Source organism: Streptomyces sp. O3, from assembly GCF_054788135.1.
Map to the genome: position 1 here is coordinate 1 of NZ_JBTVYK010000016.1, position 108,671 is coordinate 108,671.

General features: G+C 71.2%; 104 protein-coding genes and 2 pseudogenes. 55 read left to right on the forward strand and 51 right to left on the reverse strand.

Annotation, left to right across the window (positions count from 1 at the left end):
• From ACX6XY_RS10375 to ACX6XY_RS10390, 4 genes are all read left to right on the forward strand, one after another.
• The coding region (locus tag ACX6XY_RS10375) for an elongation factor 1-alpha C-terminal domain-related protein (protein WP_460328471.1) at positions 1 to 879 on the forward strand (879 nt) is incomplete at its 5' end.
• 269 nt (positions 880 to 1,148) lie between these two features.
• Complete coding sequence (locus ACX6XY_RS10380; protein ID WP_460328673.1) at positions 1,149 to 1,937, forward strand: ABC transporter ATP-binding protein; 789 nt, start codon at positions 1,149 to 1,151, stop codon at positions 1,935 to 1,937.
• Positions 1,924 to 2,916, forward strand: a complete 993-nt coding sequence (locus ACX6XY_RS10385; protein ID WP_460328472.1) for an ABC transporter permease — start codon at positions 1,924 to 1,926, stop codon at positions 2,914 to 2,916. Before ACX6XY_RS10380 ends, ACX6XY_RS10385 begins: the two co-directional genes overlap by 14 nt.
• A 15-nt stretch (positions 2,917 to 2,931) precedes the next feature.
• A complete protein-coding gene (locus ACX6XY_RS10390; protein WP_460328474.1) occupies positions 2,932 to 3,684 on the forward strand; it encodes a sirohydrochlorin chelatase in 753 nt (250 codons plus the stop codon).
• A 286-nt stretch (positions 3,685 to 3,970) separates the two neighbouring features.
• Here the strand turns inward: ACX6XY_RS10390 and ACX6XY_RS10395 are convergent, their stop codons facing one another.
• A complete protein-coding gene (locus ACX6XY_RS10395) occupies positions 3,971 to 5,308 on the reverse strand; it encodes a helix-turn-helix domain-containing protein (protein ID WP_460328476.1) in 1,338 nt (445 codons plus the stop codon).
• Positions 5,309 to 5,589: 281 nt separating this feature from the next.
• Here ACX6XY_RS10395 and ACX6XY_RS10400 point away from each other — a divergent pair, with 281 nt between their 5' ends.
• From ACX6XY_RS10400 to ACX6XY_RS10415, 4 genes are read left to right on the forward strand one after another with little or no spacing between them, the layout of a single operon-like run.
• Positions 5,590 to 6,870, forward strand: coding sequence for a YihY/virulence factor BrkB family protein (locus ACX6XY_RS10400; protein ID WP_460328478.1), 1,281 nt, complete (start codon positions 5,590 to 5,592; stop codon positions 6,868 to 6,870).
• 10 nt (positions 6,871 to 6,880) lie between these two features.
• Entirely contained in the window at positions 6,881 to 7,201 is a 321-nt protein-coding gene (locus ACX6XY_RS10405) for a hypothetical protein (protein ID WP_460328480.1), read from the forward strand.
• A gap of 38 nt (positions 7,202 to 7,239) precedes the next feature.
• A complete protein-coding gene (locus ACX6XY_RS10410) occupies positions 7,240 to 8,175 on the forward strand; it encodes an AraC family transcriptional regulator (RefSeq protein WP_460328483.1) in 936 nt (311 codons plus the stop codon).
• A 1-nt stretch (position 8,176) separates the two neighbouring features.
• Positions 8,177 to 8,917 carry a helix-turn-helix domain-containing protein gene (locus ACX6XY_RS10415; protein ID WP_460328485.1) on the forward strand — a complete coding sequence of 247 codons (741 nt, stop codon included), beginning with the start codon at positions 8,177 to 8,179 and terminating at the stop codon, positions 8,915 to 8,917.
• On the opposite strand, the gene ACX6XY_RS10420 is transcribed toward ACX6XY_RS10415, so the two are convergent.
• Positions 8,901 to 9,377 (reverse strand): VOC family protein, encoded by a 477-nt coding sequence (locus ACX6XY_RS10420; RefSeq protein WP_460328488.1) that lies wholly within the window; start codon positions 9,375 to 9,377, stop codon positions 8,901 to 8,903. The genes ACX6XY_RS10415 and ACX6XY_RS10420 overlap by 17 nt on opposite strands.
• A 146-nt stretch (positions 9,378 to 9,523) precedes the next feature.
• On the opposite strand from ACX6XY_RS10420, the gene ACX6XY_RS10425 reads away from it, so the two are divergent.
• The 3 genes from ACX6XY_RS10425 (at position 9,524) to ACX6XY_RS10435 (ending at position 12,591) form a co-directional block, all read left to right on the forward strand.
• A complete protein-coding gene (locus ACX6XY_RS10425; RefSeq protein WP_460328490.1) occupies positions 9,524 to 10,339 on the forward strand; it encodes a 4'-phosphopantetheinyl transferase family protein in 816 nt (271 codons plus the stop codon).
• Positions 10,340 to 10,571: 232 nt separating this feature from the next.
• A complete protein-coding gene (locus tag ACX6XY_RS10430; protein WP_460328492.1) occupies positions 10,572 to 11,879 on the forward strand; it encodes a TrkH family potassium uptake protein in 1,308 nt (435 codons plus the stop codon).
• A complete protein-coding gene (locus tag ACX6XY_RS10435) occupies positions 11,872 to 12,591 on the forward strand; it encodes a potassium channel family protein (protein ID WP_460328494.1) in 720 nt (239 codons plus the stop codon). The genes ACX6XY_RS10430 and ACX6XY_RS10435 overlap by 8 nt, the downstream gene beginning before the upstream one ends.
• A gap of 3 nt (positions 12,592 to 12,594) precedes the next feature.
• On the opposite strand, the gene ACX6XY_RS10440 is transcribed toward ACX6XY_RS10435, so the two are convergent.
• Complete coding sequence (locus tag ACX6XY_RS10440) at positions 12,595 to 12,729, reverse strand: hypothetical protein (protein ID WP_460328496.1); 135 nt, start codon at positions 12,727 to 12,729, stop codon at positions 12,595 to 12,597.
• Positions 12,730 to 13,048: 319 nt separating this feature from the next.
• Between ACX6XY_RS10440 and rsgA the strand changes: the two genes are divergently transcribed.
• The 3 genes from rsgA (at position 13,049) to ACX6XY_RS10455 (ending at position 16,293) form a co-directional block, all read left to right on the forward strand.
• Positions 13,049 to 14,176: a ribosome small subunit-dependent GTPase A gene (gene rsgA / locus ACX6XY_RS10445; protein WP_460328499.1), complete on the forward strand. Its 1,128-nt coding sequence runs from the start codon at positions 13,049 to 13,051 to the stop codon at positions 14,174 to 14,176.
• Between the two features lie 219 nt (positions 14,177 to 14,395).
• Entirely contained in the window at positions 14,396 to 15,781 is a 1,386-nt protein-coding gene (locus ACX6XY_RS10450) for a DNA-3-methyladenine glycosylase 2 family protein (RefSeq protein WP_460328502.1), read from the forward strand.
• Positions 15,778 to 16,293 (forward strand): methylated-DNA--[protein]-cysteine S-methyltransferase, encoded by a 516-nt coding sequence (locus ACX6XY_RS10455; RefSeq protein ID WP_460328504.1) that lies wholly within the window; start codon positions 15,778 to 15,780, stop codon positions 16,291 to 16,293. The genes ACX6XY_RS10450 and ACX6XY_RS10455 overlap by 4 nt, the downstream gene beginning before the upstream one ends.
• A 32-nt stretch (positions 16,294 to 16,325) precedes the next feature.
• On the opposite strand, the gene ACX6XY_RS10460 is transcribed toward ACX6XY_RS10455, so the two are convergent.
• Both ACX6XY_RS10460 and ACX6XY_RS10465 read right to left on the reverse strand, forming a co-directional pair.
• Positions 16,326 to 16,808, reverse strand: a complete 483-nt coding sequence (locus tag ACX6XY_RS10460; protein WP_460328507.1) for a DUF456 domain-containing protein — start codon at positions 16,806 to 16,808, stop codon at positions 16,326 to 16,328.
• A gap of 198 nt (positions 16,809 to 17,006) precedes the next feature.
• Complete coding sequence (locus ACX6XY_RS10465; RefSeq protein WP_460328674.1) at positions 17,007 to 17,996, reverse strand: helix-turn-helix domain-containing protein; 990 nt, start codon at positions 17,994 to 17,996, stop codon at positions 17,007 to 17,009.
• Between the two features lie 398 nt (positions 17,997 to 18,394).
• On the opposite strand from ACX6XY_RS10465, the gene ACX6XY_RS10470 reads away from it, so the two are divergent.
• Both ACX6XY_RS10470 and ACX6XY_RS10475 read left to right on the forward strand, forming a co-directional pair.
• Complete coding sequence (locus tag ACX6XY_RS10470) at positions 18,395 to 19,849, forward strand: protein phosphatase 2C domain-containing protein (RefSeq protein WP_460328509.1); 1,455 nt, start codon at positions 18,395 to 18,397, stop codon at positions 19,847 to 19,849.
• Between the two features lie 110 nt (positions 19,850 to 19,959).
• Positions 19,960 to 20,412, forward strand: a complete 453-nt coding sequence (locus ACX6XY_RS10475; RefSeq protein WP_460328511.1) for an ATP-binding protein — start codon at positions 19,960 to 19,962, stop codon at positions 20,410 to 20,412.
• Positions 20,413 to 20,446: 34 nt separating this feature from the next.
• Here ACX6XY_RS10475 and ACX6XY_RS10480 read toward each other — a convergent pair whose 3' ends face one another.
• The 4 genes from ACX6XY_RS10480 to ACX6XY_RS10495 form a co-directional block, all read right to left on the reverse strand.
• The gene (locus ACX6XY_RS10480; RefSeq protein ID WP_460328514.1) at positions 20,447 to 21,496 is read right to left on the reverse strand and encodes a DUF2637 domain-containing protein; all 1,050 of its coding nucleotides are present in this window, start codon (positions 21,494 to 21,496) and stop codon (positions 20,447 to 20,449) included.
• A gap of 187 nt (positions 21,497 to 21,683) precedes the next feature.
• Positions 21,684 to 22,565 carry a (2Fe-2S)-binding protein gene (locus tag ACX6XY_RS10485; protein WP_460328516.1) on the reverse strand — a complete coding sequence of 294 codons (882 nt, stop codon included), beginning with the start codon at positions 22,563 to 22,565 and terminating at the stop codon, positions 21,684 to 21,686.
• A gap of 218 nt (positions 22,566 to 22,783) precedes the next feature.
• On the reverse strand, positions 22,784 to 23,587 hold the full coding sequence (locus ACX6XY_RS10490; RefSeq protein ID WP_460328518.1) for a hypothetical protein: 804 nt from the start codon (positions 23,585 to 23,587) through the stop codon (positions 22,784 to 22,786).
• Between the two features lie 139 nt (positions 23,588 to 23,726).
• Positions 23,727 to 25,403, reverse strand: coding sequence for a PucR family transcriptional regulator (locus ACX6XY_RS10495; RefSeq protein ID WP_460328520.1), 1,677 nt, complete (start codon positions 25,401 to 25,403; stop codon positions 23,727 to 23,729).
• A gap of 552 nt (positions 25,404 to 25,955) precedes the next feature.
• Between ACX6XY_RS10495 and ACX6XY_RS10500 the strand changes: the two genes are divergently transcribed.
• The 4 genes from ACX6XY_RS10500 (at position 25,956) to ACX6XY_RS10515 (ending at position 32,701) form a co-directional block, all read left to right on the forward strand.
• Positions 25,956 to 27,401 (forward strand): NCS2 family permease, encoded by a 1,446-nt coding sequence (locus tag ACX6XY_RS10500; protein ID WP_460328522.1) that lies wholly within the window; start codon positions 25,956 to 25,958, stop codon positions 27,399 to 27,401.
• A 467-nt stretch (positions 27,402 to 27,868) separates the two neighbouring features.
• Positions 27,869 to 28,993, forward strand: coding sequence for a winged helix DNA-binding domain-containing protein (locus tag ACX6XY_RS10505; RefSeq protein ID WP_460328524.1), 1,125 nt, complete (start codon positions 27,869 to 27,871; stop codon positions 28,991 to 28,993).
• A 39-nt stretch (positions 28,994 to 29,032) separates the two neighbouring features.
• A complete protein-coding gene (locus ACX6XY_RS10510; RefSeq protein ID WP_460328526.1) occupies positions 29,033 to 30,574 on the forward strand; it encodes an AMP-binding protein in 1,542 nt (513 codons plus the stop codon).
• 207 nt (positions 30,575 to 30,781) lie between these two features.
• Complete coding sequence (locus ACX6XY_RS10515) at positions 30,782 to 32,701, forward strand: ATP-binding protein (protein WP_460328528.1); 1,920 nt, start codon at positions 30,782 to 30,784, stop codon at positions 32,699 to 32,701.
• 8 nt (positions 32,702 to 32,709) lie between these two features.
• Here the strand turns inward: ACX6XY_RS10515 and ACX6XY_RS10520 are convergent, their stop codons facing one another.
• The 6 genes from ACX6XY_RS10520 to ACX6XY_RS10545 form a co-directional block, all read right to left on the reverse strand.
• On the reverse strand, positions 32,710 to 33,024 hold the full coding sequence (locus ACX6XY_RS10520; protein WP_460328530.1) for a nuclear transport factor 2 family protein: 315 nt from the start codon (positions 33,022 to 33,024) through the stop codon (positions 32,710 to 32,712).
• A gap of 25 nt (positions 33,025 to 33,049) precedes the next feature.
• Entirely contained in the window at positions 33,050 to 33,814 is a 765-nt protein-coding gene (locus ACX6XY_RS10525) for an SDR family oxidoreductase (RefSeq protein ID WP_460328532.1), read from the reverse strand.
• Between the two features lie 157 nt (positions 33,815 to 33,971).
• Complete coding sequence (locus ACX6XY_RS10530) at positions 33,972 to 34,847, reverse strand: helix-turn-helix domain-containing protein (RefSeq protein ID WP_460328534.1); 876 nt, start codon at positions 34,845 to 34,847, stop codon at positions 33,972 to 33,974.
• A gap of 66 nt (positions 34,848 to 34,913) precedes the next feature.
• Positions 34,914 to 35,444, reverse strand: a complete 531-nt coding sequence (locus ACX6XY_RS10535) for a GNAT family N-acetyltransferase (RefSeq protein ID WP_460328536.1) — start codon at positions 35,442 to 35,444, stop codon at positions 34,914 to 34,916.
• 7 nt (positions 35,445 to 35,451) lie between these two features.
• Positions 35,452 to 36,258, reverse strand: a complete 807-nt coding sequence (locus ACX6XY_RS10540; RefSeq protein ID WP_460328539.1) for a hypothetical protein — start codon at positions 36,256 to 36,258, stop codon at positions 35,452 to 35,454.
• A 64-nt stretch (positions 36,259 to 36,322) separates the two neighbouring features.
• Positions 36,323 to 37,057, reverse strand: coding sequence for a hypothetical protein (locus ACX6XY_RS10545; protein ID WP_460328541.1), 735 nt, complete (start codon positions 37,055 to 37,057; stop codon positions 36,323 to 36,325).
• Positions 37,058 to 37,344: 287 nt separating this feature from the next.
• Between ACX6XY_RS10545 and gcl the strand changes: the two genes are divergently transcribed.
• Positions 37,345 to 39,132 (forward strand): glyoxylate carboligase, encoded by a 1,788-nt coding sequence (gene gcl, locus ACX6XY_RS10550; RefSeq protein WP_460328543.1) that lies wholly within the window; start codon positions 37,345 to 37,347, stop codon positions 39,130 to 39,132.
• A 1,027-nt stretch (positions 39,133 to 40,159) separates the two neighbouring features.
• On the opposite strand, the gene ACX6XY_RS10555 is transcribed toward gcl, so the two are convergent.
• The 3 genes from ACX6XY_RS10555 to ACX6XY_RS10565 all read right to left on the reverse strand — a co-directional run bounded on the left by ACX6XY_RS10555 (position 40,160) and on the right by ACX6XY_RS10565 (position 43,619).
• Entirely contained in the window at positions 40,160 to 41,617 is a 1,458-nt protein-coding gene (locus tag ACX6XY_RS10555; RefSeq protein ID WP_460328544.1) for a catalase, read from the reverse strand.
• Between the two features lie 187 nt (positions 41,618 to 41,804).
• Positions 41,805 to 42,698, reverse strand: a complete 894-nt coding sequence (locus tag ACX6XY_RS10560; RefSeq protein ID WP_460328546.1) for a 2-hydroxy-3-oxopropionate reductase — start codon at positions 42,696 to 42,698, stop codon at positions 41,805 to 41,807.
• A 63-nt stretch (positions 42,699 to 42,761) separates the two neighbouring features.
• Positions 42,762 to 43,619, reverse strand: a complete 858-nt coding sequence (locus ACX6XY_RS10565; protein ID WP_460328548.1) for a TIM barrel protein — start codon at positions 43,617 to 43,619, stop codon at positions 42,762 to 42,764.
• A gap of 123 nt (positions 43,620 to 43,742) precedes the next feature.
• Between ACX6XY_RS10565 and ACX6XY_RS10570 the strand changes: the two genes are divergently transcribed.
• The 7 genes from ACX6XY_RS10570 to ACX6XY_RS10600 all read left to right on the forward strand — a co-directional run bounded on the left by ACX6XY_RS10570 (position 43,743) and on the right by ACX6XY_RS10600 (position 49,828).
• Positions 43,743 to 44,006: a hypothetical protein gene (locus ACX6XY_RS10570; protein ID WP_460328550.1), complete on the forward strand. Its 264-nt coding sequence runs from the start codon at positions 43,743 to 43,745 to the stop codon at positions 44,004 to 44,006.
• On the forward strand, positions 44,003 to 44,380 hold the full coding sequence (locus ACX6XY_RS10575; protein ID WP_460328552.1) for a helix-turn-helix domain-containing protein: 378 nt from the start codon (positions 44,003 to 44,005) through the stop codon (positions 44,378 to 44,380). The genes ACX6XY_RS10570 and ACX6XY_RS10575 overlap by 4 nt, the downstream gene beginning before the upstream one ends.
• Before the next feature lie 178 nt (positions 44,381 to 44,558).
• Complete coding sequence (gene uraD / locus ACX6XY_RS10580) at positions 44,559 to 45,080, forward strand: 2-oxo-4-hydroxy-4-carboxy-5-ureidoimidazoline decarboxylase (RefSeq protein WP_460328554.1); 522 nt, start codon at positions 44,559 to 44,561, stop codon at positions 45,078 to 45,080.
• Complete coding sequence (uraH, locus tag ACX6XY_RS10585; RefSeq protein WP_460328556.1) at positions 45,077 to 45,475, forward strand: hydroxyisourate hydrolase; 399 nt, start codon at positions 45,077 to 45,079, stop codon at positions 45,473 to 45,475. The genes uraD and uraH overlap by 4 nt, the downstream gene beginning before the upstream one ends.
• A 5-nt stretch (positions 45,476 to 45,480) precedes the next feature.
• Positions 45,481 to 46,404, forward strand: coding sequence for a factor-independent urate hydroxylase (pucL, locus tag ACX6XY_RS10590; protein ID WP_460328558.1), 924 nt, complete (start codon positions 45,481 to 45,483; stop codon positions 46,402 to 46,404).
• Between the two features lie 267 nt (positions 46,405 to 46,671).
• On the forward strand, positions 46,672 to 48,048 hold the full coding sequence (locus ACX6XY_RS10595) for an 8-oxoguanine deaminase (protein ID WP_460328559.1): 1,377 nt from the start codon (positions 46,672 to 46,674) through the stop codon (positions 48,046 to 48,048).
• Between the two features lie 430 nt (positions 48,049 to 48,478).
• A complete protein-coding gene (locus tag ACX6XY_RS10600) occupies positions 48,479 to 49,828 on the forward strand; it encodes a nucleobase:cation symporter-2 family protein (RefSeq protein ID WP_460328676.1) in 1,350 nt (449 codons plus the stop codon).
• 334 nt (positions 49,829 to 50,162) lie between these two features.
• Here ACX6XY_RS10600 and ACX6XY_RS10605 read toward each other — a convergent pair whose 3' ends face one another.
• From ACX6XY_RS10605 to ACX6XY_RS10615, 3 genes are all read right to left on the reverse strand, one after another.
• Entirely contained in the window at positions 50,163 to 51,044 is an 882-nt protein-coding gene (locus ACX6XY_RS10605; RefSeq protein WP_460328561.1) for a hypothetical protein, read from the reverse strand.
• Positions 51,044 to 52,342 (reverse strand): VWA domain-containing protein, encoded by a 1,299-nt coding sequence (locus tag ACX6XY_RS10610; protein ID WP_460328564.1) that lies wholly within the window; start codon positions 52,340 to 52,342, stop codon positions 51,044 to 51,046. The genes ACX6XY_RS10605 and ACX6XY_RS10610 overlap by 1 nt, the downstream gene beginning before the upstream one ends.
• 80 nt (positions 52,343 to 52,422) lie before the next feature.
• Positions 52,423 to 53,196: a hypothetical protein gene (locus ACX6XY_RS10615; RefSeq protein ID WP_460328678.1), complete on the reverse strand. Its 774-nt coding sequence runs from the start codon at positions 53,194 to 53,196 to the stop codon at positions 52,423 to 52,425.
• A gap of 196 nt (positions 53,197 to 53,392) precedes the next feature.
• Here ACX6XY_RS10615 and ACX6XY_RS10620 point away from each other — a divergent pair, with 196 nt between their 5' ends.
• Positions 53,393 to 54,544 carry an NHL repeat-containing protein gene (locus tag ACX6XY_RS10620; protein WP_460328566.1) on the forward strand — a complete coding sequence of 384 codons (1,152 nt, stop codon included), beginning with the start codon at positions 53,393 to 53,395 and terminating at the stop codon, positions 54,542 to 54,544.
• Positions 54,545 to 54,602: 58 nt separating this feature from the next.
• On the opposite strand, the gene ACX6XY_RS10625 is transcribed toward ACX6XY_RS10620, so the two are convergent.
• Both ACX6XY_RS10625 and ACX6XY_RS10630 read right to left on the reverse strand, forming a co-directional pair.
• Positions 54,603 to 54,938, reverse strand: coding sequence for a hypothetical protein (locus ACX6XY_RS10625; RefSeq protein ID WP_460328568.1), 336 nt, complete (start codon positions 54,936 to 54,938; stop codon positions 54,603 to 54,605).
• On the reverse strand, positions 54,935 to 55,633 hold the full coding sequence (locus ACX6XY_RS10630; RefSeq protein ID WP_460328680.1) for an HNH endonuclease family protein: 699 nt from the start codon (positions 55,631 to 55,633) through the stop codon (positions 54,935 to 54,937). Before ACX6XY_RS10630 ends, ACX6XY_RS10625 begins: the two co-directional genes overlap by 4 nt.
• A gap of 269 nt (positions 55,634 to 55,902) precedes the next feature.
• Between ACX6XY_RS10630 and ACX6XY_RS10635 the strand changes: the two genes are divergently transcribed.
• Positions 55,903 to 56,460 (forward strand): GNAT family N-acetyltransferase, encoded by a 558-nt coding sequence (locus ACX6XY_RS10635; RefSeq protein WP_460328570.1) that lies wholly within the window; start codon positions 55,903 to 55,905, stop codon positions 56,458 to 56,460.
• Between the two features lie 59 nt (positions 56,461 to 56,519).
• Here ACX6XY_RS10635 and ACX6XY_RS10640 read toward each other — a convergent pair whose 3' ends face one another.
• Complete coding sequence (locus ACX6XY_RS10640) at positions 56,520 to 58,316, reverse strand: SpoIIE family protein phosphatase (RefSeq protein ID WP_460328572.1); 1,797 nt, start codon at positions 58,314 to 58,316, stop codon at positions 56,520 to 56,522.
• Positions 58,317 to 58,497: 181 nt separating this feature from the next.
• Positions 58,498 to 58,986, reverse strand: a complete 489-nt coding sequence (locus tag ACX6XY_RS10645; protein WP_460328682.1) for a hypothetical protein — start codon at positions 58,984 to 58,986, stop codon at positions 58,498 to 58,500.
• 173 nt (positions 58,987 to 59,159) lie between these two features.
• Here ACX6XY_RS10645 and ACX6XY_RS10650 point away from each other — a divergent pair, with 173 nt between their 5' ends.
• Positions 59,160 to 61,271 (forward strand): hypothetical protein, encoded by a 2,112-nt coding sequence (locus tag ACX6XY_RS10650; RefSeq protein ID WP_460328575.1) that lies wholly within the window; start codon positions 59,160 to 59,162, stop codon positions 61,269 to 61,271.
• On the opposite strand, the gene ACX6XY_RS10655 is transcribed toward ACX6XY_RS10650, so the two are convergent.
• The 3 genes from ACX6XY_RS10655 to ACX6XY_RS10665 form a co-directional block, all read right to left on the reverse strand.
• Positions 61,241 to 63,040 carry a CDP-glycerol glycerophosphotransferase family protein gene (locus ACX6XY_RS10655; protein ID WP_460328577.1) on the reverse strand — a complete coding sequence of 600 codons (1,800 nt, stop codon included), beginning with the start codon at positions 63,038 to 63,040 and terminating at the stop codon, positions 61,241 to 61,243. The genes ACX6XY_RS10650 and ACX6XY_RS10655 overlap by 31 nt on opposite strands.
• A 253-nt stretch (positions 63,041 to 63,293) precedes the next feature.
• The gene (gene aceB, locus ACX6XY_RS10660; protein ID WP_460328580.1) at positions 63,294 to 64,916 is read right to left on the reverse strand and encodes a malate synthase A; all 1,623 of its coding nucleotides are present in this window, start codon (positions 64,914 to 64,916) and stop codon (positions 63,294 to 63,296) included.
• A 294-nt stretch (positions 64,917 to 65,210) separates the two neighbouring features.
• The gene (locus tag ACX6XY_RS10665; protein WP_460328582.1) at positions 65,211 to 65,840 is read right to left on the reverse strand and encodes a nucleotidyltransferase family protein; all 630 of its coding nucleotides are present in this window, start codon (positions 65,838 to 65,840) and stop codon (positions 65,211 to 65,213) included.
• A gap of 142 nt (positions 65,841 to 65,982) precedes the next feature.
• Between ACX6XY_RS10665 and ACX6XY_RS10670 the strand changes: the two genes are divergently transcribed.
• Positions 65,983 to 66,504, forward strand: coding sequence for a universal stress protein (locus ACX6XY_RS10670; RefSeq protein WP_460328584.1), 522 nt, complete (start codon positions 65,983 to 65,985; stop codon positions 66,502 to 66,504).
• Between the two features lie 76 nt (positions 66,505 to 66,580).
• Here the strand turns inward: ACX6XY_RS10670 and ACX6XY_RS10675 are convergent, their stop codons facing one another.
• Positions 66,581 to 67,396 (reverse strand): IclR family transcriptional regulator, encoded by an 816-nt coding sequence (locus ACX6XY_RS10675; RefSeq protein ID WP_460328586.1) that lies wholly within the window; start codon positions 67,394 to 67,396, stop codon positions 66,581 to 66,583.
• A gap of 374 nt (positions 67,397 to 67,770) precedes the next feature.
• Between ACX6XY_RS10675 and allB the strand changes: the two genes are divergently transcribed.
• Together allB and alc are read left to right on the forward strand one after the other, a co-directional pair.
• The gene (allB, locus tag ACX6XY_RS10680) at positions 67,771 to 69,108 is read left to right on the forward strand and encodes an allantoinase AllB (protein ID WP_460328588.1); all 1,338 of its coding nucleotides are present in this window, start codon (positions 67,771 to 67,773) and stop codon (positions 69,106 to 69,108) included.
• Between the two features lie 4 nt (positions 69,109 to 69,112).
• Positions 69,113 to 70,228, forward strand: coding sequence for an allantoicase (gene alc, locus ACX6XY_RS10685; protein WP_460328590.1), 1,116 nt, complete (start codon positions 69,113 to 69,115; stop codon positions 70,226 to 70,228).
• Positions 70,229 to 70,325: 97 nt separating this feature from the next.
• On the opposite strand, the gene ACX6XY_RS10690 is transcribed toward alc, so the two are convergent.
• The 10 genes from ACX6XY_RS10690 to ACX6XY_RS10735 all read right to left on the reverse strand — a co-directional run bounded on the left by ACX6XY_RS10690 (position 70,326) and on the right by ACX6XY_RS10735 (position 79,802).
• A complete protein-coding gene (locus tag ACX6XY_RS10690) occupies positions 70,326 to 70,736 on the reverse strand; it encodes a hypothetical protein (protein WP_460328592.1) in 411 nt (136 codons plus the stop codon).
• Between the two features lie 160 nt (positions 70,737 to 70,896).
• On the reverse strand, positions 70,897 to 71,280 hold the full coding sequence (locus ACX6XY_RS10695) for a hypothetical protein (RefSeq protein WP_460328594.1): 384 nt from the start codon (positions 71,278 to 71,280) through the stop codon (positions 70,897 to 70,899).
• Between the two features lie 72 nt (positions 71,281 to 71,352).
• Positions 71,353 to 71,784 carry a hypothetical protein gene (locus tag ACX6XY_RS10700; protein ID WP_460328597.1) on the reverse strand — a complete coding sequence of 144 codons (432 nt, stop codon included), beginning with the start codon at positions 71,782 to 71,784 and terminating at the stop codon, positions 71,353 to 71,355.
• Positions 71,781 to 72,491 carry a vWA domain-containing protein gene (locus ACX6XY_RS10705; RefSeq protein ID WP_460328599.1) on the reverse strand — a complete coding sequence of 237 codons (711 nt, stop codon included), beginning with the start codon at positions 72,489 to 72,491 and terminating at the stop codon, positions 71,781 to 71,783. The genes ACX6XY_RS10700 and ACX6XY_RS10705 overlap by 4 nt, the downstream gene beginning before the upstream one ends.
• Before the next feature lie 14 nt (positions 72,492 to 72,505).
• Positions 72,506 to 73,645 carry a protein kinase domain-containing protein gene (locus ACX6XY_RS10710; RefSeq protein WP_460328602.1) on the reverse strand — a complete coding sequence of 380 codons (1,140 nt, stop codon included), beginning with the start codon at positions 73,643 to 73,645 and terminating at the stop codon, positions 72,506 to 72,508.
• Positions 73,642 to 74,832 carry a serine/threonine protein phosphatase gene (locus tag ACX6XY_RS10715; protein ID WP_460328604.1) on the reverse strand — a complete coding sequence of 397 codons (1,191 nt, stop codon included), beginning with the start codon at positions 74,830 to 74,832 and terminating at the stop codon, positions 73,642 to 73,644. The genes ACX6XY_RS10710 and ACX6XY_RS10715 overlap by 4 nt, the downstream gene beginning before the upstream one ends.
• On the reverse strand, positions 74,829 to 76,109 hold the full coding sequence (locus ACX6XY_RS10720) for an SPFH domain-containing protein (protein WP_460328606.1): 1,281 nt from the start codon (positions 76,107 to 76,109) through the stop codon (positions 74,829 to 74,831). The genes ACX6XY_RS10715 and ACX6XY_RS10720 overlap by 4 nt, the downstream gene beginning before the upstream one ends.
• A gap of 44 nt (positions 76,110 to 76,153) precedes the next feature.
• Positions 76,154 to 78,400 carry an NACHT domain-containing protein gene (locus ACX6XY_RS10725; RefSeq protein ID WP_460328608.1) on the reverse strand — a complete coding sequence of 749 codons (2,247 nt, stop codon included), beginning with the start codon at positions 78,398 to 78,400 and terminating at the stop codon, positions 76,154 to 76,156.
• A gap of 70 nt (positions 78,401 to 78,470) precedes the next feature.
• On the reverse strand, positions 78,471 to 78,866 hold the full coding sequence (locus ACX6XY_RS10730; protein WP_460328610.1) for a hypothetical protein: 396 nt from the start codon (positions 78,864 to 78,866) through the stop codon (positions 78,471 to 78,473).
• A gap of 189 nt (positions 78,867 to 79,055) precedes the next feature.
• Positions 79,056 to 79,802, reverse strand: a complete 747-nt coding sequence (locus ACX6XY_RS10735) for an SDR family NAD(P)-dependent oxidoreductase (RefSeq protein ID WP_460328611.1) — start codon at positions 79,800 to 79,802, stop codon at positions 79,056 to 79,058.
• Positions 79,803 to 79,970: 168 nt separating this feature from the next.
• Here ACX6XY_RS10735 and ACX6XY_RS10740 point away from each other — a divergent pair, with 168 nt between their 5' ends.
• Together ACX6XY_RS10740 and ACX6XY_RS10745 are read left to right on the forward strand one after the other, a co-directional pair.
• Complete coding sequence (locus tag ACX6XY_RS10740) at positions 79,971 to 80,582, forward strand: dihydrofolate reductase family protein (protein ID WP_460328614.1); 612 nt, start codon at positions 79,971 to 79,973, stop codon at positions 80,580 to 80,582.
• A gap of 121 nt (positions 80,583 to 80,703) precedes the next feature.
• On the forward strand, positions 80,704 to 81,990 hold the full coding sequence (locus tag ACX6XY_RS10745; protein ID WP_460328616.1) for a sensor histidine kinase: 1,287 nt from the start codon (positions 80,704 to 80,706) through the stop codon (positions 81,988 to 81,990).
• Between the two features lie 88 nt (positions 81,991 to 82,078).
• On the opposite strand, the gene ACX6XY_RS10750 is transcribed toward ACX6XY_RS10745, so the two are convergent.
• Positions 82,079 to 82,630, reverse strand: a complete 552-nt coding sequence (locus tag ACX6XY_RS10750; protein WP_460328618.1) for a GNAT family N-acetyltransferase — start codon at positions 82,628 to 82,630, stop codon at positions 82,079 to 82,081.
• Positions 82,631 to 82,680: 50 nt separating this feature from the next.
• Between ACX6XY_RS10750 and ACX6XY_RS10755 the strand changes: the two genes are divergently transcribed.
• Positions 82,681 to 83,280, forward strand: coding sequence for a TetR/AcrR family transcriptional regulator (locus ACX6XY_RS10755; protein ID WP_460328620.1), 600 nt, complete (start codon positions 82,681 to 82,683; stop codon positions 83,278 to 83,280).
• Positions 83,281 to 83,295: 15 nt separating this feature from the next.
• Here the strand turns inward: ACX6XY_RS10755 and ACX6XY_RS10760 are convergent, their stop codons facing one another.
• The 3 genes and pseudogenes from ACX6XY_RS10760 to ACX6XY_RS10770 all read right to left on the reverse strand — a co-directional run bounded on the left by ACX6XY_RS10760 (position 83,296) and on the right by ACX6XY_RS10770 (position 84,534).
• Positions 83,296 to 83,424, reverse strand: a complete 129-nt coding sequence (locus ACX6XY_RS10760; RefSeq protein ID WP_460328686.1) for a hypothetical protein — start codon at positions 83,422 to 83,424, stop codon at positions 83,296 to 83,298.
• A pseudogene (locus tag ACX6XY_RS10765) lies at positions 83,404 to 83,747 on the reverse strand (CapA family protein); the annotation flags it as partial. The pseudogene ACX6XY_RS10765 and the gene ACX6XY_RS10760, both read right to left, overlap by 21 nt.
• A gap of 55 nt (positions 83,748 to 83,802) precedes the next feature.
• Positions 83,803 to 84,534: a PP2C family protein-serine/threonine phosphatase gene (locus tag ACX6XY_RS10770; protein ID WP_460328622.1), complete on the reverse strand. Its 732-nt coding sequence runs from the start codon at positions 84,532 to 84,534 to the stop codon at positions 83,803 to 83,805.
• Positions 84,535 to 84,683: 149 nt separating this feature from the next.
• Between ACX6XY_RS10770 and ACX6XY_RS10775 the strand changes: the two genes are divergently transcribed.
• Positions 84,684 to 85,982, forward strand: coding sequence for an alpha/beta family hydrolase (locus ACX6XY_RS10775; protein WP_460328623.1), 1,299 nt, complete (start codon positions 84,684 to 84,686; stop codon positions 85,980 to 85,982).
• A 31-nt stretch (positions 85,983 to 86,013) separates the two neighbouring features.
• Here ACX6XY_RS10775 and ACX6XY_RS10780 read toward each other — a convergent pair whose 3' ends face one another.
• Complete coding sequence (locus ACX6XY_RS10780; RefSeq protein WP_460328625.1) at positions 86,014 to 86,550, reverse strand: GyrI-like domain-containing protein; 537 nt, start codon at positions 86,548 to 86,550, stop codon at positions 86,014 to 86,016.
• Positions 86,551 to 86,636: 86 nt separating this feature from the next.
• Here ACX6XY_RS10780 and ACX6XY_RS10785 point away from each other — a divergent pair, with 86 nt between their 5' ends.
• Complete coding sequence (locus ACX6XY_RS10785; protein ID WP_460328627.1) at positions 86,637 to 87,089, forward strand: PaaI family thioesterase; 453 nt, start codon at positions 86,637 to 86,639, stop codon at positions 87,087 to 87,089.
• A gap of 10 nt (positions 87,090 to 87,099) precedes the next feature.
• On the opposite strand, the gene ACX6XY_RS10790 is transcribed toward ACX6XY_RS10785, so the two are convergent.
• The 4 genes from ACX6XY_RS10790 to tdh form a co-directional block, all read right to left on the reverse strand.
• Positions 87,100 to 88,104, reverse strand: coding sequence for a Gfo/Idh/MocA family protein (locus tag ACX6XY_RS10790; RefSeq protein ID WP_460328629.1), 1,005 nt, complete (start codon positions 88,102 to 88,104; stop codon positions 87,100 to 87,102).
• Between the two features lie 109 nt (positions 88,105 to 88,213).
• Positions 88,214 to 89,116 carry a LysR family transcriptional regulator gene (locus tag ACX6XY_RS10795; RefSeq protein ID WP_460328632.1) on the reverse strand — a complete coding sequence of 301 codons (903 nt, stop codon included), beginning with the start codon at positions 89,114 to 89,116 and terminating at the stop codon, positions 88,214 to 88,216.
• A 53-nt stretch (positions 89,117 to 89,169) separates the two neighbouring features.
• Positions 89,170 to 90,405 (reverse strand): glycine C-acetyltransferase, encoded by a 1,236-nt coding sequence (locus ACX6XY_RS10800; protein ID WP_460328635.1) that lies wholly within the window; start codon positions 90,403 to 90,405, stop codon positions 89,170 to 89,172.
• 61 nt (positions 90,406 to 90,466) lie between these two features.
• The gene (gene tdh, locus ACX6XY_RS10805; protein ID WP_460328637.1) at positions 90,467 to 91,495 is read right to left on the reverse strand and encodes an L-threonine 3-dehydrogenase; all 1,029 of its coding nucleotides are present in this window, start codon (positions 91,493 to 91,495) and stop codon (positions 90,467 to 90,469) included.
• A gap of 285 nt (positions 91,496 to 91,780) precedes the next feature.
• On the opposite strand from tdh, the gene ACX6XY_RS10810 reads away from it, so the two are divergent.
• From ACX6XY_RS10810 to ACX6XY_RS10830, 5 genes are all read left to right on the forward strand, one after another.
• Complete coding sequence (locus ACX6XY_RS10810) at positions 91,781 to 92,500, forward strand: GntR family transcriptional regulator (RefSeq protein WP_460328684.1); 720 nt, start codon at positions 91,781 to 91,783, stop codon at positions 92,498 to 92,500.
• A 130-nt stretch (positions 92,501 to 92,630) separates the two neighbouring features.
• Complete coding sequence (locus ACX6XY_RS10815; RefSeq protein WP_460328639.1) at positions 92,631 to 93,626, forward strand: sugar ABC transporter substrate-binding protein; 996 nt, start codon at positions 92,631 to 92,633, stop codon at positions 93,624 to 93,626.
• Positions 93,627 to 93,745: 119 nt separating this feature from the next.
• On the forward strand, positions 93,746 to 94,750 hold the full coding sequence (locus tag ACX6XY_RS10820; RefSeq protein WP_460328641.1) for a sugar ABC transporter substrate-binding protein: 1,005 nt from the start codon (positions 93,746 to 93,748) through the stop codon (positions 94,748 to 94,750).
• The gene (locus tag ACX6XY_RS10825) at positions 94,747 to 95,820 is read left to right on the forward strand and encodes an ABC transporter permease (RefSeq protein WP_460328643.1); all 1,074 of its coding nucleotides are present in this window, start codon (positions 94,747 to 94,749) and stop codon (positions 95,818 to 95,820) included. The genes ACX6XY_RS10820 and ACX6XY_RS10825 overlap by 4 nt, the downstream gene beginning before the upstream one ends.
• Positions 95,817 to 96,647 (forward strand): ATP-binding cassette domain-containing protein, encoded by an 831-nt coding sequence (locus tag ACX6XY_RS10830; protein ID WP_460328645.1) that lies wholly within the window; start codon positions 95,817 to 95,819, stop codon positions 96,645 to 96,647. The genes ACX6XY_RS10825 and ACX6XY_RS10830 overlap by 4 nt, the downstream gene beginning before the upstream one ends.
• Before the next feature lie 107 nt (positions 96,648 to 96,754).
• Here ACX6XY_RS10830 and ACX6XY_RS10835 read toward each other — a convergent pair whose 3' ends face one another.
• From ACX6XY_RS10835 to ACX6XY_RS10845, 3 genes are all read right to left on the reverse strand, one after another.
• The gene (locus tag ACX6XY_RS10835) at positions 96,755 to 98,056 is read right to left on the reverse strand and encodes a tyrosine-type recombinase/integrase (RefSeq protein WP_460328647.1); all 1,302 of its coding nucleotides are present in this window, start codon (positions 98,054 to 98,056) and stop codon (positions 96,755 to 96,757) included.
• Positions 98,057 to 98,092: 36 nt separating this feature from the next.
• Positions 98,093 to 98,278 (reverse strand): helix-turn-helix transcriptional regulator, encoded by a 186-nt coding sequence (locus ACX6XY_RS10840; RefSeq protein ID WP_460328648.1) that lies wholly within the window; start codon positions 98,276 to 98,278, stop codon positions 98,093 to 98,095.
• Between the two features lie 295 nt (positions 98,279 to 98,573).
• Complete coding sequence (locus ACX6XY_RS10845) at positions 98,574 to 98,801, reverse strand: hypothetical protein (protein WP_460328650.1); 228 nt, start codon at positions 98,799 to 98,801, stop codon at positions 98,574 to 98,576.
• Between the two features lie 114 nt (positions 98,802 to 98,915).
• Between ACX6XY_RS10845 and ACX6XY_RS10850 the strand changes: the two genes are divergently transcribed.
• From ACX6XY_RS10850 to ACX6XY_RS10900, 11 genes and pseudogenes are all read left to right on the forward strand, one after another.
• Entirely contained in the window at positions 98,916 to 100,031 is a 1,116-nt protein-coding gene (locus ACX6XY_RS10850) for a helix-turn-helix domain-containing protein (protein ID WP_460328651.1), read from the forward strand.
• Positions 100,032 to 100,072: 41 nt separating this feature from the next.
• The gene (locus ACX6XY_RS10855) at positions 100,073 to 100,444 is read left to right on the forward strand and encodes a hypothetical protein (protein ID WP_460328653.1); all 372 of its coding nucleotides are present in this window, start codon (positions 100,073 to 100,075) and stop codon (positions 100,442 to 100,444) included.
• Positions 100,445 to 101,457: 1,013 nt separating this feature from the next.
• Positions 101,458 to 101,622, forward strand: a complete 165-nt coding sequence (locus ACX6XY_RS10860) for a hypothetical protein (RefSeq protein WP_460328655.1) — start codon at positions 101,458 to 101,460, stop codon at positions 101,620 to 101,622.
• A complete protein-coding gene (locus ACX6XY_RS10865; protein ID WP_460328658.1) occupies positions 101,622 to 102,215 on the forward strand; it encodes a DNA-primase RepB domain-containing protein in 594 nt (197 codons plus the stop codon). The genes ACX6XY_RS10860 and ACX6XY_RS10865 overlap by 1 nt, the downstream gene beginning before the upstream one ends.
• Positions 102,216 to 102,559: 344 nt before the next feature.
• Positions 102,560 to 103,543, forward strand: coding sequence for an AAA family ATPase (locus tag ACX6XY_RS10870; RefSeq protein WP_460328660.1), 984 nt, complete (start codon positions 102,560 to 102,562; stop codon positions 103,541 to 103,543).
• Positions 103,544 to 103,858: 315 nt separating this feature from the next.
• On the forward strand, positions 103,859 to 104,167 hold the full coding sequence (locus ACX6XY_RS10875) for a hypothetical protein (protein WP_460328662.1): 309 nt from the start codon (positions 103,859 to 103,861) through the stop codon (positions 104,165 to 104,167).
• 164 nt (positions 104,168 to 104,331) lie between these two features.
• Positions 104,332 to 104,655 (forward strand): hypothetical protein, encoded by a 324-nt coding sequence (locus tag ACX6XY_RS10880; protein ID WP_460328665.1) that lies wholly within the window; start codon positions 104,332 to 104,334, stop codon positions 104,653 to 104,655.
• A gap of 46 nt (positions 104,656 to 104,701) precedes the next feature.
• The gene (locus ACX6XY_RS10885) at positions 104,702 to 104,935 is read left to right on the forward strand and encodes a hypothetical protein (protein ID WP_460328667.1); all 234 of its coding nucleotides are present in this window, start codon (positions 104,702 to 104,704) and stop codon (positions 104,933 to 104,935) included.
• Positions 104,936 to 106,185: 1,250 nt separating this feature from the next.
• Positions 106,186 to 107,331: an ROK family glucokinase gene (locus tag ACX6XY_RS10890; RefSeq protein ID WP_460328669.1), complete on the forward strand. Its 1,146-nt coding sequence runs from the start codon at positions 106,186 to 106,188 to the stop codon at positions 107,329 to 107,331.
• Positions 107,332 to 107,913: a sugar kinase gene (locus ACX6XY_RS10895; RefSeq protein WP_460328671.1), complete on the forward strand. Its 582-nt coding sequence runs from the start codon at positions 107,332 to 107,334 to the stop codon at positions 107,911 to 107,913.
• A gap of 129 nt (positions 107,914 to 108,042) precedes the next feature.
• Positions 108,043 to 108,671, forward strand: a pseudogene (locus ACX6XY_RS10900) (ATP-dependent helicase); the annotation flags it as partial.

Genomic DNA, 108,671 nt, shown 5'->3' on the forward strand with positions numbered 1-108,671 from the left:
CTGGTCGACTACCGGGAGTCCGTCTTCGCCGCGATCGCCGAGGAGTTCACCGCCTACGCCGCCTCGCTCGGCGTCCCGGAGATCACCGCGATCCCGATCTCGGCGCTCGCCGGAGACAACGTCGTGGAGCCCTCCGCGAACATGGACTGGTACGGCGGCCCCACCGTCCTGGAACACCTGGAGACCGTCCCGGTCAGCCACGACCTGGCCACCTGCCATGCCCGCTTCCCGGTCCAGTACGTGATCCGCCCGCAGACCGCCGAGCACCCCGACTACCGCGGCTACGCGGGCCAGATCGCGGCCGGGGCCTTCCGGGTCGGCGAGGCCGTGACCGTGCTGCCGTCCGGGAAGACCTCGACGATCTCCGCGATCGACCTGCTCGGCGAGCCGGTCGACGTGGCCTGGACCCCGCAGTCGGTGACCGTCCGCCTCACGGACGACATCGACATCTCGCGCGGCGACCTGCTGGTCCCGTCCGGCGACGCCCCCGCCACCAGCCAGGACCTGACGGCCACCGTCTGCCACGTCGCCGACACGCCGCTCACGGTGGGCCAGCGGGTGCTGCTCAAGCACACCACCCGCACGGTCAAGGCGATCGTCAAGGACATCCCGTCCCGGCTCACCCTGGACGACCTGTCCCAGCATCCGGACCCCGGACAGCTGGTCGCCAACGACATCGGCCGGATCGCGGTCCGCCTCGCCGAGCCGCTCGCCGTCGACGACTACGCCGACTCCCGGCGCACCGGGTCCTTCCTGCTGATCGACCCCGCCGACGGGACGACCCTGGCGGCCGGAATGGCGGGCGACGCCTTCGCCCAGGCCGCCGAGCCCGTCGCCGAGCAGCAGACCGAAGCCGCCGACGACGGCTGGGACTTCTGATGGCCGCCGACCGACGCGACGGACTCGACGTGTACGCGGGCTTCGCCAAGGAGGGCGGCCGCATCGGCAGCGGCACCCTCGGCGCGGGCACCGGAGGCGTCGCACGATGCCGCGCCTGACACCGGCGCTCCCGGCCCCGACGCCCGAGCCGCCGCGTACCCGCCGCCGCAGTCCCCGCCCCGCCGACCAGCCGTAGCCGCCCCTCGGGGCGCACCGGCTCGACGAGAGGACCGCCTCCCGTGACCGCCGAACTGACCGCCCCGCCCCTCCTGGACCGCACCGACGCCGACGCCCCGGCCGACGCCCGTGACGGCTACGCCGTGCGCCTGGACCGGGTGTCGAAGTCCTACGGCTCCCCGAGCGCACCGCAGGTGGTGCTCGACGACATCCGGCTCGACGTCGCGCCCGGAGAGTTCCTGTGCCTGCTCGGCGCGTCCGGGTGCGGCAAGTCCACGCTGCTCAACCTGGTCGCGGGCCTGGACCAGCCCTCGCAGGGCAGCGTGCGGGTGCCGTTCGGGCGGCCCGCGCTGATGTTCCAGGACCACGCCCTGTTCCCGTGGCTGAGCGCCGGACGGAACATCGAACTTGCCCTGCGTCTCGCTGGGGTCCCCAAGGCCGAGCGGCGCGAGCGGGCGGGAGAGCTGCTGCGCCTGGTGCGGCTCCCGGACGCGTACGGCAAGCGGGTGCACCAGCTCTCCGGCGGGATGCGGCAGCGCGTCGCGCTGGCCAGGGCGCTGGCCCAGGGCAGCGAGGTGCTGCTGATGGACGAGCCGTTCGCCGCGCTGGACGCGATCACCCGCGACCTGCTGCACGACGAGCTCACCCGCGTCTGGTCCGAGCGCAAACTGACCGTCCTGTTCGTCACGCACAACGTCCGCGAGGCGGTACGGCTCGGCCAGCGCGTGGTGCTGCTCGGCTCCCGCCCCGGCCGTGTCGCGCACACCTGGGACATCGGCATCCCCTACCCGCGCCGGATCGAGGACGCCGAGGTCACCGACCTCGCCCGTGAGGTCACCGGCCATCTGCACGAGGAGATCGTTCGCCATGCCCGCCACTGACGCCACGCCGCACCACGGGCGAGGCGAAACCGCGGGCCCACCCACCGCACCCCCCGCCGACTCCGCGGACCCCGCCCGCCTCTCCGGCCGCACCAGCCCCGCCGCAGCCGCCGGCTCCGCCGGTTCCGGGGAGGCCGTCGACGAGATGGCGTCGGGGCTCGACGCGCTGGAGACGCCCGCGCCGTCCGCCGCGGCCGCCGCCTACCGGCGGGTGCTCGCCAAGGCGACGCCCCCGGCGGTCGCCGTCGCCGCCGTCCTGTTCCTGTGGCAGGTCGCGTACACGCTCAGCTGGTCCGACACACTGCCCGCCCCCGCCGCCGTCTGGGGCGAGCTCGCCGACGCCTGGTCGGACGGCACCCTGCTGCCCGGCCTCGGGCACAGCCTGCTGCGCTGCCTCGTCGGCTTCGGCGCGTCCGCCGCCATCGGCGTACCGCTGGGGCTGCTGCTCACCCGCGTCACCCCGCTGCGTACCGTCCTCGGCCCGATCCTGTCCGCCGTCCAGTCGCTGCCCGCGGCCGCCCTGGTGCCCGTCGCCGTGATCGCGCTCGGCGACTCCGAAGGCGCCGTGTACGCGGTGGTGCTGCTGGGCGCCGTGCCCTCCATCGCCGTCGGGGTGACGGCGGCCGTCGACCAGGTGCCGCCGCTGCTGCTGCGGGCCGGGCAGTCGATGGGCGCCACCGGCGTCAGGGGCGCGCTCCACGTACTCGTCCCCGCCGCGCTGCCCGGCCTGGTCACCGCCCTGCGCCAGGGCTGGACCTTCGGCTGGCGGGCGCTGATGACCGCCGAGCTGATCACCGCGACCCCGCTGCCGGGCATCGGCCGGATGCTCGACGCGGGCAAGCAGAGCGGCGAACTGAGCCTCGTGCTCGCCGCCGTACTGCTCATCCTCGTGGTCGGCGTCCTGGTCGAGTCCGCCGTGTTCGCCCCGCTCGAACGCCGGGTGCTGCGCGGCCGCGGCCTGGCCACCGCACGGAACTGAACGGGAGGACCACCGATGCGCCAGCCCGTGCTCCTCGTCATCGCCCACGGCAGCCGCGACCCGCGGCACGCCAGGACCGTGCACGCCCTGGTACGCCGAGTGCGGGCGCAGCGCCCCGGACTGCGCGTGGAGACGGGCTTCCTGGACTTCAACGCGCCCGCCGTCCCCCAGGTCCTCCAGCGGCTCGCCGCCGACGGCGTACGCGACGTGGTGGCCCTGCCCCTGCTGCTGACCCGCGCCTTCCACGCCAAGGCCGACATCCCCGCCGTACTGAGCGAGGCCACCGCCAGGCTGCCGCGTCTCTCGGTACGCCAGGCCGAGGTGCTCGGCCCGTCGCCGCTGCTCCAGGACGCGCTGGAGCGACGGCTGTACGACGCCGGGCTCGCACCCGGCGACAAGCGCTCGACCGGGGTCGTGCTGGCCTCGGCGGGCTCCACAGACCCGGAGGCGATCGCAGTGATCGCTGAAATCGCGCGGGAGTGGCGGCGCACCGGTTGGTGTGCCGTGCGGCCTGCGTTCGCCTCCGCATCCCTGCCCCGTACCGAGGACGCGGTACGGGAACTGCGCGCCGCCGGCGCGCGCCGGGTCGCGGTCGCGCCGTACGTCATCGCCCCCGGCTTCCTGCCGGACCGCATCGCGCGCGGCGCCCGCGAGGCGGGCGCCGACGTGCTGGCCGATGTGCTGGGCCCGGCCCCGGAGCTGGCCCGGCTGCTGCTGACCAGATACGACGAGGCGCGCGTCCCGACGCTGACGGCCGTCGGAGCCTGAGCACTCCACGGCAGGCCGGTACGCCAGCCGCGGGCGCGGCGTCCCACCCACCGGGGCAGCCCGCCGACGCGCCTCGCGCCCCTTCCGGGACGCTCTTGCCCGGAGCCTCGCCCGGCGGATCGTGCCTGGGACGCGGCGGCCCGATCCGCCGGACAGGTCCCGGTCCCGGCCGCGTGCCGGAGCCGCCCGTCGACGCGGCCGCACGCACCGACCGTCGCCCACCGCCCACCGCCCACCGCCCACCGCCCAGGGAAAGCGCACCGGACCGCGCCCGGGCCGGGGGAGGTCAGGGCGCGGCGGGCGCGCCCTGGTCGGCGGGGCGCTGGCGGGCGCGTATCACCGCCGGAGCCGTTGAGTGCGGCAGCAGTTCGTCCGGCCGCCGGGGCAGGACCACCTCGACCGCGGCGTCCTCCCGGAAGCGGTACGGGCGGCGGTCGAGCAGACCCGCCAGGTAGCGCCGTATCCGGGAGAGTTCCGCCCGTATCGTCACGCTGCGGCCCGTGTCGCCGAACACGGCGTCGGCGAGCTGCGCCGCGGTGTGGCCCGCGGGGCGCGTCGCCAGCAGATAGAGCAGCTCCGCATGGCGCGGGCTCAGTTCATGGGTCCAACTGCCCGACGGGCCCGACACGGTGACCGCGCCGTGACCCGGACGGCTCAGGTCGAGCACGACCCCGGTGGCCAGACCTCCCGTTTCCGGGTCTGCCACCGCGCCCGCGCCCGCCGGCCGCGCGGCGGCCCGCACCAGCCAGCCGCCGGGCAGCGGTTCGACCGTGCAGTCGCCGAGCGACGGCAGCCAGGCCCGGCCGGGGCCGAACGACCTGGGCAGCGGCACCCGGTCGACCGGCGGCAGCCCGCTGACCGCCGCGGTCCAGCCGTTCGGGTCGACGGCCGCCGCGGGCGAGCCGATCCGCGCGAGCAGCGGCGCCGCCACCGAGCGCAGCAGGTCAAGGGCGGCCAGATGCCGGGTACGCAGCTCCGCCTCGGCCAGCCTGGCCACCGACTGGACCAGCGCGAGCGTCGCCGGGTGCAGACTGCCGACGGGGCCGCTCAGATCGACGACGCCGAGCAGCCGCCCGTCACGCGGATCGGTGAGCGGGGCCCCGGCGCAGGTCCAGCCGTGGTGGGTACGGACGAAGTGCTCCGCCGAGAAGACCTGGACGGGGTCGCGGACCACCAGCGCGGTGCCGATGCCGTTGGTGCCGACCGTGGACTCGCTCCAGTCCGCGCCGATCTCGAAGCCGTGCGCGTCGGCCATCCGCAGCACCGCCGAACTGCCCTCGCGCCACAGCACCCGGCCGTCCGCGTCCGCGACCACCATGATGTGCCGCGCGGCGTCCGCCATCGGCAACAGCCCCTCGCGCAGCACCGGAAGCAGGTCCCGCAGCCCGGAGGCGCGCCGCCGTTCCTCGACCTCCTCGCGGACCAGCAGCCGGGTCCGGACGTCGTGGTCGGGGTCGAGACCGCTGCGCAACAGCCGCGCCCAGGACGCGCCGATGACCGGCCGCGGCCCGACGGACGGCCGCCGCCCGGAGAGCGCGGCGGCGTACACGCCCTGGAGCAGCCGGGCGGCCCGGCCCGTACCCGTCGCCGTGATGCTGTCCAGATCGATCGTCGAGTCCTGCACCGCTACCTCCCGCACTTGCCGTGACCGCCCCGTGGGCTGGCTCTATCCTCGCCCCACGCCCGCGCGCCCTGGGACGGCCTTCCCGCAGGACGATGCAACGTCCTGCAACCCTGGCGAACGCCAGAGCGGTTGACCGAAGCTGAAGGCGACGCCGCTTCCGCGGTGTACGCGCTCCTGACAACCGGAGCCCGAGAGCGAGGGTGGTGCTGTGTCGGCGCAGCACCACCCCCGCCACCCGCGGAGAATGTGGGCGGGGCGAGCCATGCCGCTACGGTGAGCAGGTGCACCAGGCAAAAGAACCCCCCGAGCGGCCGCCGGGCGGCCGGATCCACCGGGCCCGACGTCTCTACCGGAACGTGTCAAAGCGCAGAACCGCCTGGCTGCTCCTGAAAGACACCGTCAACTCCTGTATCGAGTACCGCATCCTGGGGCTCGCGGCCGAAGCCGCGTTCTTCACCCTGCTGTCCGTGCCCCCGCTGCTGCTGAGCCTGGTCGGCCTGCTCGGCTATGTCGACGCCCTGGTGGGCGTCGAGACCATTGAGTCGGTCGAGGCGAACATCATCGAGGCGGCGGGCACGGTCCTGTCGGAAAAGGGCGTCCAGGACATCGCGCAGCCGATCCTCGACGACGTACTCAAGGGCGCCAAACCCGATGTGATCTCGATCGGCTTCCTGCTGGCGGTGTGGTCGGGCTCGCGCGCCGTGACCGTCTTCGTCGACACGATCACCGTGATGTACGGACTCGACGGGGTGCGCGGCATCGTCAAGACCCGGCTCCTGGCGTTCCTGCTCTTCGTGATGGCGCTGCTCATCGGGTCGGTCGCACTGCCGCTGATGGTGGCGGGCCCGGACCGGGTGCTGGACATCCTGCCCTGGAGCGAGAACCTGGTACGGGTGCTGTACTGGCCGGTCGTCAGCATGCTCGGCATCGCCTTCCTGACCACGCTCTACCACGTCTCGGTGCCGGTGCGCTCGCGCTGGGTCGAGGACATCCCCGGAGCGCTGGTCGCGCTCGGCCTGTGGGTGCTGGGCAGCTTCCTGCTGCGCATCTATCTGACCCGGTCCATCGAGAACGCCAACGGCCCCTCCATCTACGGCTCGCTGGCCGCGCCCATCGCCGTCCTGCTGTGGATCGGGGTCTCGGCCTTCGCGGTCCTGGTGGGCGCGGCGGTGAACGCCGCCGTCGACCGGGTGTGGCCGTCCATCGCCACGGCCGCGGCACGCGCCGCGAACGAACGCGCGCGTGAGGCCGCGGCCGCCGCGGTCGTCGCCCAGGCCGCCGCCCGCGCCGCGGGCCGGGACCCCGACGACTCCGACGACTCCGACGCGGACGACGACGATCCCGACGGGCCCGACGACCCCGGCATGCCGTCGGAGTTCCCCGAGCGCTGGGCCCAGTTCCTGCCGCCGGACGACGTCACCGGAAGGCTCCGCACCCCCGCCAAACGCAAGAGCGACCCCCACCGGCCCCCGCACCCGCCCGCGCCGCCGCCCACCTCGCACCCCGCGGCGAACGGCGGCCAGGACGCGCACAACAGGCGAGGTGACCGCCCGACCCCTTAGCCTCGGGAGCATGAGCACACCGCCGCGTCGATTCACCGTTGTGCTGAAACCCCAGCTCGCCGACGCCGAGGGGCATCCCGAGCACGGTTCCGCGCTGCGCGCCGCGACCGTGCGGGCCACCGGGAGGGCCGGTGCGTCCGGCTATCCGCGCTACGAGGGCGAGGGCATCTCGGCGGACATCGACCCCGCGACGCGCACCGTGGAGGCCCTGAGCGTCGACGGCCGGGAGCTGCCGTACGGGTGGGTGGCCGAGGTCACCGAGGAGGAGGACGACGACGGAACCGGCGACGGTGACCCAACCGTCCCGTCCGCCTCCGCCCCTCCCGGCTGAGACCGCCCCTACGCCGGGGCGCGGTTACCCTGGCCGCCATGGACGCTCTGGCCGGTCTGCTCGAAGGCCCGCGCGCTCGCGGGGCCTTCCTCGTGCGCGCGTGCTTCGACCCGCCCTGGTCCGTACGGATCGAGGACCGCGCCCCGCTCACGCTGATCGTCCAGGCGCGCGGTGACGGCTGGATCGTCCCCGACCAGGGAGCCCCGCTGCGAACGCGACCGGGCGACATCGCGATCGCCCGTGGCCCCGACCCGTACGTCTGCGCCGACGACCCCGCCACCGAGCCGCGCGCGGTGATCCATCCGGGCGGGCGGTGCGCGACGCCCGACGGACGGGAGATCAAGGACTACGTCGACCTGGGCACCCGTACCTGGGGCGGCCGGGCCGACGGCTCCGTCGTCCTGCTGATCGGCACCTACCAGATGCGCGGCGAGCTGAGCGACCGGCTCCTCGACGCGCTGCCGCCGGTGCTCACGCTGTCGGCGCGGGAGTGGGACTGCCCGATCACACCCCTGCTGGCCGAGGAGATCACGCGCGACGAACCGGGCCAGGAGGTCGTCCTGGACCGGCTGCTCGACCTGATGCTGATCGCGACCCTGCGCGCCTGGTTCTCCCGCCCCGAGGCCGCGGCCCCCGCCTGGTACGCGGCGCTCGGGGACCCCGTGGTGGGCCGGGTCCTGCGGCTCATCCAGGACGACCCGGCGCACCCGTGGACGGTCGCGGACCTCGCCGCCAAGGCCGGGGTCTCGCGGGCCGCGCTGGCCCGCCGGTTCCGTGCGCTGGTGGGAGAGCCCCCGATGGCGTATCTGACCGGCTGGCGTCTCGCGCTCGCCGCGGACCGGCTGCGCGACACCGGCGACACGGTCGGCGCGATCGCCCGCCAGGTCGGATACGGCAGCGCCTTCGCACTGTCCGCCGCCTTCAAGCGGGCCTACGGGCTCAGCCCCCAGGAACACCGGACGGGCGGGGCCTGACATGGGTTACCGGGAGCGGCCGTCGCGGATCAGGGGCGCGGTGCTCTGGACGCGTACCGCCAGAGCCGACCCGACCGCGCCGCCCTACCCGGTGCTGCCCGACGGCTGTATGGACCTGCTGTGGGTCGACGGCCGACTTCTGGTCGCCGGGCCCGACACGCGCGCCTACCGGCCGGGACCCGCGGCGAGCGCCGCGCCGGTCGCCGGGATCCGCTTTGCTCCCGGCGCCGCGCCCGCGCTCCTGGGCGTGCCCGCCCAGGAACTGCGGGACCAGCGTGTCGCCCTGGCGGACCTGTGGCCGTCCGCCGCCGCCCGCCGCGGCGCCTCGCGGATCGACGCGGGCATCGACGCGGGCGGTGCCCCGAGCGGCGACCCGGCGTCCGCGCTCGACGGGCTGGAGGCGCTCGCCCTCCGCCTGGCCGCCGACAGCGGGCCGCCGGACCCGCTCATCGGCCGGGTCGTCACCGACCTGAACGCGGGCCTGAGCGTCGCCGACACCGCCGCCCGCGCGGACATCGGCGCACGCCGACTGCACCGCCGGTCGCTGGCGGCGTTCGGCTACGGCCCCAAGACCCTGGCTCGGGTGCTGCGGTTGCAGCGCGCCCTGGCCCTGGCCCGCGCGGGGCTGCCGTACGCGGACACCGCGGCGGCCGCGGGCTTCGCCGACCAGGCCCATCTCGCGCGGGACTTCCGCGACCTGGCGGGCGTACCCCTCTCAGACCTGGTCAGCGCTGTTCCGTAGCCGTAGCCGTAGCCGTAGCCGTAGCCGTAGCCGCCAGTGGGGCGAACAGGTCCACGCCGTTCCCGTCCGGGTCCCCGACGGTGGCGTACCGCTGACCCCAGAACGCGTCGAACGGCGCGAGCACCCCTTGATACCCGGCGTCGGTCAGCTCCGCGTACCGCGCGTCCACGTCGGGGGCGTCCTCGCACCGGAACGCGAGCCCGATCCGGCCGTCGGACGTCGGCGGCCGCCAGTCGGGATGGAACGAGCGGACGGTGTCCTCGGCGTCGAGCGCGAACCGCAGGCCGCCCGGAAGCTCGGCCTCCGCATGGGGCTGGCTCTCGGCCCCTTCGGGGAAGACCAGTCCCAGGCGGCGGTAGAAGGCGACCGACGCGGCCATGTCGGAGACGACGACGCCGATCAGATCGAAGCGCGGGGTGAGCGAAGGAGAAGTAAGCGAAGTAAAGGGAGCAGAAGTCATGCGGGGACCGTAGGCGGCCGCCCGCCCACGCGTCTTGAACGAATCGGACACTTAAACATCAGACACTTAAACTCTGAGGCATCCGGGGGGGGACCGCCCCCGCCCAGGCCCTGTCCCGCCTGCCACCGGTTCAAGGAGAACGACGCATGCCAGCCAGCCCCCGCGCCCAGGCGGACTCCGAAGCGGCACAGGCCGGGACAGCGCAGGCCGGTACGGCGCGGGCCAGCACGGCGCTGCCGCTGGCGGAGGCGCCCGCGGCCGGGATCCGGCGAGCGCGGCCGCGCACACCGGTGGGAGCGAGGCAGGAGGCGGGCCCCTGGCCGCAGCTGTGGCTGGTGTCCGCCGACCAGGCGGCGGCCGACCGGGACGAGCCGCTGCTCAGCGCCGAGGAGCACAGCCGCGCCGCGGCCTTCAGGCGGGCGAGCGACCGCCTGTTGTTCATCACCTCGCACGGCGCGCTGCGCCGACTGCTCGGCGCCTATCTGGACGAGGACCCGGCCGCGCTGGAGTTCGTACGGGAAGACTGCCCCGGCTGCGGCGGCCCGCACGGACGGCCCGCCGTGCCCGGCGCCCCCGTCCACTTCTCGCTCTCGCACACCGGGGACCTGGCCCTGCTGGGCTTCGCGGACCGCCCGGTGGGCGTCGACGTCGAGCAACTCCCCGACGACCGCGTGGTGAACGACGTCGCCACCACGCTGAACCCCCGAGAGCAGGCCGAGCTCGCGGCGCTCCCGCCCGCAGCCCGCGCCGCCGCCTTCACCCGCTGCTGGACCCGCAAGGAGGCCTACCTCAAGGGGAGAGGCGACGGCCTCGCCAGCGCGGAGTTCGCCGCCTGTGTGGTCGGCACCGGCCCCGACCCGCTCCCGCTGCCCGGCTGGACCCTCGCCGACATCCCCGCGCCCCCCGGTTTCGCCGCGGCCTGCGCCTTGCGCGACGGCGGCACCGTACCCACTGACGGCTGAGCCGTGTCGCCGCCCGGTCCAGGGCGCGTAAGAATCGCGTATGGAGCCCGTCAGTAAGGCGTTCATACGCTGACGGGCCCGTAGATCTTCGGAATACGTCCCTTACCGTTGTCGCGGCCGAAACGATTCGACGCGTTCGGCACGTATGTCCGAGAGGGGTCAGCGAGTGGTGGCATTCACGCCACGGGCGTGGGCGTCGGTATTCACGGCTCATCCCGCGCGTACGCTGGTGATGGCCTTCGCCGGAGTCATCCTGCTCGGCGCCGCCCTGCTGACCCTTCCCGTCGCGACCGCCGACGGCACCGCGACCGGCCTGGTGGACGCGCTGTTCACCGCCACCTCCGCGGTCTGCGTCACCGGCCTGGTGGTGGTGGACACCGGAACCCACTGGACCGGCTTCGGCCAGGGCGTGATCCTCGCGCTGATCCAGATCGGCGGCTTCGGCATCATGACGATGGCCTCGCTGCTCGCTCTGCTGGTCTCGGGACGGCTGCGGCTGCGGATGCAGCTGACCGCCCAGGCGGAGACCAAAAGCCTCGGCATCGGCGACGTCCGCAGAGTGCTGCTCGGCGTCGCCGGTACCACCCTGGCCGTGGAGCTCACGGTCGCGGCCATCCTGTCCCTGCGCCTGGGACTCGCCTACGACGAGGCACTCCCGGACGCCCTCTACGGCGGCGTCTTCCACTCCGTCTCGGCCTTCAACAACGCCGGGTTCGGCCTGCGCGGCGACAGCCTCACCCGGTACGCCGCCGACCCGTGGATCACCCTGCCGATCGCCGGGGCCGTCATCCTCGGCGGCATCGGCTTCCCCGTACTCCTGGAACTGCTGCGCCACCGCGCCAAGCGCCGCCGCACCGGCCGCCGCCTCTGGTCGCTGCACCTCAAACTGACCGTGATCACCACGGCCGCGCTGCTGCTCACCGGCACCGTCCTCACGATCGTCCTGGAGTGGACCAATCCGGGCACCCTGGGCCCCTTCGGCTGGGGCGAGAAACTGCTGAACGGCTTCTTCCACTCGGCCATGTCCCGCACCGCTGGCTTCAACGCCATCGACATCGGGGCCCTGCACCCCTCGACGCTGCTGCTGACCTGCACCCTGATGTTCATCGGCGGCGGCAGCGCGGGCACCGCGGGCGGCATCAAGGTCACCACCTTCGCCGTGCTGGCCGTCGCCATCGTCGCGGAGACCCGCGGCGAACCCAACTCCTCCATCCTGGGCCGCAAGCTCGGGCCGCACGTCCTGCGCCAGGCGCTGACCGTGGCGCTGCTGGGCGTCGGCCTGGTGACCAGCGCGACCATGGCGCTGCTGACCGTCACCGACGCCCCCTTCGAGAGCGTGCTGTTCGAGGTCGTCTCGGCGTTCGGCACGGTGGGTCTGTCCACCGGCATCACCGCCGACCTGCCCGCCGTCGGGGATCTGATCCTGATCGGGCTGATGTTCGTCGGCCGACTCGGCCCGATCACCCTGGTGTCCGCGCTCGCGCTGCGGGAGCGGACCCGCCGCTACGAACTACCTGAGGAGCGACCCGTCATTGGGTAACTACCTGCACTCCCTGCGCCGCCGCCGTCGCAAGCGGCTGGCCCGAACCTACGCCCAGCCGGGCGAACAGCGGGTCGCCGTGATCGGCCTCGGCCGGTTCGGCAGCTCGCTCGGCCATGAGCTGATGCGCCGCGGCTGGGACGTCCTGGGCATCGACACCGACCCCCGACTGGTCCAGCGCAACAGCGACGCGCTCACCCACACCGCCGTCGCCGACTGCACCGACATGGAGGTGCTGCAACAGCTCGGCGTGCACGAGTTCAGCAGCGCCGTCGTCGGCATCGGCACCGACATCGAGGCGTCCATCCTGGTCACATCGAACCTCCTCGAAGCCGGGGTGCCCAACATCTGGGCGAAGGCCATCAGCCGCCAGCACGGCCAGATCCTGGAACGCCTGGGCGCGCACCATGTCGTCCTGCCCGAGCACGAGATGGGCGAGCGCGTCGCCCACCTGGTGACCGGCCGGATGCTCGACTTCATCGAGTTCGACGACGACTACGCCCTGGTCAAGACCGTCGCACCGGAGGTCGCCACCGGCGTTCCGCTCGGTGAGTCCGTGGTACGCAGCACCTACGGCGTCACGGTCGTCGGCATCAAGCGCCCCGGCGAGGACTTCACCTACGCCACCGCCGAGACGGTGGTGGGCAAGGGCGACGTCATCGTGGTCACCGGCAAGACCCGCGCGGTGGAGCACTTCGCCGAACTCAGCTGACGGTCAGCGCCCGGCGGGCGCGGCGTCGCGCCCGCCGTCGATGAAGAGGAACGAGGCGGACAGCACCGTCCGGGCCGCGAGCCCGGACAACAGCACCGCGACCAGCAGCGCCACTCCGAACACCGCGACAAGAATCATGAGCAACGCCCCCGGCTCGTTCTGACCGCGAGTGACCGTACACGCCGCTGCCAGGCTCTCCGTTACTAGGCGAAGGACGAAAAACGACTGGCGTGCCGCGGGGGCGCGCGGCTACGGTTTTCCCGTACTCGCGGTGGCCGAGCCGACCGGCCGCCGTTCTCAGCTGAGCAGAACCAGGAGGTGTGACCGATGGCTGTCCCTGTGACGGGCGCTGCCCACAACCAGAAGATCGTCCACTCCACCTCCGCGGCCTCCGGCTGACATCCCTCACCGCGCACACTCGTGTGCCGCCGGGGCCGCCCTTGTGAAGGGTCACCCCTTGTCCAGCTCCACTTCTTCCTTCTCTTCCTCCTTCTTCTCTTCCTCCCCGTCCTCCTCGCTGGCGCGTTACGGCTGGGACCCGGACTGGGAAGCCGCCTTCGCCCCGTACGCCGCACAGGGCCTGGTGCCCGGACGCGTCGTGCGGGTCGACCGTGGCCAGTGCGACGTCCGTACCTCCGACGGCACGGTCCGCGCCGACACCTCGCTGGTCACGCCGCCCGATCCGATGCGCGTGATCTGCACCGGCGACTGGGCCGCCGTGGACCCCGAAGGCGGTGACCCCCGGCTCGTACGCGCCTACCTGCCGCGACGTACCGCGTTCGTACGCAACACCTCGTCCAAGCGCTCCGAGGGCCAGATCCTCGCGGCCAACGTCGATCACGCGATCATCGCCGTGTCGCTCGCGGCGGAACTCGACCTCGGCCGGATCGAGCGCTTCCTGGCACTCGCCTGGGAGAGCGGGGCGCGGCCGCTGGTCGTCCTCACCAAGGCCGACCTGGTGCCGGACCCCGCCACGCTGGGACATCTGGTCTCGGATGCCGAGACCGCGGCCCCCGGCGTTCAGGTGCTGGCCGTCAGCGCGGAGACCGGGGCGGGCACCGACGTGCTCGCCGCGGTCGTCACGGGCGGTACGAGCGTGCTGCTCGGCCAGTCGGGCGCGGGGAAGTCCACGCTGGCCAACGCGTTGCTCGGCCAGGACGCCATGACGGTGCGGGCCATCCGTGACGTCGACGGCAAGGGGCGGCACACCACGACCACCCGCAACCTCCTCGTCCTCCCCGGCGGCGGTGTCCTCATCGACACGCCGGGGCTGCGCGGGGTCGGCCTGTGGGACGCCGAGGCGGGCGTCGGCCAGGTGTTCGCGGAGATCGAGGAGCTGGCGCGGGGGTGCCGGTTCCACGACTGCGCGCATGAGGCGGAGCCGGGGTGCGCGGTGCTCGCCGCGCTCGCGGACGGCACGCTGCCCGAGCGGCGGCTCGACAGCTACCGCAAGCTGCTGCGCGAGAACCAGCGGATCGCTGCGAAGACGGACGTCCGGCTGCGGCACGAGATGCGCCGTGAGTGGCGACTGAAGCAGGCGGCGGGCCGGGCGTCCATGGAGGCGAAGCGGGGCCGCTTCCGCTGACCTTCTCCGACCCGTCTGATCTCCTCCGATCTCCTCCGAGCTCCTCGGGGCCGTTCCGACGCCCCGAGGCCTGACGGAGCCCGTCGACCGGCTGTGGCGGCCTGGTCGGCGGGCTCTCCCCACGCCAGACGCGACGTCCGCCAGGTGTGGTGTCCAGCGGCGAGCGCCGCGTCCGAAAACCGCCAGTCCGCAACGTGCGCGCCCCGCACACTGGGTGGTGTGAACGATGAGGACACCAGGTACGAGGCGGTGCGCAGCCGCGACGCCCGCTTCGACGGAGAGTTCTTCTTCGCCGTCGAGACCACCGGCATCTACTGCCGCCCGAGCTGCCCCGCCAGCACCCCCAGACGCCGCAACGTCCGCTTCTACCCCACGGCGGCGGCCGCCCAGGGCTCCGGCTTCCGGGCCTGCCGTCGCTGCCGCCCGGACGCCGTGCCCGGCTCCGCCGAGTGGAACGCGCGCGCCGACGTCGTCGGCCGCGCCATGCGGCTGATCGGCGACGGGGTGGTGGACCGCGAGGGCGTGCCGGGGCTCGCCGTACGGCTCGGCTACAGCGCCCGGCAGGTGCAGCGCCAGCTGACCGCCGAGCTGGGCGCGGGGCCCGTCGCGCTCGCGCGCGCCCAGCGGGCGCACACCGCGCGGCTGCTGCTGCAGACCACCGAGCTGTCCGTCACGGACATCGCCTTCGCCGCCGGGTTCGCGAGCGTGCGCCAGTTCAACGACACGATCCGGCAGATCTACGCCCGCACCCCGAGCGCCCTGCGCGCCGAGACCGGCACGAGGATGGGCCGGGCGCCCGCCCAGCCCGTGGGCAGCGCCGAGTCCGGCCTGGTCGCGGGCGTGCCGCTGCGGCTCGCCCACCGCGGCCCGTACCACGCGGCGGCCGTCTTCGATCTGCTCGCCGACGAGGCCGTCGACCACGTCGAGGAGGTGACCGGAGCACCCGGTGCCCGCACCTACCGGCGTACGCTGCGGCTGCCCCACGGCACCGGCATCGCGGCCGTGGACGAGCGGCGGGCCGGGCCCTGGCTGGACGCCCGCGTCCACCTCACCGACCTGCGTGACCTCACCACCGCCGTACAGCGGCTGCGACGGCTGTTCGACCTGGACGCCGACCCGTACGCCGTCGACGAGCGGCTCCGCGCCGAACCGCGGCTCGCGCCGCTGGTGGCCGCCCGCCCCGGCCTGCGCTCACCCGGCGCGGCCGACGCCGAGGAACTGGCGATCCGGGCCGTCGTCGGACGCGCGGCCGCCGAGCTTCTGGTGACCGCGTACGGCAAGGCCCTGGACGTGCCGTGCGGCTCGCTCACCCATGTCTTCCCCGAGCCCGCCGCGCTCGCCGCCGACGGGCCGCCGCTCGCGGCCGCGCTCGCCGACGGCTCCGTACGCCTGGACGTGGGCGCCGACCGCGACGACGCGCACCAGGCGCTGCTCCGGGTGACCGGGGTCGACGCGTGGACGGCGGCGGCCATCCGGACGCGGGCGCTCGGAGACCCCGACGTGCGGCCGCCGGGCGAGCCGGTGAGCGACGCCTGTCGGCCATGGCGGTCGTACGCCGCGCAGCACCTCCGCCTGACCCAGCGAGACCAGGAGATCCGACGATGACCGCGACCACGACCACCATGACCACCACGACCACGACGTACTTCACGACCGTCGACAGCCCGCTCGGGGAGCTGCTGCTCACCGGCGACGGCTCCGGCGCCCTGTCCTCGCTGTCCGTACCGCGACAGCGCGGCGGCCGCACCGTACAGCCGGACTGGCGGCGCTCGCCCGACGCGTTCCGGGACGCTCAGGCGCAGCTGCGGGCGTACTTCGCGGGGGAGCGACAGGGGTTCGACCTCGTGCTGCGTACCGACGGCACCGACTTCCGCGAGCGGATCTGGGCCGCGCTCGACTCGGTGCCGTACGGGACGACCACGACCTACGGCGCGCTGGCCGCCGACGCCGGTGTCCCGCCCGCCGCCGTACGGGCCGTGGGCGGCGCGGTCGGCGCCAACCGGCTGCTGATCGTCCGCCCCTGCCACCGGGTGATCGGCGCGGACGGCTCACTCACCGGCTACGCGGGCGGCCTGGAGTGCAAGCGGCGACTGCTGAGCCTGGAAGGAGTGCTCTGACGCCGCTCATCCTCAGGGCTTGTCCCCAGGGCTCACCCCCAGACCAGCGCGCCGAGCCACGCCCCCGTGACCAGCAGGCACGCGAACAGTTCGACCAGCACGCTCGTCCCCGCCATCCGCATCAGCTGCCGGGTGGACGCCACCGCCGCGCCGTGCCCGCCGAGCCGGCGCCGCTCGGCGCCGTAGATCCCGCCCATGAAGCCCGGCACGGCGCCGAGCACCGGCACCACGACGAAACCCACCACCGCGCCGAGCCCCGCGCACACCACCAGACGCCGGTCGACCCCCAGGCCGCGCACCCGGCGCGGTGGCAGCAGCAGCTTCACGGCCTCGGCCAGCAGCAGCACCACGGTGGCGCCCACGAGCACCCACCAGGCCACGCCCGACCGCACCCGGAACGACCACCAAAGGACGGCCGCCCAGACCAGCCAGGCGCCGGGGACGCCGGGGATCAGGACGCCGCTCAGGCCGAGCAGCATCACCATGCTGACCAGCAGGAGCTCCCAGACACCCATCTGCCCAGAGTGCCGGAGCCCGGCCGATCCGGCAGGCCGGACCGAGCCGCGGCCGCCCCGACGAGCCGACGGCGGGCGAGCACATGCGGCCACTCCACGGAGAGGCCCCCGGCCCCTGGGAAGGCGCTGGGGGTCGGTGCGGGCGCCAGGCCCTAGGCGAGGCGTTCGGGTGCGGGCAGATCGGGTGCGGGCAAGGTGTCAGCGGGGCTCGCGGGCTACCCAGCCGCGTTCGTACGCGTGCCAGCCCAGTTGCAGCCGGGTCGTCACGCCCGCCAGTTCCATCAGCCGCCGCACTCTGCGCTGGACCGTGCGCAGGCCCAGTTCCAGCTGCTTGGCGACGCTCGCGTCGGTCAGTCCGGCCAGCAGCAGCGAGAGGACCGCCAGGTCGGTGGGGTCGGGGCCGTCCGGGCGCGCCTCGGCCGGGTGGCCGTCCGCGTCGAGCCGCAGCGGCAGCGCGTCCCGCCACACCGCGTCGAACAGTCCGGTCAGCGACTCCAGGAGCCCGCTGGCGTGGACCACCAGCGCGGCCGGTTCCGCGTCCCGAGGAGTGAGCGGCACCATCGCCAGCGAACGGTCGGCGATCACCAGCTTGGTCGGCACCCGGTCGACCGTGCGGACCCGCTCGCCACGGCCGAGCGCGACCGACAGCTCGTACCGTCCGGCCGGCATCAGCAACACGTCGCGCTCCACCACCACCCGGTAGTCGACGCCGCGGTCCGCCGCCTGCGGCTCGGCGTCGTTGTCCATCCCCGAGACCACATCCGGTTTCCCGGTCACCAGGGCGCACACCTCCTGGGTCGCGCCCAGCTGCAACTGCAGAAAGCGGCGGCCCACCGCGCCCGCTCCCGTGACCACCTCGACCAGGTCGTGGACGCCCTGCTCTCCGGCCTGCGCCCGGTAGTCGTCGGCCAGCAGCGCGGCCGCCAGCTCGGCCTTCTCCAGCTCGTGCCGCTGCTGCGTCAGCAGCGCGCCGAGCGCGACCCCCGGAGGCGCCGCCACCCAGCGGCGCGGCCGCGCGGACGACCGCGCCGCGAGACCGTGCCGCTCCAGTCGGCGCAGGGTGCGCTCCGTCTCCTGCTCGCCGAGCGCGAGACGCCGCGCCAGATCAGGCGCGTCGGCGACGCCGAGCGAGACCAGCGTGCGGTACGCCGACTCCTGCACCTCATCCAGCCCTATGGCCCCCAGCAACCCGCTGTCCTTCCCCGTGTTCCCCGTGCTCCCCATGTTCCGCACCCCAAGCCCGCTCCCCAAGCCGTACCCCCGAATCACGGCGCGCCTCGCCCCCGCCCGACCGGCCCGCTCTGGCGGGAAGCGGCCACGGCGGGAACCCGCCGCAGCACATCATCCACGCACCGCCCGCCGCTCGGCCACTGTGTCGCTCGCCACCGCTGCACGCACGTGCGGTAGCCCCTCGGTTCCCCAGTCGCCCCTTGATCCCTGGGGCCGGTCCGTCGGGCGCGTCCTCCCGTGGGGGGTTGGGACGTGCCCGGCGGGCCACTTTCGCGGTTCTGATCGTCCATACGTTCACGTCGTCTCTTTCCGGTTGCCCCGTTTTCGTACGCCGCGTGCGGTGGACAATAAGGGGCATGAGCCATCAGGGGGACAGGCCCGCCGGACGCACCGGACCCTCCGGCCAGGAGGACGACTGGTGGGGGCAGTTGTACGACGACTCGACCGATGACACGGGTCCGGCGGCCGGGGCCGACACCTTGGACGACCGTTTCGCCTCGGCCTCCGGAACCCTCGAAACGGCGCCGCCGCCCCCGGAGCAGTCGAGTACGGAGCGCCCGCGCCCGGAGCGGCCGCGCTACACCCCGCCCCGAGCGCCCTGGGAACCCCCCGAGTCCCGTCGCACGCCCGCCACATTCGGCCCACGGCGACGCCCGCACGCCCCAAGCGAGGCGTCCGGCTCGCGGGCACCCGTCGTGGGCGTGCCCCCGCAGCGTCCCGCCGAGCAGCCGCCCCGCCCCACCGTCGGCTATGTGGGTGACGGCCCGCCCACCTACGATCCCGAGCCCGTCGCCCTGCCCGCCGCAGAGCCGGACGCGCTCGACGAGCTGGTGGCCGACACCGTGCTCGACGGCGCGCGTTACGGCACGAGCACGCTGCGGATGGCCTCCGTACGCGGGGACTCCGCGCGCTATCGCGGCGAACCCCGCAGGGACTCCCTGCTCACCGCCCGCTTCGGGAGCGGCGACGCCGCGCTGATCCTCGTCGCGATGGCCACCGGCGCCCGCACGGCCCCGGACGCCCACCGCGCGGCCGCCGACGCCTGCCAGTGGATCGGCCGGGCCGTCGGCCGCAGCCACCCCCGGCTCGTCGAAGACATCAGGGCCGCCAGACGCGGCGACCTCAAGTCCGGGCTGCACCGGCTCGCCGACCGCAGCCTCGGCAAGCTGCGGGCGGCCGCCGCCGAACGGGGCCTGGCGCCAGAGGAGTACACCGCCGCCAGTCTGCGCTGTCTGCTGATCCCGGCCGACCCCCAGTGCCGTACGCGGGTGTTCTTCGGCGTCGGCGGGGGCGGGCTGTTCCGGCTGCGGGACGGCGTATGGCAGGACATCGAGCCACAGGCGACCGAATCGACCGGCGCGCCCGTCGTCGGCTTCGGCTCCGCCCCGACGGACCCGGCAGCCGGATCGCCCCAAGCCGGATCGCCCCAAGCCGGGTCATCCCAAGCCGGATCACCGGACGCCGAGACGCCGGACGCCGAGACGCCGGAGGGCGACCGGTTCACCATGGACCTGGGCATCGCCACCCCGTCCAGCCCCTGTGACCCGGCTCCCGAGCCCTCTCCGAGGGAACCTTTCCGCTTCCGCGCCTCGGTGGCCCGCCCAGGCGACACCCTCCTGCTGTGCACCGGCGGGCTCGCCGAGCCGCTGCGCGGCAGGCCCGAACTGGCCGGAATCCTCAGGGAGCGCTGGTCGGCCCCGGAGCCCCCCGGCCTCGCCGCCTTCCTGGCCGACACCCAACTGCGGGTGAAGGGCTACGCCGACGACCGTACGGCCTGCGCCGTCTGGGAGGCCGCGCCGCGAGTTGGTTGAGAATTGGACATGAGTGTGGCGCTACACGTCAGGGCATGCATCACCGTGAACGTGTTCGAGATGACCGAAAAACACACACGGAAGACGACCACAGCGTGCGGGCGGGGGCCATGACGAGGCAGGCACAGCAAGAGGCGGCCGATGAGGCAGCCGACAGCGCCACGGCCGAGGACGGACCGTCCCAGCTCCGGCGCACCCTGGGGCGGTCCGACCTCAAGGCGGTCGCGGACGTACGGCGTGCGGTGCGCGAGCTGCTGCGGCGTCGGGGGAGACCGTGCAGCACGGACGTCGCGGAGCTGCTCACCAGCGAGATCGTGACCAACGCCCTGGTGCACACCGACCGCGAGGCGGTCGTGACCGCGACCGTCGGCCCACGCGGACTGCGGGTGGAAGTACGCGACTTCGTCGCCCGCAGGCCACGGCCGCGCATGCCGGACGCCGACGACGGCACGCACGGCAGGGGCCTGATCCTGGTCCAGTCGCTCGCCGACGACTGGGGCGTACGCGGCCATGAGATCGGCAAGTCGGTGTGGTTCGAGCTGGATCCGGGCACCGCCGCCTGAGCCGGCCGGCGCCCCGGCCAAGGCCGTCGCCGTCTCAACCGAGTTGCTGCTCCAGGTCCTTGAGCTTCTGCTCCAGAGAGTCGAGCCGCGGCAGGGTCAGCGTGTCGTCCTCCGCGGTGAGATCGAGCGTGACCGGCGGGTCAACGCCGGTCACGGCCTGGAGAGGCGGCCTGCCGCGTACGGGCAGCTGCTCCGGACCGGATATGGCAGGGTCCGAGCCGCCGCTGCCGACCGCGGGCGCGGCGGCGGTCCCGGACGTGACCGCGGGCACCTGGCGACCACGGGCGACGCCGGTCCAGGCCCGGTGCCCCCGGCTGACCGCCTTGAGGTGGGCCCGCTCCAGCTTGTCGTGCTCGCGCCTGCGCTTCCGGTCCTGCTCCCTCTGTCTGCGGTCCTCGCGTACGTCGTCCACCGCCTCGTCCAGCGTCCGTACATTCTCCAGGAGCATCAGCGACCAGGCGCCGAAGGTCTCCCGCGGCGCCCGCAGCCACCGTACGATCCGGATCTGCGGCAACGGACGCGGCACCAGGCCCTGTTCCCGCAGGGCGGCGCGCCGGGTCTGCTTCAGCGCGCGGTCGAAGAGCACCGCCGCTGACAGCGACATCCCGGCGAAGAACTGCGGGGCGCCCGCGTGGCCGAGCCCGCGCGGCGCGTGCACCCAGTTGAACCAGGCGGCCGCTCCGGCGAACGTCCACACCAGCAGCCGCGAGCCGAGCGCCGCGTCACCGTGGCTGGCCTCCCGTACCGCGAGCACCGAGCAGAACATGGCCGCGCCGTCCAGGCCGAACGGCACCAGATACTCCCAGCCGCCGGACAGGTTGAGGTTCTGTCGGCCGAAGCCCACCAAGCCGTGGAAGGACAGCGCGGCGGCGACCGCGGCACAGCAGAACAGCAGCACATAGGACGCGGTCCCGTAGATCGCTTCCTTGCGCCTGCGGCGCTCCTCGCTGCGCTCCCAGGAGTCCTCCTGGGCCTTGGCCCCGGCGCGCTTCCCACGCGCGATCACCGTCACCGCCACCAGCACGCCCAGGAGCATCACCCCGCCGGGAAGCAGCCAGTCCAGCGATATGTCGGTCATTCTCATCTGGGGTCCCTTGCATCGCATGAAGGCGTTTCGGGCGCCATATTGGCTCAATCCCCAAGGCCGTCAGGGTGTTTCGGAGCAACAGGACGCCAAGGGGGTGCAGGGGACTCCGGATAGTGGGTTTCGGGTCGAACTTCCTTGGTTGAAGCCGTAGTTGAGTTCGATTGACGCGACCCGTACGGGTGGTTCAGCGCGAAGCGCTTGCGCTCAGCTTCACGATGCGGTCCGCGTCGCAGGTGCGCGGGCAGGTCGCGCAGGTGTCCTCGGGGCGCAGGGTGTAGAAGAGGCAGCAGCTGGCACGGTCCCGCGTCGGCAGCCGCTCGCCGTTCGGTCCGGTCAGCTCGCGGAACGCGGCGGCGCCCACGTACGGCTTCGTCGTGCCGGGCAGCAGCGACTCCAGCTCCGTCATGGCGCGCTGTTCGTCGCCCAGCAGATGGGCGATGTACCAGAGGCCCTCGACGATCTCGTCCGTCGCGGTGCCCCACAGCGCGCGTCGGCCGCGCCGCATCCGGGGTCCGAAGCCGACCAGGACCGGTTCCAGGTGCTCGGCCACCGCCTGGCGCAGCTCCGCGCGCAGCGCCTCCTCGTCGGGCACGACCCGCGCGCCCGGCAGCGAGGCGGCCGGGTCGTCCGGCAGACAGGCGAAGTCCTCGACCCGGAGCGCCATCCGGCCCAGGGCGCGCTGGAAGGCGACGTTGCCGACGGGGATGCGCGGGACCCTGCGGTGGGTGAACCACGGGACCGTGAACAGCAGGCACGCGGGCCAGGCGTAGCGGTGCAGCCCGAAGCTGGCGATGACGTCCGGCCTGGCCTGCTGGCCGTAGTCGCGCAGGACCTGTGCGTTGTCCCAGGCCAGGAAGGCGTCGAGGGCGGTGCCGCCCTCCGCGAGCTGGGCGGCGGCGACCCAGCCGCCGCCTTGCGGGGCGGACTCGTGCACGTGCAGTTCCTGAATCCGCAAGCTGGGGAAGACCTCGGCCAGGCGTGCGTACGCCTCCGCGACGACCGACGGCCCCGACGGAGCTGTCGGGGCGGTGTGCGGTGCGCCGGGGAGCAGCGTGGGAACAGACATGCGGGGACCACCGAATCGCGATCGTAAGCAGGTTAGCCTTACCTTACCCGATGGGTGGGATGTGTGAACCGCGGCCCCTCATGCCTATGGTGCTGCCCGGACCCCGGCCACGCGCGCCAGACCGCGCGAGGGGCCGGAAGGAGGACCCGAGTGGAGCAGTCGCAGGCGCGGGGCGACCGGCCGTGCCTTTCGCCGTGCGCTGCTCGCGCGTCACGGATTCACGCTGAGCCCGTCGATGTGACCGCCGTCGAGGACGGCGAGAGCTGTGACGCCAGCCAGGTCGGCACCCCGCCCAGCAGCCGGAACAGCCGCCCCGCCTCCGCGCGCAGCCGCGCCGCGTCCGCCCCGCTCTCCGCCTCCGCCAGCGCGACCAGCGCGGGCGCCGTGCCCACCAGATATCCCAGTTCCTCGCGGAGCCGGAGCGACTCGGCGAAACCGTGCCGCGCCTCGGCCAACTCCCCGTCCCGCAGGGCGAGTCCGGCGAGATGCCGCCAGGTGAAGGAGAGCAGCAGCGGATCGTCACCGGCCGTGGCGCCCGCGTGGGCGCGCCGGTACGCGGCGAGCGCGGACTGCGGCGAGTCCGAGAGGTGCTCGGCCACCAGACCGCGCCGGAAGTCGAGCAGCGCGCGCCCTGCCGCGTGCGGCGACAGCAGCGCCGCCGCGCGGCCCAGCGCGGACCGTGCCTCGTCGGCCCGGTCGCGTACCGCTAACACCGTTGAGGCGTAGGCGAGTTGTCCGCGTTCGCAGGCCGCGGCCCCCCGCTCGTCGTCGCTCTGGGCCAGCGCCTCGGCGGCGCGCAGAGCATCCTCGGCCTCGCTCCAGCCCCGCTCGGTGAACAGGCAGCGCTCGACCAGGAGCGAGGCCCGCCGCAGTGCGGTGCCGGGACTGCGGCCGTCCTCGAGGAGCGCGGCCGCGTCGGTCCAGCAGCCGCGCGACCGCAGTCGCCACACCGCCGTCCGGAGTGCGGTCGCCTTGGAAGACGAAGCAGCTGACACAGAACCAGACAGGGCGGTATCCGCCACAGTCCCTCCCCTGGGAGCGCGTCATTGAGCTGTGGCCCGCATCTCAGCACGGATTGGCGCGGGCCGCCAAGGGGGTGGGTGAAAGTTTTCACGATCTAGGACCGTCTCGGGCCGGGCCGGGACCGGCCCGCCGCGGACGTCAGCTCATGCGCAGCGCCAGGAAGAAGTCCAGCTTGTCCTCCAGGCGCGACAGGTCGCGACCGGTGAGCTGCTCGATCCGCCCCACCCGGTAGCGCAGCGTGTTCACATGCAGGTGCAGTCGCGCCGCGCACCGGGTCCAGGACCCGTCGCAGTCCAGGAACGCCTCAAGCGTGGGGATCAGCTCGGCCCGGTGGCGCTGGTCGTAGTCGCGCAGCGGGTCGAGCAGCCGGGCGGTGAAGGCTCGGCGTACGTCGTCCGGCACGAACGGCAGCAGCAGGACGTGCGAGGCCAGCTCCTGGTGGCCCGCGGCGCACACCCGGCCCGGCCGGGCCGCGGCGACCCGGCGGGCGTGCCGGGCCTCCTCCAGAGCGCCGCGCAGCGCCTCGGCGGAGTGCACGGTGGCGCTGACGCCGAGGGTGAGCCGCCCGTCGTCGGCGAGTCCGGCGGTGAGCGGCGCGCGCACGGTCTCCAGCAGGGTGTCGGCCAGCAGCCCGGACTCGGAGCCGTCGTGTTCGGCGGTGGCCGCGGGCAGCGGCACCAGGGCGATCGCCTCGTCGCCCGCGTGCGCGACGGCGATCCGGTCCGACGGCTCGGGCCCGGCGGCGAGCGGGTCGACGAGGATCTCCTCAAGCAGTGACTGGGCGACCGGGCCGCCCTCGACGTCGCCGCCGTCCCACTCGACGCGGGCCACCACGACCTGCCAGTGCGGGGCCGCGCCGAGGCCCGGCAGCAGCACCGGGGCCGCGACCCGCAGCCGGGCGGCGATCTCGGCGGGCGCGGCGCCGGTCTGCACCAGCTCCAGGACCTCCTGCGCGAGCCGCCGTCGCACGGTCCTGGCCGCGTCCCGGCGGTCGCGTTCGACCGCGATCAGCTGGGTGACGCCCTGCAACAGGTCGAGCCGCTCCTCGGGCCAGTCCCCGGCGTCCGCCTCGACGGCGAGCAGCCAGTCCGACAGCACGGTCTCGCGGACGTCCCGCGAGGCGGCCCCGGCCCCCCGGCCGCTGGTGCGGATCGGGAACAGCGAGTACGTCACTCCCTTGGCGCTGGCCCGGTGCGGCCCCCGGCGTCCGGTGCGGACCGCGCCCAGGTGCTCCGCGGCGAGCGTGGCGCACACGTCGGCGGGCAGTGGCGCCGACGCCGAACCGGAGCCCGCGATCGGCCGCCCTGTGGTGGACAGCACCCAGGCACGCAGGTCCAGGTCGGTGCCGAGCAGGTCGAGCACCACGTCGGGCCCGCCGCCCGCGGGCCCGGACGTCATCATCCGGCGGTGCCGCTCGACCACGGCCGCCAGGTCTCCGGCGCGCTCGCCGGAGACCTGCCGTACGACGTGCTCGGTGATCGTGGCGAAGGCCACCCGCTCGTTCACGGCGAACAGCGGCAGTCGGTGCCGTGCGCAGGCGTCCACCAGGTCGTCGGGCACGTTGCTGAGCTCCGCCTCACCGGCCGCGAGCGCCGCCACCCCGGCCGACGCCAGGATGCGGACGAACGGCTCCGAGTCCGCCGCGTCCCGCCGCCAGGCGAGACCGGTCAGGACCAGCTCGCCGCCGGACAGGTAACGGCTGGGGTCCCTCAGATCCGTGGTCATCACGCCGCGTACGGTCCGGTCGAGCTCGTCGTCGCCGCCGAGCAGCCGCAGCCCCAGCGCGTCGGTTTCCAGCAGTGCGCGCAGCCGCATGGTGTCGCCGCCGATCTGTCTTGATCTTGTCGTTGTCAGAGGTCGTTGTCAGAGGTCGTTGTCAGAGGTCGTCAGTCAGGGGGAGCGGTCTCCCCGAGGGTCCGTAGTGGACGGATCCGGAGCGGAACGTCGGGTTCCTGAGGGCCGCCTTTCATACGAATCTACAAGACGACCGGTGCGGCCAGCCAACTCCTTCATGGTTTCGGTGACTGACCACGGCCCCCGGCGGGCGGGTGTACTTACGCCAATCCGCGTGAACAGCGCATGAACAAAACCAGCCGAACCACAGCCAGTCGAACTCCACAGCCAGCCGAACCCGGCAAGCCGCCGGTGCGCCCCGAGCGTCCCACCGGCACGCAACACCCTCGGGTACGGGCCTTCGGGCGGCGCCGCCAGCGTCGCCGTTCCCCGTCGGCCCGCCGCCTGACCGTTCGCCTCGGGCCGTCCCCCGGGTCGTGCAGCCAGTCAACCATCCCAAACTCCGCAGCCCGTATCGGAACAGATCGGTACATTTTCATGCGGATGCCCCTTTGAACCTTGGGAGAAGGCACCATGACCCAGTCGTCACTGGAGCCCAAGACCGCACAGGTCGCCGAAGACGCGGGTGACGGCACCCGCGTCCCGGCCGGCAGGTCTTGGCTCGACCGGTACTTCCACATAACCAAGCGCGGCTCCACTGTCGGCCGGGAGGTGCGCGGCGGCATCACCACCTTTATGGCGATGGCGTACATCCTCCTGCTGAACCCGCTGATCCTCGGCGGCGAGGACGCGGACGGGCTCACGCTCAGCCAGCCCGCACTCATCACCGCCACCGCACTCGCGGCGGCGGTCACCACCCTGGCGATGGGCGTCATCGGCAAGGTCCCGCTGGCGCTGGCCGCGGGGCTGAGCGTCTCGGGCGTCCTGGCCACCCAGGTGGCGCCCGAGATGACCTGGCCGCAGGCCATGGGCATGTGCGTCATCTACGGCGTGGTGATCATGCTCCTGGTGGTCACCGGCGTCCGCGAGATGATCATGAACGCGATCCCCGCGGCGCTGAAGCACGCCATCACCATGGGCATCGGCCTGTTCATCGCGATGATCGGCTTCGTCAAGGCCGGGTTCGTCGGCGGCAGCGAGGGCGGTGGCCCGGTCACCCTCGGCGTCGACGGCGCCCTCACCGGCGGGCCGGTCCTGCTTTTCTCGGTCACCCTGCTGCTGATCTTCATGCTCCAGGCCCGCAAGGTGCCCGGCGCGATCCTGCTCGGCATCGTCATCGGCACCGTACTCGCGGTGATCGCCAACGCGGCGGGCTGGATCGACGAGAAGACCTGGGGCGGCGGCGCCCCCGAACTCGACGGCGTGGTCTCCAGCCCTGACTTCGGCCTCTTCGGCCAGGTCGAGATGCCGGGCCTCGCGCAGCTGTTCACCGTCAGCGTCGGAATGATCATCTTCACTCTGGTGCTCGCCGGGTTCTTCGACGCGATGGCCACCATCATCGCGGTCGGCAGCGAGGCCAAGCTCACCGACGCGAAGGGCAAGATGCCCGGCCTCAACAAGGCCCTGTTCATCGACGGCGCGGGCGGCGCGATCGGCGGCGCGTCCGGCGCGTCCGGCCAGACGGTGTTCATCGAGTCGGCCACGGGCGTGGGAGAGGGCGCCCGAACCGGTCTCTCCGCCACCGTCACCGGCCTGTTCTTCGCCGCCTGTCTGTTCTTCACACCGGTCACCCAGCTGGTGCCCGGCGAGGTCGCCGCCGCGGCTCTGGTCTGCATCGGCGCGATGATGCTGCAGAACGCCCGGCACGTCGACTGGAGCGACTACTCCATCGCCGTCCCGGTCTTCCTGACCGTCGTCCTGATGCCCTTCACCTACACCATCACCACCGGTGTGGCGGCGGGCGTCATCGCCTACTGCGCCATCAAGGGCGCGCAGGGCAAGTGGCGGGAGCCCAGCATTCTGATGTGGGTCCTGTCCGTGGTGTTCGTCTTCTACCTCGCCTTCGGCGGAGCGCACTGACGCTCCCGGTCGTCTGGCCAGGCCTGGGCCGCTTCGAGCCCCCTGCTCATCGCTTTGGTGATGTGCAGGGGGCTGGTTTCGTCGGTTGGCCGGTTGGCCGGTTGGCCGGTCCGGGGCTACGGGGCCGCGCCTGTGCCGATGTTCAGCACCGCGGTGCGTGCGTTCTGTGCGTTGTGGGGCGGGGGGGGGGGGGGGGGTACGTGCTCACGGCGACTGGTCACCCGGAAGCTCCGAACCGCGTGCTGCCCAGGTCACAGTCCCCGCTCCGCTCGCACCCCCCACCCCACCCCCTCACGCCGGTGAGCGTCTACCCGTTGTGGGCATACGTTCCGCAAGGGCGGAACGGGTGGGCACAACCCACCGACCCCGGTGACCGGTCTCGCTTGGCCCGCAGGGCGACCCCCTCCCCCGGAGGGGGACACCCTATGCGGACAGGATCTGTCCGCATAGGACGCTAGCGTGCGGGCATGACAGCGACCCAGCCCATACTCGGTACTCGCGCCCTGAACCGCGCCACCCTCGAACGCCAGCTGCTGCTGCACCGGGCCACGGGGGTCACCCCGACGGCGGCGACCGAGCACCTGCTCGGACTCCAGGCGCAGAACGTCAAGCCGCCCTATTACGCGCTCGCCGCGCGCCTCGCGGATTTCGACCCCGAGGCGCTCTCCGGGCTCGTCGAAGCGCGTGAGCTGGTCCGTATCGTCACCATGCGCTCCACCATCCATCTGCACTCCGCCGCCGACGCGTTGACGCTGCGGCCGCTCACACAGGCCGCGCGGAACCGTGAGTTGAACGGCTTCCGCAAGGGGCTCGTCGGCGTCGACCTGGACCGCCTGGCCGCGCTCGCTCGGGACGCCGTCGAGGACGAGCCGCGCACCATGAAGCAGTTGCGCGACGTGCTGACGCCCCACTGGCCGGAGGCCGACCCGCAGGCGCTCGGCGTCGCGGCCCGCTGTCTGCTGCCGCTCGTCCAGGTCACCCCGCGCGGGCTGTGGCGGCGCAGCGGGCAGGTCGCGCTCACCACGCTGGATCACTGGCTGGGCCGTGCGGGTGAGGTGGCTTCGGCCCCTGTGATGGATGAGACCGTGCTGCGGTATCTCGCCGCGTTCGGGCCCGCGTCCGTCAAGGACATGCAGACCTGGGCCGGGCTCACCCGGTTGCGCGAGGTCTTCGAGCGGCTGCGCCCCGGCCTGCGGACCTTCCGGGACGAGAACGGCGTCGAACTCTTCGACCTGCCCGACGCCCCGCGCCCCGACCCGGACACCCCGGCCCCGCCGCGCTTCCTGCCCGAGTACGACAACCTGCTGCTCTCGCACGCCGACCGGAGCCGCGTGGTGCCCCCGGAGTACAAGGGGCGCACCTGGGCGGGGAACACGGGGTACAGCGTCCTCATGGTCGACGGGTTCGTGGCGGGCGTCTGGCGGCTGGCGGAGGGTGCTTGCACTGTCGAGGTTTTTGGGAAGTTGACGCGGGCGCAGCGGGATGAGGTGGTTGGTGAGGCTGAGGCGCTGATGGAGGGGCCGCTGGGGCGGGGGGCGTCGTATGACATCCGGTTTGGTGCGGTGCGTGCCGCGTCGCTTGGCCGTGGGTAGGGGGACTCTGTTGACGTCTTGGTGAACAGGAGAGAGCGGATGCGGGTTCCGATGACTGTCACGGACTTCCTCGACCGGGCGGAGCTGGGGTTCGCCAGCAGTCCCGGTGTGATCGACGAGCCGGACCAGCCGGGGCCGCCCGTACCGGATCTGACGTACGGGCGGCTCGGTGAGCGCGTCCGGGCCTGGCAGGCGGGGTTCGACGCGCTGGGAGTGGGGGAGGGCGAGCGGGTGGCGGTGGTGAGCCACAACTCGGCGCGGCTGCTTGAGCTGTTGTTCGCCGTGCCGATGAGCGGGCGGGTCTGTGTGCCGGTCAACTTCCGGCTCAAGCCCGATGAGATCGAGTACGTGGTGCGGCAGAGCGGGGCCTCGGTGCTGCTCGTCGACCCGGAGTTGGCCGACGCGCTGTCGGGGATCAAGGCGCGGCACCGATTCGTGCTCGGCGAGCAGAGCGAGGGCGAACTGATGCGGTTCGGCGTCGAGCCGCGCCCGTGGTCCCGCCCGGACGAGGACGCCACCGCGACGATCAACTACACCTCGGGGACCACGGCCCGGCCCAAGGGCGTCCAGCTGACCCACCGCAACATCTGGGTCAACGGGCTGACGTTCGGGCTGCATACACGGGTGTGGGAGCGCGATGTCTATCTGCACACGCTGCCGATGTTCCACTGCAACGGCTGGGGCATGCCGTATGTGATGGCCGGTCTGGGCGTCAAGCAGGTCGTGCTGCGCAAGGTCGACGGCGCCGAGATCCTGCGCCGGGTCGACGCGCACGGCGTCACCCTGATGTGCGGCGCGCCCGCGGTGTGGAACGCGGTGCTGGACGCGGCGGCGGGCTGGGACGGCGAGATCCCCGGCCGCGACCGGGTGCGGATCGTGTGCGCGGGCGCGCCGCCGCCGACGAAGACGATCCAGCGCGTGGGCGAGGAGCTGGGCTGGGAGTTCACCCAGATCTACGGGCTGACCGAGACCTCGCCGCTGCTCACGTTCAACCGGACCCGGCCGGACGACGTGGCGCTGCCCGCCGATGAGCGGGCGCGCAAGCTGTCCCGCGCCGGGCTGCCCGCGCTCGGTGTGCGGCTGCGGGTGGCGGATGGGGGTGAGGTGCTGGCCCGGTCGAATGTCGTGCTCGACGGGTACTGGGACAAGGAGGAGGAGACCGCGACGGCGCTGGAGGGCGGGTGGTTCCACACGGGTGATGGCGGCTGGGTCGATCCTGATGACGGGCATTTGACGGTCTCTGACCGGAAGAAAGATGTGATCATCACGGGTGGGGAGAACGTGTCGTCGATCGAGGTGGAGGACACGATCTTCAGCCACCCGGCGGTCGCCGAGGTCGCGGTGATCGGAGTCCCGCACGAGAAGTGGGGTGAGACGATCAAAGCGCTGGTGGTACTCGCGGAGGGTGCGACGGCGCGCGAATCGGACATCATCGCCCACTGCAAGGAGCGGATGGCGGGCTACAAGGCCCCGACGACCGTGGAGTTCCGCGAGGTGATCCCGCGTACGGCGACCGGAAAGGTCCAGAAGTTCAAGCTGCGGGAGCCGTACTGGTCGGGGCTGGAGCGGGGCGTCAATTGAGGGGTCGTGTGTCACTTGTTTATTGGATGGGTGTTCGGGTGTACCCCGCGTCGTGTGATCGGGTGCTCGGCTACGCCACTCCTGGTGTGAGTGTCGCGTTGGGGTAGCCGTGGCGTCGTTGCAGTGACGGTTCTGCACCCGGAAGGCCGACCTCGGGCGCGATGCCATACGTCGATGCCGCGGCGACCTATGTGGAGGAGTTCACCAGTGTGGAAGACAGTCGGCGCACCCCTGCTCGGCCGTGAGCAGGAGTCGGGGGAGCTGGCGCGACTCCTGGCCGAGAACCGCCTGGTGACGGTGGTCGGCGGCGCGGGAGTGGGCAAGAGTCGCCTCGCCGCCGAAGTGGGCAGGCTGTTGTGTGGTGCGTCGGACGGGCCGCTGCCGCGGGTTGTGCGGGTGCGGTGGGACGCCGAGGGCGGTGCGCTCGTCGGGGCGGTCGGCCGTGCGCTGGCCGGTGAGCGGGCGGCTTTCGGCGGGGCTGATGTCCGTGTCCTGGCCCGGTGGCTGACCGGTGGGCGCGTTCTGTTGTTCCTTGATGACGTTGATCCAGTGCATGCTGAGTGTGTGGGGCTGGTGCAGCGCCTGCTGATGGATGTACCGGACCTGCGGGTGCTGGTGACCGCGCGGCGCGCCCTCGGTCTGGGTGTCGAGCGGGTGCTGCGGCTGGCGCCGCTGCGTACGGAGCCTGCGGTCGAGTTGTTCCTCGACCGGGCGCGCGCCGCCCTGGCGGACTTCCGGGCCGACGCGTCCGCGCTGCGTGACGCGGCGGCCGTCTGTCGGACCCTGGAGGGGGTGCCGCTCGCGGTCGAACTGGCCGCGGCACAGCTGACCCGGCACTCCGTCCGCGACCTCGCGGAACTGGTGGAGCGCCGGCAGTGCTGGCTGAGCAGCCCGCACCCGGCCGTGCGGCGGCACCGCTCGCTGCGGGCCGCCGTCGGCGCCGACTACGCGCTCTGCGAGCGGTCGGTACGTGCCGTGTGGGGTCGGGCGAGCGTCTTCGCCGGGCCCTTCGCGGAACAGACGGCCGTCTTCGTGTGTGCGGGCGGCGGGGTCGAGCCCCACCAAGTGGCCTCCTGTCTGGCCCAGTTGGCCGGGATCGGAGTGCTGGAGCCGGTGTCCGACCCCGGTGGGCTGCGCCGTCCCCGGTACCGGATGACCCGCGCCGCGCGGGAGTTCGGCGCGGAACGGCTGGGCGGTGCGGGGGAGTTCACGATCGCCGCGGAACGGCACACGGCGCACTGCCAGCGGGTGGCCGCGGTCGCGGAGAGCCTGTGGAGCACCGGCAGCCAGCCCCAGGCCGTACGGCTCGTACGGGATGAACAGGCCGACCTCAGGGCGATGTTGCGGTATGCGCGCTCCCACGCGGGGCAGGCGGTCGCGGCCCTCGACGCGGTCGTCAACCTGTGGTTCTGGTGGGCCGTGCACGAGCGCGCGGAGGAAGGGCGCGGACATCTGCTCGCGTTGCTGCCGCAGTGCCCGCCGGACAGCGCGATCGCCGCGCGCGGCCTGTGGCTGGCAGCCTGGCTGACCGCCGACAGCGATCCGGGCGAGGCGCAGGCGCTGCTCGGGCGGGCCTGGCCGGTCGCCGTCCTGGCCGGTGACGACGCGACGATCGGCCGGATCGCGCACGTTCAGGGCGTACTCGCGCTGCATCGCGGCGACGACCGGTCCGCCGCCGCGCACTTCCAGCAGGCCGCCGAGATCATCCCGGCCCTGGCGCCGGGCGGCCCCACACCCGCCGTGAGCCTGGCGGCCCTGGCCCTGGCCCAGAGCGCGTTCGACCCCGGCGCCGCCATGTCCAGCGCACGGCGCGCGCTGGCCCAGCCCGGCATCCGGGGCGACTCCTGGGCGCGCGTCGTCGCCCGGTACGCCCGCGCGTACGTGGACCACCGACACGGCCGCAGCGGCCGCGCCTGGCACCGCGCGCACCGGGCGCTCGCCGCCCTGGACACGGCCGTGCGGGAGGAGAACGCGGTGGCGGCGTCGGGTGCGGCGGCGCTGCGCCAGCTGATCGCCGACATCGAGACCGGCGCCCCCGGCCGTCCCCGCCTGCTCTCCGTGCCGCGTGCTCGTACATCGGAGCCCGTGCCGGTCCTGGCCGCGACCAGGACCGGCACGGGCTCCTGACCGGTTGGCTAAGCCTGGCCGGTCTCGAAGCGGCTGATCTTGCCGTCGGTGACGGTGAACGCCCACCGGGTGCGCATGCTGCCCCAGGTGGAGTTGGTGTACGTCGCGGTCAGCGAGCGGCCGTCCGGGGCGACGGACTCGACGTCCATGCGGCCGTCCGAGGAGAAGATCTCCTTGTCGGCCCAGGCGGCCAGGTCGCGGTCGGCGCCGTCGTCGGACATGGTGGCGTCCTCGGTGAGCACGGCCTGGAAGGCGGCGCGGTCACCGGCGTTGACGGCGGAGACGAACGCGGCCACTACGGGGTCGGTGAGCTGGGCGGTCACGGGGGTTCCTCCAGGGGGTGGGGGGTCAGCGGGTGGTGTACCCGCCGTTCAGGAAGATCGTCTGGCCGTTGGCCCACCAGCCGTCGGTGAGCAGATGACGGATCCAGGGGACGATGTCCTCGATCTTCGTCAGGTCGCCGTTCATCGCCGAGGACTTGTGGTACGCGACGGAGTCGTCGTCCTCGGCCGGGTAGAAGAACGGGGTGTCCATCGGTCCGGGTGCGATGTTGTTGACCGAGATGTTCCGGCCGAAGAGTTCCTTGGACAGGGCTCGGGTGAAGTGCTCGACCGGCGCCTTGCTGCCCGCGTATGAGGAGTACAGGCCGGTGTACGCGGCCAGCAGGGAGGTGAGGATCGTGACGATCTTACCGCCGTCCTCCATGCGGCGCGCGGCCTCGCGCATCACGAAGAACGCGGCCTTGGAGTTGACCGCGAACATCTGGTCGTACTCCTCCTCCGTGATCTCGGTGAGCGGCTTCTTGAGCACCATTCCGGCGGTGTTGACGCTGTAGTCGAGCCTGCCGAAGCGGTTCACGACCTCGTCGAAGACCCGTTCCACCTCGGCCACTCGGGTGAGATCGGCCTGGATCGCGAACGCCTCGCCGGGCCCGGCGTTGATCTGGTCGACCACGTCCTGGGCCTTGGCCCGTGAGGAGTCGCTGTTGTAGTGCACCGCGACTCGCGCGCCCTCCGCGCCGAGCGTGGTGCTGAGCAGTCCGCCGAGGTTGCGGGACGCGCCGCCGACGAAGGCGACCTTGCCGTTGAGCGTCTTGTCCGGGGTGTTGACCATGACGGCCCTCCTGCGCTGTGCGGGTCCTGGGCGGCACGCCCGTGGCGTATGCCGGGGGCGGTGCCGTGGTCATCAGCCTCCCCGAGGCACGCGGTACCGATCTTGAACGAAACGCTCACCGGTGGAACGAACCGCTCATGATTTCCCCCGCAGGGCGTCAGCGGCCGCCGTTGTCCCGGAGCGCCTGCGGTGTGGACCCGTCGAAGCGCCGCATCGTCCGGGTCAGATGGCTCTGGTCGGCGAACCCGGCCTCCGTCGCGATGTCCGCGATCGGCCTGCTGGTGCGTATCAGCTCACGCCGGGCGTGCTCCAGCCGCCGCCGTGTCACATACCGGTGCGGCGACTGCCCGGTCGACACCTTGAACACCCGCGTGAAGTGGGACTCGCTGACCCCGGCGACCGCGGCCAGCTCCGCCAGCGTGACCCGCCGCGACAGGTTCGCGTGGATGAAGTCCACCACTTCGGCCAGCCGACGCGGCGCGAGCCCGCCCGTACCCGTACGCATCACGGCGCCGCCTTCGCCCGCGACCCGCAGCACCACCGCCGCCGCGGCCTGCACCAGCGACTGCGCGTACAGCCCGTCCGCGGGCCCCGGACCGGCGTACTCGGCCGTCAGCCGCTCCAGCAGCATCGTCAGCAGCGGGTCGGTGAAGTGGAACCGCGGGACCAGCTCGAACCGGCCGGTGGCCCCGCTCTCCGCCGCCAGCTTCTCCAGCCACACCGGGTCGATGCCGAGCAGCAGCAGTTCCACGTCGTCCTGCCAGCGCGGCCGCGACGCCCACCCGGCGGGGTTGACCAGGGCCTCTCCGGGGTGGAACCGCTCCCGGCGCGCGGTGCCGTCCGCCGACCAGCGCAGATCCGCCGACCGCCCGGTGTGCACCACCAGCACGTGCACCGGCGGCCCGACCGGGCTCGGCGCGATGTCGGAGACCCCCGCCGCGCGCTCCCGCGCCCGCTCCGCGACCGCGTGGTCGAGTGCGGAACCGCTGCTGTGCACACACCGCAGATGCGGTTTGATGGACGAATCACTCACCGGTCCAGTATCCCGCGAGGCGTACCGGTCGCCAGTTCGCCCGCCGGTTCGACTGACGGCCGCTCGTCACGGGAGCGGTTTGCGCATGCAGACGCGTGGCCAGCGGTCCAGACCGTGCTCCGCCTCCTGGGCGCGTATCTTCCGGAGCCCCGTGGTGAGCTCGGCCTCGTCCACGGTGCGGAAGCCGAGCCGTGCGTAGTACGGGGCGTTCCACGGCACGTCGGCGAACGTCGTCAGGGTGAGCGCCGTCAGCCCCTCGGCGCGGGCGCGCTCGGCGGCGTACGCGATGAGGGCGCGGCCGACGCCGCGGCGCGCGGCGTCCGGGTGCACCGAGACCTGTTCGATGTGCAGCGCGCCGTCGACGGGTTCGGCGATCAGATACGCCAACGGGACGCCGGGTTCGGCGGACCGGTCGACGGCCACCCAGGCGCGGCCCGCCCGGCGGAACACGTCCAGCAGGGCGAGTTCGGGCGGGTCGTCGTCGGCGACGTCCGCCATGCCGACGTCGCGGAAGGGCGTGCCCGCGGCGCGTTCGATGCCTTGCAGCAGGGGGAGTTCGGCGGCGGTGGCCGGACGGATGCGCATCCTCACGCTCATGGTGCGATTATGCGTCGCGCCACCACGGCGAGCGGACCACTTCGTCATGTGAGACGGCGCAGTTGAGGCCGTTGACCACCTCGCCGCCCGCGATGTCCCAGCCGACCACGCCGCTGCCCTTGCGGTTGAGCTCCACCAGCCTGCTCCGTTCCGTTCCGTGACCGGTGTCGACGTCGCACTCCAGGACGGTGGTCCAGGACCGCCCGTCCAGCGCGGACACGGCCGCGAGCAGCGGCAGGACCAGCACGGCCAGCGTCAGCGCAGCCCAGTGGGACGCGTCCGCCGCGCGCTGCCGCCAGCCGGTGGGCGCGGTGTGGGTGCGGCGTCCGCCGCCGGTGGCCCGGCGGCGGCCCGTACGGTACTCGGCGATCAGTCCGAGGCGGAGCGCCTGCGCGACGGCGGCCGTCGCGAGCCCCCACCACAGGCCGTGGAACGCGCCGACCACCAGGCCGAGGGTGATCGGGAGGACGGCGGCCTGCGCCGCCAGGAGCGCCAGCGGGGCGGCGGTGTGCAGCTCGGCGCCGCCGCGGGCGGCGAAGTACGCGTACGAGGCGTGCGAGACGACGACCGCCGCGAGCGCGGCGAGCGACGGCTCGTAGAGCAGCATGCCGATCACGACGTCCGGCCAGTTGTGCGGCTCCATCGAGAGCAGCGCCTCGCGTGCGGCGGAACCGCCGCCGAGCGTCCAGGTGAGCTTGAGTACGGGCACGGCGAAGACGAGGGCGGCCAGGACCAGGTGGCCGGGGCCGCCCTTGAGGTCGGCCGCCCGGTCCCTGACCCGCTCGCTCGCCTGGGCGGTGGTGTCGTCGCTCATGGCGTCAGTCTCGGCGGGCGGGGGCCGGTGGCCCAGCCGACGCGCGGCGAGGCCCCCCGCGCTCTCAGTCGCCGCGCGCCCCCGTGCTGAACAGTTCGTCCGCCGGGCTGTTCACCGGCTGCGGGGTGCCCGTGAGGTCGAGGACGAACAGGGGCATGCCGAGCGCGTCGGCGCGGGTGCGGGCGTCGTCCGTGTATCCGGCCAGCGCGAAGTAGACGCCGATGGCGTCCGCGCTGAGGCCGGTCAGCCACAAGCACTCCACGTCGCGCAGGGTCGTCGGATGCGTGGACGGCTCGACCTGGGCCACCAGACCGGTCGCGCCGAGGCCGATCCCGGACGGCGCGCGCGGCTCGGCGCCGCGTACGTCGCCGTAGCCCAGCCACTTCAGATAGCGCGCGGCGGCGGTCACGGCGTCCCGCGCGGTGCGGATCGCCATCGGGTGGAACGCAGGGCGCGGCGCGGGCTGGGTGCGCGGCAGCGGGATGTGGGCGGGCGGTCCGGGGTCCGGTGCCGCCGGGGCGCTCCCGGCGTCGGCGCTCGACGACCGTACGGGGATGCGCAGCACCGCTCCGCAGTCGCACCCCAGCTCCGGCTGCGGCCATTGGTCGTGGCGCCCGCAGGCCGGACAGCGCACCGTCACCCAGTCGTCCGCCCAGGTGCGGTGCGTGATCGGCACCGGTGACACGCCGCGCCGTACCGGCGGGGCGACCGGGGCGCCGCAGCTACAGGGAAAGGACGGGGGCGCGTAGTAGTGCTCCCGACGGCAGGCCGGGCAGTGCACCGGCACGCTCTCGCCCATGACGGCCTCTCGCTCTAGACGTCTGTTCCGTTGTTCCGTTCGTCCCCCGGATGCGTTCTGTGTGCCCATCGTGCGCCAGGAGTGAACCCCTGGCGAGTGACTTCCGGCCATCCGTTCGCGCTTTCGGCCATCCGCCCGCATCCGGGCGGGGGTTCCCGATGTCTGCGGGTCTTGACGCTTCCCCTGACCTCCCCATACATTGCTTCCGTATTGCAGAACAATACTTTCGCATCGTGAAAGTTACGAATACGCGAGAGTGCCTGACAGGTCGAACGCAGGAGTACTCGATGCCTCGAATGACAGTCGCAGCGGCGGCAGTGGAGATCCTCAAGCGCGAAGGCGTGACGAACGCGTTCGGTGTGCCGGGCGCCGCGATCAACCCCTTCTACAAGGCCCTTCAGCAGGTCGGCGGGATCGACCACACCCTCGCGCGGCACGTCGAGGGCGCCTCGCACATGGCCGAGGGCTACACCCGCACCCACCCCGGCAACATCGGCGTCTGCATCGGTACCTCGGGCCCCGCGGGCACCGACATGATCACCGGGCTCTACTCCGCCACCGGTGACTCGATCCCGATCCTGTGCATCACCGGGCAGGCGCCCAGCCACCTCCTGACCAAGGAGGACTTCCAGGCCGTCGACATCGCCTCGATCGCCAAGCCGGTCTCGAAGATGGCGGTCACCGTCCTGGAGGCCGCGCAGGTTCCCGGCGTCTTCCAGCAGGCCTTCCACCTGATGCGCTCCGGCCGTCCGGGTCCGGTCCTGATCGACCTGCCGATCGACGTCCAGCTGGCCGAGATCGACTTCGACCCGGAGACGTACGAGCCGCTGCCGGTCTACAAGCCGTCCGCGACCCGCGCCCAGATCGAGAAGGCGCTCTCCTTCCTGCTGGAGTCCGAGCGCCCGCTGATCGTGGCCGGCGGCGGCATCATCAACGCCGACGCGAGCGACCTGCTGGTCGAGTTCGCCGAGCTCACCGGCACGCCTGTCGTTCCCACGCTGATGGGCTGGGGCGCCATCCCCGACGACCACGAGCTGAACGCGGGCATGGTCGGCCAGCAGACCGGTCACCGCTACGGCAACGCGACGTTCCTGGAGTCGGACTTCGTCCTGGGCATCGGCAACCGCTGGGCCAACCGCCACACCGGCTACAAGCTGGACGTGTACCGCGAGGGCCGCAAGTTCGTCCACGTCGACATCGAGCCGACCCAGATCGGCAAGATCTTCGCCCCGGACTACGGCATCGCCTCCGACGCCAAGGACGCCCTGGAGCTGTTCGTCGAGGTCGCCAAGGAGCTGAAGGCCGCGGGCAAGCTGCCCGACCGCAGCGAGTGGATCGCCTCGCACCTGGAGCGCAAGGGCAGCCTCCAGCGCCGTACGCACTTCGACAACGTGCCGATGAAGCCGCAGCGCGTCTACGAGGAGATGAACAAGGCCTTCGGCCCCGAGACGCGCTACGTCACCACGATCGGCCTCTCGCAGATCGCGGGCGCGCAGATGCTGCACGTCTACAAGCCGCGGCACTGGATCAACTGCGGCCAGGCCGGACCGCTCGGCTGGACCATCCCGGCCGCGCTCGGCGTCGCCAAGGCCGACCCGGAGTCCCCGGTCGTCGCGCTGTCCGGCGACTATGACTTCCAGTTCATGATCGAGGAGCTGGCGGTCGGCGCGCAGCACCGCATCCCGTACGTGCACGTCCTGGTCAACAACGCCTATCTCGGGCTGATCCGCCAGGCGCAGATCGGTCTGGACATCAACTTCCAGGTCAACCTGGAGTTCGAGAACCAGAACTCGCCGGAGCTGGGCGTGTACGGCGTCGACCACGTCAAGGTCGCCGAGGGCCTGGGCTGCAAGGCGATCCGCGTCACCGAGCCCGACCAGCTGCTGCCCGCCTTCGAGGAGGCCAAGAAGCTGGCGCAGGAGTACCGGGTGCCGGTCGTCGTCGAGGCGATCCTGGAGCGCGTCACCAACATCGCGATGAGCCCGACGGCGGACATCAGCGCCGTCAAGGAGTTCGAGGAGCTGGCGACCGAGCCGGGCCACGCGCCCACGGCGATCCGCCCGATCACCGCCTGACGCCGCGCGTCAGCCGCACCACGCAGGGGCGGTCCACCCGGAGGGGGGTGGACCGCCCCTGAGGCGTGCGCCGCCCCCGTGCGTACGGCCCTCGGCGGGCTGGGGGGGGCTTATGCGGCTCCGTGGCGGGCGGGAGGGGGGGCAGCGAGCCACACCGGCAGCCTGCCGCAGGCCAGGCCACGCGCCCTGCGGCCGGGCTGTCTGCGGCCCGCGGTGGTCCGTCCGTGGCCCGCGGTGAGCCGGTGCACGCCGGGGCGGGCCCGTCCAGGGTGGTGGCGGTGGCGGTGGCGGTGTGCGGTCCGTGGTGAGGGGTGGCAGGCGGTTGCCGCGGCTCATCCGCAGCCGCATCCGCCGCATCCGCCGCCCCCGCCTCCTCCTCCTCCGCATCCGTCGCCGCTGCTGTTGCCGCTGGTGCCGCCGCCGCAGCCGCCGCTTCTGGTGTCACCGCGCTGCGCGCCTCCGGCCCACCAGCTGCCGCCCGCCGCCGAGCCCCCCAGGGCCGTACCGGCGGCGTGGTGGCGGCCCGAGCGCCGGGAGCCGCTACGCGCACGCGGCGGTGACGGCCGGGCGCGCCAGTACATGACCGCCGCTCCCAGCCCCACGGCGGCCATCACCCCTATAGCCCAAGCGAGTTCACCCATACGGCGAGTGTGGACCAGCAAGGTGACGACACGGCAAAGCGCCGAGTACGGGACCGTCCGTACTCGGCGCTCTGGTATGGGGGAGGGGAGTTGATGACCGTCCGACGGCGCAAGGCTGGCGCGACAGGACATTCGCGCCGCCGGACGGAGTCTGGGGTTCCCCGAAGGGGGAAAGTCGGCTGGGGCCGCGGCGGATGCGATGGAGCAGCTGCGCCGTTTCCCTCAGGTCGAGAAGGGCGTTGCTGGACCTTTACCACCGCACTGGCTCGCACACCGCCGCGGACCCGTGCCCGCCCGTGTCGCGCACCACCCCTCATCCGGGTGCGCGGCACGGGCTCGCGTCCGGGAGCTGACCTCTCGTCAGACCCCGTACGCAGCTGGGGAGATCAGTCGTCGCGCAGGGCGCGGACGGCCTCCTCGACGCGCTTGCCGTAGTCGGCGTCGGCGGCGCGGAAGTGGGCCAGGTTCTTCTCGATGACGTCCTCGCGGGACACCTGCGAGAGACCACCGGCGATGTTGGCGACCAGGCGGCCCTTCTCGTCCTCGGACATCAGGCGGTAGAGCTCACCGGCCTGGAAGAAGTGGTCGTCCTTGGTGTGCAGCGGCGCCTCGTGGGTGCCGGTGTGGCCGTTCACCGCCAGCGGGGCGGACAGCGCCTGGCCGGTCTCGGCCGGACCGTCGTACGAGTTGGGCTCGTAGTTCTTGCGGTCGCGCGGGTAGGCGTTGGTCGCCATGAGGCCGTCGCGGCCGTAGTTGTCGGCCTGGGTCGCCTTGGGGGCGTTGACCGCCAGCTGGGTGTGGTTGACGCCCAGGCGGTAGCGGTGCGCGTCCGCGTAGGCGAACAGGCGGCCCTGGAGCATCTTGTCGGGCGACGGGCCGATGCCCGGAACGAAGTTGTTCGGCGAGAACGCGGACTGCTCGACCTCGGCGAAGACGTTGTCCGGGTTGCGGTCCAGGACCAGGCGGCCGACCCGCTGGAGCGGGTAGTCGCTGTGCGGCCACACCTTGGTGAGGTCGAACGGGTTGAAGCGGTAGTCCGCGGCCTCGGCGGCCGGCATGATCTGGACGTACAGCGTCCAGGACGGGTTCACGCCGCGCTCGATGGCCTGCAGCAGGTCCGTCTGGTGGCTGTTGGGGTCCTGACCCGCCAGCTCGGCGCCCTGCTCCGAGGACAGACAGCGGATGCCCTGGTTCGTCTTGAAGTGGTACTTGACGAAGAAGGCCTCGCCCTGGGCGTTGGTCCACTGGTAGGTGTGGGAACCGTAGCCGTTCATGTGGCGGTACGAGGCGGGGATGCCGCGGTCGCCCATCAGCCAGGTGATCTGGTGGGTGGCCTCGGGGGCGTGCGCCCAGAAGTCCCAGACGTTGTCCGCCTCCTGCTTGCCCGTGAACGGGTCGCGCTTCTGGGAGTGGATGAAGTCGGGGAACTTGATCGGGTCCTTGATGAAGAACACCGGGGTGTTGTTGCCGACGAGGTCGTAGTTGCCCTCTTCGGTGTAGAACTTCAGGGCGAAGCCGCGCGGGTCGCGGACCGCGTCCGCGCCGCCGAGGTTGTCGGCCACGGTCGAGAAGCGCAGGAACGTCTCGGTGCGCTTGCCGACGGTGTTCAGGAAGTCGGCCGAGGTGAAGCCGGTGACGTCGTCCGTCACCTCGAAGTAGCCGTACGCGCCGGAGCCACGGGCGTGCACCACGCGCTCCGGGATGCGCTCGCGGTTGAACCGGGCGAGCTTCTCAAGAAGCTGCTGGTCCTGGAGCAGGAGCGGGCCACCGACGCCGGCGGTGGCGGAGTTCTGATTGTCGGCGACCGGGGCGCCAGACTCGGTCGTAAGCACGCGCTTCGACATGGTGACCTTCCGTGCGGGGGTTGCTGAGCGGAATGCTATTTCCGCGATGTGGAGCGTAAGTTCGAGGTGAACCAGACGTCAACAGTTTGTTGAAGTTCGATGAGTGTTCCGGGCGGCGCCGGCGCCTGGGCGCGACAGGACAGGTGTCAGCACCGGCGCCGCCCGGAGATCAGGGGACCCGGACGGGTCAGGCGACCTGCTGGCCGGACAGCCGCTCGACCGAGCGCAGCAGCGCGGAGTGGTCCAGGCCGCCGTCGCCCTGGGCGCGCAGCGAGGCCACCAGCTGGGCGACGACGCCGCCGACCGGCAGCGCGGCGCCGACGTTGCGGGCGGCGTCGGTGACGATGCCCATGTCCTTGTGGTGCAGGTCGATGCGGAAGCCCGGCTTGAAGTCGTGGTTGAGGAAGTTGTCCTTCTTGCGGGTCAGGACCGTGGAACCGGCCAGACCGCCGTTGAGGACGTCCAGCGCGGCGGTGAGGTCCACGCCCGACTTCTCCAGGAAGACCACGGCCTCGGCGCAGGCCTGGATGTTGACCGCGACGATCAGCTGGTTGGCGGCCTTCACCGTCTGGCCGGAGCCGTGCGGGCCGCACAGGACGATGGTCTTGCCGAGGGCCTCCAGGAGCGGCTTGGCCTCGTCGAAGTCGGCCTGCTCGCCACCCACCATGATCGACAGTACGGCCTCGATGGCGCCGGCCTCGCCGCCGGAGACGGGGGCGTCGATGACGCGGATGCCCTTCTCCTTGGCGTTCTTGGCCAGGTCGACGGAGGTCTGCGGGGTGATCGAGGACATGTCCACGATCAGGGAGCCGGACTTGGCGTTCTCCAGGATGCCGTCCGGGCCGTAGGCGATGGCCTCGACCTGCGGGGACGCGGGCACCATCGTGACGATCACGTCGGCGTCCTTGACGGCCTCGGCGATCGACTTGGCGGCGGTGCCGCCCGCGGCCGCGAGGCGGTCCAGCTTGTCCTGCTCCAGGGTGTAACCGGTGACCTGGTAACCGGCCTTGATCAGGTTCTCGGACATGGGGGAGCCCATGATGCCGAGGCCGATCCACGCGATCTTGGGGAGGTTGCTCATGAGGGTGTCTCCTAGAAACTCTTGGTGCGTACGTCAGCGCGCGGTGCGGGCCGTCGGCCTCGGTCAGCGCGCGGCGCGGGCCTCGGCGGGCAGCCAGCCGAAGCTCTCGGTGCTCGACTGGTCGCCGGCCTTGTACTCCAGGCCGACCCAGCCGTCGTAACCGGCCTTCTTCAGCTGACCGAGGAGGTCTTCGAGCGGCAGGTCGCCGGTGCCCGGAGCGCCGCGGCCCGGATTGTCGGCGATCTGGACGTGTCCGGTCTTGGCGGTGTACTTCTCGATGACCTCGGACAGGTCCTCGCCGTTCATGGACAGGTGGTAGAGGTCCATGAGGAACTTGGCGTTGCCCAGGCCGGTCGCGGCGTTGACCGCGTCCACGATCTCGATGGCCTTGGGGGCGCTCACGATCGGGCAGAGCGGCGATTCGGGCTTGTTGAGCGCCTCGATCAGCAGGATCGCGCCGACGCGGTCGGCGGCGCGCGCCGCGATCTGGAGGTTCTCCAGCGCGAGCTTGTCCTGCTCGGCCGGGTCCACGCCCTCGACGCGGTTGCCATAGAGCGCGTTGAGCGCCTTGCAGCCGACCGAGGCGGCGAAGTCCGCGGCGATGTCGATGTTCGCGCGGAACTTCTCCGACTCCTCGCCGGGGATGGACAGCGCGCCGCGGTCGGGGCCGGGGAGCTGGCCCGCGTAGAAGTTGAGCCCGACCAGCTGGACGCCCGCGTCCTCAAGGGCCGACTTCAGGGCGTCGAGCTCGGACCGCGCCGGAGTGGGGGAGTCGACCCAGGGCCACCACAGCTCGACCGCGGTGAAGCCGGCCGCGGCGGCGGCCGCGGGGCGCTCCAGCAGCGGGAGCTCCGTGTAGAGGATCGACAGGTTGACGTTGAAGCGCTGGTCCGAGGCTGCGTCCACCGAGAAGCTTGCCATGAGGGGCGGCACTCCTTCCGTATAGCGGAAAGTTGTTTCTACCTGATGGAAGATTGCCTGCGGTCCTGGTCGGCTGTCAAGTAGGGACTCCGCAAATCCGCAAACGCGCAGTAGGTTGACCGCGTGCGATTGAGAGTGGAGTTCACGACCGAGCCCTTCGACCTCGACGAGGCGCCCGCCCATGCGGTGGCGGCCCGCGACGTCATCCAGGCGGCCGAACTGGACGCCGTGGACGTCGGCCCCTTCGGCAACACCGCGGAGGGCGGCGCCGACGCCGTGCTGGCCGCCGTCGACGCGCTGCTGCGCGAGTCCCTGGCGGCCGGGGCGACCCGCGTCTCGCTCCAGGTCAACGTGGTGGGAACGACCGGGGAGGGGGAGGAGCGGTGACCGAGCCCCGCGACCACCCCTTCGTCACCGCGGTCAAGCCGCTCGTCGACGCCATGGGCGCCGAGCTGCTCAGCCCCCAGGACGCGGACGGCGACGACGTCGTCCTCGCGTGGGAGGGCGAGGACGTACTCGCCGTCCGGCTGCCCCAGCTCGCGGACTCCCTGGACCGCATCCTGGCCGCCCTGGAGCGCAAGCACGGCAGGCCGCTCGCGGAGCTGGACCGCAAGGCGAAGCAGGAAGTCGTACGGATACTCGAGGGGCGCGGCGCCTTCTCCGTGCGGCACGGCGTGGAGACCGTGGCCGGGGCGCTGGGGGTGTCCCGGTTCACCGTTTACAACTATCTGAACCGGGAGAACGCGGCCAAGGGGGAGTAGGCCGAGCGGTCCGCGCGCTGGCAGCCCGGTCCGTCGTCACGCACCGTAGAGGAGTCGTCGCCCAGATGTCGGGCGGCGGCTCCTTTGTTCAATTGATTTCAACAAAGTGTTGACGTCGTGTTGTGGAGGGTCTTAGCTAATCCCCAGCCCGTCCAGAACAAGCCACGGAGGCTAACCCGTGACTTCAGGTACCACGCCGGGTCTCACCCGGTTCAACGCCTTGCCGGACACCGCGGCCACCGCGGAGCTCCACGAGGTGTGCGCCAGCTCGGCCTGGGGGAGCAAGCTGCTCGCCCAGCGCCCGTACGCCACCGCCGAATCCCTCTTCGCCGCCAGCGACGCCGCCATGGCCGAGCTGACCACGGCGGACCTGGAAGAGGCGATGGCGGGGCACCCGCCGATCGGGCGTCCGAAGCCCGGTGACCCGACATCGGCGCGCGAGCAGCGCGGCATGGCCGGAGCCTCCGACGAGCTCAAGCGGGAACTGCTCGAACTCAACCTGGCCTACCAGGACAAGTTCGGTCACGTCTTCCTGATCTGCGCGACCGGCGCCACCGGCGAGCAGATGCTCGAAGCCCTGAAGGCCCGGATCGGGAACACCGCCGAGCAGGAGCGGGCCATCGTCCGCACCGAACTGGGCAAGATCAACCGCATCCGGCTGACGCGCCTCACCGAGGCGCGCGAGGAAGGCAACCGATGAGCACCGACACCACCGCATCGGTGTCCACCCACATCCTGGACACCAGCGTCGGCCGCCCTGCCGAGGGCGTCGCCGTCTCCCTCGCCGCCCGCGCGGGCGGCGATGAGGAGTGGACCGCCCTGGGCGGTTCGCGCACCGACGCGGACGGGCGCTGCAAGGACCTCCCGGCCCTGCCGGAGGGCACTGCCCACGTACGTCTCGACTTCGAGACCGAGGCGTACTTCCTGAGCAAGAACCCACAGCAAGCCGAGGCGCAGCAGGACGCCCCCGCGAATCGGGACAGCGGTGCGTTCTTCCCGGAGGTGGCGATCACATTCGCCGTCACGCCGGGCGAGCACTACCACGTACCGCTGCTGCTCAACCCGTTCGGCTACTCCGTTTACCGAGGGAGCTAGCAGACATGCCCACGATTCTCGGCCAGAACCAGTACGGCAAAGCAGAGAACCGCGTCGTCAAGGTCACGCGGGACGGCGACACCCACCACATCAAGGACCTGAACGTCTCGGTCGCGCTCTCCGGCGACCTCGACGATGTGCACTACTCGGGTTCCAACGCCCACTGCCTGCCGACCGACACCACCAAGAACACGGTGTTCGCGTTCGCCAAGGAATACGGCATCGAGTCCGCCGAGCAGTTCGGCATCCACCTGGCCCGTCACTTCGTGACCTCCCAGGAGCCGATCCACCGCGCGCGCATCCGCATCGAGGAGTACGCCTGGGACCGCATCGCGACGTCCGACGCCAACTCCAAGTTCATCGGCTCGGACGAGGTCAACCACTCGTTCGTCCGCAAGGGCCAGGAGACCCGCACCACCCAGATCACCTTCGACGGTGAGAAGTGGGAGGTCATCTCCGGCCTGAAGGACCTGGTGGTCATGAACTCCACCAACTCGGAGTTCTGGGGCTACATCAAGGACAAGTACACGACGCTCAAGGAAGCCTACGACCGCATCCTGGCCACCCAGGTGTCCGGCTGCTGGCGCTTCAACTGGAGCGACGACGAGCAGCGCATGCCCAACTGGGAGAAGTCCTACGAGCAGGTCAAGAAGCACATGCTGCAGGCCTTCGCCGAGACCTACTCGCTCTCGCTGCAGCAGACCCTGTACCAGATGGGCTCGCGCATCATCAACCACCGTTCGGAGGTCGACGAGGTCCGCTTCTCGCTCCCGAACAAGCACCACTTCCTGGTGGACCTGGAGCCGTTCGGCCTCAAGAACGACAACGAGGTCTACTACGCGGCCGACCGCCCGTACGGCCTGATCGAGGCCACCGTCCTGCGCGACGGCGTCGAGCCGCGGATCCCGGTCGACATGACCAACCTCTGACCCCGGAGTCAGAGCGCAGCCAGCTCCGGCCCTGAGCCGGAGCGCCGACACCTCCGACGCGAATGCGCCGGCGTCTCCCCCGGAACCAGGTCCGACAGCCCGGTTCCGGGGGCCAGGAGGGGAGCGGGGGCATCTGCGCAGCATCCGCACCCGCGACCGCGACCAGCGGTCGCCCGTGCATCACGGACTCGGTCGTCACCCCGCTCGACCCCCGAGCCCGTGCGAATCCGGGTGAGACACCACCCGTGAGAGGAACGAGGACCCGCCATGGCGGCTTCGCGCATCGTCATCGAGAACTGCGCCATCGCGACCGTGGACGCGAACGACACCGAGTACGCGTCGGGCCATGTCGTCGTCGCGGGCAACCGGATCGAGTCGGTCGGCGCGGGCAAGGCCCCCGAGAACCTTCAGAACGTGGCCCGCCGCATCGACGGCACCGGCCACCTGCTCACGCCGGGCCTGGTCAACACGCACCACCACTTCTACCAGTGGATCACGCGCGGTCTCGCCACCGACCACAACCTCTTCGACTGGCTCGTCGCCCTCTACCCCACGTGGGCGCGCATCGACGAGCAGATGGCGAAGGCCGCCGCACAGGGCTCGCTCGCGATGATGGCCCGCGGCGGCGTCACCACCGCGATGGACCACCACTACGTCTACCCGCGGGGCTCCGGCGACCTGTCCGGCGCGATCATCGGCGCCGCGGCCGACATGGGCGTCCGCCTCACGCTGGCCCGCGGCTCCATGGACCGCGGCGAGAAGGACGGCGGCCTGCCCCCGGACTTCGCCGTGGAGACCCTCGACGGCGCGCTCGCCGCCACCGCCGCGACCGTCGACGAGCACCATGACGCCTCCTTCGACGCGATGACGCAGATCGCCGTCGCCCCCTGCTCCCCGTTCTCCGTCTCCACCGAACTGCTCAGGCAGGCGGCCGAACTTGCCCGCGCCAAGGGCGTACGGCTGCACACCCACGGCTCGGAGACCGTGGAGGAGGAGAAGTTCTGCCACGAACTGTTCGGCATGGGCCCGACCGACTACTTCGCGTCGACCGGCTGGCTCGGCGAGGACGTGTGGATGGCGCACTGCGTCCATATGAACGACTCCGACATCGCCGCCTTCGCCCGTACGAAGACCGGCGTCGCCCACTGCCCCTCCTCCAACGCCCGCCTCGCGGCCGGGATCGCCCGTGTCCCGGACATGCTGGCGGCCGGTGTCCCGGTCGGCCTCGGCGTCGACGGCACGGCGTCCAACGAGTCCGGTGAACTGCACACCGAACTCCGCAACGCCCTGCTGATCAACCGCCTCGGCCCGCACCGGGAAGCGGCGCTGAACGCCCGCCAGGCCCTGCGTCTGGGCACCTTCGGCGGGGCGCGGGTACTCGGCCGCGCCACGCAGATCGGCTCCGTCGAAGCGGGCAAACTCGCCGACCTCGTCCTGTGGAAGGTCGACGGCATCGGACACTCCACGATCGCCGACCCGGTCACGGCGATCGTCTTCGGCGCGGCGGCCCCGGTCACCGCCTCGTTCGTCAACGGCCGGCAGATCGTCGAGAACGACCGACTGCTCACCGTCGACGAGGACGCCATCGCCCGCACCGCCCGCGACGAGGCTCAGCGCCTCGCCCGGATCGCCGCGGGCGACTGACCCCCCGGAGTCCGGCCAGGGGGGACGGCCCCTGGCCGGTCGCCGTGGACCCGAGCGGGGTCCACGGCAGCCGGATCGGCCAGGGCGGGGGACTGAGTTCCCCCGCCCTGCCGACCCGGTGAACCGTCACACCGTACGGGCCCGGCCGGGCCCCGCGGACCCGCAGCACCGGCGACCCGCACATCGCACCCCTCCGTACGACCACAACCGCACACAGCGCACCACCTGCACGACTCGCACGACCCGCACCACTTCCCCCTATGCACGCCCTCCCAGTAATCGCGTCCCCAGCGACGAGCAACCAACCGGAGGAACCGCCGTGGCTGACACGCCCAGGGTTCGAAAAGCAGTCGCCGTGCCAGAGGACAGCGAAGTCCGCGACCGGACGCCCGCCAAGCACCCGGTCGACGAGAAGCTGCCACCTCTCAAGATGATGACCAGCGGCCTCCAGCATGTGGCCGCCATGTACGCGGGCGTGGTCGCCCCGCCGCTCATCGTCGGAGCGGCCGTCGGGCTCTCCGCCAAGGAGCTCACCTTCCTCACCGGAGCCAGTCTCTTCACGGCCGGACTGGCCACCCTCCTGCAGACACTGGGCATCTGGAACATCGGAGCACGGCTGCCGTTCGTCAACGGCGTCACCTTCGCGGGCGTCGCCCCGATGCTCGCGGTCGTCGACCAGACCAAGGACAAGGACGACGCGCTGCCGATCATCTTCGGCGCGATCATCGTCGCGGGTCTGCTCGGCTTCGTCGGCGCTCCGTTCTTCTCCAAACTGGTCCGCTTCTTCCCGCCGGTCGTCACCGGCACCGTCATCACCCTGATCGGCGTCTCGCTGATGCCGGTGGCCTTCGGCTGGGCCCAGGGGCCCAATCCGGCGGCCGACGACTACGGCGCCATGAAGTACCTGGGGCTCGCGGGCATCACGCTCGTGATCGTCCTGCTGATACGCCGCTTCACCAGCGGGTTCGTCAAGCAGATCGCCGTACTGCTCGGCCTGGCCGTCGGCACCGTCATCGCGATCCCGTTCGACGCCACCGACTTCAGCGCGATGAGCGAGGCGGACATCGTCGGCTTCCCGACGCCGTTCCACTTCGGCGCCCCGCAGTTCGCCGCCGCGGCGATCGTGTCGATGGTGGTCGTCATGATCGTCTCGATGACCGAGTCCACCGCCGACATGCTGGCGCTCGGCGAGATCGTCGAACGGCCCGCGGACGAGAAGACGATCGCGGCCGGACTGCGCGCCGACACCCTCGGCTCCGCGCTCAGCCCGTTCTTCAACGGCTTCATGGCCAGCGCCTTCGCCCAGAACATCGGCCTGGTCGCGATGACCAAGATCCGCAGCCGGTTCGTGGTCGCCGTGGGCGGCGGCTTCCTGATCCTGATGGGTCTGATGCCGGTGGTCGCCTCGCTGATCGCGATCGTGCCCCGGCCGGTGCTCGGCGGCGCGGGCGTCGTGCTCTTCGGCTCGGTCGCGGCCAGCGGCATCCAGACGCTGGCCAAGGCGGGCCTGGAGAAGGACAACAACGTCCTGATCGTGGCGGTCGCGATGGCCGTCGGGCTGATCCCGATCGCGGCCCCGGAGTTCTACCACGCCTTCCCGGACACCGCGATGATCATCCTGGACTCGGGCATCTCCACCGGGTGCGTGGCCGCGGTCGTCCTCAACCTGGTCTTCAACCACACCGGCAAGCGGCAGGACGATGACGACGTCACCGCGCCGATGGAGCCCGGCGAGGAGATCTCCGAGAGCCGGGTGCCGTCCCAGCAGGCGGCACACTGAGGGGCTCTGACGGCCCTGACGGCCCTGAGCATCGGATACGGCGTGTGCGGCCGCCCCGAGCGGGTGGTCGCACACGCCGTCAGCGACCCGATGTGGGTGCGGGCGCGGGTGAGGAGCAGCCTTACCGTCACCTGGGCCGCACCGCCGCCACGGTGCTCGCCAAGCCCGCGACGGTCACCTCCGTGTCACGGGCTCCTCGCTGCGGCTCGGCGGCGTCTGCCCAGCCCTCTCGCCGTGCCTGGCGCGGGCGTTCTCGTCGTACGCGGCGCGCGCCGTGCCGACGCGCGGTGCGGGGGAGCCCCCGAGCACCTGCCAAGGTGCTCGGGGCCGTCGGTTACGCGCGCGGGCGTGCCGGGCCGCGGGCGAGTACGTAGCCGCCCACGCCGGTGAGGGCCGCGAGGAAGCCGCCCGCCGCGGTCCACAGCCAGCGGTCCGACCACCAGCCGGACGCCCAGCCGTCCTCGGGCTCGGTGGCGGCGGCCGCCCGCCGCGCCGGGCTGTCCCCGGAATCCGAGCCGGTGCCGGAACCGGTGTCGGAGCCGGACGCCGTGTCCGTGTCGGTCACCGCTCCGTTTCCGGGCACCAGCGGCGCCGCCAGCGCGCCGTCCACCGCGTGTGAGCCGCCCACCTCCTTGAAGCCGACGGTGACCTCGGCCGTCACGGGCAGCCCCAGGTCGGCGTCCTTGAGGCCGGTGGCCGTCAGCCGCACGTAGTAGACGCCCGGCAGCGGATCGTCCGACCACTGCTCGGACCAGGCGCGTACCGGGCGCAGGGTGCAGGACAGCGAGACGGACTCGGCGTCCTGCGCCGCCCGCCTGGTCTGGGCCCCGTACATACAGGGCTGGCGGCGCCGCAGCCCGTCGTACACGTCGACCTGCCAGGTCTGGGCGCCCGCGCGGGCGTTCGGCTCCGGGAGCCGCACGGTCGCCTTGACCGTGGGCCGCTGTCCGGTGTCGGCCGGGAACTTCCAGTACAGGTACTCGCCGGTGGACGCGCTCGCGGCAGCCCGCTGCCCCGGCTCGAACGCCACGGCCGTACGGAACGACGTACCCGCCTCGGTGGGCCCGTCCCCGCTGTCCCCGCCGCCCTCGGCCGTGCTCGGGCCGCTCGACGGGGACGGGTCGTCGGCCAGGGCCGTGCCCGCCGCGCCGAACAGCGCCGTACCCGCCAGCAGCACCGTGCTGACGCCGATCCGCAACGCCTTGGTGATCCCCATCAGTTGCTCCTCCGTACCGCGCCGCGCCAGCGGGCCAGCCAGCCCCACATCACACCGGCCAGGAATCCCGAGACGGCCAGCGCACCGAGCAGCCACCAGCCGCGGCCCAGGCCGAAGAACGCCACATCGGAGGCGTCCGACGGGCCGTCCACCAGGTCGATCGCCAGCTCCACGGGCAGTCCGGGCTCCTTCTTGACGGAGGCCGGGGCGGAGTACGAGTTGCCGACCTCCAGGCACACGGTCTCCGGCTCCCCCTCGCCGTCGGTGTCGTCGGGGTCGGCCTTCGGATAGCGCAGTCCGGCCGAGATGACGTCGGTGCGGCCGCTGCCCGCGTACTCACCGCGGACGATCTCGCGCCCGTGCACGGTGACCGCCCGCAGCAGTACGCCGTAGTCGTGGTCGACCTGGCGGTCGGCCGCCACGCTCACCGAGGCGCGCAGCTCCTGGCCCGGCTTGACGTCGACCCGGTACCAGCGGTGCTCGCCGAACCTCTCCCGGTCGCTGTAGAGGCCCGATCCCACCTTGGGGGCCTTGGCACACCGGTCCGCGCCCTCCACGGCGACCGGGGTGACCGTGGGTTCGGCGGCACGGTCCACCAACTGGTTGACGCGGTCGGAGAGTTCCTCCTTGTGCCGGATCGAGGTGTAGGTGCCGCCGGTCGCGTCCGCGATGCAGCTCAGCTGGTCGCGGGTCTTGGCGTCCGGGACCAGGCCGAGGGTGTCGATGGTGAGGTTGATCCCCTTGGCCGCGAGGCCGCGGGCCACCTCGCAGGGGTCGAGCGGCGCGCAGGTGTCCTCGCCGTCCGTGATGAGGACGATCCGGCGGCTGACGTTCGCCTCGCCGCCCGCGAGGTCGGCGGCGGCCTTCAGGAGCGCGGGCCCGATCGGCGTCCAGCCGGTGGGGGCCAGGGTCGCCACCGCGGTCTTGGCGTCGGTGCGCGCGGAGCCGTCGAGTACGCCGACCGGGTAGAGCTGCTCGGTGTCCTTGCAGCCCTCCTCGCGGTCGTCGCCGCGGTAGTTGGCGCCGAGTGTGCGTATGCCGAGCTCGACCTCGCCGGGGGTCGCGTCGAGCACCTCGTTGAACGCCTGCTTCGCCGCGGCCATCCGCGAGCCGCCGTCGATGTCGCGGGCGCGCATCGAACCGCTCACGTCGAGGACGAGTTCGACCTTCGGGGCGGGGCCTTCGCTCCGCTCGTGCTCGTCGGCGAACGCGGCGCCGCCCGCCGACGGGAGCAGCCCGGCCGTCAGGGCGGCGAGCAGGGCGCAGGCGCCCGCCGTCAGCCGTTGTCTTGTGATCATCGCCGGATCCTATTGATCTTTGACGGCACATCAAAAATCGCGCCGGAATCGGCTGATCCGGTGCGCCGGGGCCGCCGGGGTCAGTCCCGGCGAGGCGACGCCAGCAGGTACCCGCCGCCGCCCCGCGCCCGGTGCCGACTGATCTGCCAGCCCGCCTGCTCCAGCGCGGCCGCGCAGGCGCCGAGGCCGTCGTCGGGCGCCGGGCCGTCGGGCGCCGGGCCGTCGGGTGCCGGGCCGTCGGGTATCAGCCGGACCGCGACGGCCTCGGGCTGCGGAGTCTCCGAGACCCGGTATCCGCCCGCGGTCGGGGACGTGTCAGCGGCCGGGGGCCCGCCGTCGGCGGCGGCCACGCCGCCCGACGGCCTTGCGGGCGCGCACCCCGCCGCCTCCAGCGCCAGCGCGGCCGCCTGCACCAGATGCGCGCGCTCCCACCCGCACAGCCGCCCCGTGTCACCGTCGGGACGTGTCATCCGGCGCAGTTCAAGAAGCCCCTGCCAGGCGCTGTCCACCTCGCGCGCCCGCCACGGCCCCGCCACGGGATCGTCCGCGCCACCCGTGCGCGCGGTGAACACCCCCGACTCCGCGCCCGCGCCGGGCACGGGCAGCGAGGACGCCGCGCTCAGCAACTCGTCACGGAGGCGATGGCCCGCGGGAGTCAGGAAGTACGCGCGCGGCGGCCGCGGATGCCGGAACGCGAGCCCCTTGCGCGCCAGCTCCTCCAACTGCGCCGCACTCCCCACAAGCCGCCCGTTCGCGGCACTGACGATCCGTCGCTGCGCCGCGGTGGCCCGCTCGGCGGGCGGCGCACTCGACGCGCCCGCGTCCGTCTTACCTGTCCCGCCCGTCTCACTCATCCCGCCCGTGTGACGTGTCCGGTTCATGAGGCGACTCCCTTCCCCGCGCTGGCCCTCGCCACCGACCACCTGACACCCATCATGCAGCCCACCACTGACAACGCCCCGGACGGCGAAATTGCTCACCCGCGTGCCTAGCCCGCTCACCCGCCCCGGCCCAGGCTGGAGTTCCCATCCCCCAGAGAAGGGCTGCTCCGTGCGTAGACGACACTTCGTCGGCGGACTCGCCGGTACCGCGGCGGGCCTCGGGCTCGCCTTATCGCCGATGAGCCAGGCCGCGGCCGGTCAACGCGACGCCGCAGACGGCGCCTGGCAGGAGGTCCCCGCACCGCCGGGCGAAGCGGCGGCCCACCTCATCGCCGTGGCGGCCGCGGGACCGGACCTCGCCTGGGCCGTCGGCGAACAAGGCCGCTACGGCGGCACCCGAGGCCGCCCGATCGCCCGTGTCTGGAACGGCACGGCTTGGTCCGCCACCGACGTCACCCACCTTGAGGGCATCGGCTGGATACGCGCCGTCTCCGGCGTCTCCGCCGACGCGGCCTGGGCCATCGGCACCGACCGTGACCGTCAGGACCGACTCCTCGCCTGGGACGGCGAGACCTGGCGGGAGACGGACTTCCCCGGCCGGGGCGAACCCGGAACCCGACTCACCGACGTCGCGGTCGGCCCCGACGGGCAGGCCTGGATCAGCGGCCGCCACGGCGACCGGGCTGGACTGCTGCGCGGCCCCGGACCGGGCCACGGACCCGCCTGGCGCTGGTGCCGCCCGCTCCCGGACGAGCAGACCCCGACGCCCACCGGCGTACACCTCACGCCCAGCGGCGAAGTCTGGGTGTACGGCGACGTCATCGCCCGCTGGGACGGCGCCTGGACAGTCGTCCCCCGCACCCTCGGCATCCGCGCTTCCGTCACCGGACTGCTCCCCGTCGCCCACGACGACATCTGGCTCACCGGCTTCGCCTTCGGCGTCGGCGGCCCGGTCGGCAAGCCGCCGGGGGTCACCCTCCAGCACTGGGACGGCGCTGAGTGGACTTCAGGTGGGTCCCCGTTCAGGGCCGGCCTGCTGAGCGGCATCACCGGTGACGCCGCCGGCCGCCCCGACCTCATCGCGGGCTGGGACTTCTGGGACCAGAAGCGCACCCACTATCTGCGTTGGGACGGCGCGGGCTGGGTGAGCGAGCGCGGCCCGGAGTCCTCGGGATCGACCTCCCTGATGAACGCGATCGCCCCGATTCCGGGCGCCGACGGCGGCTACTGGGCGGTGGGGACGGACACGTACAGCGCGTACCCGCCAGCCCAGATACGCATCGAACGCCACCGCGACGGCAGCGGCCCCGGCGCCGGCTGAACACGGCTGGCGCGCGGGGGCGGCGCCGACGCCGCCCCCGGTGTCGGGCCGGGGCGCGTCACCGGGGCACTTCGGCGCCGCCGCCCTTCCTGACGAGCTCCAGCACGTCACGATGGAGCTCGGCGAGCCCGCCCGCCGGTACGGGCGCCGGGCCACCGGTCAGCAGGTACCACTCGTCCGCGTCGGTGTACTGGACGGCCACCACCGCCCGGCCGTCGGCCAGCGTGGCGGTCGCGACCGTGAGGTCCCCGGTGATGACCCCGACCTCGTCAGTCATCGCCCCACCGGGCCCCGCCGTCACCTCATCGACGAGCGGTGCCGACGCGGCCACGTCGTCAGGTCTCGGCACGGGGACGGGGCCTGGCTCACCCGGCTTCGGGCTCTGGCTGCTCATGACCCACAAGTGTCCAGCATGGTGCCCAGCATGTCCTTCTCCGACTCGGTGACCGACAGCTCGTACGAGGACTTCACCGCCGTCCACGCCCGCCCATAGGTGCACCAGTACGACTTCTCCGGGGGCTGCCACTCGTCGGGACCCTGGTCGCCCTTGGACCGGTTCGACGACGCCGTCACCGCGATCAGCTGCGGGCGCTCCAGGTCGTTCGCGAACTCCTTGCGCTTGTCCGCGTCCCAGCGGGCGGCGCCCGACCGCCAGGCGTTGGCGAGCGGCACGATGTGGTCGATGTCCACCTTCGACGCGGAGTCCACCGTGACCCCGTCGAAGGCGCTGACCCAGGTCCCGGACACGGCCTTGCACTCGTCGTCCCGCTGTACGTCCTCGCCGTCCCGCTCCAGGACGACCTCGCGGCTGTCGCACTTGTCGCCCTGCTGCGCCCAGTGCGAGAAGGACGACCGGCTGTAGCCGCTCATCGAACCGTGCGGGGCGACCTTGAGCCCGGCCAGCTGGGTGCGGGCGGCCTCGACGGTGGGCACGCCCGGCAGGGTGCCCGCCGCGGCGGGCTTGCCGTCACCGGGGCCGTCCGCGCCGTCCGTGCCGCCCGTGCCGTCGCTCGCGTCGGCGGTGGGGGAGGCCGTGCCGTCGGGTTCCGGGGTGCTTTCGACGAGGCCGCACCCGGCGGTGGCTATCAGTACACCGACCGCCAGGAGCCCCGGCCACCTCCCGCGCCGACGCCGCGGGTCGCTGTCCTGCCGGTACTTTTCCTGCTCACACTCTGTTCGCTGCACGCCCGCAGCGTAGCGTCCGTCACCGACAGTCGGTCGTACGCCTGTTCAGGGAGTGCGGGGGGTGCGGGGAGTGCGGGGAGTGCGCAAGTCGGACTGTCAGAGGGCCGTGCGAGGATCAAGAAGCGGAAGAGGTCGAGAGTTCGACCGCCGTACGGCCGTTGTGGAGGGTGAGGATGTTCGCTGTTTCGCTGGGTGACGGGGCTGAGCTGCGGCCGCTGGAGCCGTGGCAGGCCGAGGAGTTCCTCGCCCATATGGACCGTGGCCGTGACTTCATCGGGCAGCACGTGGGACTCCCCGACATCACGTCCGACCTCGCCTCCACCCGGAAGTGGCTCCAGGTGTACGCCGACAAGGCCGCCGCCGACGTCGGCCGCCTGTACGGCATCTGGCTCGACGGCCTTCTCGTCGGCGGTGTCCTCTTCCGGACCTTCGACGTGAGCGAGGAGACCTGCGAGGCGGGCTGCTGGATCGAACCGGCCGCGTCCGGCCGGGGCCTGGTCACCCGCGCGGTGCGGGCCGCCGTCGACTGGGCGATCGAGGAGCGCGGCATGCACCGGGTGGAGTGGCATGTGTCATCCGCGAACACCCCGAGCATCAACCTGGCCAAGCGGCTCGGCATGACCTGCGACGGCGTCCTGCGCGAGAACTCCCCGTACCGGGGCATACGGCAGAACACCGAGATCTGGTCGGTGCTCGCCCCTGAGTGGAAGGCCGCGCACAGCGCCGGCTGACGTCCCGCGGAGCGGCTGAACGCCTGTCGCTTGTCGCTGACCGGGGCTGCCACCGGGTGTCACGGGATGTTCTGTTCCGCCCAGACGACCTTGCCCGTCGCCGTGCGGCAGGAGCCCCATCTGCGGCACAGCATGTTGATCAGCTGGAGGCCGCGGCCGCCCTCGTCGCTGACGTCCGCGTGCTGGATGCGCGGCAGGTCAGGGCCGGTGTCCGAGACCTCGACCACCAGGCGTTCGGTGCGCAGCAGCCGGAGTTGCCCCGGACCGCCGCCGTAGCGCAGGGCGTTGCCGACGAGTTCGCTGACGACGAGTTCGGTGACGTCCGCCAGGTCGGCCAGATCCCACAGCTGGAGCTGCTCGGTGACCAGCTTGCGCGCGGCGGAGGCCGCCGCGCCGCCCGATGGGAGGTCCCAGACCCGGAGGGCGACGTCTTCGGGATCGGCGCCCGCCGCGACCAGGAGCACGGCCTCGTCGAAGCGGCCCTCGGCGTCCGCGGCCGGGGTGAGCAGGGCGCAGTCGTCCAGCCGCTCCGGCGTCATCCCCGCGGCCCGCGTCCGCAGCCGGGCCAGTTGGGCGTCCACGTCGTCGGTGCGGTTCTTGACCAGGCCGTCCGTGTACAGGACCAGCCTGCTGCCCACCGGACCCGGCAGCCGGACCGGGTCGTACGGGATGACCCCGGCCCCGAGCGGCGCGCCGGTCGGCACGTCCACGTACGACGGCGTGCCGTCCGGGCCGAGCAGCAGCGGCGGCGGGTGTCCGGCGCTCGCCAGGGTGTAGCTGGCGTCGGCGGGGTCGTAGACCGCGCACAGGCAGGTGGCGACCTGTTCGTCCTCCAGGTCACGGGTGGCCAGGTCGAGCCGGGCCAGCACCCGGTCCGGGGCGATGTCCAGGGTCATCAGGGTGCGGGCGACCGCCCGCAGCCGCCCCATGGTGGCGGCCGCGGGGAGGCCGTGGCCCATCACGTCGCCGACCACCAGGGCTGTGCGGCCGCTGGGCAGGGCGACCACGTCGTACCAGTCGCCGCCGACGCCGCGCGCGTCGAACGCGGGCGCGTAACCGGAGTGCACCCGCAGGCCGGGTGTGTGCGGCGTGGCGCGCGGCAGCAGACTGCGCTGGAGGGAGAGGACGTGCTCGCGTTCCCGGCTGTACAGCCGGGCGTTGTCGATGAAGACCGCCGCCTTGGCGGCGAGCTGCTCGGCCAGCGTGAGGTCGGCGGGGGTGAGGGGCGGGCTGTCCCCGGCCCGTACGAAGTCGGCCGTGCCCAGCAGCACCCCGCGCGCGATCAGGGGCACCGCCATATAGCTGTGGACGCCGGTCTCGCGCATCCGCTCGGCCGCGCTGTCGGTGGGCGCGATGCGCGTGAGGTCCTCCTCGGTCATCCGGCTGATCAGGACGGACTCGCGATGCTTCAGGAGGCGGCTGATCAGCCGGGTCGCGCCGTGGTAGATGGTCCGGTCGACGATCTCACCCACCGGGGAGGGCTCCAGCGAGGTCAGCGCGTCGACGGCGTGCACCGCCATCGCCCGCATGATGGGGATGTCGCCGAGATCGCGCTGGCCCTCCTCACCGTGCAGGACGGACTCCAGCAGATCCACGGCGGCGCCGTCGGCCAGTCGGGGGACGCAGAACTCTGCCAGCTCCTGCGCGGTGCGCTCCAGATCCAGCGAGGTGCCGATCCTGGTGTCCGCGGAGTTGAGCCAGCTGAGGCGGCTGTGGGCGCGGGCCTCGTCGCCGGCGGCACCGGGCGCGCGGGCGGCGCGGCGGCTCAGCCGCCGGACGGCGGCGCGCTGGCCGGACGCGACGCCCTGTGCGCCGAGGCGACTGGTCAGGCGCCGCGCGCGGCTGCCGCCGTTCACCGTGCGGACCCTCCCATCGCGTCATGGGAGGCTCGCTGCCGTGAACGGTGTTCTGGTCACCCGCGCGGTGGTCTGCCGGGTGGTTCGCGGCCTGCCCGTTTGCCGAGATCGCCATGGTAATCGCGTCCGTCGCGATTGACCCCCGCGTCGCACCGGAATTCCTCGGCGCGCGGGCCGCCGCTCACCGCGCCGCCCACTGCCTGAGCAGGGCTTCGCGCCTGGCCCGGCCGGGCGTACCGGCCGGATGCGTACGAGCCCAGTCGGCGAGCCGGGAGGGACACGCCGAGCCGTCCGCGAACCGGTCGAGCAGGGTGTGCGAGAGGGTGATCTCGGCGCGTCCGTAGCCCGCCGCTGCCGCGCTGGCGACCGTCAGTTCCCGGCCGCCGTCGGCCGTATCGACGCACACGGTCATGGCGGGCGGCTCGTCGATGCCGCCGAACACCGCGGAGAGCAGCAGCGTCCCCGCCAGCGACAGACGTCTGCGGACAGCCGACCGCAGCGGGACGTCCCGCACGGCTACCCCGCGGACCTCCGCCCAGGGCCAGCCGCCGACCTGCTCGTGCCCGACGCTGTCCAGCCCCGCGTCGGTCACCAGGACGGCGCGGCCGAGCAGGTCGGGCGGTGCCCCCAGGTACACGGCGTCCCCCGTGATCCAGAACAGGCCGACCATCGCCACAGCTGACTCCCCGCTTCCCCGCTCCGCCCCGTGCGCGCGGCGCGACGCCTGCACGCGCGGGACCTGATTCCGTCGAACTTCCGCGGGACTGCGGGCTGATGCCCGTAAAGCCCGCGAAAGTCGGTAGCGTACGGGGAGGACGCGCAGGGGAATCCAATGGGGGCGGGATGGGCGCCGAGGGTGTGCGGAACGAGTTCGGCGGAACCGCGGGCGGGAACGTCGTCCAGGCCGGGACGATCGGCGACGTACATCTCGCGGCCGTGCCGCCGCCGCCTCCGGTGACCCCGCGCCAAGTCCCGCGCGGCCCCGCCGCCTTCGTCGACCGCGCCGACGCGCTCGGTTCGATCGACGGCGGCCCCGGCCTCACGGTACTCAGCGGACTGCCCGGCATCGGCAAGAGCGCGGTCGCCCGCAGCTGGGCCGAACGCCGCCGGGAGAGCTTCCCCGGCGGCGACTTCTACATCGACTTCGCCGAGCTGCGCCGCCAGCGGGGCGGCGCCGACGTCTCGGCGGGCGTGAGCGGCTGCCTGCGCGCCCTCGGCGTCGCGGACGCCTATCTGCCGCCGACACTCGGCGAGTTGAGCGCCCTCTTCCGCAGCAGGACGGCGGACCGGCCGGTGCTGGTGGTCCTCGCCAACGTCACCGAACCCGCCCAGGTCAGGGCACTGATTCCGGGCGGTCCCGGCAGCGTCGTGCTGGCTACCAGCCAGGACCGGATGGCCGAACTCATCCTGGACGGCGCGCAGTTGATCACCCTGGAGCCGCTCCCTGCCAAGCACGGGCGACGGCTGATCGGCGAACTCTGCGGTGCGCGCCGGGTGGCCGATGAGCCCGAGGCCGCGGACCGGATCGTCGCCTACTGCGCGGGACTGCCCGTCGCCCTGCACGTCGCCGCCGCCCGGCTGCTCAGCGCCCGGCGGCTGACCCTGGCCGCGCTCGCCGACGAACTGGCCGACGAGCAGCGCCGTCTGGACGCTCTGCGCACCGGAGGGGAGAAGCTGGTGACCGCCGTCTTCAACGTCGCCTATGACGGGCTCGCTCCCGCCGCCGCGCGGATGTACCGTCTGCTCGGCGTGTATCCGGGACTCAGCTGGGACACCGCGAGCGCCGCCGCCCTCGCGGAGCTCCCCGAAGCCGAGGCCGCCGAACTCCTCGACGTGCTCGAGGACGCCAGCCTGATCGACGGCGCGGCGGACGGACGCTATGCCTTCCACGCTCTGGTACGCCTGCACGCCCGCCAGCGCGCCGAGGCCGAGGACGCCGCCGAAGCGCGGGCCGCGGCGGTACGGCGGGCGGTCGACCACCTGCTGGACCTCGCCGCGTACGCGGATCTCGCCTTGCTGGGCGGCCGGTTGCGGGCCGGGGCCTACGCCGAGCGGGTGACGGGAGACGGGCCCTTCGCGGGGAAGGCCGAGGCGCTGGAGTGGCTGGACAGCCGACGGGGCGAACTGCTCGCCGCCGTGCGCGCGGCCGCCGCCGGTGGGCTGCGACGGCAGACCGCCGACCTCGCCGAGGCGCTCACCGCGCTGTATCTCAACCGGCGTTACCTCGCCGACTGGGTGGAGTCCGGCGAACTCGGCGTCCGTGCCGCCGTCGACGGCGGCGACCCGGCCGTCGAGGCGCGCCTGCGCTGTCTGCTGTCCCGCCCGCTGCTCGACCGGGGCGAGGACGAGCGGGCGCGGGCCGAGCTCGAAACCGCCGTCGAACGCGCCGACGCGAGCGGGAACCTGCTGTTGCGCGCCTCCGCCCGCGAGTTCTACGGGCGCTACTGGGACCGGCACGACGGCGAGCGCGCCATCGCCGTGTACGCGGAGGCGCTCGACCTCTACCACCGGCACGGCGATCCGCGCGGCATCGCGATCGGGCTCTACTTCACGGGGTGCGCGCAGGACGCGGCCGGGCGGCACACCACCGCGCTGGCCACCCTGCGGGACGCGTACGCGCGCTTCATGGCGATCGGCGAGCACGGCGACCGGCGGATGGGCGCGCGGGCGAAGGCCGCCGTCGGCGCCTGCCTCGGGAACCTGGGGCAGGGCGAGCAGGCCGTAGCCGAGCTGACCTCGGCGGTGAAGATGCTGCGCGAGACCGGGGCCGTGCACTACGAGGCTCCGGCCCGCGAGCGACTCGCCGACCTCGCGGGGGAGCGCGGTGAGCATGGGGCTCGGCGGGAGCATCTGCTGCGCGCGCTGGAGATCTACGAGCAGGGCGGCAGCCCGCGCGCCGACGGGGTACGCCGGAGGCTGGCGGCTCAGGGACCGGGGGCGGCAGCGGCGGAGTGAGGGGGAGCGGAGGGAGGAGGGGGGAGCGGGCGCAGGGCGACGTCCTCCTCGCGGCCCGCCCAGACGAGCGTCAGACAGGGCCCCCACAGGCCTCGCGCCCCACCCGTACCGGTGCCGGCTCCGATGTCGGTGCCCGCGCGCAGGCACGCGTACACGACCGAGGCGAGCACCTCCGGGTCGGTCACCGGGCCGGTCGCTGACACCTCGACCGTACGGCCGTCGGCGAGCCCCACCCGGCAGCCGCCGCCCGCGACGGCCGCGGCGGCGAGCAGCGCTCCGGGGTACCGGGCGTGCGTGTCCGCGATCCAGCGCGCGGCCTCGACCGCCGTACGGGCCGGGGAACTCCGCACGAGCACGGAGGCGCTCTCGACGGTCTCCTGGGCGTGCGCGTCGTCGGTGCTGGACAGATGCCGGAAGCCGGGGAGGCCGTCGCGGAGTGCGTCCCGTGGTGTGTCCCGTGGTGCGTCGATCAGGTGCCGGACGGCCGCCGGGTACCGCTCGACCGTGACGCGTTCCGCGCCTGGTTCGCCGTCCATACGGGTGAGGACGACGGACGCGTGGCCGTCGGGGCCGGTCATGGGGGCCGGGTGCGGATCGGCCGGGGCCAGGCCGCGGGCGGCCCGTGCGGGCTGGCCGGCCGGCGTGGGCAGCCTCAGCAGGTCGTAGAGCGTCTCGCGCAGTCGGCTCAGCGCCTGTCCGGGCACGGCGAGCGCGCGCTGGCCCAGTTTGCGGAGCCGGTCGGCGTCGTGGGCGTCGAGCGCCCGCTCCAGCTGGGGGCGCAGGGGCGTGTGCGGGTCGAGGTGCGGGGCGATCCGCCCCAACTCCCGCATGGGGGTGCCGGATACGACCTCGTGCTCACCGAACGCGCCGAGCAGCAGGGGCGTGCCGACGGCCGCCCCGTAGAAGGTGACCGAACCGTGGTCGCCGATCAACAGGTCACTGGCGAGCAGGGTCGCCTGCCAGCCCGCGTCCGGGGGTATCCGCAGCAGGCCGCTGGCCAGGGCCGAGCCGAGCACGTTCTCCAACTGGAAGAGGCCGTGCGCGGCGATGACGTTGGGGTGCGTGACCAGGGCGACGGCGTACTCGTCTCGGGGGAGCTCGGCGAGCAGGCGGGCGGGCAGCGAGGCGTCCCGGCCGATCACCGAGTGCTCGCGCCAGGTGGAACTGAGCATGACCAGGCGGCGGCCCTCCGGGACGCCGAGCGCGGCGCGGTATCGCGCGCGCAGGGCCCGGCCTTCGATGAGGGCGTCGAAGCAGGGGTCGCCGACCAGGACCGTGCGCCCGGCCGCGGCGGGATGGGTGGCGCGCAACTGGTGGGCCTGGTCCGGATGCGAGATCGCCAGCCGGGCGCGCCCGCTGCGCAGCAGGGCCTCGGGGACGACTCCGGCCAGCCGGTCGTGCGGGCCGCGCGCGTCGGGTACGTGCTTGTGGAAGCCGACGCCGTGCGGGAGTACGAGGACGGGGGCGTCGCCGTGGTCCACCAGGTCGGCGTTCTCGGTGGCCGTGACGATCAGGTCGGCGTGCGTGTGGGGGAGTTGGTCCCAGGGCAGGACACGGGCGCCGAGCGCGCGGAGCAGGTCGTGCACGCCGTCGTTGAACGCGGAGGTGGGGTCGTACGCGAACACGACGTCGACGCGGGGGTCGTCGCGGAGTACGGGACGCAGTACGTCGACGACGCGGACGGTGGAGGTGACGGTACGGGCCACGGCGACCAGCAGCCGCTCGCCGCGCAGGGTACGCCAACGTTCGGCGTCATCACCAGCGGGCACCCGAAGCCAGGGCAACTCGCGGCTCGCGGCTCGCGGCTCGCGGCTCGCGGCTCGCGGCTCGCGGCTCGCGGCTCGCGGCTCGCGGCTCGCGGCTACTGTGCCTCTAGCAGCGATCACAGATTGCGTCAACCCCCTGTGCGTCCCGTCGCCCCACCCCGTGGCGCAGCCCACCGTACGACACCGGCCGCGCCGTGCGGGGACGACTGTGCCCCGCCGGTCGGCCGGCGGGGCACAGGGTGCGGCGTACGCGAGGTCAGCCGACCAGCTGCTCGTACGCGGGCAGGGTCAGGAAGTCCGCGTAGTCCGCGTCCAGCGAGACCTGCAAGAGCAGGTCGTGCGCCTGCTTCCAGTTGCCCGCCGCGAACGCCTCCTCGCCGATCTCCGCGCGGATCGCGGCGAGTTCCTCGGCCGCGACCTCGCGGACCAGTTCGGCCGTGGCCAGCTTGCCGTTCTCGAAGACGACGCCCGCGTTGATCCACTGCCAGATCTGCGAGCGCGAGATCTCGGCCGTGGCCGCGTCCTCCATCAGGTTGAAGATGGCGACCGCGCCCAGGCCGCGCAGCCACGCCTCGATATAACGGGTGCCCACCTGGACCGCGTTGCGCAGCCCGTCGAACGTCGGCTTGGCGTCCAGCGAGTCGATGGCGATCAGATCCTCCGCCGCCACCGAGACGTCCTCGCGCAGCCGGTCCTTCTGGTTCGGCTTGTCGCCGAGCACCGCGTCGAACGAGGCCATCGCGATCGGCACCAGGTCCGGGTGGGCGACCCAGGAGCCGTCGAAGCCGTCCCCGGCCTCCCTGTCCTTGTCGTTCTTGACCTTCTCGAAGGCGACCTTGTTCACCTCGGCGTCCCGCCGCGACGGGATGAACGCGGCCATCCCGCCGATCGCGTGCGCACCGCGCTTGTGGCAGGTGCGCACCAGCAGTTCGGTGTACGCGCGCATGAACGGGGCCGTCATCGTCACCGCGTTGCGGTCCGGCAGCACGAACTTGGCCCCGCCGTCGCGGAAGTTCTTGACGATCGAGAACAGATAGTCCCAGCGCCCCGCGTTCAGCCCGGCCGCGTGGTCGCGCAGCTCGTAGAGGATCTCCTCCATCTCGTACGCGGCGGTGATCGTCTCGATCAGGACGGTGGCGCGGACGGTGCCCTGCGGGATGCCGACGTAGTCCTGGGCGAAGACGAAGATGTCGTTCCAGAGGCGGGCCTCCAGGTGCGACTCGGTCTTCGGCAGGTAGAAGTACGGGCCCTTGCCGAGCTCGATCAGCCGCTTGGCGTTATGGAAGAAGTACAGGCCGAAGTCGACCAGCGCACCGGGCACGGCGCGGTCGCCGATGCGCAGGTGCCGCTCCTCCAGGTGCCAGCCGCGCGGCCGCATCACGACCGTGGCGAGCTCGTCGGCGGGCTTCAGGGCGTACGACTTGCCGGTGCGGGCGTCGGTGAAGTCGATCCGGCTCTCATAGGCGTCGATCAGGTTGAGCTGGCCGAGGATGACGTTCTCCCAGGTGGGAGCCGACGCGTCCTCGAAGTCGGCGAGCCAGACCTTGGCACCCGAGTTGAGGGCGTTGATGGTCATCTTGCGGTCGGTGGGACCGGTGATCTCCACCCTGCGGTCGTTCAGGGCCGCCGGAGCGGGCGCGACCCGCCAGGAGTCGTCCGCGCGGATCGCGGCGGTCTCGGGGAGGAAGTCCAGGGTCGAAGTGCGGGCGATCTCGGCGCGGCGCTCGGCACGGCGGGCGAGGAGCTCGTCACGCCGGGGCGTGAAGAGCCGGTGCAGCTCGGCCACGAAGGCCAGGGCCGCGTCGTTAAGGACCTCGTCCTGTCGGGGCAGGGGCTCGGCGTCGACGATGGCCAGCGGGGACGGCGCTGGTGCGGACATGAGCTGTCACTTCCTTCAGCGGGCGGTGCCTGGCGCGGCCGCCGGGGTGGCACTCGCCACGGCACGGCGTGCCGTGGGGGATTCACCGCTACGAGATGCGGTCGCGGGCGCCAACTACGGTCTGGGCGCTTCTGACCAGTGGATAGTAGATTTCTCATCGCGGAAGTTCAATGGTTTGTTGACGTCGAGATTCTTTTTATCGACAGATCGTGGCGCTGAGTGCCAGGCCCTTCACTCTCCGGGCCCGACCCCTGCGCCGTGCTGCGCGGCCGCTCTCCCCAGGGTGCCCCAGCTTCACGCCAGATGCCGCAGGTCGCCCGGTGTGTCGATGTCGTACGCCTCGGCGACGTCACCGCACTCGACGCGGGTGATCTCCGTCTCACGCTCCGCCAGATACGCCCGCGCTCCGCGGTCGCCGACCGCGCTCGCCCCGATCGCCGCCCAGTGGTCCGCGCCGAACAGCACGGGATGCCCGCGGGTCCCGTCGTACGCGGCGGCGGCGAGGCTCGCCGGTGAGGTGTACGCGCCCAGGACGCGGGCCACCGCGGCGGCGCCGATTCCTGGCTGGTCTACAAGGCCGACCAGTGCGGCCGCCGCTCCGGTCCGCGCCAGCGAGGCGAGCCCGACCCGGAGCGAGGACCCCATGCCCTGTTCCCAGTCCGGGTTGTCCAGCACGACGCACCCGGACAGGTCGGCGCGCTCTCGTACGTCCGCGGCCGACGCGCCCAGGACCACATGGACCGCCCCGCAGCCGCCCTCGCGCAGGACCCGCGCCGCGTGCTCCACCAGGGGGCGCCCCCGGTGACTGAGCAGGGCCTTGGGGCGGCCGCCGAGTCTGCGCCCGCCGCCCGCGGCCAGCAGGAGCCCCGCGATCAGCGGCGCGTCCGGAGCGTTCGGAGCGTTCGGAGCGTTCGGAGCGTTCATGGGTCCTGCATACCGCATGCAGCGACGGTTCAGTCCAGTTAGCTCGAATTGGCCCTACTGAGCGAGCCAATCGCCGCGAAAGACTCCGTCCATGGCCTGCGATTGGCCTTGACGGGTGTGTGGTGGAGGGAAGGAGTCAGAGATGAGTACGGACGTGCGCTGGGATGCCGGCCGGATCGTCGTCGGCGTGGACGGCTCACTCGCCGGAATGGCGGCCCTGCGTACGGCGGTACGGGAGGCCCGCGACGGCGGCCGTCAGGTCGTCGCCGTACTGGTCTGGGAGCCGCCCCTGGAGGAGGAGTTCACCCTGAGTGACCCCGAGCGGGTGTGGGCCGCGTACTGGGAGGAGCAGGCGCGGGGCCAGCTGGACCGGGCCGTCGACGCGGCGTTCGGCGCGAAGCCGCCGCCGGTCGCCATCGAGCGCCGGGTCGTACGGGACCGGGGGTTCCTGGACCGGCCGGGGCGCGCGCTGCACGCCGTGGCGGACCGGCCGGGCGATGTGCTGGTCATCGGCGCGGGGCGGGCGCGGGGCAGGGTGCGGCGCTATCTGGAGCGGCGGGCCAGCCGTCCGGTGCTGGTCGTACCGGCGCCGACGCTGTCGCGGTTCCCGCACGGTGTCCTGCGCCGCGCCGAGCACACTCCCCAGGTGCGCGCGGAGCTCTGACCGGGGCGGCGCGCACCCCCTGAAACCCTTGACCGGGCCCACCTCGCGGAGGCGGGCCCGGTCAGCGCGTCGAGCCTCAGGAACCGTTCGCCGCGCCCGTGGTGGAGAGCACGACCGACAGCTCGCGGGCCACCTCCTGGAGCACCGGGACGATCTTGTCTGTCGCCGCGTCCGTGACCCGCCCGGCCGGGCCCGAGATCGACACGGCGGCGGCGGTGGGGGAGTCGGGGATCGAGACCGCGAGGCAGCGGACCCCGATCTCCTGCTCGTTGTCGTCCACCGCGTACCCGCTCTCGCGGACGGTCTCCAGCGCGTCGAGGAAGCCCTCGGGCGTCGTGATCGTCTTCTCGGTCGCGGCCGGCATGCCGGTGCGGGCGAGCAGCGCCCGTACCTCGTCCGGCGGAGTGTGCGCGAGCAGCGCCTTGCCCACGCCGGTGGAGTGCGGCAGCACCCGGCGTCCGACCTCGGTGAACATCCGCATCGAGTGCTTGGAGGGCACCTGCGCCACGTACACGATCTCGTCGCCGTCGAGCAGGGCCATGTTCGCGGTCTCGCCGGTCTCCTCGACCAGCCGCGCGAGATACGGGCGCGCCCAGGTGCCGAGCAGCCGGGACGCGGACTCGCCGAGCCGGATCAGGCGGGGGCCGAGCGAGTACCGGCGGTTGGGCTGCTGGCGGACATAGCCGCAGGCCACGAGCGTACGCATCAGGCGGTGAATGGTCGGCAGGGGCAGACCGCTGCTCGCGGAGAGCTCGCTCAGGCCGACCTCGCCCCCCGCGTCAGCCATGCGCTCGAGCAGGTCGAAGGCCCGCTCGAGGGACTGCACTCCACCGCTGGCGGCGGGCTTGGACGCGGCGGCCTCGGTGGAGGCGTCGCTGGCGCTGGACGTCACGGCGCGGTCCTTTCGGTGCTGGCAGGAAATAGGCAGCCTACCGGGCGGTCCGGTTGCGGCGAGTGCCTCGGGGTGCGGGGATGTTCGCCGGTCAGCGCCCGTTTGTCCGGGTGTCGGCGGGGACGTACGCGGCTGGCTCCGGGAGCGCGTTTGTGGATACCTACGTTCTGTGATGCGAAAGGTAGATTCCACTTTGTGGAAATTGCCAAACGGGCCCGAGTGGCGTCCCGCGTCAGGCGCGGCTGCGATGGAGGGGTCTTGACGGACTCCGGTTCGAGGGGAAGACTCCTTCAACAGAACGTTGAATTCCGCTCTGTGGAACCACACGTCCAGCGCGCAGCGGAAGCGCACAAACGAACAAGAGAGGGGCTGGGGTGTCCGACGTAGAACTGGTACTGCGCTCGACGCGTGTCATCACCCCCGAGGGCACGCGCGCCGCATCGGTCGCCGTCGCCGACGGGAAGATCGCGGCCGTGCTGCCGTACGAGACCGAGGTGCCGCCCGGCGCCCGGCTGGAGGACTTCGGGGACGACGCGCTGCTTCCCGGCCTCGTCGACACCCACGTCCATGTGAACGATCCGGGCCGCACCGAGTGGGAGGGCTTCTGGACGGCGACCCGCGCGGCCGCCGCCGGGGGCATCACCACGCTCGTGGACATGCCGCTCAACTCGCTGCCGCCGACCACCACGGTGGCGAACCTCCGCACCAAGCAGGAGGTCGCCCGTCCCAAGGCGCACATCGACGTCGGCTTCTGGGGCGGCGCCCTGCCGGACAATGTGCAGGACCTCAAGCCGCTGCACGACGCCGGTGTCTACGGCTTCAAGTGCTTCCTGTCCCCCTCCGGCGTGGACGAGTTCCCCGAGCTCGACCGGGAGCAGCTCGCCGCGTCCATGGGCGAGATCGCCGGATTCGGCGGACTGCTCATCGTGCACGCCGAGGACCCGCACCAGCTGGCCGCCGCCCCGCAGAAGAGCGGCCCCAAGTACACGGACTACCTGGCCACCCGGCCGCGTATCTCCGAGGACACCGCGATCGAGGGCCTGATCGCCGTCGCCAAACGGCTCGGCGCCCGCGTGCACGTCCTGCACCTGTCCTCGTCCGACGCGCTGCCGCTGATCGCCGCCGCCAAGCGCGAGGGCGTCAAGCTCACCGTCGAGACCTGCCCGCACTACCTCACCCTGACCGCCGAGGAAGTCCCGGACGGCGCCAGCGAGTTCAAGTGCTGCCCGCCGATCCGTGAGGCGGGCAACCAGGACCTGCTGTGGGAGGCCCTGGCCGACGGCACCGTCGACTGCATCGTCACCGACCACTCGCCGTCCACGGCAGACCTCAAGACCGACGACTTCGCCACCGCCTGGGGCGGCATCTCCGGCCTCCAGCTCAGCCTCCCCGCGATCTGGACCGAGGCCCGCGAGCGCGGCCACGACCTTCAGGACGTGGTGCGCTGGATGTCCGAGCGCACCGCCCAACTGGTCGGCCTGGACCAGAAGGGCGCGATCGAGGCGGGCCGCGACGCCGACTTCGCGGTCCTCGCCCCGGACGAGACCTTCACCGTCGACCCCGCCGAGCTGCAGCACCGCAACCGCGTCACCGCGTACGCGGGCAAGACCCTGCACGGCGTGGTGAAGTCCACCTGGCTGCGCGGCCAGCGCATCCACCACGACGGCGGGTTCACCGAGCCCGCCGGCCGACTCCTCGAAAGGAAGAACTGACACCGTGACGGCGATCGAGACCTTCACCGGCGACGCGAGCCCCTACGGCGGCGGCGAGCCGTACGCCGACTACCGCACCGCCGAGTTCCCCTTCACCCAGTACGCCAACCTGGCCGACCGCCAGCTCGGCGCGGGTGTCATCGCCGCCAACGACGAGTTCTTCGCCGAGCGCGAGAACCTGCTCAAGCCCGAGCCCGGCGAGTTCGACCCCGAGCACTTCGGCCACAAGGGCAAGATCATGGACGGCTGGGAGACCCGCCGCCGCCGCGGTGTGTCGGCCGAGCGGCCGCACCCCACCGACGAGGACCACGACTGGGCCCTGGTACGCCTCGGCGCCCCCGGCGTGATCCGCGGCATCGTCATCGACACCGCCCACTTCCGCGGCAACTACCCCCAGGCCGTCTCGGTCGAGGGCGCCTCGGTCGCCGGTTCGCCGTCCCCCGAGGAGCTCATCGGCGACGACGTGAAGTGGACGACTCTGGTGCCGCGCACGCCCATCGGCGGCCACGCGGCCAACGGCTTCGCCGTGGACGTCGAGCAGCGCTTCACGCACCTGCGCGTCAACCAGCACCCCGACGGCGGCATCGCCCGCCTGCGGGTCTACGGCGAGGTCGCCCCCGACCCCGTGTGGCTCACCGCGCTCGGCGCCTTCGACGTGGTGGCGCTGGAGAACGGCGGCCAGGTCGAGGACGCGTCCGACCGCTTCTACTCGCCCGCCACCAACACCATCCAGCCGGGCCGCTCCCGCAAGATGGACGACGGCTGGGAGACCCGCCGCCGCCGCGACAAGGGCAACGACTGGATTCGCTACCAGCTGGTCCAGCAGTCCGCGTTCCGCGCCATCGAGATCGACACCGCCTACCTCAAGGGCAACTCGGCGGGCTGGGCCGCGCTCTCGGTCAAGGACGGCGAGGACGGCGACTGGACCGAGGTGCTGCCCCGCACCCGGCTGCAGCCCGACACCAACCACCGCTTCGTCCTGGACACCCCGGCCGTCGGCACCCACGTCCGCCTGGACATCTTCCCGGACGGCGGCATCTCCCGGCTGCGCCTGTTCGGCTCCCTGACCGAGAACGGCGCCGCCAAGCTGGCGGCCCGCCACCAGGAACTGGGCGGCTGACCACCACCGCCCCCGAACGCGCGAGCGCAGGGCCCCGCCGCCGGAGCGAGACACTCCGCCCGCGGCGGGGCCTTCGCCGTCCGACGGCGCGGAACGTTCACCTGGGGGACGGCTCCGGGGACAGCTCCTCCTGGCCGATCCGCGTGCCCGACTTGTAGATCGACACGGTGTCGCCGTGGATGCGGTAGCGGTACGGGGGGTTGCGTGCCTCGTAACCGTCGCTCGTCCGTCTGGCGGGCATGGCGATGCCCGGCTCACGACGGTCGCTGAACTCGCCGAAGTAGTACAGCGTGCCCGCCGGGGTGCGGCACAGCGTGATCTGTTTGTTGCCTGTACGGAATGCCTCGACCAACTCGGAGCCGTCGCCCGACGGCAGCTCGTCGGCGATGCGCGTCGGGCAGGAGGGGGCGGCGGCGGTGGGGCTCGCGTCGGCGTCGTCCGGCGTGCTGGAGTCGGAGCCGAGGCTGCCCAGCCAGCTGGTGACGGCGTAGAGGACCAAGCCGCCCACGACCAGGGCGGCCAGGCAGCTCGCGCAGCTGTTGTCCCCCTTGACCGGAGTCGGCGGTGGCGACCGGCGTGGCTCCGGGGCTGGGCGAGGTGGTGGGGTCGGGCGCGGAGCGGTGGGGGTGTAGCCCGTCGTGGCGCTGGGCGGCGGGTGGAAGAGGCCCTCAGCGGGGCGCGGGCTTGCCGTGGTGCGTGTCGGGCGTGTGGTGCGCGAGGAGCCGGTGGACGAGGGGCGCTTCGGAGCCGGCCGCTTCGGGGCGGACTTCTTGGCCGCCGGTCCCGAAGAGCCCGGCGAGCCCGGCGAGCCCGGCGAGCCCGCCGAGCCCGAAGCGCTCGGCGAAGGCCTCGGCTTCTTCGGCGTGGGCTTCTTGGGCCCTGGCTTCGCCGAGCCGCCCGACGGGGGTTTGGCCGAACGGGCCGGGGCTGGTCGTTTGGCCGCCGGGCGGGGAGCGGCCGAGGCGGGGGCGGGGCCTGGCCTGCGCCGGGTTCCGTAGCAGTTTCTGCAGCCCTTGTCCGCTGGATCGTTGAAGGTGTCGCAGTCCGCACATTGCCATCCGGCCGTCGCCGCCACCCCTGCTACTGCCTCTCCTGGTTCCGTGGGCCGAGAGCCCTGGCCCTGCTCAGTCGGTGTCGTGCTCGACCCGGTCCATGACCTCGTCGAACAGCGTCTCGGACGCGGGGCCGACAGGCGCCAGGACCCATCCGGCCGCCCTCGCGGGGATCCGGGCGAGCTCGGCGGACCCCTCTTCGTCGGCCTGCAGCTCCGGCACGCCGTGTTCGCGCCGCAGCCGGTCGAGGAGCTGGTCGGCGGCCTGGACGTGGACGGCCGGGATGTCGACTCGTACCACGATGAGGTCGGCCGCGTCGGGCGGCGGCGCACTCCTGAACCGGAACACCAGCCGGGCGGTGCCGTCGCCCGGACCGGGACGCAGGGACGCCTCGACACAGCGTTCGGCCTTGACGTCCAGAGCCGCCGCCTGGGACCAGCCAAGACCCAGGACGCCCTCGTCGTAGGCGAGCCGGAAACCGGCCCACTCCAGCCGCAGGGTCACAGACTGTTCGCGATCGTCTCGATGATCTCGTCCATCTCGAATTCCTCGAGGCCCTCGCCCGCCTTGGACTCGAAGTGCAAAGTGAGGTCCCACTCTTCGGAGATCGGATCCTTCCACGGCTCCTGGTCCGGAGCGAACAGGACGAGCCGCTTGGCCGACTGCTCCATGACGGCGGTCTGGCTGCGTGCGTACCCCCACTGTTCGAAGAGGTCGTCGATGTTGCGTGGGATGTTCGCCGGGTAGGTCTGCGCGGAGGAGCCCACGGCACCCAAGGGGTGGGCCGGGGCGTCCGTGAACATCACGATGACGTGGCGTCTGCGGTCGAGGCCCGTCTCCCAGGGCGAGTTGATGGCCAGGGCGAGCGCTTCGAGCCCTGACTCCGGGATGTCGCCGCCGCCGGTCGCGTCGATGCCGCGTACGAACTCTTCAAAGTCCGTGGCCTGGTCGGGCAGGCGCAGGAAGTCGGTCTGCTCGATCGCCGTCGCGGGATCGTCACCGAAGTCCCGGAACGCGATGGTCTTCAGGCGCAGCTGACTGATGGCCTTGCCCTTCTTCGCCATCACGTCGTTGAGGCGGTCGTGGAACTGCAGCGCGCTCGACTTCACGTCGTCGAGGACGGGGTACATGCTGCCGGTCGCGTCGATGCACAGCACGATGTCGACGGCGTACTGCAGATTGCCCTGGTACTGGTCGTTGGTGGAATTCATGGACGGCTCCTTGTTCAAGGTGCTTTGCGGTTCCGGCCACGGTCGCCCAGGTTGATGCGGACGCGCGAGTGCCGGGTAGTAGGCGGGGCGGCCGGGGCCGCTGAGGTGTCCGGCTCCGGGACAGCGGGCGGCGCGGGCTCGGCCGACGCGGGGCGGGGCACCCGTGGTGTGAGGTTGGTCCTCACCCGGCTCGTGCGAGGGCGCGTCCCGGAACTCTCCTCCGTGGACGGCTTCTTCGCTGCCGTCGAGCCGGGACGGCGGTGCTGGAGCGCGCACACCTTCGGGTCCGACAGGGCCTTGAGATATGTCGCCATGCGCGGGCGTCGCCGTGGGTCCGCGTGAGTCATGGCCCGCAGCAGCCCTTCGATCTCGTCCGACAGGCGCGGATCGAGACGCAGCCGCTCGCCCGCGTTGACGGCGGCGGCTGGCGAGTCGAACCCCGCGTCATGACGCGGGAGTTCACCCGTCAGGTAGAGGTGAGTCATCAGACCCAGCGCGAACACGTCCACGGCGACCGTCAGCTGACCGGGTCCGACGGAGCCGTCCTGCCGCAGATACCGGTGCCACTCCGGCGCTCCGTACAGGGAGTCGCCGGAGATGTCCTCGGGGGCGGGCGGGTTCCCCGCCACGTACGAGTCGTCGAAGTCGATCAGCTTCGCGGTGTGGAAGGCCGCGTCGTCACGCTTCTGCACCAGTACGTTGAGCGGCTTGAGGTCTCCGTGCACCACGTCGATGTCGTGCAGCTGCTTGAGGCTGCTGCCGAGGGTCTTCAGCAGCACCATCTTCTGGCGCGGCTCCAGCGCCTGCGGTTTCTCCAGACTGGAGGTGTCGATGCGCTCGGTGACCTTGTAGTAGGTGCTGCCCTCGTGGAAGAAGTCCGTGGCGAGCACGAGGTTTCCGGCGCCTGGGGCGTCGGGCCGCAGCCGCTTCATGATCGTGCGGTGTCGCTGCTCGAACTCTCGGGCGAGCTGGCGCCTGGCCTGCAGGCTCGGCGATTCACGTGCGTCGTCCTTGGGCCGTTTGGGCTCCAGGAACTGCTTGATGAAATACGCGACGCCGTCCTTCTCGGCGAAGGCCCAGATGCATTTCCCGCCGTTGGCGTTGGTGGGCGCGGTGGTGAGGCGGTAGCCCGCGATCACGTCCCCCTGCTTCATACGAACTCCTCCGGCGCGGGCGGCAGATATGACTCGTAGCCGTGGCGGTACGCCTGCCACGAATGGTCCTGCCACGTCCTGATCCGGGCCGCTGGCTGCCGCGGGTCCGTCGCGGGGTCCGGCGCGGTCGCGAAGGCGCTCGGTCTGCCGCGGTCCTGCTGGTCGGCCAACCGCGACAGGCGGGACTCGAAGCGTGACCGCAGATCGCCGAAGTCCGGGTAGCCGAGGGTCAGCAGCCCGAGCGACGCGTCATCGGCCGTGAAGGCCTCCACTTCGCGGCGGAGCAGGTGGGCCCATTCGGCCGGGCTGTCAGCCTGTCGCAGGGTGCGCAGCAGGAGGAGCTCAAAGTCGGCGGGTGTGTGAACGTAGCCGAAGAACCCGTCTGTCGCCGCGACGAGCACGCAGGGCGTCTGTAACCTCAGGTGGTGGGAGTCGACGGCGAATTCCCGGTCGGCACAGATGAGATTGGTCATCGGCGGGTCACTGCGCAGGAGTTCCAGTGCGTCGCTCTCCTGGGTGTGGTCGCGGGTGAGGACGTGCAACCCGCTTTCCGGTAGCAGCGCGTACGCCCGTGAGTCACCCGCCCACAGCGGGCGCAGCTCGACCTCCGCACCCCCAGGGGCGATCTGGTAGTGCACGCCCGCGAGTGTGGTCGGCAGCTGGCGGCGCATGGTGCCGCCGATCTTGCTGTGGCGCTGTGGCGCCTTGTGGAGGAAGTACGTCAGGTACTCGTGCAGCGACTGCGGTTGGGCGTCCTGGCGGCCCCGCGTCACATCGTGGAGCCAGCACTCGGTGGCGAGCCGGGCCGTGCGCGCGCCCACCCAGGCACCGGTGCGAGACGTGCCGTCAGGCGCCTGCCACGCCGGGGCCGCGCCCGCGCCACCCGAGCCGTCGAAGACGGCGAGCAGGCCCTGCCCGGACTCCCAGTGGTGCGCGATGAACGGCTCCGCGTCCTCGCCGCGTCCTGGTACCCGCTCGGTCCACACGGAAGCGGCCTGGAGCCACTCCCACCGCACGCCCCAGGCGAGCCGGGGCGGCGGGTGCCCGGATGCCGGGGGTTCGCCGGGTACCGGGGGCATGCCGGGTGCGGAGGGTCCGGGCGTGAGCGTCGCCGACCCGGTCCCGGACCACGTGGGACGGGGCCGGGGAGCCGGTTCGGCGCTGTGCTGGTGGCGCGGATGGTTCATCGTGGCTCCCTGCCAGGGCCGGTGTCCCGACGCTTGGCGGTGCCGCGCACCCGGCTCACCTTCGGCTTCGGTGCCTCGGTGGCGGCGGGGAGCGGGCGAGTGGCGCTGCCCGCAGGCGGCAACGGCTCGTCCTCGGGCGGTGCGTCGGAGACCGTACGCCGAGGGGGCGCGTCGGAGACCGTACGCCGATGGGGTGAGTCACGGTCGGCGTGCCGCCCGCGGTCCGGGGCGTCGTGCGCACCGGATCCGGGCGGGTCACCCGGCGCCGGGTCCCCGGAGGCCGTGTCGCGGAAGACCCGGCTGGCACCGCGTGCCCCAGGGCCCGCACCCCGCACGTCGCCCCTGTGGCCCAGGGCGTCGGGTTTCTCGGGTTCCCTCTCCGCGGGTTCGGGCGCGGCCGGTTCGAGGCTCCGGGACAGCGAGCCGCGCAGTCGTCCGCGCCGTGTCGCCGTCTCGAACAGGCCGTCCCCGTCACGCAGCACCTCGTGCAGGACCGCGCGCTCCAGCTCGGTCTGCTCGAACGGCTCCCGGTCGCTGTCGCCGCGCTCCAGGATCATCCGCATGACCTCGCGCCTGACCTCGCGCTTCTCGGCCTCGCCCTTCTCAATCCAGGCGAGCGCGGCGCGCGGCCCCTCCCGCTCCATGATCTCGGCGATCAGGCCGTCGACGCCCTCCTCGCGGATCATGTCGACGTGCCGGGCGCGCCGCATGCCCGCGAGCCTGGTCTCCCGCACCACATCCCTGAACTCACGCCCGCTGGCGGCGATCTCGTCCTCGTCGACCAGCAGCTCGACGTGGATGTTGCGCAGCCGGACGGCGTCGTCGCCGGAGAACGCGGCGAGCGCGGTGTTGAGTGCCTGCTCCGCCTCGTGGAACTCGGCGACGTCGTAGTCGCGCGCCACCTCCCGCAGGGTTCTGCGCAGATATCCGTACAGCGCGCCGCTCATATCGCGGATGCCACGGGCGACGATCCTCGCCGGGTCGGCGACCTTGCAGACGAGGTCCACGCGACTGCGGAAGGAGAACGTGGGGTCCCGGCTCAGCAGGGGGATGTCCAGTACGAGCCGGTGCTCGCCGAGGTCGACCGTGAAAACCGAGCGATAGCCGCCGTATCGCGCGGACGGGATCTCCTCCCCGCTGCGGATGGTGAGCGCAGGGCCGCTGTCCCGCACCAGAACCAGCGCGTGGCCGGGGTCCGGCGGTCGCAGCGGGCTGGTCAGCCGCCACTTGGGCGGTTCCGCGACCTCGAGGACCGGATCGTAGGTCTGTTCCTGCATGGTCTGTCCGCCACCTCGCTTTCTTGCGTCTACGGGTTCGAGGGTCAGATGCGGCCGCGCAGCCACAGCGCGTTCACCGACGGGTGGTCGCGGTCGTCCGCCCACTTGTCGAGCCACCACAGCAGCCGGTCACGGTGCTTGCCCGGCTGGTGGGCCACGTCGGACAGCAGCGCCGCGACGCGGTCCAGCCCACTGGGACACCGGGGCGCGTAGGTGTCGATCCACTCCCGCAGCGCGGGAAGCGCGGAGTCCTGCACCGGTCGCCTGGCCAGCGCCCGCGCCCACAACTCCGTGATCTGGTCCCGGTGCTCGGGCAGGGAGCTGAGCAGCAGGGGCACGCCCGGTACGCCCGACACCTCGGTCTCCGTGGAGGGCGGACGTTCGTACGGCTGGGAGACGGCGAAGACGAACGCGGAAAGCGTCTTGACGACCATGGGGGACAGGTCCTGCGCCTCGGACCAGTCCAGGTAGGCGTCCAGGAGCGTGCCCGCCTGCCCTTGGTGGATCAGATGGACGCCGCCCCAGGCCACTGAAGGGAGTGTGCCCCAGTCGTCGCCACGGTCGAGCGCGCTGTGCAGGACGGCGACGGCGCGGTGCGGTGCGGAGCGGCCGAGGAGCCCGCCCACCGCGTTCGCCGCGGTGCCCGCCAGGCGCCGCTGATAGGCGGAGCTACCGCCACGCGCCCATGAGTCCAGCAATTCCCAGACAGCCTCCGCCGATTCGGGCCGGCTGCCGGCCACGCCGAGCGCGGTCGCGGCGGCCTGCCGCGCGGGCCAGGACGTACCGCCCGCCCACCCGGTGAGGAATCGGTGCACCGCGTAGTGGTGGTCCGCCCAGGCGAGTACACCGGCGGCCACCGAGGCGCGGGCCCGTACCTCCAGGTCACGGTGGGCGAGCAGGCGGCGTAGCCACTCCAGGACGGCGTCGCGCCGCCCGTCGAGCGTGGTCCACGCGTGGACCAGGATCGCCTGACCGAGTAGCGCGTTGCGGAACCTGACGTGAGGCGGGCCGCCCGCGCCCAGTGGCCCGACGTCGCTGGACTCGAGCCGGATCCACTGCTGTTCATGGCCGAGCCGGTCGGCGAACCGCAGGTCGGGCGGGGCCGGTTCGGGCGGGGTCAGAGCGGTGTGCAACTTCACGGCGGCCTCGGCGACGGTGAGATAGCTGCTCCCCTCCAGCACGGCCGCGGCGAGCGCGAAGGCGACCGGCTCGCCGGAACGGTGCCGCTGAAACCAGGACCGGACCTGATCACTGGGGTCGCGCAGGGCCGCGACGGCCTTGGCGAGATCACCCTTCGTGGTAACCACCGACGCGAGGCGTGCGGCGTGTCGCGCGGCGGGCTGCTCGCGCAGGGCATCGACGGCTCTGACGCTCTCGAGGAGCCGGTGCAGCCGGTCCCGCACCTCGGGTTCGGGGGCGTGGCCGAGCACCCGTCGTTCCAGGATCGCCAGGGGGTCCGGTGGCGCGAGCGAGTGCCGGGCGAACATCTCCGTTCCCGCCGGGCTGGTGGCGGCGAGCGCGAGATCGTGGCCGCCGGTGACGACCATCAGGCAGCCGGCCGCGCGCAGCGCGGCGGCGACCGACCTCAGCTGACGGGCCCCGAACTCCCGTGCGCCCGCGATCCCGTCGTCGACCTCGACCAGGTAGCCGCAGTTCTTCGTGGGCGGCTCCCAGCCGGGCTCGGTGAGTACAGACGGGTCGAGCAGGCGGTGGCAGCCGCCGTCTCGGGCCCCGTTGAGCGCCGTGGCCTCGGACAGCAGATTGACGGCGGTTGCGGACCGTCCGCTGCCGGGTGGGCCGGTGAGAACGAGAAGCACCTGCTCGCGCAGGTCGTCGAGCGCTGTTCCGTACCCCTCGGGATGTACGAACAGTTCGGTGTACTCCTGGAGTTCGCCGCTGTCGAGCGCGGTCGTGGCGCCCGTGCCCCGGCCGGGAGCCGGGCCGCGCGAGGCCGTATGGAACCCGCCGCCGAAGCTGACGGTGTCGTTGAAGAGCGCGAGCGTGCCGATGCTGGTGCCCGACGCGTCGGCGTTCAGGCGTGCGGCGATGAGGTCGGCGATCGCGGAGGCCCGCTGTGCCTCGGACCGCTCAGCGGCATCAGGACCGGCGTCCGAGGCGAGCGAACGCAGCGCGTCCTGCTCGCTGACCGGCCCGTCGGACTCATCGCCGAGTGCGCGTGGTTCGGCCTTCGGGGACTCCGCTGACCGTGGCTCGGCGTCCGCTGGTGGGGCGGCGCCGGATTCTGCCGCACCGGCCGACGGCCGTGGTTCTGGTGTTGCTTCCTCACTCAAGGGCACTCGGTCTTCCAGGCTGGACGGAGACGGCGGAGACGACGGAGAGGTGGACGAACCGCGGCGGTGGCTACCCGACGTGCCAGTCGCCCTTGATCTCGACCTTCTCGTTGAACACCTGGGCGTTCTTGATCAGCGCGGCGCTGACCTGGGCGCCTCCGCCCTGGGCCGCCACAGCCTGGTCGACCGCGCGGCGCACCTCGTCCTCGAAGTCCCGGTCGCGCAGCATGTGGGCGGCGAGCAGCCGCTCCAACTCCCGCTGGGCGGACTCGTCTTCAGGCGCTCGGGTCACCTGGTCGAGGGTGTCCTCGGCAGCGGAGTCGCCGCGGAACCGTGCGCGGACGCGCTCGATCAGCCGCGCCCCGCCGTTCCACCCGGAACGCCCGGCTTCCTGGCCCGCGCTCTCCAACGCACCCTTGACCACGAGCGCGACGCCCGCGGCCGCGACGGCTGTTACCGGATCCATCCCATTCCCCACCCTCGCCCGAGGCCTGGCGGCACACGTGGTCTGGCCGGTCAATCTAGGCCAATCGCAGGGTGTGAGAGCGGTAGTTTCCGCGCAGCGGCCGAGAATGGCCGAAACTGAGCCACCGTCACCGTCTGTGGGGCGGCGGCTCGTTCGGCTGTATGTTCCGCCGCCGCGGCTATGCCGCAGCTACGCCGCGTGGCCGCCGTCGGCCGAGAGTTCGGTTCCGGTGATGTACGAGGCGTCGTCTCCGGCCAGATAGCCGATCAGGGACGCGACCTCGTCCGGGGAGCCGTAGCGGCCCAGGGCCGTCATCGCGCTCTGCGCCTCGGCGTACGGGCCGTCGGCCGGGTTCATGTCCGTGTCGACGGGCCCCGGATGCACGAGGTTCGCGGTGATCCCGCGCCCGCCCAGCTCTCGGGCGAGCGCCTTGGTCAGGCCGACCAGCGCCGCCTTGCTCGTCGCGTAGAGCGTTCCGCCGGGGCCCGGCACCCGCTGGGCCATGCAGCTGCCGACGCTGATGATCCGGCCGCCCCGCTCCAGCCGGGCGGCCGCGGCCTGCGAGGTCAGGAACACCGAACGCACATTGACGTCGAGCACCCGGTCGGCGTCCTCCAGCGTCAGGCTCTCCAGGGGGCTCAGGACGCCGACGCCCACGTTGTTCACCAGGATGTCCAGGCGTCCCAGCTCCATGACGGTACGCTCCACGGCCGCGGCGGCGGAACCGGCTTCGGCCGCGTCCGCCCGGATCGCGAGGCCGCGCCGCCCGGCCGCCTCGATCTTCCGTACGACCTCCTGGGCGGCCTCCGCGTCCTGTACGTAGGTGAGCGCCACATCGGCGCCCTGCTGGGCCAGCCGCACCGCGGTCGCGGCTCCCATGCCGCGGCTGCCGCCGGTGACCAGGGCCGTCTTGCCGGTCAGCGAGGTGGAAGACATCGTTGAACCTCTTTCGCGCATTCGCCTAAGTGCTTGCGGGTTCAAGGAAACCGTGGGGCGCGTGGGACGGCTGGCGGGAAACGGACATCGCGGTAGCGATGAGTTCGAGGCGGGCGGACGGTCAAAGTCAGTGAAAGCGTTCGCCGCTCCGCGAGAGAGGTACCGGCCATGAAGATCACCCTCACCGAGTTCGTCACCCTCGACGGCGTCTACCAGGCGCCCGGCGGCCCGGACGAGGACACCAGCGGCGGCTTCGAGCACGGCGGCTGGCTGTTCCCGTACGGGGACGAGGGCTTCGACCGCTTCAACCGCGAGCTCTACGACCAGGCGGACGGCTTCCTGCTGGGCCGCCGCACCTACGACATCTTCGCGTCCTACTGGCCGAAGCAGACCGACCCCGACGACCCGATCGCCTCTCGGCTCAACACACTGCCCAAATACGTCGCCACCACCACGCTGACCGGCTCCGACTGGCACGGCACCGAGCTGATCGGCCGCGCGGACCTGGTCAAGGAGGTCGCCGCGCTCAAGGAACGGCCCGGCCGCGAACTGCTGATCCACGGCAGCGGCCTGCTCACCCGGACCCTGCTGGCGCACGACCTGATCGACACCGTCCACCTGCTGACCTTCCCCGTCGTACTCGGCAGCGGGAAGCGGCTGTTCGCCGAGGGCGGCCTGCCGACCGCGTTCCGCCTCGCCGGGTCGCGTACGACCGCCGCGGGCACCGTCATCAGCACGTACGAGCGCGCGGGGCGGCCGACGTACGGGACGTACGAGTGACCGCCGCCCAGGGGCACGGCCGGGCGGGCAGACCCTGACCCCCGCCGACGCGGCGATCAGCGCCGCACCGCCGCACCGCCGCACGCCGCTCTCCCCGTTCGGCTGCGTAGATTGAACGACCATGAGTGGTGCGAAGCAGCCCGAGGCCCCGGTCGGCGCCCCGCCCTGGGAGCCGCCCTGGAAGGGGCGGGCCTACCCGTGGCTGCTCCCGTCCGCCGTCGCGGCCGAGCTGGACCCGGACCGGGCCAGGGGCGGCCGGGTCCGGCGTACCGCGCGCGACTGGCTGGTCGACTTCGTCTGCTTCCTCATCGCGGTCGTCGTGGGGCTGATCGCCGCCGACGAGCTGCGCGGACAGTCCCAGCCGTCGCCCGAGCTCATCGCCGTCGATCAGCTCGTCGGCGCGCTGGCCTGCGCCGCCGTCTGGCTGCGCAGGCGCTGGCCGGTGGGGCTCGCGGCGGCCCTGGTGGTCGCGGGCGTGGTGTCCGACACCTCCGGCGGCGCGGGCCTGATCGCCCTCTTCACGGTCGCCGTGCACCGGCCGTTCCGCTATGTCGCCTGGATCGCCGGAGCGGGCTTCGCCACGCTCCCGCTGGCCCTGTGGCTGCGGCCGCCCGACGACGCGCCGCCGTACCTCGTGACGGTCGCGTTCATCGTGCTGTTCACCGCCCTGGTCATCGGCTGGGGCATGTTCGTACGCTCCCGACGCCAGCTGCTGCTCAGCCTGCGCGACCGCGCCCAGCGCGCCGAGACCGAGGCGGCGCTGCGCGCCGAGCAGGCCCAGCGGCTGGCCCGCGAGGACATCGCCCGCGAGATGCACGACGTACTGGCGCACCGGCTCACGCTGCTCAGCGTGCACGCGGGCGGCCTGGAGTTCCGTCCCGACGCCCCCGCCGCCGAGATCGCCCGCGCCGCCGGTGTCATCCGGGACAGCGCGCACGAGGCGTTGCAGGACCTGCGCGAGATCATCGGGGTGCTGCGGGCGGGCGAGCCCGCACCCGGCGAGAGCGGCCGCCCGCAGCCGACCCTCGCCGCCCTGGACACCCTGGTCGCCGAGTCCCGCGCGGCCGGGATGCGGGTGGAGCTCGCGCGTCGCGTCGCCGATCCCGCCGCGGTCCCGGCCAGCGCGGGCCGCACCGCGTACCGCATCGCCCAGGAGGGCCTCACCAACGCCCGCAAGCACGCACCGGGCGCCCCGGTCACCGTCACGCTCGCCGGTGCGCCGGGCGACGGGCTGACCGTGGAGGTACGCAACCCGGCGCCGCCCGGCGAGGTGCCCAGGGTGCCGGGGTCGGGTCAGGGGCTCATCGGGCTCACCGAGCGCGCCACGCTCGCCGGAGGACGCCTGGAGCACGGGGCCGACGCCGACGGCGGGTTCCGCCTCACGGCCTGGCTGCCGTGGGGGCCGTGACTCCGCGCGCGCCGCGGGCCCCGAGGCGCGCGCGGAGTCGGGCCGACGACGGGATCGCCGCGTGGCTCAATGACAGGCTCTCAGCCTCTCAGTCGCCCTGTGCCCGCCATTCGCGGGCGAGCATCCCCCACAGCTGCTTGTCGTAGCGGGCGCCGCCGTAGGGCCAGTACTCGCGCCGTACGCCCTCGAGCGTCATGCCGAGCCGCTTGGCCACCGCTGTGCTTCGCTCGTTGTCGGCGCGGCAGAGCCACTCGGCGCGGTGCAGCCCCCGTGTCGTGAACGCCCAGTCGAGCAGGACCCGGCAGGCGTCGGTGACCAGGCCGCGGCCCTCGGCGGACGGCTCCAGCCAGCAGCCGACCTCGCAGGCGCCCATGGCGGCGTTGAAGTCCACGAACATCACGCCGCCGACGAGCGTGCCGTCCAGCCATATGCCGTAGAGCCGGGCGCCGTCCGCCGCCCGGCGCTCCGCGTACCGGCGCAGGGTGCCCCGAGCCCCGTCGAGGTCCTCGGTGACGAAGCCCGGTCCGACCCACGGCCGGATGTGCTCGCGGGCCCGGTCCAGGTGTGCGGCGAACTCCTCGGCGTGCCACGGCTCCAGCGGACGCAGGCGGGCGTTGTCTCGCAGCGGGAGGGAGAACAAGGCGACCTCACATTCACACAACGCTTGTTATGGGAATGTACGGTAGCAGCATGGCACGCAGCAAGGGAGATCACGAAGCCCGCCGCCGGGACGTCTCGGAGGCGGTGTGGCGGGTGCTGGCCACGCGCGGGTTCGGCGGGCTGACGCTGCGCGCCGTCGCCGCCGAGCTCGGCGCGACCACCGGCCTGCTCACCCACTACTTCCCGGCCAAGCGCGATCTGCTCACGCACGCGCTCGGCCTGCTGGAACAGCGCACCGTCGCCCGCCCCAGGCGCTCAGGCGGCGCCGGTCTGGCCGCCGTACGGGCCGCCCTGCTCGACATCCTGCCGCTGACCCCCGACGCCGCCGTCCGCAACCGGATCTGGGTGGGATCCTGGGACACCGCGCTCACCGACCCCGAGTTGAGCGGCGACTACGCGGACAAGTACGCGCGCGGCCGCGACCGGCTGACCGCACTGGTCGCGGCGGCCCAGTCGCTGGGCGAGCTTCCCGCGGGGGACCCGGAGCGCGCCGCGGCGGGCGCCCAGGCGTTCGTGCTCGGTCTGGTGGTCCAGGCGGTGCTCGACCCCGGAGCGTTCCCGCCCCAGCGCCAGACCGAACTGCTCGACGGCTACCTGGCCGCCCTGACGGATGGTGCGACCGGCGGCTGACCCGCGGCCGGGCCGTCAGGCCGTCCGGAGCAGCCAGGCGCCCTCCGGGTCGCCCTCCGCGTCCGACGCGAGGCACAGGCGCAGCCGCCGGGCCTGGAGCGCGATGACGCGTACGTCAGACTTCGGGATGCCGCTGGACGGCATGCCGAAGGAGAACACCAGCAGGCGGCGGCCCCCGGCGAGCGGGACGACCGCCGGGCGGCTCGCGTCGTCGGCGTCCCGGCCCGCACCGGCCGTCCGCAGCCCCGCGCCGCCCAGCGCGTCGAGCGTCTCGGACAGTCCGGCGCGGCCGCGTCCAGGATCCGCAGCGCGTCCCCCCAGGGCCAGGCGAAGTCGACCGGACGCGCGAGGGGCCCGTTCACCGCCTCCGCCAGGTCCACGTAGACCCCGGCGTCCCCGGTGTGGCTCTCCCGCAGCTCCGGGGCGCCGGGGTGCGGCAGGATCTGGTCGATGCCCCGGCCGAGCATGACGTCTCCGCAGACGAACAGCGTGATCACGTCGGCCCCTCCCTCCGTGCACGGGTCAGTCGACGACGCTGATCAGCGCGAGCGTGATGTTGTCGGGACCACCCGCCTCGATGGCGGCCCGCCACAGCTCGAAGACGGCCTTGCCGCCGTCGTGGGCCCGCAGCACCTCGTCGAGCCGCTTCTCGGGCACGGGGTCGGTGAGCCCGTCGGTGCACACCAGGTAACGCTCGCCCGAGACGAGCGGCACCGTGCTGACATGCGGGGTGATCGCGTTGAACCGCGGGGCACCGCCGAGCGCCTGCGTGACGATCGACGTGGTGCGCTGCCCCGGCTCCAGCGGCGGGCTGTCGTCGACGCTCAGCCGGTTCAGCGTCGCGTCGAGCACACGGCTGTCGCCCACGTTGAACACCAGCAGCTCCTTCGGCAGGACCACGACGCCCGCGACGGTCGTCCCCATGGCGGTCAGCCGGGGATCGCGGTCGGCGGCCCCGTACACGGCGCGGTTACCGAGGTCCAGCACGTCACGCACCGCCTGCTCGCTGTCCAGCGAGGGCCCCAGCGTCGCCAGGTGCCGTACGACGATGCCGCTGGCGACCTCTCCGGCGGGCTGGCCGCCGATGCCGTCGGCGACCGCGACGACGAGCGGGGTGCCGAGCGGGAACCCCAGCAGCTGGGGATTCTCGGTCACCGTGCCGCACAGCGTCCAGGGGCCGACGACCAGGCTGTCCTCGTTGTGATCGCGTACCAGCCCCGGATGGCTCAGGGCGCTGACCGTGACGTACGACATGACTGTGCCGCCTCTTCGCGACGGAAGGCGTGTCCCGCATCCCCATTGTCGCGCCCGGAGCGGTCCGGGGCCCGGCCGGAGCGCTCCGGTTGCGGAACGCCGCGCGGAGCGTTACCCCGAAGGTAGGGATGTGAGATGGGGCGAACACCGTGCTGTTCACCGACCGCGTGGACGCCGGGCGGCGGCTCGCCGAAGCCGTGCGGCACCTGGCGAAGGAAAGGCCCGTCGTCCTCGGGCTGCCTCGGGGCGGTATCCCGGTGGCCTACGAGGTGGCGCGGGAGCTCGGGGCCCCGCTCGATGTGATCGTGGTGCGCAAGCTCGGCGTGCCCTACCAGCCGGAACTGGGGTTCGGCGCGATCGGCGAGAACGGCGTGCGGGTCGTCAGCGACGACATCGTGCGCCGCTGCGGGGTCGCGTCCGCGGACCTCGCGGCCGTCGAGGACACCGAGGAGCGGGAGCTGCGGCGCAGGGTACGGCGCTACCGCGACGGGCGGCGCCGGGTGACGTTCGAGGGCCGTACGGTGATCGTGGTGGACGACGGGATCGCCACCGGCGCCACGGCCGCGGCCGCGTGCCAGGTGGCGCGGGCGCAGGGCGCGGCCAAGGTGGTGCTCGCCGTACCCGCGGCGCCGCCGGACGCGGCGTACCGGCTGAGCGAGGTGGCGGACGACGTGGTGTGCCTGACCACGCCCGTCGCGTTCGGATCCGTGGGGGAGCGGTACCGGGACTTCGCGCAGACCTCCGACGAGGAGGTGGTCGCGCTCCTGGCGCGGGCCGCGGCGGACGGTACGGACGGGACCGAGACCGAGGTCGCGACCGAGGTCGAGGTGGACGCGGACGGCGTGCGCCTGGCCGGAGACCTCGCGCTGCCGGACGGCGCGCGAGCGGTGGTGATGTTCGCCCACGGCTCCGGCAGCAGTCGGCACAGCCCGCGCAACCGGTCGGTGGCGGCGGCCCTGCGCGACGCGGGCCTCGGCACGCTGCTCTTCGACCTGCTCACACCGCCCGAAGAGGCCGACCGGGCGAATGTCTTCGACATCGACACCCTGGCCGACCGGCTGACCGGAGCCACCCGCTGGCTGCGTCGCCGTCTCGCCCTGCCGATCGGGTACTTCGGCGCCAGCACCGGGGCCGCCGCGGCGCTGCGGGCGGCCGCCGACGACGCCGACACCGCTGGCGGCGCGGCCGTCGGCGCTGTGGTGTCCCGCGGCGGGCGCCCCGACCTCGCCGCGCCCCGCCTCGGCGACGTACGCGCGCCGACGCTGCTGATCGTCGGCGGGCGCGACGCGCTGGTGCTCGACCTGAACCGTGCCGCCCAGGCGGAGCTGCGCTGCGAGAACCGGCTCGAGGTCGTCCCGCGCGCCACGCATCTGTTCGAGGAACCCGGAGCCCTGGACCAGGTCGCCGACCTCGCGCGGGAGTGGTTCACCGGGCGCCTGACCGCGTGACGACGGCCGGGTCACCACCGGCCAGTGCGGGTCAGGTCCGCAAACGGAAGGACAGTTCCGTCTCCCACTTGTTCAGGTCAGGCTCGATCCGGGGGTCGGTCTTGTAGCTCTCCAGGCGGCAGCCCCAGACCTCGCCCGCTTCCGACCGGGTCACGTCCCACTCCAGGCCCTTGGCGTGCGCCCACTTCAGCAGCGAGGACGTGACCTGGAGCAGGCCGTCCGGGTGGCCTACATGGGTGACGGCCGCATAGCGTCCGGCGGGGAGCACGCCGCCGAAGAGAGCGCCGCGCAGGGCTTCGGGCGACGGGTCGTCGCTGTCGGTCCGCACCCGCTCCGCGACCGGGAAGCCCGCGACGACCTGGAGTTCGCCGTCGGCCAGACCGCCCGCGCCGATCACCTCGTACCGGAAGAAGGGGCCGTCCACGGGTGCGATGCCGCGCTCGCCGAGCCAGCCCAGCACTTCCGGCAGCCGGTCGGCGAGCAGCCCGAAACGTGTCAGCGTGACCCGGCCTCTGACGCCGACGAAGGGCCGCTCCGCACGCTCCACGATGCTCGGTTGTGTCCCCATGGGCCGATCCTGCCGGAGCCCTCGGGTCGCCGCCACCCAACACCCCCAAAGGCACGGGCGGGCGGCCGGGACGTACCTTCTCCGGTATGACCGGACTCGATCTCACGCTCGCCCGACAGGCCCTGGACGCCCAGCCGTTCAGCCGGCTGCTCAAGGCGCGGATCACCGCCTTCGACGCCGAAGGCGCGACCCTCGAACTCGACGTCAGGGAGGAGCTGCTGCAGCAGAACGGCTTTCTGCACGGCGGCGTCCTGTCGTACGCGGCGGACAACGCCATCACCTTCGCGGCCGGCACTGTGCTCGGCCCCGCCGTGCTGACCTCCGGCTTCGCCATCCAGTACATGCGTCCGGGGCAGGGCAGGACCCTGCGCGCGCGGGCCGACGTGGTGCACGGCGGCCGTCGCCAGGCCGTGGTCCGCTGCGACCTGCTCACCCTGGACGACGGCGAGGAGCCGACCCTCTGCGCGGTCGCCCAGGGAACGGTCCTGGCCGCGCAGAACCAGCAGAACCAGCAGAACCAGCAGAACCAGCAGCCCTAGGCTCCCGCGATCAGGCTCCCGCGATCTCGTCGAGCCGTACCGGGCGCCGCTCGCGCCGCGACAGCTCGCAGGCCTCGGCGATCCGCAGGGCCCGCAGCGCCTCCTGCCCGTCGCACGGGTTGTCCCGCCCGCCGAGGGCCACGTCGACGAACGCGGTGAGCTCGGCCTCGTACGCGGGCGCGAAGCGCTCCAGGAAGCCGGACCAGGGCTTGTCGGCGGCCCGTGGTCCGGCGGGTTCGGTGGACGCGATCGGGGTGCGGTCGTCCAGGCCGACCGTGACCTGGTCGAGCTCACCGGCGAGCTCCATCCGTACGTCGTAGCCCGCGCCGTTGCACCGGGTCGCGGTCGCCGTCACGAGCACCCCGTCGTCCAGCGTGAGCAGCGCGGCGGCGGTGTCCACGTCGCCCGCTTCGCGGAACATCGCGGGCCCCGCGTCCGAGCCCGTCGCGTACACCTCGAGCACCTCGCGCCCCGTCACCCAGCGCACCATGTCGAAGTCATGGATCAGACAGTCCCGGTACAGGCCCCCCGACAGCGGCAGATACGCGGCCGGGGGCGGCGCCGGGTCGGAGGTCATCGCCCGTACGGTGTGCAGCCGCCCGAGCCGACCGTCGCGCACCGCGTCGCGCGCGGCCGTGTAGCCCGCGTCGAAGCGCCGCTGGAATCCCAGTTGGAGCACTGACCCGGCGGCCTCCACCTCGCGCAGCGCGCTCAGGGTCCCCGCCAGGTCCAGGGCGATCGGCTTCTCGCAGAAGGTGGGCAGCCCGGCCCGCGCCGCCCGGCCGATCAGATCCGCGTGCGCCGACGTGGCCGCAGTGATCACCAGCGCGTCCACGCCCCAGGTGAAGACCTCGTCCGGGCTCGGCGCCGCGGTCGCGTCAAGACGCTGCGCCAGCCGCGCCGCCCGCGCCGGGTCGGCGTCCGCGATGACCAGGGAACCCGCCTCGCGGTGGCGGGCGAGCACCGCCGCGTGAAAGGAACCGATGCGGCCTGCCCCGATGAGTCCGATGCGCATGGGCCCAACCTGACACCGCCGCACCCGCCTGTCCATCGCTTCTCCGGCGTTTGTCCGGACAATCGACCACTCCGGTGACAGGGCCGCTCTGGTGCTGCGGCAGCCTCCGTTACGCGGCCGCCTCCGTCAGGGCGTCCAGGACCGGGCGGATCAGTGGGTGCTCCTCCGCCCCGCAGCGCACGGCCGCGAACACCCGCCGGGTAGGCGGCGCGACGCCGTCCACGGGGCGGATCGCGACGCCGGAGACGTCCATGCCGCGCAGCGCCGAGCGCGGCACCAGCGCCACCCCCGCGCCCGCCGATGCCAGCGCGACGACCGCGCGGAAGTCGTCCGACCAGTGTTCGAGCGGAGGCTGGAAGCCCGCGGCCTCGCAGGCGAGGAAGACCACGTCATGGCAGGGGTTGCCCGCGAACGGGCCGATCCAGGCGTCCTTGGCCAGGTCCGCCAGCGGCACCCGCTCCGCGTCCGCCAGCCGGTGTGCCACGGGCAGCACGGCGTCGAACGGCTCGGCGTACAGCGGGACCCGCGTCAGCCGGGGGTCGTCCGCGCCGGGCGCGCCCCGGTACTCCACGGCGACCGCGACGTCCACCTGCCGGTCCAGCACCATCGGCAGGCTCGCGTCGCCCTCGGCGTCCTGGACCCGCACCCGGATACCCGGCGCCGACGCGGCCAGGCGCGCCATGGCGGGCCCGACCACCAGGCCGATCCCGGTGGCGAAGGAGGCCACGGTCACCGTCCCGGCCGCCCCGGAGCCGTACGCGGCGAGCTCCGCCTCGGCGCGCTCCAACTGGGCCAGGACCGCGTTCGTGTGCGAGAGCAGGATCTCGCCCGCGGGGGTGAGACGTACGCCCTTGGCGCCCCGCTCCACCAGGCGGTGGCCCGTCTCCTGCTCCAGCGCGGAGAGCTGCTGGGAGACCGCGGACGGCGTGAGATAGAGCGCGGCGGCAGCCGCGGTGACCGTGCGGTGGTCGGCCACCGCACGGAGGATGTGCAGCCGCCGCGCTTCGATCATGCGGCGATTATCCCAAACCGGCGGCCGCTCCCAGCCCGCCCGCCCCGGCCCGCCTATCCCAGACCGTCCGCCGCACCCGCACCCGCACCCGCCTCGCGCAGCTCCGCGCGCGCCGAGACGAACGCGTCCACCGCGCGGTTCACGTCGTCCGTCGAGTGCGCCGCCGACAGCTGTACCCGGATCCGGGCCGCCCCCTGCGGGACGACGGGGTAGGAGAAGCCGATCACGTACACACCCCGGTCGAGCAGCAGCTCCGCCATGCGGCCCGCCTCCGACGCGTCACCGATCATCACCGGCGCGATCGCGTGATCGCCGGGCAGGATGTCGAAGCCCTCCCGCGTCATACGCGAGCGGAACAGCTCCGTGTTGGCGGCCAGCCGCTCCCGCAGGTCGCCCGCCGACTCCAGCAGGTCGAGCACCTTCAGCGACGCCGCCGCGATCACCGGGGCGAGCGTGTTCGAGAAGAGGTAGGGACGCGACCGCTGCCGCAGCAGCGCCACGATCTCCGCGCGCGCCGCGACATAGCCGCCGGAAGCGCCGCCGAGCGCCTTGCCCAACGTACCGGTGATGATGTCGACGCGGTCCAGCACGCCGTGCAGCTCGGGGGTGCCGCGCCCGCCCGGCCCGACGAAGCCGACGGCGTGTGAGTCGTCGACCATGACCATGGCGTCGTAGCGGTCGGCCAGATCGCAGATCTCCCGCAGCGGAGCCACATAGCCGTCCATCGAGAAGACGCCGTCGGTGACGATCAGCTTCCGGCGCGCGCCGCCGTCGGACGCCTCCTTCAGCCGCTGCTCCAGGTCCGCGAGATCACGGTTGGCGTACCGGAAGCGGCGCGCCTTGGACAGCCGGATGCCGTCGATGATCGAGGCGTGGTTGAGCGCGTCGGAGATCACCGCGTCCTGAGCGTCGAGCAGGGTCTCGAAGACGCCGCCGTTGGCGTCGAAGCAGGAGGAGTAGAGGATCGTGTCCTCCTGGCCGAGGAAGGCGGACAGCCTGCCCTCCAGCTCCTTGTGCACCTCCTGCGTGCCGCAGATGAAGCGCACCGACGCCATGCCGTAGCCCCAGCGGTCGAGCGCCTCGTGCGCGGCGGCGACCACCTCGGGGTGGTCGGCGAGGCCGAGGTAGTTGTTCGCGCAGAAGTTCAGTACGTCGCCGGGGGCACCGCCCGCGGTGACGGCGACCGTGGCCGACTGCGGGGTGCCGATCACGCGCTCGGGCTTGTGCAGGCCCGCGGCCCGGATCTCGTCGAGTGTGGTGCGCAGGTCGTCGCGCACGGAGTCGAACATGCTTGAGTCCTTAGTCCTTTGGGAGTTCGGCCGAAGGGGGAGGGGAGGAGCGCGGGGGAGGTCAGCGGGCCCAGTCGAGGATGACCTTGCCGCCGCGGCCGCTCGCCGCGTCGTCGAAGGCCGCCGCGAAGTCCGTGTGCGCGTACCGTCCGGTGATCACGGGAGAGAGGTCGAGGCCGCCTTCGAGCAGCACGGACATGGCGTACCAGGTCTCGAACATCTCCCGGCCGTAGATGCCCTTGATCGTGATCATGGAGGTGACGATCCGGGACCAGTCCACGGCGAACTGCTCGGCCGGGAGGCCGAGCATGGCGATCTTGCCGCCGTGGGTCATGTTGGCGAGCATGTCGCGCATCGCGACCGGGTTGCCGGACATCTCCAGGCCGACGTCGAAGCCCTCGCGCAGACCGAGGTCGGCCTGCCCGTCGGCTATGGAGGAGTCGGCGACGTTCAGGGCGAGGCTCGCCCCGACCTTGCGGGCCAGCTCCAGGCGCTCCTCGCTGAGGTCGGTGACGACGACGTTGCGGGCGCCCGCGTGCCGGGCGACGGCCGCGGCCATCAGACCGATCGGGCCCGCCCCGGTGATCAACACGTCCTCGCCGACCAGCGGGAAGGACAGCGCGGTGTGCACGGCGTTGCCGAACGGGTCGAAGATTGCCGCCACATCGAGGTCCACGGGGACGCGGTGCACCCACACGTTGCCCGCGGGCAGCGCGACGTACTCGGCGAACGCCCCGTCCCTGCCGACGCCGAGTCCGACCGTGGCGCGGCACAGATGGCGGCGTCCGGCCTGGCAGTTGCGGCAGCGGCCGCAGACCAGATGGCCCTCGCCGCTGACCCGGTCGCCGACCTTGACGTCGGCGACGTCACGCCCGGTCTCGACGACCTCGCCGACGAACTCGTGCCCGACGACCAGCGGCGCCGCGATGGCCTGCTGAGCCCAGCCGTCCCAGTCCCTGATGTGCAGATCGGTGCCGCAGATCCCGGTGCGCAGCACCTTGATCAGGACGTCGCCGTGGCCGATGACCGGCTCCGGTACCTCCATCAGCCGGAGCCCTGGCTCCGCCTTCTCCTTGACCAGCGCCTTCAACGCAACGGCTCCCGTCGTACGTCACTTCTTCCACCGACGTCACAGGAATCTTCCGTATGGCGGCGCGCTGGTCCATCGAGGATTTCTTAACCGCCGCCGCAGCTTTCCTTCAGACCCTTGCTCCGGCGGGTCTTCCGCCTTCAGATCTCCCCGGACCCGCGTCCGTGCATTTGTCCGGACAAGCGGACTTCACACCTTCCGGTCACCCTCGGGCCGGACTACGCTCGGCCCGTGCCCAAGCCCCCGCCGGACCAGACCGCGCTGACCCGGTCGCTGCCGCTCGGCGTGGACCGCAGCAGTCCGGTCCCGCTCTACTTCCAGCTGTCCCAGCAGCTCGAAGCGGCGATCGAGCAGGGCAGCCTGGCGCCCGGCAGTCTGCTCGGCAACGAGATCGAGCTGGCCGGGCGGCTCGGCCTGTCCCGCCCGACGGTCCGCCAGGCCATCCAGTCGCTGGTCGACAAGGGACTCCTGGTGCGCCGCCGGGGGGTCGGCACCCAGGTGGTGCACAGTCAGGTCAGGCGGCCCCTGGAGCTGAGCAGCCTCTACGACGACCTGGAGGCGGCCGGGCAGCGCCCCGCCACCCGGCTGCTGCTGAGCGCCGTCGAACCCGCGTCGCCCGAGGTCGCCGCGGCCCTCGGGATCGCCGAGGGCGGCGACGTCCGGCGGATCGAGCGGCTGCGGCTGGCCCACGGCGAGCCGATGGCGTATCTGCGCAACCACCTGCCCGCCGGACTGCTCGCCCTGGAGCCGCCCCAGCTGGAGGCCACCGGCCTGTACCGGCTGATGCGGGCCGCCGGGATCACCCTGCACAGCGCCAGCCAGGCGATCGGCGCCCGCGCCGCCACCGCCGATGAGGCCGAGGCGCTGGCCGAGCCCGTGGGGGCGCCGCTGCTCACCATGGAGCGCACCGCCTTCGACGACACCGGGCGCGCGGTCGAGTTCGCGTCGCACACCTACCGCGCCTCGCGCTACTCCTTCGACTTCCAGCTCCTCGTCCGCGGGTAGCCGGGGCGGGAGTCCCGCGCGCAGGAACGGCGCACGTAAGAATGTTCGGACAAAGCCATTGACGGTGCCGCGCGCCCGCCGCTAGAACTCCCCCAGCCGCACCGGACGGCCGGGAGACGAGGGGGCCACCATGCGCAGAACCCGCACGACGGCGGCGGCCGCGACCTGCGCGGCGCTGATCGCGCTCGCGGCCGGATGCAGCGACTCCGGAGGCAAGGGCTCCGAGGACAAGCCCGACGGCGGTGGCGGCGGTGACGTCTCGGGCCCCCGGCTGAAGATCGCGATGGTCACCCACTCCGGGGACGGCGACACCTTCTGGGACATCGTCAAGAGCGGCGCCGGGAAGGCCGCCGCCAAGGACAACGCGGAGTTCCTCTACGCGCACGACGACGAGGCCAAGGAGCAGGCCCAGCTGGTCCAGTCGTATATCGACAAGAAGGTCGACGGGATCATCGTCACCCTCGCGAAGCCGAAGGCCATGAAGGACGTGCTGGCCAAGGCCGCCGCCGCGGGCATCCCGGTCGTCACGATCAACTCGGGAGGCGAGTTCTCCCAGGCGTACGGCGCGCTCACGCACATCGGGCAGGACGAGTCCGTGGCCGGTGAGGCGGTCGGCGACGAGCTGACCAGGCGTGGCCTGAAGAAGGCCCTGTGCGTCATCCACGAACAGGGCAACGTGTCCCTGGAGGACCGCTGCGCGGGAGTGCGGAAGACGTTCGGCGGCTCGACCGAGAACCTCCACGTCACCGGCGCCAACATGCCCGAGACCCAGTCGACCCTCCAGGCCAAGCTGGAGTCCGCGAAGGACATCGACGCGGTCGTCACCCTCGGCGCGCCGTTCGCCGAGGCCGCCGTGGCGGCCAGGAAGGACGCGGGAAGCGCGGCCGAGATCGACACGTTCGACCTCAACGCCGCCGTCGTGGCGCGGCTCAAGGCCAAGGACATCGGCTTCGCCGTCGACCAGCAGCCCTACCTCCAGGGCTATCTCGCCGTCGACGAACTGTGGCTCTACCACACCAACGCCAACGTCATCGGCGGCGGCAAGCCGGTGCTCACCGGACCCGCGATCGTCACCGAGAAGGACGTGCCCCGGCTGGAGAAGCTGACCGAGAACGGCACCAGGTGACCGCCGGAGTGCCCCCGCTGACCGTACCGTGGTTCATCGTGTCCGATACTGGGACGTTCGGGGTCGCACTTCCGACCCCAGACGGACTGGATCGGCCAGATCAGCTAGAGGGGCACTTCGTGGCAAGGGTTCAAACCTGGGTAGGCATCGCGCTGGCGGCGGTCGTCGGCCTGTCGCTGACCGGGTGCAGCAGCACCGGGGGCAAGCGCGCCGAGGACGCCCGCAAGGCCGCCCAGGCACAGGGCAGGGCCGCGGTCGACACCCCCCGCTGGACCATCGGGATGGTCACCCACTCGGGCGATGGCGACTCCTTCTGGGACATCGTGAAGAGCGGCGCCGAGCAAGCCGCGGTCAAGGACAACATCAACTTCCTGTACGCGCACGACGACGAGGGCCAGCAGCAGGCGCAGCTGGTCGACTCCTACATCGACAAGAAGGTCGACGGACTGATCGTCACGCTGGCCAAGCCGGGCGCCATGAAGGACGCGCTGGCCCGCGCCGAGAAGGCCGGAATCCCGGTGATCACCGTGAACTCGGGCTCCGCCGAGTCCAAGGAGTTCGGCGCCCTGGCCCACATCGGGCAGGACGAGTCCGTGGCCGGTGAGGCGGTCGGCGACGAGCTCAACGCGCGCGGCAGGAAGAAGGCCGTCTGCGTCCTGCACGAACAGGGCAACGTCGGCCACGAGCAGCGCTGCGACGGCGTCGCCAAGACCTTCGAGGGCACGCTGGAGAACCTGTACGTCGACGGCACCAACATGCCCGACGTGCGGTCCGGGATCGGCGCCAAGCTCCAGTCCGACAAGGACATCGACGCGGTCGTCACGCTCGGCGCCCCGTTCGCCGACACCGCGACGCAGGCGAAGCGGGACGCGGGCAGCGACGCGGAGATCGACACCTTCGACCTCAACGCGAAGGTCGCACGCGGACTCCAGGACAGCACCCTCGGCTTCGCCGTCGACCAGCAGCCCTACCTCCAGGGCTACGAGGCGGTCGACCTGCTCTGGCTCTACCTGTACAACGCCGACGTACTCGGCGGCGGCAAGCCCGTCCTCACCGGACCGCAGATCATCACCCAGCAGGACGCCGCCACCCTCGAGGAATACGCGAAGCGGGGAACCCGATGACCGCCGCAGCCCAGGCCCCGGCCCCGCCGCCCCCGCCAGCCCCCGGCAAGACGGCCGACGAGCGGCTGCTGCGCACCTCGCCGCTGCGCCGCCTGCTCGGCCGCCCCGAGCTGGGCGCGGTCGTCGGCGCGCTCGCCGTCTTCGTGTTCTTCTCCTTCGCCGCCGACAGCTTCCTGCGCGCCAGCAGCCTGAGCACGGTCCTGTACGCCGCGTCGACCATCGGGATCATGGCGGTGCCGGTGGCGCTGCTGATGATCGGCGGCGAGTTCGACCTGTCCGCCGGTGTCCTGGTGACCAGCTCCGCGCTGACCTCGTCGATGGTCAGCTACCAGCTGACCGCCAACATCTGGGTGGGCGTCCTCGTCTCGCTCCTGGTCACCCTGGCCGTCGGCGTCTTCAACGGCGTCCTGCTCACCCGTACCCGGCTGCCGAGCTTCATCATCACTCTCGGCGCCTTCCTGATGCTGACCGGCCTCAACCTGGGCCTCACCAAGCTGATCAGCGGCACGGTGTCCACCAAGACGATCTCCGACATGGAAGGCTTCGACTCCGCCAGGAAGGTCTTCGCCTCCCAGCTGACCGTCGGCGACGTCAGCTTCAAGATCACGATCCTGTGGTGGCTGGCGCTGGTCGCCGTCGCCACCTGGATCCTGCTGCGCACCCGCGCGGGCAACTGGATCTTCGCGGTCGGCGGCAACCAGGACGCGGCGCGCGCCGTCGGCGTCCCGGTCGTCAAGACCAAGATCGGCCTCTATATGGGGGTCGCCTTCGCGGCCTGGATCTCGGGCCAGCACCTGCTTTTCTCGTTCGACCAGGTGCAGTCGGGCGAGGGCGTCGGCAACGAGCTCATCTACATCATCGCGGCCGTCATCGGCGGCTGTCTGATCACCGGCGGCTACGGCTCCGCGATCGGCTCCGCCTTCGGCGCCCTCATCTTCGGCATGACCGGCAAGGGCATCGTGTACGCGGAGTGGGACGCCGACTGGTACAAGTTCTTCCTCGGAGCGATGCTCCTCCTGGCGACCCTGCTCAACCACTGGGTGCGCAAGCGCGCGGAGGCCACGACATGACCGGATCCCCCCGAGCCGACGCCGCGGACCGCCGCCCCGAGCCGGGCGCGCCGCTGGTCACGCTCGACGACGTCAGTAAGTACTACGGCAACATCCGCGCCCTCGAAGGCGTGTCGCTCGAGGTCCACGCGGGCGAGGTCACCTGTGTGCTCGGCGACAACGGCGCGGGCAAGTCGACCCTGATCAAGATCATCTCCGGGCTGCACCAGCACGACGCGGGCACCTTCGCCATCGAAGGAGCCGAGACCCGGCTGAGCAGACCGCGCGAGGCCCTGGACCGCGGCATCGCCACCGTCTACCAGGATCTCGCGGTGGTACCGCTGATGCCGGTCTGGCGGAACTTCTTCCTCGGCTCGGAGCCGACCAAGGGCGCCGGCCCCCTCAAGCGCCTGGACGTCGAGCGGATGCGCGCGACCACGCGCGCGGAGCTGCTGCGCATGGGCATCGACCTGCGCGACGTCGACCAGCCGATCGGCACCCTGTCCGGCGGCGAACGCCAGTGCGTCGCGATCGCCCGCGCGGTCTACTTCGGCGCCAAGGTGCTGGTCCTGGACGAGCCGACGGCCGCACTCGGCGTCAAGCAGTCCGGGGTCGTCCTGAAGTACGTCGCCGCCGCACGGGACGCCGGACTCGGCGTCGTACTGATCACCCACAACCCGCACCACGCCTACCTCGTGGGCGACCGCTTCATCCTCCTCAAGCGCGGCGCCATGGCGGGCAGCCACCTCAAATCCGAGATCAGCCTGGACGAGCTCACCCGGCAGATGGCGGGCGGCTCCGAGCTCGACGAGCTCAGCCACGAACTGGAGCGCCTGAGCCCGCCGTGACACGTGTGACAGACCGGCAGCGGAGCGTACGACCAGGTCAGGGGCGGGGCACTGCGACACCCCTGACAAGTGAGGCAGGACTGTCAGATAACCCATGTGACCTGGGATTATGCAGCCACAGACAGGTGCGGAGTCACATCTAGGGCACTTCGCAGAGAACCTATGCCCTGTGTGACTGCGTCCCGAGACGTGTCCTCCGCTGCCTCCCACAGGTGCGCGTACGTGTCGAGAGTGACCGAAGCCTTGGCGTGACCCATGTGCCGCTGTACGACCTTGACTGATTCTCCGTGGTGGATCAGCAGCGATGCGTAGAAGTCCCGTAGATCATGCATGGTGGCATCTTCGGGTACCTGTACCTGGTGCTCTGAGCACATCTGCTCAAGCCACTTGTTCGCGGCCTTGACGATGTCAGCCCATTGGTGCGACCACTGACCGCGTCGCCACGGTGTGCCGTTCTCCCGTGTGAATATCAGGTTCGCCTTGCGCTCCACTGGCTTGCGAGGGTCTGTCCGGTCCTCCATCAGAACGGGCACCACAGGGAACATCTTCAGGTGAGCCTTGATTGCATCTACGGCGAACGGTGCCAGCGGGACTGTCCTCACAGAATGGTGTGTCTTGGGTGTGGAGATATACGGGGCACCCTTGTTGGGCGAAACGGCCTGTTGCCTCACATGCACTTCGCCGTTGCGGAGATCTACGTGTTCCACCTCAAGCCCGAACAACTCACCCTGACGCAGACCGGTAGCCGCCGCTACAAGCAGCATGACGGAGAACCGTTCCGGTGCGGCAGCAACCAAAGCCGACACGACATCAGGATGGAGCACACGTACTTCGTTCTTGGGGAGTGCGGGGAGCTTCACACCCACAGCAGGGTTACGCGCTATCTGCCCGTCCATCAACGCCACGTTGAGTATGGCCTTGAGATACCGGTATACGTTCCGCAGTGTTCCCGGCGCGAGCACCTGAGACCGGTCCCTAACCCACGACTGAACGTCACTGCGGTTGATCGCTGCCACAGACCGGTTGCCCAGATGGGGGGTTATGTGAAGCCGCACGATCCGCTCTACGTACTCAGCCGTTGAATCCTTGTGGATCACCCCTGCTTGCCAGCGTTCAGCCACAGAAGCAAGGGATTCCTTGGCCGCTTGCGGGTCTATGTAGACGCCACGGTCCATGTCAGCGGCTATGGAGTTGGCGCGCTTGTCAGCGTCGGACTTCCGCTCGTAGTTCTCTTTGTGCTGCTGACCGTTGTGGTCTCGCCACCGTACTTGCCAGCGCATACCGACACCGTGACCGGTAGCCGCGTACAGAGTCTTGGTTTTGGTCGAGTGCTCACATGATGGGGCGTCTCGGACTTCTCTGCTGGGTCGGGAAAGATGCCACCGGTCGTATACCTGGGTCTTGCTCATGTGTTGTGCCTATCCGTGTTCCCCCTAGTGTCCATTTTACTTTGAAGTAAGCCATAATTCGAGGTCAGTTGGGCGATATCGGACACATCTTGAGCCCAACTTCACATAGTCAGGGCCCTCATTGCGGTAACGCCAATTGGCCAGCGTCCCCGGAGAGACAGACAGGTACGTAGCTGCTTGCTTCGGAGTGAGCAGTGATGATCTTGCGTGTTTGGTAGTCATACCTGATACCTACCGGTGAAGACGCAGCAGGTTACGGTCGTCGGCAGCATCAGCAGTGTGTACCCGAAATGATCTTGCGTGATGTTGAGTGTGTTCATGTGTGGTACGTACGCCTGGTGCACGGACGCGAAGCGCTGTAATCAGTAAAACCCCCGTTTGAGCCTTACGAAACGGGGGATTACGTTACTCGCCGGTACACAAATATGCGGAAATCGTTGACGAAACACGCGAGAGGTGTTAAGGGTCTAGACCTTTTGCCCAGCATTTTGCCGGTTTACTGGGCATATTGCCCATATCAATCGTGCGCCCCGGACGCGTGGTCCCGGATTTCCGAGGCGGCGCGGTAGGCGGCCCAGGTGTCGCGGCTTGTGAGTGCTTCGGTGCGCTGCCGGTCGAGTGCCTCGCACACGTCGCACCCCGGAACGGCCTGTCCGTCGTACAGCCACGGGTCAAGGGGCAGCTCCACCGGCTGGCCCGGATACCGCCTCGGTTCGGTCTGCGTGTGCGTCCGCTGAGTCGCCATGCCCGCAGAGTCGTGCCCTTGACGCCGCCGAACTAGGGGCATCTGTAGGGGCAAGTGCCGTTCTGTCGTCCGTGAGTTGCTGTCTAGTGGCAGCGCTAGGGGCAAGATGGGTGCATGTCCGTTGGGGAACTGATCAAGGATCTGCGTGCTGCTCGCGGCTGGTCGCAGGGGCGGCTAGCTTCGGAGATCAACAGTGCCTTAGGGACGAACCTTGATCGGGAGTACGTCAGCCGCTGGGAGCGTTCCAAGGTGCAGCCCGGAGGGTTCTACCTTCGGTGCCTGTCGGCCGTCCTGGACGTGCCCCTAGCGGTTCTGGAAGGTGAAGTGAAGCGCCGTACGTTCCTGACGGATGCTGCCGGAGCCGCCATAGCGCCCGTGGTGGCCTCGGACCTGCTGACCCAGGGGTTTGCCGCACGTCTCCGTGGCGGGCCGTCCACAGACGACTGGGAGGGCAAGCTAGCCACCTACGGCACGGACTACATGAGCCTTGGTGCCGCAGACATTCAGCGCCGGGTGTCCGGTGAGCTTGTGGTGGTGCAGCAGCAGCTCGACGACCCCCGGTTGTGGTCTGTGGCGAGCCGTCTCATGACTTTGTACGCGAAGACGTTCCCCGGTAACGACGGGTCCAAGGCCGTGCACTGGTACCGCATGGCCGCCGAAGCTGCGGACGAGTCCGGTGACGACCAGGCCCGCGTATGGGTCCGTGGTCGCGCCGCTATCGCACTCGGCTACGAGGGTGCCTCTCTGGGCGTGGCTGACGTGCTCGCCGACCAGGCTCTCGCCATCGGCGATGACCGGCCGTCGCTGGGGCTGCTGAACGCCATCTATGGCAAGGCGCACGCCGCAGCGCTCCGGGGCGACAGGGCTACCGCGCTCAGCCTCGATGTGCGCGGGCGACGCATCTTCGACCGAGCGGGGTCGTACGAGCAGACCTCGGACTACGCCGTCCCGTACTGGCGGCTGAACGTGTTCCGGTCGCTGCTGCTCGCCCGCCTCGGGGATGAACGGGCAGCGGTTGACGCACAGGATGCGGCACGTGGTGAGCTTCCGGCAGAGCTGCCGAGGTTCGCCACGCACCTGGAGCTGCACCGGGGGCTCATGCTCGCCAGGTCGGGCGACCGTGCCGGTGGCGTGGCTTACGCACAGGCCGCCATGGATGCTCTGCCGCCCGAGAAACACTCACTGACGCTGCGGATGCTAATGGACGAGATCAGCACTCCGCCGCAGTAGCAGCCCGCGCGGCACCATGAACCCTGGCAGACCATGAAGCCATGACGGAACACACTGAGTCCACGGTTAGCGTACTGATCAGGAACGCAAGTCAAGAGGACTATGCAGCTATCAAGGGTGCCATCAGCAGCGAGTTCGAGTTGCTCCGGAGCAGCGAGGTCTACCCAGGGAACGGGGACGGCGCAACAGGCCCGCCCGTCGCACGTGGCTTCGCGGTAGAAACTGCTGGCGCTGATGGGAATGCCTCTCAGCACACAAGAGCGGGTGCTGTAACGGCTACGGTTGAGCTGACAGGCAACCCAGAGTGCATAGAGAAGGTCGCGGATGTTGTCAACCGGGCATTCCACTGCACTCAAGAGGTCACCATGCCCAGCTCGATCATTCTCAACGTTGACACAACGCTCTCACCGTGAAACCCGGTAAGATGCTGGCATGGCGAAATGTTGTGAGTGCGAAACAGAATTCGACGTCTCAGAGGCACGAATCCAATACCAGTCGGAGCCCGGCGTAGGGGAGGGTGAATATGACGACCTGCACGGCGGGGAGTGGTGCGCAGATTGCGCTATCGCGCGAGCTGAGGGACTGGAGAACCAGGGTCGCGCAATCTTCATGATGAATGGAGACGAAGACTATGACGATGAATTTGTGCAAGAGCATTTGTGAGTGAGAAACACCAAAATCCCCGTAGCCACCCGCTCACAGGTGACTACGGGCTTCCTGTTACCAGACGTCGGGGGCGTCCGGGAACAACAAGCTGGCGCGCGCGAGAGCGGCCCTGTAAGGCTACACCGCCCCAGTAGACGTGTCCTTCTTTGCCAGGTCTGAGAGCAGATCCAGAGTTGATCCGTCCTTGAGATCAATGGTGAGCGTGGCGCTCAGTCCGCCTTTTGTCTGTTCGGGCCTCACACCGTGCGGCCTTCCTCGATGATGCGCTTCACGGCCTGGGAGACCGTGTATGCCGTGGTCCCGTGCAACTCGAAAGTGGCCGTGCCCTGGACCGGTAACATAAAGCGAACTGCGGCGTTGGTTGCGTAACTTGATTTCCCCCACTTTCCTCAAGGTGGTCTGGCCTCACACGGCAGCGCGGACCCCATTCTCTGCACTAAAAGTGACCGCCCGCTACACAAAGTGAAAATGCGGCCTGTTCTGGCCCGAAGTTTCCCCACTTTCGCTCCCAGTTCTCTGGAGAGTGCGTGTTGGGAAAATGGGAACATTCCCAAATTCCCAGTCCCACTCTCCAGGGCGAGTGGGAATTCTCACTTTCCGTGATATCGCGATTGCTCTGGGTTTAGTGATATTCGAGCGAGGGTTGCTTATCGCCTGTCGCGGGTAGATAGATAATAGATACAACCGGCAAAAGTGTAAGAATTTTTGATACAATAGAGAGAACGGTAAACTTTCCTTTGCCTCGAAATGGGAGAATCTAATGACGACGGCGCAGCAATTCAAAGACAAATACAACAGCATTGGAATGAAGTGTGACCTCTACAACGCCATAGCGCGAGAAGCTGAACAACAAGACAGGTCCAAAGCAGGAATGCTGCGGATCATCGTCAAGGACTGGTTAGCACGCTACGGGAAGGGTCTTTGATGATCACGCAGAACGGCCCCGAATATGCCACGGCATTTCTGCGGAAAATCTGGCGCACCGAAGAACCCGAGTCCTGGAACTATAAGGGGTCACTGTCCATTGAGAGTCCCTTTAATACGTCGTTCTGTGACATCCAGCCCGGCCCGTCCAGCACGGCCGCGCTGGGGGCCGTAGGCGACGTGAACGCCTGGTTCTGCCCGGCCCTGCTGTACAAGAACGCCTGCAACCGCCGCAAGTCCAGCATCGCCGGATCGTGGTGCGCCTGGGTGGACCTCGATGAACCAACGGAATTACCGAAACTCTTCGAGCTCATCACAGACGCACTGCCACCGAGAAGCCACCCGGACATCATCCTGGAATCCAGCCCCGGCCGGTTCCACATCTACTGGAAACTGGACACTTTCACCAGGAACGATCGTCTGGAGAATATCAACGCCCGCCTGATTCACGTTCTGGGCGCTGATGAAAGCGGGTGGGACTGTACCCAACTGTTGCGCCTACCACTCGGCATTAACCAGAAAGAAGAGCGTCACAAATTTCGCCCTCATGTCGTGTGGGAGAACACTGGGAGCGGGGTGCCGCAATGGGCGTAAACACTGACGACCTCCCGGAGTTAGAGAAAGAGCTGACCAGCGAGGTTCGTCGTCTTGTGTGGTCGAGGGAAGTCCTGGAACTGGACGAGCTCCCTGAAGAGCTACCTAATTATGCGCGGAAATTTCTATGCGACGGGGTTCCCGAAGGCCAGCGGAGTGACGCGGTGTACGCGAGTGTAGGTGCCCTGAACGCCCTGGACGTTGATCAGGACCGGATCATGGGGTTCGTGGCGGCATCGCCACTTTTCGAGCGGTACAGCAGCACTCACGCATTCGAAAGAGATATAGCCCGATGTCTCGGGAAAACAGAGGAGGTGCCACCACCGCGAAAGGGACGGAAGAAGATGCAGATCGCCAAAGCGAGCGAGGTGAGATTAAAGCGCATGAACTGGCTGCACAAAAACTGGCTACCCAAGGGAGCGCTCACATTATTGGCCGGTCGCGAGGGGCTCGGTAAGAGCGCCATCGCTTACCAGTACGCCGCAGATGTAAGCAGGGGTCTGCTTGAAGGGGACTTCAAGGGCCAGCCGCGCAATGTGATCGTGGTCGCCACCGAGGACTCGTGGTCCTACACCATCGCGCCCCGCCTCATGGGTGCCGGGGCGGACATGGAAAGAATCCTGTACGTCCACGACGGTGAAGACCGGCAAATCCTATTTGACCTGTCGCAGGAAGCCGACCGTCAGCAGTTAGCGTGCGCGATCATGGAGAGCAATGCTGCACTGGTGATCTTCGATCCGCTGATTTCCCGACTGGGGCACCTGGACAGTCATAAAGACTCCGAAGTACGGCAGGCGCTGGAACCGGTCACAGAAATAGCCGAACGCACCGGTTCAGCCATCCTGGGACTGATCCACGTCAATAAGGGCGGAGGAGACGCCCTCAACCGTGTCATGGGTTCTCGCGCTTTCGCTGCGGTCGCCAGAGCCGTCCTTTACGTGATGACCGACCCGGATGACGACAACGCGCGTCTACTCGGGCAGGCAAAGTCCAACCTGGGTCCCACTCCGTCAACGAAGCGGTTCCGCATCGCGACAACCACCGTTGATAAAGCCCAGAGAATCACGACAGCAAGAGTTGAATGGCTGGGTGATACCGACCGGACTATTGGTGAAGCGCTGTACGACGCGGACGTGCCGAAACGGGTTCGCCCCAGGGACAAGGCAGTTAAATTTCTCCGGGAGCAGCTCGAAGAGGCGGACAGCGGGAAGACGTACAAAGAGCTTCAGGAAGCTGCCGACGATGCCGGGATAGCGAAAAACACCCTGTATCGTGCCCGCGACAAAGCGGGTGTGATCGTGCTGAAGGGCAGATGGTTGTTACGGTGAATTATTTAGCAAGGTGCCCAGTGTGCGTCAGCAGGAAACTAGAGCCCGAGGTCGTAGAGCCTGCCAGGAACAAGGAAGATCATGTTGTCTGCTACTACTGCTGTCCGTCGTGCGGTATCCAGTTCCGGAAATTTTGGAGCGTGAGAAAGACCCGGCTCCACGAAGCAATATCAGAGTTGCCACCCAGACCGATTCACAGGAGGAACAGTGCCTAAAGAATCCCAAAAATTACCGGAAATCCCAGGATCATTTCTCTGGCCCACGACCGGGGACCACCGTCCAGCCCTGCTGGACGTCCCAGGGACATCGCTGCTGGTGTCTCACAGCGGAGACGTCGTGGACGGAGCGAGCAGGCTCGCTCACCAGCTCTTGAACGTCTTCAACCTGGACGCGGGCACGCATGAGACCCCCTTCGAGGGCCGGACGTACCCAAGGGCATGGCTGATGTTCTCGGCTATGTCGCGCACCCCGTTCCCTGAGCTTGTGGAGATCCTGGACAGCAAGGGCCTGGACGTCGGCCTGAAGCGCCTTGAGCTGGGTCCCACGGCTTACAACATCACCAGGACCCTGGTTGCCCGCGAGAAGCCCGCTGAAGGCGTTGATACCCCAAAAGCGCGGCCGTAGAACCTGACCGGCAGATTGCGTCGTGCGAGAATCACTTCCACAAACCCCGAAGTAGGGGAACGTGGGACGGCCAGAAGATCCACGTAGGTGAATGGTGCATAATTCCTGATGGCCAAGGCGGCATCGGATACCACAAAAAGTAGAAATCACGAAGGAGAAAGAAAATGGCTAAATATAATGATCCGGATAAAGCAAAGGTTGAACAGTACTCTTTGGACTATCTGCGCAGCTTAAAATCCTCCGCACCTGAGGTGATGATCGATTTGTGGGAGGCCGGGCACTTCACGGCGGCCTTAGCCGAAGAGGCCGAGCGAAAAGCAGCTTCCAAGAGCTATACAACCCACATCACGCACAAACCCCAGAACATGCGAGAATTTCTGGCTGAACGAGAAGCTGAAGAAGCGGCAAAGAGCGGCCAGGAAGCCCGTAAGCGTGAGATCCACGATCTCCGCGAGAAGCTCTACCAGCTTCAGCGAGAAGTTAAGTAAGTATTCACCCAACAAGGAAGAGGGCGGAAGATGGCAATGATCAAATATGGTGGCATGGAAAGCGGCGCTGATGAACGCCATTGAAGAACAAAAAAGAAAAGACCTGCTGTGGGGCATGGACAAGGCGGCGTACATCGCGCGTAATAAGAATCCTGAAGCAGTGGACGAGCTGACCCCTCGGGAGCAGCGAAAATTGCTGGATGCCTGTCTCGTAATTTTGATGGAGGAGAACCCGGTGCAGTTGAATACGCTGATCAAAAAGATCAGAGAACGAAAATAGGGCATAAAGAAACCCCCAAGGTACGGGCAGGTACCCTGGGGGTTTCAGCATCCGCTAGCAATCCTGGGTACTGCGGATGCGGATTCCCCCTGGGCTACACAGGCAGGGGAGCCTCATGTTGAACCGGCCCTGGGGAATGGTTGAAACACCCCAGGGCCGGTACTATCCGCTCGATGGGCCGTCCAACCCATCAAGGGCTCAACCTGACATGCGATCGGGGCCATGTCAGGGAGTTGCTATTCCTCAGGCTTTGCGACGTTTCGCATTCACCGCAGCGCGGCAGATTTTGCAGTAGTGGGAATTTTTCCACTCTGAACGGGTGTAACAGAACGCTGGCTTACTGAGCCTGCACACTGCGCATCTTTGCAGTAGGCCATTCAGGGGCCATTGCTTGCGCAACTCTTTGTGGTTCTCCGGGAAACCCTTGGAGTCGAAGTATATTCCCTCCGGAGATATCCCCGATAAGTCGTTGTCGTCCATGCTTCAATTATAGCAGGAACATGAGCCTGAATATGTTCCTGAGATCCTGGACCTCGGCCTTGTGTTGTTCCTTAGTCGAAGGGTCTACACCCTCACTCTTCCCTTTCTAGGGTTGATATGGGAGATCTGATCAGATTTGAATGAGAGATTACCGACTATTCCACACGAGTACCCGATTCCGTACTCGCCTCAAAACTGAAACCGGTGGGGTCTCCTGGTCTTGCTTGTGAAGATCATTCGTCGATTTCTCTTTGATCTCCAATTTCCGATCATGAAAAACAATCAATAAACACAATCCACTACGAACCAATCACCGAACGCAACAACAGACACATTTGATTGAATCGAAATTCATGATCAACAAACGATCGAGATCTTTCTGATTCAAGATCGACAACCGAGAACCCCGACGAACACGACATGACCATGAGCCATGACCGACCGACTGACTGATCATTTGTGTCCGTTGCGTATGAGCTGCTGTGTTGTACGACCCGAGGAACGCCAGTCACACCCGGACGCGGAGGATTGTCCCTGACCGCACACGGTGTGGTGTGGAGCCTGGTGGTTGCCGAGCAAGCCTTTGATCGAACGGAACAGATCAAGATCATCCGAGTCACTCAGAGGTCACAACGCTGTGTGAGACGACGTGATCAAGCGTGAGCGCGAGTGAAGATCGATCGAGCATGTTCGTGCTGGTCAGAGCATGTGTGCCCCGTAACCACAGGGGTCACCGACATCCGCTCCACAATTGAGGCAGAATCGGCACGATGAGCACCTACCGCGACCTCGCCCACCGCGGCACCGCGCGGGCCACCGTCCTGCGCACCGTCGCCGCGCGCGAACGACGCTCCCACCTGTCGGCACCACGGGTGCCCACCGTCGGCATCGACATCGGCGGTACGAAGGTGATGGCGGGCGTCGTCGACGCGGACGGCCACATCCTGGAGAGACTCCGCACCGAGACCCCGGACAAGTCCAAGAGCCCCAAGGTCGTCGAGGACACCATCACCGAGCTGGTGCTCGACCTGTCCGACCGGCACGACGTGCACGCCGTGGGCATCGGCGCGGCGGGCTGGGTCGACGCCGACCGCAACCGCGTGCTGTTCGCCCCGCACCTGTCCTGGCGCAACGAGCCGCTGCGCGACGCCCTCCAGGCCCGCCTCGCGGTGCCCGTCATGGTCGACAACGACGCCAACACCGCCGCCTGGGCGGAGTGGCGGTTCGGCGCGGGCCGGGGCGAGGACCACCTGGTGATGATCACCCTCGGCACCGGCATCGGCGGCGCCATCCTCGAAGGCGGCCAGGTCAAGCGCGGCAAGTTCGGCGTCGCCGGCGAATTCGGCCATATGCAGGTGGTGCCCGGCGGGCACCGCTGCCCGTGCGGCAACCGCGGCTGCTGGGAGCAGTACAGCTCCGGCAACGCCCTGGTCCGCGAGGCGCGGGAACTCGCCGCCGCGGACTCCCCGGTGGCGTACGGCATCATCGACCGCGTCGGCGGCAACGTCCAGGACATCACCGGCCCGCTGATCACCGAGCTGGCCCGCGAGGGCGACGCCATGTGTGTGGAGCTGCTCCAGGACATCGGGCAGTGGCTCGGCGTCGGCATCGCCAACCTGGCCGCCGCGCTCGACCCGTCCTGCTTCGTCATCGGCGGTGGCGTCAGCGCCGCCGACGACCTGCTGATCGGGCCCGCGCGCGACGCCTTCCGCCGTCATCTCACCGGGCGCGGCTACCGGCCCGAGGCCCGCATCGCCAAGGCCCAGCTCGGCCCCGAGGCGGGTATGGTCGGCGCCGCCGACCTCGCTCGTCTGGTGGCCCGGCGCTTCCGCCGTGCGAACCGACGCCGGGTGGAGCGCTACGAGCGCTACGCGCAGGCGCTCCGCACCGACCGCACCACCCAGGGAAACCCGTAGATGACCGTGCACAGCCCGTCGCCGCCCCGCACCCCGGACGAGGAACCCGAGCCCGCCGAGGACCGGCGGCAGATGATCCGCCGCCGCTGGCTGACCGCCGTCACGATCGTGCTGCTGATCGGCGTCCCGGCCGGTTACCTGGTGATCTCCGCGCAACAGAGCCGGGACAGCGGCCGTGACAAGGCCGCCAGATACTCCGCCGACGGCCTCACCGAAGGCTGGCCGAACAAGGTCCAGCGCCGGATCTACGAGGTGCCGATCCCCGGCGAGGCCGAGGACGTCGCGTACTACGAGACGAACAACTGGCGCACCAGCCGCCTGTACGTGCGCTTCAGCGTCAGCGACGCCGGGCTCGACGCCTTCCTCAAGAAGGTCGGCGTCGACCGCGCCGACCTCGCGGAGGGCGACGTCACGATCGGGAGCCGGGACCAGGACATCGTGTCCTGGGACTTCTCCGGACCGGGGGAGTGGTCAGGCCTGGTCCATGAGCAGAAGCGGCCCCTGCCGACCCAGAGCGTGATGGTGGATCGCTCGGGACCCGACCGCGCCACGGTGTACGTGGTCTCCAAGGCGACCCCCTGAGCGCCTGTGACGCGGTCGTCTCCGGCAAGCGCACCCTCGATTGTCAGTGCCCGTCCGTACAGTCGTGAGAGTCGTACACGGACAGTTGATCAAACGGGCGGCTGATCAAGGAGGGCGGGTGACCACGGTATGACGAGCTCGCTGGGCCGTGCCGCCGCCCTCTTCCTCCCGGCCGCGCCGCCGCGCGAGGGCCGGGTCGCCTTCTGGTATCCGCAGGGCGCGCCCACGGTGCTCGAGACGGCCGCGACCTCGGCGACGGCCGCGGACGGGGCAGTCACAGACGACGGGGCAGTCACAGCCAGCGCGGCCGTGGGCGGGGTGTCGGCGGACGCGCGCCGGGTGGACCTGACCGTCGTACGTTCGCACGGCCCAAGCGTCCGTACGACGTCCGTTCCCGCGCTGACCCTGCCGCTGGCCGACGCGCTGCCGCTGCTGGTGCGCGCCAGGCGGCAGCCGGACGCGCACCCCGCGACGGCCTGCTGGGGGGCCGGCGCGCTGCTCGCGCTGCGGCTCGTCGCGCGCGGGCGGCTGCTGCCCGGCCTGACCGCCGACGACCACGACGCCTGGCGGGCCGGACCGCTGGACGCCGAGGACCTCGCCCAGCTGCGGGCCGTCGCCGCCGCGCTGCCCCACGAAGGGCACGCCGCCCCGCTCACCAGAGTCGGCACGGACGCCCTGCGCAAGCCCTTGGAGCTGCCCGAGCCCGAGGCGCTGGTGCGGGCCTTCCTGGACGCGGTCGCCGACACGCTGCCCCGCAC

Bases quoted from the DNA above. Each gene is read 5' to 3' on its own strand.
- ACX6XY_RS10795 (WP_460328632.1), bottom strand. From the start codon at position 89,116: ATGATCGAAGCGCGGCGGCTGCACATCCTCCGTGCGGTGGCCGACCAC.
- ACX6XY_RS10440 (WP_460328496.1), bottom strand. From the start codon at position 12,729: ATGATTCTTGTCGCGGTGTTCGGAGTGGCGCTGCTGGTCGCGGTGCTG.
- ACX6XY_RS10405 (WP_460328480.1), top strand. From the start codon at position 6,881: ATGAGCACACCGCCGCGTCGATTCACCGTTGTGCTGAAACCCCAGCTC.
- ACX6XY_RS10670 (WP_460328584.1), top strand. From the start codon at position 65,983: ATGAGTACGGACGTGCGCTGGGATGCCGGCCGGATCGTCGTCGGCGTG.
- aceB (WP_460328580.1), bottom strand. From the start codon at position 64,916: ATGTCCGCACCAGCGCCGTCCCCGCTGGCCATCGTCGACGCCGAGCCC.
- ACX6XY_RS10815 (WP_460328639.1), top strand. From the start codon at position 92,631: ATGCGCAGAACCCGCACGACGGCGGCGGCCGCGACCTGCGCGGCGCTG.
- ACX6XY_RS10740 (WP_460328614.1), top strand. From the start codon at position 79,971: ATGAAGATCACCCTCACCGAGTTCGTCACCCTCGACGGCGTCTACCAG.
- ACX6XY_RS10870 (WP_460328660.1), top strand. From the start codon at position 102,560: ATGCAGATCGCCAAAGCGAGCGAGGTGAGATTAAAGCGCATGAACTGG.
- ACX6XY_RS10650 (WP_460328575.1), top strand. From the start codon at position 59,160: ATGGGCGCCGAGGGTGTGCGGAACGAGTTCGGCGGAACCGCGGGCGGG.
- ACX6XY_RS10645 (WP_460328682.1), bottom strand. From the start codon at position 58,986: ATGGTCGGCCTGTTCTGGATCACGGGGGACGCCGTGTACCTGGGGGCA.
- ACX6XY_RS10635 (WP_460328570.1), top strand. From the start codon at position 55,903: ATGTTCGCTGTTTCGCTGGGTGACGGGGCTGAGCTGCGGCCGCTGGAG.
- ACX6XY_RS10555 (WP_460328544.1), bottom strand. From the start codon at position 41,617: ATGTCGAAGCGCGTGCTTACGACCGAGTCTGGCGCCCCGGTCGCCGAC.
- ACX6XY_RS10665 (WP_460328582.1), bottom strand. From the start codon at position 65,840: ATGAACGCTCCGAACGCTCCGAACGCTCCGAACGCTCCGGACGCGCCG.
- ACX6XY_RS10760 (WP_460328686.1), bottom strand. From the start codon at position 83,424: ATGCCGTCCAGCGGCATCCCGAAGTCTGACGTACGCGTCATCGCGCTC.
- ACX6XY_RS10535 (WP_460328536.1), bottom strand. From the start codon at position 35,444: ATGAGCGTGAGGATGCGCATCCGTCCGGCCACCGCCGCCGAACTCCCC.
- uraH (WP_460328556.1), top strand. From the start codon at position 45,077: ATGAGCACCGACACCACCGCATCGGTGTCCACCCACATCCTGGACACC.
- ACX6XY_RS10525 (WP_460328532.1), bottom strand. From the start codon at position 33,814: ATGGTCAACACCCCGGACAAGACGCTCAACGGCAAGGTCGCCTTCGTC.
- ACX6XY_RS10710 (WP_460328602.1), bottom strand. From the start codon at position 73,645: ATGAAGCAGGGGGACGTGATCGCGGGCTACCGCCTCACCACCGCGCCC.
- ACX6XY_RS10560 (WP_460328546.1), bottom strand. From the start codon at position 42,698: ATGAGCAACCTCCCCAAGATCGCGTGGATCGGCCTCGGCATCATGGGC.
- ACX6XY_RS10615 (WP_460328678.1), bottom strand. From the start codon at position 53,196: ATGAGTGAGACGGGCGGGACAGGTAAGACGGACGCGGGCGCGTCGAGT.
- ACX6XY_RS10850 (WP_460328651.1), top strand. From the start codon at position 98,916: ATGTCCGTTGGGGAACTGATCAAGGATCTGCGTGCTGCTCGCGGCTGG.
- ACX6XY_RS10800 (WP_460328635.1), bottom strand. From the start codon at position 90,405: ATGTTCGACTCCGTGCGCGACGACCTGCGCACCACACTCGACGAGATC.
- ACX6XY_RS10425 (WP_460328490.1), top strand. From the start codon at position 9,524: ATGCCAGCCAGCCCCCGCGCCCAGGCGGACTCCGAAGCGGCACAGGCC.
- ACX6XY_RS10730 (WP_460328610.1), bottom strand. From the start codon at position 78,866: ATGGATCCGGTAACAGCCGTCGCGGCCGCGGGCGTCGCGCTCGTGGTC.
- ACX6XY_RS10390 (WP_460328474.1), top strand. From the start codon at position 2,932: ATGCGCCAGCCCGTGCTCCTCGTCATCGCCCACGGCAGCCGCGACCCG.
- ACX6XY_RS10505 (WP_460328524.1), top strand. From the start codon at position 27,869: ATGACAGCGACCCAGCCCATACTCGGTACTCGCGCCCTGAACCGCGCC.
- gcl (WP_460328543.1), top strand. From the start codon at position 37,345: ATGCCTCGAATGACAGTCGCAGCGGCGGCAGTGGAGATCCTCAAGCGC.
- ACX6XY_RS10865 (WP_460328658.1), top strand. From the start codon at position 101,622: ATGATCACGCAGAACGGCCCCGAATATGCCACGGCATTTCTGCGGAAA.
- ACX6XY_RS10780 (WP_460328625.1), bottom strand. From the start codon at position 86,550: ATGGGGACACAACCGAGCATCGTGGAGCGTGCGGAGCGGCCCTTCGTC.
- ACX6XY_RS10735 (WP_460328611.1), bottom strand. From the start codon at position 79,802: ATGTCTTCCACCTCGCTGACCGGCAAGACGGCCCTGGTCACCGGCGGC.
- ACX6XY_RS10605 (WP_460328561.1), bottom strand. From the start codon at position 51,044: ATGGGGATCACCAAGGCGTTGCGGATCGGCGTCAGCACGGTGCTGCTG.
- ACX6XY_RS10410 (WP_460328483.1), top strand. From the start codon at position 7,240: ATGGACGCTCTGGCCGGTCTGCTCGAAGGCCCGCGCGCTCGCGGGGCC.
- ACX6XY_RS10880 (WP_460328665.1), top strand. From the start codon at position 104,332: ATGGCTAAATATAATGATCCGGATAAAGCAAAGGTTGAACAGTACTCT.
- ACX6XY_RS10825 (WP_460328643.1), top strand. From the start codon at position 94,747: ATGACCGCCGCAGCCCAGGCCCCGGCCCCGCCGCCCCCGCCAGCCCCC.
- ACX6XY_RS10430 (WP_460328492.1), top strand. From the start codon at position 10,572: ATGGCCTTCGCCGGAGTCATCCTGCTCGGCGCCGCCCTGCTGACCCTT.
- ACX6XY_RS10600 (WP_460328676.1), top strand. From the start codon at position 48,479: ATGATGACCAGCGGCCTCCAGCATGTGGCCGCCATGTACGCGGGCGTG.
- ACX6XY_RS10455 (WP_460328504.1), top strand. From the start codon at position 15,778: ATGACCGCGACCACGACCACCATGACCACCACGACCACGACGTACTTC.
- ACX6XY_RS10495 (WP_460328520.1), bottom strand. From the start codon at position 25,403: ATGCGGCTGCGCGCACTGCTGGAAACCGACGCGCTGGGGCTGCGGCTG.
- ACX6XY_RS10625 (WP_460328568.1), bottom strand. From the start codon at position 54,938: ATGAGCAGCCAGAGCCCGAAGCCGGGTGAGCCAGGCCCCGTCCCCGTG.
- ACX6XY_RS10565 (WP_460328548.1), bottom strand. From the start codon at position 43,619: ATGGCAAGCTTCTCGGTGGACGCAGCCTCGGACCAGCGCTTCAACGTC.
- ACX6XY_RS10755 (WP_460328620.1), top strand. From the start codon at position 82,681: ATGGCACGCAGCAAGGGAGATCACGAAGCCCGCCGCCGGGACGTCTCG.
- ACX6XY_RS10695 (WP_460328594.1), bottom strand. From the start codon at position 71,280: ATGTGCGGACTGCGACACCTTCAACGATCCAGCGGACAAGGGCTGCAG.
- ACX6XY_RS10420 (WP_460328488.1), bottom strand. From the start codon at position 9,377: ATGACTTCTGCTCCCTTTACTTCGCTTACTTCTCCTTCGCTCACCCCG.
- ACX6XY_RS10475 (WP_460328511.1), top strand. From the start codon at position 19,960: ATGACGAGGCAGGCACAGCAAGAGGCGGCCGATGAGGCAGCCGACAGC.
- ACX6XY_RS10720 (WP_460328606.1), bottom strand. From the start codon at position 76,109: ATGCAGGAACAGACCTACGATCCGGTCCTCGAGGTCGCGGAACCGCCC.
- ACX6XY_RS10415 (WP_460328485.1), top strand. From the start codon at position 8,177: ATGGGTTACCGGGAGCGGCCGTCGCGGATCAGGGGCGCGGTGCTCTGG.
- ACX6XY_RS10595 (WP_460328559.1), top strand. From the start codon at position 46,672: ATGGCGGCTTCGCGCATCGTCATCGAGAACTGCGCCATCGCGACCGTG.
- ACX6XY_RS10385 (WP_460328472.1), top strand. From the start codon at position 1,924: ATGCCCGCCACTGACGCCACGCCGCACCACGGGCGAGGCGAAACCGCG.
- ACX6XY_RS10885 (WP_460328667.1), top strand. From the start codon at position 104,702: ATGGTGGCATGGAAAGCGGCGCTGATGAACGCCATTGAAGAACAAAAA.
- ACX6XY_RS10860 (WP_460328655.1), top strand. From the start codon at position 101,458: ATGACGACGGCGCAGCAATTCAAAGACAAATACAACAGCATTGGAATG.
- ACX6XY_RS10835 (WP_460328647.1), bottom strand. From the start codon at position 98,056: ATGAGCAAGACCCAGGTATACGACCGGTGGCATCTTTCCCGACCCAGC.
- ACX6XY_RS10610 (WP_460328564.1), bottom strand. From the start codon at position 52,342: ATGATCACAAGACAACGGCTGACGGCGGGCGCCTGCGCCCTGCTCGCC.
- ACX6XY_RS10545 (WP_460328541.1), bottom strand. From the start codon at position 37,057: ATGGGCGAGAGCGTGCCGGTGCACTGCCCGGCCTGCCGTCGGGAGCAC.
- ACX6XY_RS10715 (WP_460328604.1), bottom strand. From the start codon at position 74,832: ATGAACCATCCGCGCCACCAGCACAGCGCCGAACCGGCTCCCCGGCCC.
- ACX6XY_RS10790 (WP_460328629.1), bottom strand. From the start codon at position 88,104: ATGCGCATCGGACTCATCGGGGCAGGCCGCATCGGTTCCTTTCACGCG.
- ACX6XY_RS10485 (WP_460328516.1), bottom strand. From the start codon at position 22,565: ATGTCTGTTCCCACGCTGCTCCCCGGCGCACCGCACACCGCCCCGACA.
- ACX6XY_RS10770 (WP_460328622.1), bottom strand. From the start codon at position 84,534: ATGTCGTACGTCACGGTCAGCGCCCTGAGCCATCCGGGGCTGGTACGC.
- ACX6XY_RS10785 (WP_460328627.1), top strand. From the start codon at position 86,637: ATGACCGGACTCGATCTCACGCTCGCCCGACAGGCCCTGGACGCCCAG.
- ACX6XY_RS10745 (WP_460328616.1), top strand. From the start codon at position 80,704: ATGAGTGGTGCGAAGCAGCCCGAGGCCCCGGTCGGCGCCCCGCCCTGG.
- ACX6XY_RS10460 (WP_460328507.1), bottom strand. From the start codon at position 16,808: ATGGGTGTCTGGGAGCTCCTGCTGGTCAGCATGGTGATGCTGCTCGGC.
- ACX6XY_RS10480 (WP_460328514.1), bottom strand. From the start codon at position 21,496: ATGAGAATGACCGACATATCGCTGGACTGGCTGCTTCCCGGCGGGGTG.
- ACX6XY_RS10895 (WP_460328671.1), top strand. From the start codon at position 107,332: ATGACCGTGCACAGCCCGTCGCCGCCCCGCACCCCGGACGAGGAACCC.
- ACX6XY_RS10855 (WP_460328653.1), top strand. From the start codon at position 100,073: ATGACGGAACACACTGAGTCCACGGTTAGCGTACTGATCAGGAACGCA.
- ACX6XY_RS10540 (WP_460328539.1), bottom strand. From the start codon at position 36,258: ATGAGCGACGACACCACCGCCCAGGCGAGCGAGCGGGTCAGGGACCGG.
- ACX6XY_RS10890 (WP_460328669.1), top strand. From the start codon at position 106,186: ATGAGCACCTACCGCGACCTCGCCCACCGCGGCACCGCGCGGGCCACC.
- ACX6XY_RS10470 (WP_460328509.1), top strand. From the start codon at position 18,395: ATGAGCCATCAGGGGGACAGGCCCGCCGGACGCACCGGACCCTCCGGC.
- pucL (WP_460328558.1), top strand. From the start codon at position 45,481: ATGCCCACGATTCTCGGCCAGAACCAGTACGGCAAAGCAGAGAACCGC.
- ACX6XY_RS10705 (WP_460328599.1), bottom strand. From the start codon at position 72,491: ATGAATTCCACCAACGACCAGTACCAGGGCAATCTGCAGTACGCCGTC.
- ACX6XY_RS10500 (WP_460328522.1), top strand. From the start codon at position 25,956: ATGACCCAGTCGTCACTGGAGCCCAAGACCGCACAGGTCGCCGAAGAC.
- ACX6XY_RS10840 (WP_460328648.1), bottom strand. From the start codon at position 98,278: ATGACTACCAAACACGCAAGATCATCACTGCTCACTCCGAAGCAAGCA.
- ACX6XY_RS10845 (WP_460328650.1), bottom strand. From the start codon at position 98,801: ATGGCGACTCAGCGGACGCACACGCAGACCGAACCGAGGCGGTATCCG.
- ACX6XY_RS10830 (WP_460328645.1), top strand. From the start codon at position 95,817: ATGACCGGATCCCCCCGAGCCGACGCCGCGGACCGCCGCCCCGAGCCG.
- ACX6XY_RS10510 (WP_460328526.1), top strand. From the start codon at position 29,033: ATGCGGGTTCCGATGACTGTCACGGACTTCCTCGACCGGGCGGAGCTG.